Source organism: Paenibacillus silvestris, from assembly GCF_009882985.1.
Lineage (GTDB): Bacteria > Bacillota > Bacilli > Paenibacillales > NBRC-103111 > Paenibacillus_E > Paenibacillus_E silvestris.
On the sequence record NZ_WTUZ01000040.1, the window covers coordinates 691,387 to 806,729 of the forward strand.

94 protein-coding genes (1 of these 94 running past the window's edge) are annotated in these 115,343 nt (G+C 46.5%); 15 read left to right on the forward strand and 79 right to left on the reverse strand.

Annotation, left to right across the window (positions count from 1 at the left end; genetic code table 11):
- The 6 genes from GQF01_RS35180 to metH all read right to left on the reverse strand — a co-directional run.
- On the reverse strand, positions 1–603 hold the 5' portion of the coding sequence (locus GQF01_RS35180) for a lysophospholipid acyltransferase family protein (protein WP_161411968.1). The gene continues 345 nt to the left of window position 1, outside the view; 603 of the gene's 948 nt are visible here — the first part of the coding sequence; the start codon lies at positions 601–603; its stop codon lies off the left edge, out of view.
- A 16-nt stretch (positions 604–619) separates the two neighbouring features.
- On the reverse strand, positions 620–1,390 hold the full coding sequence (locus GQF01_RS35185; protein ID WP_161411969.1) for a GNAT family N-acetyltransferase: 771 nt from the start codon (positions 1,388–1,390) through the stop codon (positions 620–622).
- 154 nt (positions 1,391–1,544) lie between these two features.
- The gene (locus GQF01_RS35190) at positions 1,545–2,234 is read right to left on the reverse strand and encodes an LrgB family protein (protein WP_161411970.1); all 690 of its coding nucleotides are present in this window, start codon (positions 2,232–2,234) and stop codon (positions 1,545–1,547) included.
- Complete coding sequence (locus GQF01_RS35195; RefSeq protein ID WP_328803596.1) at positions 2,224–2,595, reverse strand: CidA/LrgA family protein; 372 nt, start codon at positions 2,593–2,595, stop codon at positions 2,224–2,226. The genes GQF01_RS35190 and GQF01_RS35195 overlap by 11 nt, the downstream gene beginning before the upstream one ends.
- Before the next feature lie 262 nt (positions 2,596–2,857).
- Complete coding sequence (gene rnz, locus GQF01_RS35200; RefSeq protein ID WP_161411971.1) at positions 2,858–3,787, reverse strand: ribonuclease Z; 930 nt, start codon at positions 3,785–3,787, stop codon at positions 2,858–2,860.
- Positions 3,788–3,897: 110 nt separating this feature from the next.
- The gene (gene metH, locus GQF01_RS35205; protein WP_161411972.1) at positions 3,898–7,335 is read right to left on the reverse strand and encodes a methionine synthase; all 3,438 of its coding nucleotides are present in this window, start codon (positions 7,333–7,335) and stop codon (positions 3,898–3,900) included.
- Positions 7,336–7,552: 217 nt separating this feature from the next.
- Here metH and GQF01_RS35210 point away from each other — a divergent pair, with 217 nt between their 5' ends.
- Complete coding sequence (locus GQF01_RS35210; RefSeq protein ID WP_161411973.1) at positions 7,553–8,092, forward strand: 1,2-dihydroxy-3-keto-5-methylthiopentene dioxygenase; 540 nt, start codon at positions 7,553–7,555, stop codon at positions 8,090–8,092.
- 82 nt (positions 8,093–8,174) lie between these two features.
- On the opposite strand, the gene GQF01_RS35215 is transcribed toward GQF01_RS35210, so the two are convergent.
- From GQF01_RS35215 to GQF01_RS36515, 3 genes are all read right to left on the reverse strand, one after another.
- A complete protein-coding gene (locus GQF01_RS35215; protein ID WP_161412123.1) occupies positions 8,175–8,966 on the reverse strand; it encodes an HAD family hydrolase in 792 nt (263 codons plus the stop codon).
- Positions 8,967–9,008: 42 nt separating this feature from the next.
- A complete protein-coding gene (locus GQF01_RS35220; RefSeq protein ID WP_161411974.1) occupies positions 9,009–9,191 on the reverse strand; it encodes a DUF896 domain-containing protein in 183 nt (60 codons plus the stop codon).
- Positions 9,192–9,332: 141 nt separating this feature from the next.
- On the reverse strand, positions 9,333–9,725 hold the full coding sequence (locus GQF01_RS36515; protein ID WP_235960823.1) for a LysM peptidoglycan-binding domain-containing protein: 393 nt from the start codon (positions 9,723–9,725) through the stop codon (positions 9,333–9,335).
- 147 nt (positions 9,726–9,872) lie between these two features.
- On the opposite strand from GQF01_RS36515, the gene lexA reads away from it, so the two are divergent.
- A complete protein-coding gene (lexA, locus tag GQF01_RS35230) occupies positions 9,873–10,490 on the forward strand; it encodes a transcriptional repressor LexA (protein ID WP_161411975.1) in 618 nt (205 codons plus the stop codon).
- A gap of 342 nt (positions 10,491–10,832) precedes the next feature.
- Here the strand turns inward: lexA and GQF01_RS35235 are convergent, their stop codons facing one another.
- From GQF01_RS35235 to GQF01_RS35295, 13 genes are all read right to left on the reverse strand, one after another.
- Entirely contained in the window at positions 10,833–12,071 is a 1,239-nt protein-coding gene (locus tag GQF01_RS35235) for an aminopeptidase (protein WP_161411976.1), read from the reverse strand.
- A 98-nt stretch (positions 12,072–12,169) separates the two neighbouring features.
- A complete protein-coding gene (gene glnA / locus GQF01_RS35240) occupies positions 12,170–13,510 on the reverse strand; it encodes a type I glutamate--ammonia ligase (protein WP_328803597.1) in 1,341 nt (446 codons plus the stop codon).
- A gap of 38 nt (positions 13,511–13,548) precedes the next feature.
- A complete protein-coding gene (locus tag GQF01_RS35245; RefSeq protein WP_145655132.1) occupies positions 13,549–13,959 on the reverse strand; it encodes a MerR family transcriptional regulator in 411 nt (136 codons plus the stop codon).
- Between the two features lie 97 nt (positions 13,960–14,056).
- Positions 14,057–15,277 (reverse strand): methionine gamma-lyase family protein, encoded by a 1,221-nt coding sequence (locus GQF01_RS35250; protein WP_235960881.1) that lies wholly within the window; start codon positions 15,275–15,277, stop codon positions 14,057–14,059.
- 35 nt (positions 15,278–15,312) lie between these two features.
- The gene (hflX, locus tag GQF01_RS35255) at positions 15,313–16,635 is read right to left on the reverse strand and encodes a GTPase HflX (RefSeq protein WP_161411979.1); all 1,323 of its coding nucleotides are present in this window, start codon (positions 16,633–16,635) and stop codon (positions 15,313–15,315) included.
- Positions 16,636–16,819: 184 nt separating this feature from the next.
- Positions 16,820–18,091, reverse strand: coding sequence for an iron uptake transporter deferrochelatase/peroxidase subunit (efeB, locus tag GQF01_RS35260; protein WP_161411980.1), 1,272 nt, complete (start codon positions 18,089–18,091; stop codon positions 16,820–16,822).
- A gap of 34 nt (positions 18,092–18,125) precedes the next feature.
- Positions 18,126–19,286 carry an EfeM/EfeO family lipoprotein gene (locus GQF01_RS35265; RefSeq protein WP_161411981.1) on the reverse strand — a complete coding sequence of 387 codons (1,161 nt, stop codon included), beginning with the start codon at positions 19,284–19,286 and terminating at the stop codon, positions 18,126–18,128.
- A 28-nt stretch (positions 19,287–19,314) separates the two neighbouring features.
- On the reverse strand, positions 19,315–20,796 hold the full coding sequence (locus tag GQF01_RS35270) for an FTR1 family iron permease (protein WP_161411982.1): 1,482 nt from the start codon (positions 20,794–20,796) through the stop codon (positions 19,315–19,317).
- Between the two features lie 171 nt (positions 20,797–20,967).
- Positions 20,968–21,936: an AAA family ATPase gene (locus GQF01_RS35275; protein WP_161411983.1), complete on the reverse strand. Its 969-nt coding sequence runs from the start codon at positions 21,934–21,936 to the stop codon at positions 20,968–20,970.
- Between the two features lie 136 nt (positions 21,937–22,072).
- Positions 22,073–22,384, reverse strand: a complete 312-nt coding sequence (locus GQF01_RS35280) for an antibiotic biosynthesis monooxygenase family protein (protein WP_161411984.1) — start codon at positions 22,382–22,384, stop codon at positions 22,073–22,075.
- Positions 22,385–22,410: 26 nt separating this feature from the next.
- Positions 22,411–23,037, reverse strand: a complete 627-nt coding sequence (locus GQF01_RS35285; protein WP_161411985.1) for a histidine phosphatase family protein — start codon at positions 23,035–23,037, stop codon at positions 22,411–22,413.
- A 30-nt stretch (positions 23,038–23,067) separates the two neighbouring features.
- Positions 23,068–24,069 (reverse strand): lipoate--protein ligase, encoded by a 1,002-nt coding sequence (locus GQF01_RS35290; RefSeq protein WP_161411986.1) that lies wholly within the window; start codon positions 24,067–24,069, stop codon positions 23,068–23,070.
- A 16-nt stretch (positions 24,070–24,085) separates the two neighbouring features.
- Complete coding sequence (locus GQF01_RS35295; protein ID WP_161411987.1) at positions 24,086–24,565, reverse strand: GNAT family N-acetyltransferase; 480 nt, start codon at positions 24,563–24,565, stop codon at positions 24,086–24,088.
- Between the two features lie 157 nt (positions 24,566–24,722).
- Between GQF01_RS35295 and GQF01_RS35300 the strand changes: the two genes are divergently transcribed.
- Both GQF01_RS35300 and GQF01_RS35305 read left to right on the forward strand, forming a co-directional pair.
- Complete coding sequence (locus tag GQF01_RS35300; protein ID WP_161411988.1) at positions 24,723–25,523, forward strand: GNAT family N-acetyltransferase; 801 nt, start codon at positions 24,723–24,725, stop codon at positions 25,521–25,523.
- A gap of 38 nt (positions 25,524–25,561) precedes the next feature.
- The gene (locus GQF01_RS35305; RefSeq protein ID WP_161411989.1) at positions 25,562–26,431 is read left to right on the forward strand and encodes an SDR family oxidoreductase; all 870 of its coding nucleotides are present in this window, start codon (positions 25,562–25,564) and stop codon (positions 26,429–26,431) included.
- 111 nt (positions 26,432–26,542) lie between these two features.
- Here GQF01_RS35305 and GQF01_RS35310 read toward each other — a convergent pair whose 3' ends face one another.
- The 17 genes from GQF01_RS35310 to GQF01_RS35390 form a co-directional block, all read right to left on the reverse strand.
- The gene (locus tag GQF01_RS35310) at positions 26,543–27,250 is read right to left on the reverse strand and encodes a YdcF family protein (protein WP_161411990.1); all 708 of its coding nucleotides are present in this window, start codon (positions 27,248–27,250) and stop codon (positions 26,543–26,545) included.
- Positions 27,222–27,941 carry an alpha/beta hydrolase gene (locus tag GQF01_RS35315; RefSeq protein ID WP_161411991.1) on the reverse strand — a complete coding sequence of 240 codons (720 nt, stop codon included), beginning with the start codon at positions 27,939–27,941 and terminating at the stop codon, positions 27,222–27,224. Before GQF01_RS35315 ends, GQF01_RS35310 begins: the two co-directional genes overlap by 29 nt.
- A 54-nt stretch (positions 27,942–27,995) precedes the next feature.
- Positions 27,996–28,706, reverse strand: coding sequence for a peptidylprolyl isomerase (locus GQF01_RS35320; protein ID WP_235960824.1), 711 nt, complete (start codon positions 28,704–28,706; stop codon positions 27,996–27,998).
- A gap of 51 nt (positions 28,707–28,757) precedes the next feature.
- Entirely contained in the window at positions 28,758–31,352 is a 2,595-nt protein-coding gene (locus tag GQF01_RS35325; protein ID WP_161411992.1) for a PBP1A family penicillin-binding protein, read from the reverse strand.
- Between the two features lie 142 nt (positions 31,353–31,494).
- Positions 31,495–31,734: an RNA chaperone Hfq gene (hfq, locus tag GQF01_RS35330; RefSeq protein ID WP_127451633.1), complete on the reverse strand. Its 240-nt coding sequence runs from the start codon at positions 31,732–31,734 to the stop codon at positions 31,495–31,497.
- Between the two features lie 66 nt (positions 31,735–31,800).
- Positions 31,801–32,769 carry a tRNA (adenosine(37)-N6)-dimethylallyltransferase MiaA gene (gene miaA, locus GQF01_RS35335; protein ID WP_161411993.1) on the reverse strand — a complete coding sequence of 323 codons (969 nt, stop codon included), beginning with the start codon at positions 32,767–32,769 and terminating at the stop codon, positions 31,801–31,803.
- Positions 32,763–33,434: a class I SAM-dependent methyltransferase gene (locus GQF01_RS35340; RefSeq protein ID WP_235960825.1), complete on the reverse strand. Its 672-nt coding sequence runs from the start codon at positions 33,432–33,434 to the stop codon at positions 32,763–32,765. Before GQF01_RS35340 ends, miaA begins: the two co-directional genes overlap by 7 nt.
- Positions 33,435–33,543: 109 nt before the next feature.
- Positions 33,544–35,565 carry a DNA mismatch repair endonuclease MutL gene (gene mutL / locus GQF01_RS35345; protein WP_161411995.1) on the reverse strand — a complete coding sequence of 674 codons (2,022 nt, stop codon included), beginning with the start codon at positions 35,563–35,565 and terminating at the stop codon, positions 33,544–33,546.
- Positions 35,566–35,571: 6 nt separating this feature from the next.
- Positions 35,572–37,011 carry a S41 family peptidase gene (locus GQF01_RS35350; protein WP_235960828.1) on the reverse strand — a complete coding sequence of 480 codons (1,440 nt, stop codon included), beginning with the start codon at positions 37,009–37,011 and terminating at the stop codon, positions 35,572–35,574.
- Positions 37,012–37,060: 49 nt separating this feature from the next.
- Positions 37,061–39,694 (reverse strand): DNA mismatch repair protein MutS, encoded by a 2,634-nt coding sequence (gene mutS / locus GQF01_RS35355; protein ID WP_161411996.1) that lies wholly within the window; start codon positions 39,692–39,694, stop codon positions 37,061–37,063.
- A 206-nt stretch (positions 39,695–39,900) separates the two neighbouring features.
- The gene (locus GQF01_RS35360) at positions 39,901–41,370 is read right to left on the reverse strand and encodes a putative amidoligase domain-containing protein (RefSeq protein WP_161411997.1); all 1,470 of its coding nucleotides are present in this window, start codon (positions 41,368–41,370) and stop codon (positions 39,901–39,903) included.
- A 108-nt stretch (positions 41,371–41,478) separates the two neighbouring features.
- Entirely contained in the window at positions 41,479–42,045 is a 567-nt protein-coding gene (locus GQF01_RS35365; RefSeq protein WP_161411998.1) for an outer spore coat protein CotE, read from the reverse strand.
- Between the two features lie 114 nt (positions 42,046–42,159).
- On the reverse strand, positions 42,160–43,119 hold the full coding sequence (locus GQF01_RS35370; RefSeq protein WP_161411999.1) for an aromatic acid exporter family protein: 960 nt from the start codon (positions 43,117–43,119) through the stop codon (positions 42,160–42,162).
- Positions 43,120–43,187: 68 nt separating this feature from the next.
- The gene (locus tag GQF01_RS35375) at positions 43,188–44,030 is read right to left on the reverse strand and encodes an ABC transporter permease (protein WP_161412000.1); all 843 of its coding nucleotides are present in this window, start codon (positions 44,028–44,030) and stop codon (positions 43,188–43,190) included.
- Positions 44,027–44,797, reverse strand: a complete 771-nt coding sequence (locus GQF01_RS35380; RefSeq protein WP_161412001.1) for an ABC transporter ATP-binding protein — start codon at positions 44,795–44,797, stop codon at positions 44,027–44,029. Before GQF01_RS35380 ends, GQF01_RS35375 begins: the two co-directional genes overlap by 4 nt.
- Positions 44,798–44,841: 44 nt before the next feature.
- A complete protein-coding gene (locus tag GQF01_RS35385; RefSeq protein WP_161412002.1) occupies positions 44,842–45,855 on the reverse strand; it encodes an ABC transporter substrate-binding protein in 1,014 nt (337 codons plus the stop codon).
- A 147-nt stretch (positions 45,856–46,002) separates the two neighbouring features.
- Positions 46,003–47,523 carry a carboxypeptidase M32 gene (locus GQF01_RS35390; protein ID WP_161412003.1) on the reverse strand — a complete coding sequence of 507 codons (1,521 nt, stop codon included), beginning with the start codon at positions 47,521–47,523 and terminating at the stop codon, positions 46,003–46,005.
- 155 nt (positions 47,524–47,678) lie between these two features.
- Between GQF01_RS35390 and GQF01_RS35395 the strand changes: the two genes are divergently transcribed.
- The gene (locus tag GQF01_RS35395; RefSeq protein ID WP_161412004.1) at positions 47,679–48,002 is read left to right on the forward strand and encodes an iron-sulfur cluster biosynthesis family protein; all 324 of its coding nucleotides are present in this window, start codon (positions 47,679–47,681) and stop codon (positions 48,000–48,002) included.
- A gap of 52 nt (positions 48,003–48,054) precedes the next feature.
- Positions 48,055–48,624, forward strand: a complete 570-nt coding sequence (locus tag GQF01_RS35400) for a beta-class carbonic anhydrase (protein WP_161412005.1) — start codon at positions 48,055–48,057, stop codon at positions 48,622–48,624.
- A 94-nt stretch (positions 48,625–48,718) separates the two neighbouring features.
- On the opposite strand, the gene GQF01_RS35405 is transcribed toward GQF01_RS35400, so the two are convergent.
- From GQF01_RS35405 to GQF01_RS35445, 9 genes are all read right to left on the reverse strand, one after another.
- Complete coding sequence (locus GQF01_RS35405) at positions 48,719–48,925, reverse strand: nitroreductase family protein (RefSeq protein WP_161412006.1); 207 nt, start codon at positions 48,923–48,925, stop codon at positions 48,719–48,721.
- A 309-nt stretch (positions 48,926–49,234) separates the two neighbouring features.
- A complete protein-coding gene (locus tag GQF01_RS35410) occupies positions 49,235–51,409 on the reverse strand; it encodes a hypothetical protein (RefSeq protein WP_161412007.1) in 2,175 nt (724 codons plus the stop codon).
- A gap of 22 nt (positions 51,410–51,431) precedes the next feature.
- A complete protein-coding gene (locus GQF01_RS35415) occupies positions 51,432–52,610 on the reverse strand; it encodes an ABC transporter permease (protein ID WP_145655164.1) in 1,179 nt (392 codons plus the stop codon).
- On the reverse strand, positions 52,607–53,326 hold the full coding sequence (locus tag GQF01_RS35420; protein ID WP_161412008.1) for an ABC transporter ATP-binding protein: 720 nt from the start codon (positions 53,324–53,326) through the stop codon (positions 52,607–52,609). The genes GQF01_RS35415 and GQF01_RS35420 overlap by 4 nt, the downstream gene beginning before the upstream one ends.
- 27 nt (positions 53,327–53,353) lie before the next feature.
- Positions 53,354–55,081: an efflux RND transporter periplasmic adaptor subunit gene (locus tag GQF01_RS35425; protein WP_161412009.1), complete on the reverse strand. Its 1,728-nt coding sequence runs from the start codon at positions 55,079–55,081 to the stop codon at positions 53,354–53,356.
- Positions 55,082–55,096: 15 nt separating this feature from the next.
- Entirely contained in the window at positions 55,097–55,699 is a 603-nt protein-coding gene (locus tag GQF01_RS35430) for a hypothetical protein (protein WP_161412010.1), read from the reverse strand.
- A 100-nt stretch (positions 55,700–55,799) separates the two neighbouring features.
- Positions 55,800–57,254, reverse strand: a complete 1,455-nt coding sequence (locus tag GQF01_RS35435; protein WP_161412011.1) for a sensor histidine kinase — start codon at positions 57,252–57,254, stop codon at positions 55,800–55,802.
- Positions 57,247–57,975, reverse strand: a complete 729-nt coding sequence (locus GQF01_RS37010) for a response regulator transcription factor (RefSeq protein WP_161412012.1) — start codon at positions 57,973–57,975, stop codon at positions 57,247–57,249. Before GQF01_RS37010 ends, GQF01_RS35435 begins: the two co-directional genes overlap by 8 nt.
- Positions 57,972–58,505 carry a DUF309 domain-containing protein gene (locus GQF01_RS35445; protein ID WP_161412013.1) on the reverse strand — a complete coding sequence of 178 codons (534 nt, stop codon included), beginning with the start codon at positions 58,503–58,505 and terminating at the stop codon, positions 57,972–57,974. Before GQF01_RS35445 ends, GQF01_RS37010 begins: the two co-directional genes overlap by 4 nt.
- A 180-nt stretch (positions 58,506–58,685) precedes the next feature.
- Here GQF01_RS35445 and GQF01_RS35450 point away from each other — a divergent pair, with 180 nt between their 5' ends.
- Positions 58,686–60,608 carry a glycosyl hydrolase family 18 protein gene (locus tag GQF01_RS35450; protein ID WP_161412014.1) on the forward strand — a complete coding sequence of 641 codons (1,923 nt, stop codon included), beginning with the start codon at positions 58,686–58,688 and terminating at the stop codon, positions 60,606–60,608.
- Positions 60,609–60,940: 332 nt separating this feature from the next.
- On the opposite strand, the gene GQF01_RS37130 is transcribed toward GQF01_RS35450, so the two are convergent.
- Positions 60,941–61,156, reverse strand: a complete 216-nt coding sequence (locus GQF01_RS37130; RefSeq protein ID WP_407945445.1) for a double zinc ribbon domain-containing protein — start codon at positions 61,154–61,156, stop codon at positions 60,941–60,943.
- A 162-nt stretch (positions 61,157–61,318) separates the two neighbouring features.
- On the opposite strand from GQF01_RS37130, the gene GQF01_RS35455 reads away from it, so the two are divergent.
- Positions 61,319–61,477, forward strand: coding sequence for a DUF1540 domain-containing protein (locus tag GQF01_RS35455; RefSeq protein ID WP_157324647.1), 159 nt, complete (start codon positions 61,319–61,321; stop codon positions 61,475–61,477).
- Positions 61,478–61,574: 97 nt separating this feature from the next.
- Here the strand turns inward: GQF01_RS35455 and GQF01_RS35460 are convergent, their stop codons facing one another.
- From GQF01_RS35460 to GQF01_RS35480, 5 genes are all read right to left on the reverse strand, one after another.
- The gene (locus tag GQF01_RS35460) at positions 61,575–63,653 is read right to left on the reverse strand and encodes a thioredoxin domain-containing protein (RefSeq protein WP_161412015.1); all 2,079 of its coding nucleotides are present in this window, start codon (positions 63,651–63,653) and stop codon (positions 61,575–61,577) included.
- Between the two features lie 45 nt (positions 63,654–63,698).
- Positions 63,699–63,938 (reverse strand): type II toxin-antitoxin system HicB family antitoxin, encoded by a 240-nt coding sequence (locus tag GQF01_RS35465; protein ID WP_161412016.1) that lies wholly within the window; start codon positions 63,936–63,938, stop codon positions 63,699–63,701.
- 386 nt (positions 63,939–64,324) lie between these two features.
- A complete protein-coding gene (locus GQF01_RS35470) occupies positions 64,325–65,737 on the reverse strand; it encodes a YfcC family protein (RefSeq protein ID WP_328803599.1) in 1,413 nt (470 codons plus the stop codon).
- On the reverse strand, positions 65,730–66,941 hold the full coding sequence (locus GQF01_RS35475) for a M20 family metallopeptidase (RefSeq protein WP_161412017.1): 1,212 nt from the start codon (positions 66,939–66,941) through the stop codon (positions 65,730–65,732). The genes GQF01_RS35470 and GQF01_RS35475 overlap by 8 nt, the downstream gene beginning before the upstream one ends.
- A gap of 207 nt (positions 66,942–67,148) precedes the next feature.
- Positions 67,149–68,036 (reverse strand): LysR family transcriptional regulator, encoded by an 888-nt coding sequence (locus tag GQF01_RS35480; protein ID WP_161412018.1) that lies wholly within the window; start codon positions 68,034–68,036, stop codon positions 67,149–67,151.
- 198 nt (positions 68,037–68,234) lie between these two features.
- On the opposite strand from GQF01_RS35480, the gene GQF01_RS35485 reads away from it, so the two are divergent.
- Positions 68,235–69,401, forward strand: coding sequence for an MFS transporter (locus tag GQF01_RS35485; protein WP_202556837.1), 1,167 nt, complete (start codon positions 68,235–68,237; stop codon positions 69,399–69,401).
- Positions 69,402–69,475: 74 nt separating this feature from the next.
- On the opposite strand, the gene speD is transcribed toward GQF01_RS35485, so the two are convergent.
- The 17 genes from speD to uidA all read right to left on the reverse strand — a co-directional run bounded on the left by speD (position 69,476) and on the right by uidA (position 99,537).
- Positions 69,476–70,288 (reverse strand): adenosylmethionine decarboxylase, encoded by an 813-nt coding sequence (gene speD / locus GQF01_RS35490; RefSeq protein ID WP_161412019.1) that lies wholly within the window; start codon positions 70,286–70,288, stop codon positions 69,476–69,478.
- A gap of 141 nt (positions 70,289–70,429) precedes the next feature.
- On the reverse strand, positions 70,430–74,071 hold the full coding sequence (locus tag GQF01_RS35495) for an immunoglobulin-like domain-containing protein (RefSeq protein WP_161412020.1): 3,642 nt from the start codon (positions 74,069–74,071) through the stop codon (positions 70,430–70,432).
- Positions 74,068–77,229 (reverse strand): GH92 family glycosyl hydrolase, encoded by a 3,162-nt coding sequence (locus tag GQF01_RS35500; RefSeq protein ID WP_161412021.1) that lies wholly within the window; start codon positions 77,227–77,229, stop codon positions 74,068–74,070. Before GQF01_RS35500 ends, GQF01_RS35495 begins: the two co-directional genes overlap by 4 nt.
- A gap of 89 nt (positions 77,230–77,318) precedes the next feature.
- Positions 77,319–83,225 (reverse strand): GH92 family glycosyl hydrolase, encoded by a 5,907-nt coding sequence (locus GQF01_RS35505; RefSeq protein ID WP_161412022.1) that lies wholly within the window; start codon positions 83,223–83,225, stop codon positions 77,319–77,321.
- A gap of 237 nt (positions 83,226–83,462) precedes the next feature.
- Positions 83,463–84,638 (reverse strand): cohesin domain-containing protein, encoded by a 1,176-nt coding sequence (locus GQF01_RS35510; protein WP_161412023.1) that lies wholly within the window; start codon positions 84,636–84,638, stop codon positions 83,463–83,465.
- Between the two features lie 41 nt (positions 84,639–84,679).
- The gene (locus GQF01_RS35515; protein WP_161412024.1) at positions 84,680–85,708 is read right to left on the reverse strand and encodes an S-layer homology domain-containing protein; all 1,029 of its coding nucleotides are present in this window, start codon (positions 85,706–85,708) and stop codon (positions 84,680–84,682) included.
- A 27-nt stretch (positions 85,709–85,735) separates the two neighbouring features.
- Positions 85,736–86,551 (reverse strand): carbohydrate ABC transporter permease, encoded by an 816-nt coding sequence (locus GQF01_RS35520; RefSeq protein ID WP_407945450.1) that lies wholly within the window; start codon positions 86,549–86,551, stop codon positions 85,736–85,738.
- Positions 86,552–86,558: 7 nt separating this feature from the next.
- Positions 86,559–87,485, reverse strand: coding sequence for a carbohydrate ABC transporter permease (locus GQF01_RS35525; RefSeq protein WP_161412026.1), 927 nt, complete (start codon positions 87,483–87,485; stop codon positions 86,559–86,561).
- Positions 87,486–87,554: 69 nt separating this feature from the next.
- Positions 87,555–88,913, reverse strand: a complete 1,359-nt coding sequence (locus GQF01_RS35530) for an ABC transporter substrate-binding protein (protein WP_161412027.1) — start codon at positions 88,911–88,913, stop codon at positions 87,555–87,557.
- A gap of 133 nt (positions 88,914–89,046) precedes the next feature.
- Entirely contained in the window at positions 89,047–89,826 is a 780-nt protein-coding gene (locus tag GQF01_RS35535) for a response regulator transcription factor (protein WP_161412028.1), read from the reverse strand.
- Between the two features lie 16 nt (positions 89,827–89,842).
- Positions 89,843–91,171, reverse strand: coding sequence for an ABC transporter substrate-binding protein (locus GQF01_RS35540; protein ID WP_235960884.1), 1,329 nt, complete (start codon positions 91,169–91,171; stop codon positions 89,843–89,845).
- Between the two features lie 9 nt (positions 91,172–91,180).
- The gene (locus GQF01_RS37015; RefSeq protein ID WP_161412030.1) at positions 91,181–92,983 is read right to left on the reverse strand and encodes a sensor histidine kinase; all 1,803 of its coding nucleotides are present in this window, start codon (positions 92,981–92,983) and stop codon (positions 91,181–91,183) included.
- Between the two features lie 156 nt (positions 92,984–93,139).
- Positions 93,140–94,006: an AraC family transcriptional regulator gene (locus tag GQF01_RS35550; protein WP_407945446.1), complete on the reverse strand. Its 867-nt coding sequence runs from the start codon at positions 94,004–94,006 to the stop codon at positions 93,140–93,142.
- Between the two features lie 156 nt (positions 94,007–94,162).
- Entirely contained in the window at positions 94,163–95,371 is a 1,209-nt protein-coding gene (locus GQF01_RS35555; RefSeq protein ID WP_161412032.1) for an MFS transporter, read from the reverse strand.
- Between the two features lies 1 nt (position 95,372).
- Positions 95,373–95,858, reverse strand: coding sequence for a DUF6530 family protein (locus GQF01_RS35560; protein ID WP_161412033.1), 486 nt, complete (start codon positions 95,856–95,858; stop codon positions 95,373–95,375).
- 421 nt (positions 95,859–96,279) lie between these two features.
- Positions 96,280–97,698 (reverse strand): MFS transporter, encoded by a 1,419-nt coding sequence (locus tag GQF01_RS35565; RefSeq protein ID WP_161412034.1) that lies wholly within the window; start codon positions 97,696–97,698, stop codon positions 96,280–96,282.
- A gap of 42 nt (positions 97,699–97,740) precedes the next feature.
- Positions 97,741–99,537 carry a beta-glucuronidase gene (gene uidA, locus GQF01_RS35570; RefSeq protein WP_161412129.1) on the reverse strand — a complete coding sequence of 599 codons (1,797 nt, stop codon included), beginning with the start codon at positions 99,535–99,537 and terminating at the stop codon, positions 97,741–97,743.
- A gap of 133 nt (positions 99,538–99,670) precedes the next feature.
- On the opposite strand from uidA, the gene GQF01_RS35575 reads away from it, so the two are divergent.
- Positions 99,671–100,891, forward strand: coding sequence for a helix-turn-helix domain-containing protein (locus tag GQF01_RS35575; protein ID WP_161412035.1), 1,221 nt, complete (start codon positions 99,671–99,673; stop codon positions 100,889–100,891).
- Between the two features lie 99 nt (positions 100,892–100,990).
- A complete protein-coding gene (locus GQF01_RS35580) occupies positions 100,991–101,419 on the forward strand; it encodes a VOC family protein (protein WP_161412036.1) in 429 nt (142 codons plus the stop codon).
- Between the two features lie 70 nt (positions 101,420–101,489).
- On the opposite strand, the gene cls is transcribed toward GQF01_RS35580, so the two are convergent.
- The 6 genes from cls to glgB all read right to left on the reverse strand — a co-directional run bounded on the left by cls (position 101,490) and on the right by glgB (position 109,109).
- Positions 101,490–102,944: a cardiolipin synthase gene (gene cls, locus GQF01_RS35585; RefSeq protein WP_161412037.1), complete on the reverse strand. Its 1,455-nt coding sequence runs from the start codon at positions 102,942–102,944 to the stop codon at positions 101,490–101,492.
- A 109-nt stretch (positions 102,945–103,053) separates the two neighbouring features.
- Complete coding sequence (locus GQF01_RS35590; protein ID WP_161412038.1) at positions 103,054–103,248, reverse strand: hypothetical protein; 195 nt, start codon at positions 103,246–103,248, stop codon at positions 103,054–103,056.
- A 128-nt stretch (positions 103,249–103,376) separates the two neighbouring features.
- On the reverse strand, positions 103,377–104,807 hold the full coding sequence (gene glgA / locus GQF01_RS35595) for a glycogen synthase GlgA (RefSeq protein WP_161412039.1): 1,431 nt from the start codon (positions 104,805–104,807) through the stop codon (positions 103,377–103,379).
- A 90-nt stretch (positions 104,808–104,897) separates the two neighbouring features.
- The gene (gene glgD, locus GQF01_RS35600) at positions 104,898–106,007 is read right to left on the reverse strand and encodes a glucose-1-phosphate adenylyltransferase subunit GlgD (RefSeq protein ID WP_161412040.1); all 1,110 of its coding nucleotides are present in this window, start codon (positions 106,005–106,007) and stop codon (positions 104,898–104,900) included.
- 5 nt (positions 106,008–106,012) lie between these two features.
- Positions 106,013–107,161: a glucose-1-phosphate adenylyltransferase gene (locus GQF01_RS35605; protein WP_161412041.1), complete on the reverse strand. Its 1,149-nt coding sequence runs from the start codon at positions 107,159–107,161 to the stop codon at positions 106,013–106,015.
- Positions 107,151–109,109, reverse strand: coding sequence for a 1,4-alpha-glucan branching protein GlgB (gene glgB, locus GQF01_RS35610; protein ID WP_161412042.1), 1,959 nt, complete (start codon positions 109,107–109,109; stop codon positions 107,151–107,153). Before glgB ends, GQF01_RS35605 begins: the two co-directional genes overlap by 11 nt.
- Before the next feature lie 180 nt (positions 109,110–109,289).
- Here glgB and GQF01_RS35615 point away from each other — a divergent pair, with 180 nt between their 5' ends.
- The 3 genes from GQF01_RS35615 to GQF01_RS35625 are packed head-to-tail and all read left to right on the forward strand — an operon-like array spanning position 109,290 to position 112,047.
- Positions 109,290–110,411 (forward strand): peptidylprolyl isomerase, encoded by a 1,122-nt coding sequence (locus tag GQF01_RS35615; RefSeq protein ID WP_161412043.1) that lies wholly within the window; start codon positions 109,290–109,292, stop codon positions 110,409–110,411.
- Positions 110,412–110,465: 54 nt separating this feature from the next.
- Positions 110,466–111,332 carry a class I SAM-dependent methyltransferase gene (locus GQF01_RS35620; protein ID WP_161412044.1) on the forward strand — a complete coding sequence of 289 codons (867 nt, stop codon included), beginning with the start codon at positions 110,466–110,468 and terminating at the stop codon, positions 111,330–111,332.
- A gap of 1 nt (position 111,333) precedes the next feature.
- Entirely contained in the window at positions 111,334–112,047 is a 714-nt protein-coding gene (locus tag GQF01_RS35625) for an RluA family pseudouridine synthase (protein ID WP_161412045.1), read from the forward strand.
- A 27-nt stretch (positions 112,048–112,074) separates the two neighbouring features.
- Here the strand turns inward: GQF01_RS35625 and GQF01_RS35630 are convergent, their stop codons facing one another.
- Positions 112,075–112,479, reverse strand: coding sequence for a MarR family winged helix-turn-helix transcriptional regulator (locus GQF01_RS35630; RefSeq protein WP_145655982.1), 405 nt, complete (start codon positions 112,477–112,479; stop codon positions 112,075–112,077).
- A gap of 255 nt (positions 112,480–112,734) precedes the next feature.
- On the opposite strand from GQF01_RS35630, the gene GQF01_RS35635 reads away from it, so the two are divergent.
- Positions 112,735–112,902 carry a hypothetical protein gene (locus GQF01_RS35635; protein ID WP_235960831.1) on the forward strand — a complete coding sequence of 56 codons (168 nt, stop codon included), beginning with the start codon at positions 112,735–112,737 and terminating at the stop codon, positions 112,900–112,902.
- Here GQF01_RS35635 and gyrA read toward each other — a convergent pair.
- Positions 112,893–115,334, reverse strand: a complete 2,442-nt coding sequence (gyrA, locus tag GQF01_RS35640; RefSeq protein ID WP_161412047.1) for a DNA gyrase subunit A — start codon at positions 115,332–115,334, stop codon at positions 112,893–112,895. The genes GQF01_RS35635 and gyrA overlap by 10 nt on opposite strands.
- Positions 115,335–115,343 lie beyond the last annotated feature (9 nt).

Below are 115,343 nucleotides of genomic sequence, written 5' to 3' on the forward strand. Positions count from 1 at the left end.
GAAATCTCCGAGCAGAAACACGACGCCGCCATTCTGCAAATGCTTCTTCAGTGTCCGATACATCTCCAGAGGAGGGACACTGTCATAATCCAGTCCCTTGCAGCCCAAGGCAGCAAATTTATAATAAAGCGGTCTAAGCTCTGGACTGCCTGCTGATGCAACAGTCAAACAATCATATTTTCGAGTCAAATACCAGTAGTAATAGAAAAAGTTCCCAATGTGCGGCGTATAGACGATGAAACCCTTTCCGTCCGATCGACTTTGGGCCGCTTGAAGATGCTCCTCACCCTGCACATCGAAATTTGGCGTTTGCAATTTCAACAAGCGCGTAGATAAGAACAGAATCTCAACCAGCGTAAACACAACATTTTCCATATAAATCTTAGAAATCGCGCGAATTGCACCTTTTGGCATGCCATCCAGCAAGTCAGCAATATTATGTTCCACGCGTTTTACTAAGCTATTGCGCAAAGCAACATAACCAACAAAAGAGATAAACGTACACACCGCATGCAAAACCCAAAGCGGAATGATTCGCAGCATTCGTTCGATCCGTGCCAGCTTATGTTCATCTGAAGTTAGTTTGGCGATCCAATCATACAATGCAAATCCTCCTTGCCTACGTTGTTAGAAAATGACGTTTATATCGCCTAGTAACCCGCTCTTTTTCTAAAATAATAAAAAAGTCAACGGTCTCAAATAGCTCATCATACGCCGGATCTCCGCCAATTTCAGCCCCGAGCCATTGATAGCCCTTCATGAGTGGAGGGAGCTTACGAAACACATCTTTCTCATTACATTCGACTTCTAATCGAGCAAGTCCGGGTATCCGGTGAGTATCTAACGGTTCAATGCCATACCTATTTGTAATGACCTGTTTTTGAAGCAGCATCGTATAAATGAGGTTTAAATCATCTAAGTTACTCATATGTACGCTAGCGCAGCCAATTAAATGGGAATAATTTCGTTCCGTAATATAGCCGGCAATTCCTTCCCACAGAAGCTGAATCGCTTTACCGCCGCGATACTCCGGTGCAATGCAGCTGCGGCCCAACTCAAGCGTCTGTTCTTTATAAGCAGCATATGCCGCTAAATTAAATTCGGTTTCCGAATAAAAGCCGATACCTTGAAGGGCACGATCTCCTGGCAGCAGACGATATGTACCAACAACCTGATCCGTGTCCAAATCTTTCACAATGAGATGATCGCAGTACGCATCATAAGCGTCTTTTTCAAGACCTTCCTCATTGAGCATTCGCATGTTTTTCTCTTCTTCAACGAAAACCTGATACCTTAGTCTCATGGCCTGCTCAATTTCATCTGCGCTGCTTGCAAGCCTAACAACTAGTTTGGCCTGCTGAGGCGCCGTATTCAGAAGGGGTCCACTCATCTTCTTCACGCCTTTCCACTGGATTCTCACTTCCTCATCGTAGCAGAGGTTTATTAAGGGTTCATTTTCGTATTGTAAAAAATTTGTAATGTTTGGAAATGAAAAAAAACCGCATTCGTCGCTTCGACGAAATACGGTTTTACGGAATGCAACATTATTTGAGCCAGTAATAGATAGGTATGAATAAAATAGATGTCATGATGCCACAGATCGCCATAGACAATCCGGCAAAACCGCCTTGCTGCTCCGAATCTTTGACGACTTTGGCCGTCCCAATGCCATGCGCAGCCGTCCCTAAAGCAATCCCGATTGAGATGTCATCTCTAATCTTCAGCCAGTTCAACAAACGCGTGCCAAACATACTGCCAAACAGGCCCGTCATCGTCGTCAGAACGGCTGTAAGCTCTGGAATCGCCCCTAACCGTGTAGCGATTTCAATCGAGATTGGCGAGCTAACTGACTTAGGCAGCATACTAAGAATAATGGACTGGCTGCCGCCAAGGAGTCCAACTATAGCTGCGCTTGATGCTATGCCGGTGATGGATCCTGCCAATACGCTAAGCATGACACGTTTTAAATTGGAGCGAATCAAGGATCTGTATTTATACAACGGGACACCTAGCGCCACTGTCGCTGGTCCAAGCAGAAGAGTCAGTACATCCGCCCCACGTTTAAAGTCCTCAAAAGGAATTCGAAAACCAACTAAAATAAGAATAATAAGTCCTGTGCATACAAAAAGCGGGTGCATAAACCGCCATCGCTGATACATCACATTCGCGAATGCGTAAATCAGTACACTTAACGTTAGTCCGAATAAGGGGTGCTGCAGCATATTACCCGCCATATTTTTCCCCTTCCTTACCTAGCTTAGATGATATCCATCCAGTTACGATCAGTACGACCGCAGTCGCGCCAACGATTCCACCACAAATGGCAACTAGATTCGCTCCAATGATAGGCAGAAACAAGAGAATACCTACCGTATAGGGGATAAAAAAAAGCATCATATGCCTAGTGAGCAGCGACGCGGCTTCTTCCACCCATTCAAGCTTAACAACCTTAGCGAATAAGGCCGCGGTAAATAGTATGAGCCCGATCACGTTGCCAGGTAGCGGCAGGTGCAGGCCCATTTGGATCACATAGCCTATGAAATTAAAAGCTAGTAAAATGGCAAAACCAAGCATGTTTTCTCCCTTTCCGCTCAAAACCAAGGTCATCCAGAGTCTTTGTAAGCATTTCTTATTTCCCTTAACATAACATAAAATATCGAGGACATAAAGATAGAAAGCAGTATTTCCGCTGCTGCAATCCCCATTTCGTCACCTCAGTCTACACACCTTTTGGATAGTGTATGAGCCAGAAATGCGAAAATGACTCTTTCAAAACATAGGTACACGACCCGCCTCATAAAAAAGAGACCATCCTTCAGCCATTTCTGACCTTCCGAGATAGTCTCTTCCCTGCATGTTATCCTTTGCGCGGCACTTCAAAGCTCCAAAAGTCTCTGGCAATATGACTATTGCTGTGATGATGCTGCGCTTCTTGCAGCAGTTCCAGCACAGCGTCTCCTTGGTAGCGAGAACTGATGTGCGTCATAATCAGCGCATTCGCTCCCGCTTCCTGAGCAATCCTCGCCGCATCCGTTGAAGTCGCGTGATCAAAAGAATAAGCCAACTCTTGCTTATCCATGGCGAAAGTCGCCTCATGAACGAGCACATCGGCGTCTCGTGCCAAAAGCTGTGCCCCGCTGCAGTAACGGGTATCGCCGAGAATAACAACGATGCGTCCAGGAATCGGCGCACCCAAGAAATCGGCGCCGTGCAGCGTGCTCCCATCCTCAAGCTGCACCGTCTGCCCTTGCTTGAGCTTGCCGTAGATCGGCCCGGCTGGTATGCCGAGCGCCGTCAACTTATCCAGCATCAGCTTGCCGGGTTGATCCTTTTCAATAACCCTAAAGCCGAAGCTTTCGATTCGATGCTCCAAACGAGCCGTTTCAACCTTAAATGTTTCATCTTCGAATAGGAGTCCCTCTTCCACGATTTCCACAATCTTCAGCGCATAGGTCAGATGCGCGCCGCTAACTTCCAGAGCCGTATCAACAAATCGTTTAAGCCCTGGCGGGCCAAACAAGGTAAGCGGGGTATCGCCTCCCAAATACGAGCGGCTTGTTAACAGGCCTGGCAATCCGTATAAATGATCCCCATGCAAATGAGTGATGAACAGCATCTCCGTACGCCCGAGCTTCACGGGAGAGTTCATAATCTGCTGTTGAGTGCCTTCTCCACAATCAAACAACCAATAAGTACCCCGTTCATCCAACAAGTTAAGTGCAATCGATGTCACGTTCCGTTGCTTGGAAGGCATGCCTGCCCCAGTTCCCAAAAAATATAGTTCCACGATCTAAAACCCCAATCTCTATGAAAATCACTGTTGGTAACACCGAAAGCGAGGACGCCGCCGAACATCGTGTTCGGGCAAGCTGCCTCGCTTTGTGCCATAACTTTTTCTTAGCCTACATTGAAATAACGCGCTTCTTTGTGGGCAAACACGATTGCTGAAACCGATGCTTCCGGCTCCATCATGAACGACTCTGTCAGCTCAACGCCAATATCTTCAGGTTTCAGAAGATGAAACAACTTGGCTTGATCCTCGAGATTAGGACATGCTGGATAACCGAAGGAGAAACGTTGTCCGACATATTTGGCTCCGAATCTCTCTTGCATCGTCATATCAACACGATCCGCAATCCCCCAAACATCCCTCATAATATGGTGGATACGTTCTGCAAAGCCTTCCGCTACTTCCAAAGCTGTCGCCTGCAGCGCATGAGATTTCAAGTAATCCCCTTTGTCGCGCCACTCCTTGGCCAGCTCATTGATATCATGCCCAGCTGTTACAAGCAGGAAGCCCACATAATCCATCTCACCACTCTCTACGGACTTCAAGTAGTCAGCCAGACACAGATAGGGTTCTTTGTCTTGACGCGGGAACGTGAAGGTTTCAAGAACTTTACTGTGATCTTGCGGGTCGTAGACGATAACATCGTTTCCGCTCGATTGAGCGGGGAAGAAGCGGTACATCCCATGAGCTTTAATGATCCCGTTATTTTGAGCCGCATACAGAATGGAATCGACCGTATCCTTGAGCTGAAGGGCCTTCGAATCCTTATCGCTAAGCAGGGCTTCGACTTTTCCTTTGAGACCGAGATGATGGCCGAGCAGCATTTGCATATTCACATACGGCATGAGATGGCTAATTGGGTAATCTCTCATGATATGACGTTCCGTATCTTGCGGGACTTGCACAGGTAGGTCTTTGGATACAGCAGACGAACTTACACGCGTAAGCTGAGGCTGTTTCTCTTCTTTCTTGCCAGTATCCATGACATCAGATTCCAGACTTTCTCTTAGTTCCTGAATGAGACGTTTACGCTGCTCAGGATCGCTTAGTCGGTTGGCAATATCCAGACCGTCCATGGCATCCTTCGCATAGAGCACTACCCCTTCGTATTCCGGTTGAATACGTGTTTTGGTGAATTTACGCGTTAGCGCGGCGCCACCTACAAGGATCGGCACATCTACACCTGCTGTACGTAGATCCTGCGCGGTAATAACCATTTGCTGTGCGGATTTTACCAATAGACCCGATAGACCGATCGCATCTGCGTTCTCTCTGCGCTGTGCATCAACAATTTGATCTGGCGGTACTTTGATCCCAAGGTTTATAATCTTATAACCATTATTCGACAGGATGATCTCGACAAGATTTTTACCGATATCATGCACGTCCCCTTTTACGGTTGCCAAGATAATTTTACCTTTGACAGCTGTTTCGGATTTCTCCATAAAGGGTTCCAAATAATTAACGGAGGCTTTCATTACCTCAGCACTTTGAAGCACTTCCGCAACAATCAGCTCATTGCCATTGAATAATCGGCCTACTTCTTCCATCCCTTTCATTAACGGACCATTGATTACTTCCAGAGGTGAATAAGTTTGCAACGCAATATCAAGATCTGGAATTAGCCCTTCCTTCGTCCCTTCTACCACATAAGAACCAAGGCGCTCTTCCAAGGAAAGATTGGAGATTTTCTCCTTCTTCTCGACCTTCTTCTCACGGAAATGAGCGACAAATTTCGCCAAAGTCTCATCATTGGTATTGTAAATCAGTTCCTCAGCCAGTTGACGCTCTTCCTCCGAAATAGAGGCATAACGCTCCAACTTCTCTGTGTTCACAATCGCATAATCGAGACCTGCCTTCGTACAATGGTACAAATAAACCGAGTTCAACACTTCGCGCCCAGCATCCGGCAATCCGAATGAAATATTGCTCAAACCGAGAATGGTTTTGGCTCTTGGATATTTCTCTTTGATCAGTTTAATGCCTTCGATTGTTTCCACAGCAGATCCAATATACTGAGGATCCCCCGATCCTACAGGGAACATATTCGGATCAAAAATAATATCCTCGGGATTCATCCCGTATTTCCCTGTCAGCAGCTCATAAGAGCGAGTTGCCACTTCAAGCTTTGCTTCACGCGAGACTGCCTGGCCGCGTTCATCAATAAGAATACAAACAACAGAAGCCCCATATCGATGGATGAGTGGTAAAATCCCGGCAAATTTCACTTCGCCGTCCTCCAAGTTGATGGAGTTAATAATCGCTTTACCTTGCGAGTATTTAAGCCCAAGCTCGATAATGTGATCATATGTAGAGTCAATCATCAAAGGCACTTTCACCTTTTTGACCACCTGCTGCATGAATTCTTCGACCGCATAAGCCTCGTCAATATCCGTATCCTGTAAATTGATATCGATGACGTGTGCACCGTTCTTCACTTGATTACGCGCAATTTCTGAACCTTCTTCAAATTTACCTTCTTTAATCAAACGCTTGAATTTCCGCGATCCCGAAATATTCGTTCGTTCGCCGACCATGATTGGACGGTTTTCAGGTTCGATAAATAACGTTTCAATCCCCGATACAGCGGGTAAATGTGTACCATATTCCGTTCTTGGTTTGTATTCGCTAAGCGTTTCTGCCATGGCACGAATGTGTTCCGGTGTTGTCCCACAACATCCACCAGCAATATTGAGCCAGCCCTGCTCGGCAAAACCGGCCATTTTCTTAGCCAAGGATTCTGGCGATTCATGATAATGACCGTTCTCATCTGGCAATCCGGCGTTCGGATAACAACTGATTGCGGTTTCTGCAATACCCGACAACGTTCGAATGTGATCCCTCATGAATTCAGGACCCGTCGCACAGTTCAACCCCATTGAGATGGGTTTCAAATGTTCAAGTGAAATATAGAACGACTCGATATTTTGCCCAGCCAGCGTCGTCCCCATGGGTTCAATCGTTCCCGAAATCATAATTGGAAGCTCAAAGCCCAACTTTTCGTAAGCTCTGCGAATACCAATGCTTCCAGCTTTCACGTTCAGAGTATCTTGTGATGTTTCCAGAAGAATCGCGTCAACACCAGCTTCACATAAAGCTAAAGCTTGCTCATAGTAGCTTTCCTCCAGCTGGTCGAACGTAACGCCTCCAGTCACGGATAAGGTTTTGGTCGTTGGCCCCATTGCCCCTACGACGTATCGCGGCCATTCCGGTGTTGAATATTTGTTCGCTGCTTCGATCGCTAACTTGGCTGCAGCGAGGTTCAACTCGCGGTGACGGTCTTGCAAATCATATTCTGCAAGTACTACACTTGTTGTTCCGAACGTGTTCGTTTCTATCATATCCGCGCCTGCGGCGAAATAAGCTTCATGAATCTTACGAATCACATCTGGGCGAGTTACGCATAGAATTTCATTACAGCCGTCTAACTCATCGCCTCCGAAATCTTCAGCGGTTAAATTCTCTTGCTGAATCATGGTACCCATGGCGCCATCGAGGATCATGATCTTTTTCTTTAGCTGCTCTTGAATCGGTGGTTTAGACATGAATTGACTCCCTTTCAACTTATCCTTAAGTCATAAATAATTAATAATCGACAAATTATGTTAAGATTTAGTGTAACAGAATACGGCTTCTATGAAAAGATTTTGAATTATCATAAATACCTATAGGTTTTATCGGATAATTTTATGATCTTGCATCGACAGCGAACATCATTTCCACTATAATACAAGTATATTTACTAAGAAAGAGGGATGCTGCATGGCACAAATTAGAATTCGCAATACCAACGAACGAATCGAAGGCGAAGAGCAAGTCAAAGCCTTCTTGGATAGTCAACAAGTTGTATATGAACACTGGGATGCGAACAAACTCCCTGAAGCTCTTCGCGAGAAATTCGTCCTTAATGATGAAGAGAAAGCTGAAATCATTAGCACTTATGAATCCGAAATCCGTGATTTAGCAGCTAGACGCGGCTACGAAATTTGGGATGTGATCTCCCTGTCCGACTCGACACCGAATATCGAAGAACTGCTTACGAAGTTCGAACAAGTTCATACACACACGGAAGATGAAATTCGCGCAATCGTTTCTGGTAAAGGGATCTTCATCATTAAATCCGAAGAAATCGGCTATTTCGATGTTGAACTCGAGCCAGGGGATGTTATTTCGGTTCCTGAGAACACGAACCACTTCTTCACTTTGATGGATAATCGCCAAATCGTTGCTGTTCGCCTTTTCATTGAAAAAGATGGCTGGGTCGCTTACAACGTGGAAGATCCCGCTTTCACCAAAGCTTAATTCCTTATTTAGACAAAAGCCCAACAGCGAAGGACTACTCGTCCTTACAGCTGTTGGGCTTTCTCGTTATTTGCATTATGCATTAAGCATTAGCGATAATCGGTAAAACTTCCTCAAGTCGTGATACCTCATTTGCCGGAACAATCTCATCTCCACTTTGCAGGCCATGATGATTAATCCAAATATTGCGCATACCTACACGTCCGGAACCCAGAATATCCGTCGTCAATTTATCACCGATCATAATTCCTTCTTCCGCCTGAATCCCCAGAAGCTCCAGCGCATGTTGGAAAATTGAAACATCCGGTTTGCCGACTCCAAATTCCCCAGAGATAACAATGTGATCAAAATAGGATGAAATGTTTGGTACGCCAGCTAATTTTTCTTTCTGAAGATCAGGCGATCCATTCGTTAGTAGAAGCAGCTTGTAGTTCCCCTTCAGAGCGTCCAGCACACGGAACGTTTCTTCATAAACATACGGGCGCTTGCGGCGTTCAGCAGGAAAAAGCTCACCGAGCTTATACCCAAGTTCTGCATCTTCTACGCCTAACGCGCGAAGTCCGCGAGTCCACGATTCCGTACGATAGCCTGGCGCTAATTGTTCCAATTTGCGAAAATTCTCATTTTCGCCTTGTGTGAAATTAGCCCATAGTCCTTCAAATGGGTTAATGCCGATCATTTTGGTGAATGAAAAAGGTTCATAAGATTCGTATAAAGCACGGGCTTCTTTACGAACAGCGGCTTCCAGCTCTTCCGGATTGACAGCCGCGTGTTTGGCTGCTTCGGCACAAGTTGCTTCAAAAGCTTCTTGTACACTGCGGTCATCCCATAGAAGTGTATCGTCTAAATCAAAAAGTACAGCCTTCAACGTCATCATTCATTTCCCCTTTGAATGTTGTTTCTATATGAAAAGCAACTACTCTTCGTCCGCAAACTTGATGGAATCAAGTTGAACTTTAAGATTGCCTCGGAACGCCTCAATATATTTCTTTCTCAGTTCATTTCGTTCATCGATTTCTGCATCTGTTAAACCAACGGTTTTGGCTTTACGAGCAAGCTCATTAATGCGCTCGATATTTTTTTCCATACTGTCACTCATAATGATCCTCCTAGTTCAAAAATTCAATATGAGTATTACTTTGCCATCCCTCTAGTGGAATGTCAAGAAAACAACCAAAAGAGGCATAGGAACAAACCCTAGCCTCTTAATGTCTATTTCCATTTCATAGGAAAGTAATGATTATGGGAGCAATAAAACTTGTCCTTCTTGCAAAGAGCTTGTAGTTAAATGATTCTTCGTCTTGATCTTATCTATATAGGAACGAATGTTCTCTCCGCTCTTCTTATGAGTTGCTGCAATGTCCCATAGCGTATCGCCTTCTTGAATGACGACTTGCTTCTGGGCAACTGTCTTCGTGTCTGAGTGATTTGACAAAATGCTCGTCGGGGAAGATACTGCCGCATAAGCTTGTACCATAGCACCAAAAGAGAACACTGTCCCCAGAATCAAAGCAATGAATAGAAACCGAATAACTGTTTTCGTATAACGCGATTTCGTTGCGATCCCTTTGGACGCGGCAGTTGATCTATGAGGCGTGCGTGAATTGTTAGTGTGTGAATAGGCCATATACATGAATAATCATCCCCCAAACATTTGTTCTGTTTTTAGAATAACACGAACACATGTTTGAGTCAACGATTTATTCGAACTTATGTTTGTACGAACTCGGGTTCTATGTTATACTTTGGGTAATGATTCCCAGCATTGGAGTGATAACTATTGAGTAAGATCTCACAGCGTCAACAAGCTATTTTAGAATACATTAAGAACGAAGTGAAAGATAAGGGTTACCCGCCTTCTGTACGTGAAATCGGCGAGGCTGTCGGACTAGCTTCCAGTTCAACTGTTCACGGGCATTTGGAGCGTCTTGAGAAGAAAGGATTAATTCGTCGAGACCCAACCAAACCTCGTGCCATCGAGATCCTTGGGTTAGACGGTGCTGAAACCCATTTTGCAGTTTCTGTTGCACGTGTTCCACTCGTAGGTAAAGTTACCGCTGGGGTGCCGATTACGGCGACTGAGAACATTGAAGACTACTTCCCTCTTCCTATCAGCATGGTTGGCGATAACAACGTGTTCATGCTAAGCGTCATGGGCGACAGTATGATCGAAGCTGGCATACATAACGGCGATTATGTCATCGTCAAGCAACAACAAACAGCGAACAACGGAGACATCGTTGTTGCAATGACAGAAGACGATGAAGCTACGGTGAAACGTTTTTACAAAGAGAAGGATCATATCCGTCTTCAACCGGAAAACTCCGCTTTGAAGCCGATCCTATTGAAGAATGTTACAATTCTTGGCCGTGTCATCGGATTATTCCGCGACATGTAAACGTAAAAAGGACCGTCAGGTTAATCCTGATGGTCCTTTTTACGTTTATCTACGTTCTACGCCAAACGAATCTCGCTAATTGTTCAGCTTAAGGGAACTGGGATACGCTATTTCGAGATAAACGAGCCGTTTTCTCTCTAAGCGGAACTACAGGCCCTTATTTGTCCTCAATAGCTCAATTTTTCTAGTGAATTAACAAAATAGCGAACTGTAGTTCCCCTCACTTGTTTATTATGCGTCTTTTCAGGCAAATAACGGACCACAGTTCCCTAGACGAACAAAAACCGAAGGACGATTCACAATTCGTCCCTCGCTTAAGGCCAAAGTCTGCTCACGCTACTTCTAAAACGAAAGCGCCCAATTACCTTCACGGAAAATTGGCTCCAAGGTGCCATCCTGCAGCACACCATCAATCTCCAGATCAGCTGTCCCGATCATGAAATCCACGTGAATCAAGCTTGTATTCCCGCCTCTTGCTTTCAACTCTTCATTGGATAAAGAAGCTCCATCCTTCATATTAATCGGATAACAGCTGCCCAAAGCAAGGTGACAGGAAGCATTTTCATCAATGCCTGTATTGTAGAAAATTCGGTTCACATTAGATATCGGCGAATCATAAGGAACAAGCGCAACTTCACCTAAATAACGGGCGCCTTCGTCCATTTCCAATAACCTTGTCAAATGCTCGTAGCCCACTTCTGCCTTATAATCTACGACTTTACCATCCTCGAATCGGAACGAAAACTTATCAACCAATGCGCCGTTCACATTGAGCGGCTTCGTGCTGGATACCGTCCCATTTACGCCTGTCCGTTTGGGCATCGTAAACACTTCTTCTGTCGGCATATTCGCAACAAAACGAATCCCGCTTGCGTTCGCCTTATCTCCGCCTAACCAAATATGGCCATCTGGCAGCTCTATGCGCAAATCAGTCCCTGCAGCCCGATACTGCAGCGCTGCATATTGCTTATCATTCAGCACCTTGCGAACACGTTTCAACTGCTCAATATGTACACGCCAAGCGCTAACTGGATCATTTTCGTATACACGATTGAACCGGAAGATAGCGTCCCACATGGCATCTACTCGATCTTCTTCAGGAAGATCCGCGTACACTTTGGAGGCCCAAGCTACAGTTGGTGCCTTGATCAAGCACCAGCTGAACGTACTTGTTCTCACATAATTTTGATACTTGGAACGCGCTGTTGCCATCGCTTTCGAAGCTCTGGATATCACGCTAGGATCAATGCCGGCATACAAATCAGGATCTGGCACTTTAATATTCAGCAATGCGCCGCCATTCTCAACAAAACGCTCAAGCATATCTGTGTACCACACTGGGTAGTAATCGAGTGCATCATCATGAGCCGTTTCTAACCGAGCGCGCGTCAAGAAGTCATCCTGCCAGTTGACCTGAACATAGTTAGCTCCAGCTTCATAGGCTTTCTTAACGATTAATCGCGTCAAGTCCAAGCATTCAATCGGTGACTCGATCATGAGGTCTTGACCTTTGGTCAAATTAACGCCAATTTTAACGACTAATTCCGCATATTTCTCTAAGTTGACTAAAAAGTTATCCATATGAGTTCTTACTCCTTCGCATGAAAAAGCCCATCAGTTCAGGTATGCCTGAATTATGACGGGCTTTCGTATCTAGTTTTCAAATGCTGTTGATTATCCTAGTACAGGGACAAATATTGATCTCTTTCCCATTGGTGAACCTGTGTGCGGTACATATCCCACTCAATTTCTTTAAGCTCATAGAAATGAGCTAAAGCATGCTCGCCAAGTGTATCACAGATCACATCATCACGCAGCAACTCGTCCAAAGCTTGTTTCAAGTTCAGCGGTAAGCTTGGAATACCTTGGTTTTCTCTTTCCTCTTCGGTCATCACATAGATGTTACGATCCGTTGGAGGAGGCAGCTGCATTTTGTTTTTGATGCCATCTAGACCAGCTGCAAGCATGACAGCAAGCGCCAAGTATGGGTTCGCAGCCGGATCCGGATTACGGACTTCAACACGCGTGCTCAAGCCGCGGGAAGCCGGGATACGAATCATTGGACTACGATTGCTCGCAGACCATGCTACGTAACAAGGTGCTTCGTAGCCAGGAACGAGGCGTTTGTAGGAGTTAACCGTAGGGTTCGTAATCGCTGCAAAAGAACGGGCATGACGAAGTACACCTGCCATATAATGTCTTGCAACATTACTTAAACCTAACTTGTCGGACTCGTCGTAGAATGCGTTAGTATCACCTTTGAATAAGGATTGGTGACAGTGCATGCCAGATCCGTTCATGCCGAACAGTGGTTTAGGCATGAAGGAAGCATGTAGACCATGCTGTCTAGCTACGGTTTTGACAACAAGCTTGAATGTTTGAATTTGATCAGCTGCTTTAATTGCATCCGCATATTTGAAGTCGATTTCGTGCTGACCAGGAGCTACTTCGTGGTGAGAAGCTTCAATCTCAAAGCCCATCTCTTCAAGCGTTAGCACGATATCGCGACGGCAGTTCTCACCAAGATCCATTGGAGCTAAATCAAAGTATCCGCCTTGATCGTTCAGCTCTGTCGTTGGATTACCTTTTTCATCGGTTTTGAATAAGAAAAACTCCGGTTCAGGACCAACATTCATCGCTGTGTAACCAAGCTCTTCCGCTTGTTTCAGCGCATTTTTCAAGATAGCGCGTGGATCTCCCGGGAATGGGCGCCCATCCGGCAAGTAGATATCACAGATCAAGCGAGCCACTTTGCTCTCCGTTACCCAAGGGAAGATAACCCATGTATCCAAATCCGGATACAGGTACATATCGGACTCTTCAATACGCACATAACCTTCGATGGAAGAACCGTCGAACATCATTTTGTTGTCTAACGCTTTTTCAAGCTGGCTGAAAGGGATCTCAACGTTCTTAATACTTCCCATCAAGTCCGTAAACTGCAAGCGAATGAACCGAACATTTTGCTCTTTTGCAATGCGCAGAATATCTTCTTTGTTATAGTTATTGTTGTAGGTCACGTTCATTCTCCTCTCATTTTACAAGCGCTTACGGAGTGTTATTTATAAAACCGGGAAAGCTGCCCTTGGATCAAGGAAACCTGATCTGGACGCTTGCCCCCGCCTATCAACTGCTGCTTAAGCATCTTGTGCAGCTGGGAGTCGGTTAGTTCCTTACGCTTCACTTCCGTATGCTCGTTCAAAATCGTAGCATCTTCCGAGTCTTTATCGACTGGGATAAGCACCTGCTTAATCCCTGCGATGTTCACACCTTTTTCAATCAAGTCTTTAATTTCAAGAAGTCGTTCAACATCATTAAAGGAATAGAGTCGTTGATTGCCGCCTGTTCTGGCAGGAATAATAAGCTCATGCTGTTCGTAATATCGAATTTGTCTTGCTGTTAGATCCGTCAGCTTCATGACGATCCCGATGGGGAATAACGCCATATTTCTACGTATATCATCACTCATGCTAATCACTCCTGCAAAGTTAAGTACCTCTCTTATATTGTACCTAAGTAACAAAAACGTGTCAAGGAGTGTAAGGTTTGTTCACAGACTTATTTTTTCAAAGCAATCCCTTGTCTACCATATGTTGGATTGCCGTGAGCACCCCTAACTTACAATGTGAATAGGTAAGTCCTCCTTGCATGTACGCGATGTACGGCTCGCGAATCGGAGCATCGGCAGACAGCTCGAGGCTGCCGCCTTGGATGAAGGTCCCGGCCGCCATAATGACGGGATGCTCATAGCCGGGCATATCCCACGGCTCCGGCACCACGTGCGAATCCACGGCAGCCGCTTTCTGGATGCCCTGCACGAACGTGATCAAGTGATCCGCAGACGTAAAGCGGATCGCTTGAATCAAATCCGTCCGCTGCGCGTCCCAACGCGGATGGCTCTCGAAGCCCAGCTGTTCGAAGACAGCACTCGCGAACACCGAGCCCTTAACCGCTTGCCCAACCAGATGCGGGGCAAGGAAGAGCCCTTGAAACATAGCTCGCGTAGCGCCGAGCATGGCGCCAACCTCGCCCCCAATACCTGGGGCGGTCAGTCGATAGGCGGCGAGGTCCACGAGGTCCTGCCGCCCGGCAATGTAGCCGCCGGATGGGGCTATGCCGCCGCCGGGGTTCTTGATCAGTGAGCCGGCCATCAAATCGACGCCAACCTGCGTCGGCTCTTGCTGCTCGGTGAACTCTCCATAGCAATTATCGACGAAAACGATAAGATTCGGGTTTACTTCTTTGACAAATCGCACCATCTCGCCGATTTGCTGGATCGTGAACGACGGCCGCCAGGAGTAGCCGCGAGAGCGCTGAATGCCGATCACCTTCGTGTTCGGCTGAATGGCTGCTGCGATAGCCGTCCAGTCGGGCGAACCATCCTCCAGCAAGGCTACCTCATCGTAGCCAATGCCAAAGTCCTGCAGCGAGCCTGTACCGTCACCAGGTTTGCCAATCACCTTATGCAAGGTGTCATAGGGCTTCCCTGTGATGTAAAGTAGATGTTCGCCTGGTCGAAGCACACCGAACAGTGCAGTCCCGATCGTATGCGTTCCTGACACAAAATGTGGACGAACAAGTGCCGCCTCTGCGCCAAAGCTATCCGCATACACAAGATCAAGCACCTCTCTGCCACGATCGTTGTATCCATACCCGGTTGAAGAGGCAAAATGGTAATCACTTACTTTATGTTTCTGAAAAGCACTAATCACTTTCCATTGATTAAGATCTATTGTTTTCTCGATGTGACGAAAAGCGCTCTCGACTTGACGTTCTGCACTTTCCATCAACGACATGACTTTATCCCCAAATTGCATAATGATTAAATCTCTCCCTCGTTCTCTTGAACCTCATGCTGCGGATTCTGATCATAGGCGACCAGTTGATAAGCGACTTTAACATAATCATCTTTGTTCACTCGGACTTTAAACACCATATCCTCGCCGTCTACTTCCGTCTCAAGTACATCGCCGATTCGGTACATTAAAGAGATGATGTCTCCTTTATCGGCTGGAATACGAAACTCTTTGCTATCCCCCATCAGCTTTTCTTGAATCGTGTTCCTCAGACGCTCCAAATCCGCTTGGTCGAAAGCGCTGATCTTCAGAAACTCCCCTTCGGTTGTCAGCAATTCGCGGTCTTCCTGGGGACATGCATCGATTTTGTTGAAAAGTGTCAGCTGTTCCTTCTGATGGGCACCAAGCTCTTTAAGCACCTCGCCTACGACGCGCATTTGCTCGTTGCGCATATCTGTCGAGCTGTCAACGACATGGAGAATGAGATCGGCTTCATTCGCCTCCTCCAACGTTGCACGGAATGAAGCGACGAGATCATGCGGCAGGTTTTGAATAAATCCTACGGTATCTGTTAGAACGATCTCCTTGCCGCTTGGCAGTTCCATTGTCCGTGATGTCGGGTCTAGGGTAGCAAAAAGCTGGTTCTCAATATAGACGTCGGCTTGCGTTAATTGTTTCAATAAAGTTGATTTCCCAGCGTTCGTATAGCCGACCAGAGCAACCTGGAACACACCGGTTTTCTTCCGGCGCTCTCGGTGCAAGGTGCGATGACGAACGACTTCTTCAAGCTGCGCCTTTAGCTCATCAATACGACCTCGGATGTGCCGGCGATCTGTCTCCAGCTTGGATTCTCCGGGACCTCTCGTACCGATACCGCCGCCAAGCCTGGAAAGGTTCTTGCCTTGACCAGAAAGCCTTGGGAGCAAATAGCTGAGCTGTGCTAGTTCAACCTGGATAATACCTTCACGCGTTTTGGCACGCTGCGCAAAGATATCTAGAATGAGCTGTGTGCGATCAATGATTTTGACATCTAGTGCAGCCTCTAGATTACGGACTTGAGCACCCGATAGCTCTTGATCGAATATCGCCGTGTTTCCACCAAGTTCCTCCAGCATAAGCTTCAGTTCTTCGACTTTCCCTTTGCCGATAAACCATTTGCTATCCTTTGTTTCTTTGTTCTGAGTCATCGTTTCCAAAACCTGCACACCTGCAGTTTCAGCCAGCTTCACTAATTCCTGTAGCGAGTACTCAGCTAACTCTTCATTGCGCTTTTGCTTCTGAGTAACCAGACTGACAAGCACAGCACGGTCATCAATTTCTTTTTCAACCATATGTGAAGTTGTTTTCATAAATTATAGTCTCCTTTACCTTGCACGTTCACGATTGAAATCCCCTGCAAATGCACGGATTCCTTCATTATTGTGTAGGAAATGCTTGGGAAAGTCAATTTACTGCGAAGGAAAGTTCAATTATAACAAAGCTCATCAAAAAAAACCGAAAGGCCAGTAGCCTTCCGGTATCTTTCCACAATTGTTAGGCAAATAAACTTTGACCCAAGAAGGATCCCTTGGAAGGAACGCCCGGAAGCACAGCAAAATAACCTCCGCCGGTCGTATCCGTATAAGCCAGCATTTGATCTGGCAGCTTCGGATTCGTCAACCTTTTCTGGATCGATTCAAACTGCGTCTGAATGTTTCGATTGAAGCAAACGAACAACAATCCGGCATTCAACCGTCCAACACTATCTAGATTCTCCATAAAATTATAGCCTCTGCGCAAGATACGTTCACGTTCTGAATTCTCGCCTGTGCGCGGATTCGAGAGGCGAATATGGGAATCGAGTGGAGTAAATTTGCCTTCAGAATCCCCTTCGAAATTAGGCTGATCCATTTCCTTTTGACCATCCAGCGGTGCCCCGGAAACTTTCTGACGTCCTATAATCTCCTCTTGATCGGAGTACGTTTGTTGATCCCATGTTTCAATCCGCATTTGAATGCGGCGCACAACCATATAGGTTCCACCAGCAAACCAGGACGCACCATCTCCGCTATCAGCCCATACGTTATTTTTCATAAATGCTTCATCTGTCAAAGCCGGATTATTCGTACCGTCCTTGAAGCCGAACAAGTTCCGCTTGGTTCCTTGTGCTTTCACACCTAACTGTCCGGTTTGCTGCCAGCGTAAATGGGCAACTCCACGTGCAGCCTTGGCTAAATTCCGAATGGCATGAAAGCAAATCACTGGATCATCCGAGCAAGCCTGTATCAAGATATCCCCATGGGTTAATTGATCCTGCAAGGAATCTTTATGAAAGATCGGCATCTCCGTTAAACCAGAAGGTTTGCGTGAACGAAGCCCGAAACGATCAACGCCTTCCTTTTCAAAAAGAGAGGCACCAACAGCGAAAGTAATTGTCAGCTTTCCTGTATCTAATCCTATTTGCTCACCTGTATCAGTTGGTGGAAATTTGCCTTCCTGAGGCTCGGCTGCCAGCGGCTTACCTGCCATAAGTGTTGCTGCCATTTCCGTCCAATGCTGCATGAGCTCCTTAAGCTCCTGCACATTCTCAGTCGTAATATCGAAAGCCGCCACGTTGGCAAAGTTCTGAGCAGGCGTCACGACACCCGTTTGATGAGTGCCATAGAAAGAAATCGTTTCATCCGCAGCATTGGCTTTGCTTGCAGTCATTTCTGCTGCGTTTGGAACCGCACCCTGATCTTTCCCCAGCAAATCACCGAGCACGATTCCCGCTGCTCCTGCCGCAGTCATCCCCAAAAAAGCTCTGCGATTCATTTTATCCGCCATTGCCGTTTCTCCTCTCCAATCCCAATCCGTTCGTTCACTTGCTTAAAGTTCCCGGCATTTTCACAAGAGGCTCTGCTAAGGCTTCCAATTTATTTTTCAAATCGACTTGTTTGGATTGCTCAAGTTTCCCAAAATCGTTCCACGTTGGTCCAGCTGGAGAAAGTGTGTTCATTGTTTCAATAACTACCGCCAAGCTTTTGGAAATTTTCTCATCCAAAGCAGCATCTTTCTTCTTCAGCTCACCTTTGACAAGATCATAAATCGCTTGCGCACCTTCTACATTTGCCCGGATAACAGGTACTGTAGCCCCGCTCCAACGCTCTTCTTCACCTGTAATTTTGCTGGATTGCGCTTCTTCCATCAGTTCCCCTACACCTGCGATAAAGTCAGAAGCTTCGATCGTTGTGGATGCAATTGCCTGCTGCATTTTCTTGCCGTCTTCAACTAGGCGTGCGGAGAATGGCTCAGCATCTTTTACATTCTTTTTCACAAAAAGCAAGTACTCAATCCGGTGATACCCTGTAAATGCTGGATCTTTTTCATTCTTGAAATCATCCACACGAGCATCCATCACTCCATCCAATTCACTGAATGTTTCGATGATCGGCTCAATTCTTTCGTAAGGCATACGGGATAGTCCATAAGCTTCCTGCGCTTTTTTCAGATCGCCAGTTTTCACTGCTGCATCCAGCTGCTCTAATAATGTGACCAGTTGTTTCCCTTGATCCTGAACATATTTGTTATAAGCTTTCGCTGCTTCTTGAAGCTCTTTGGAGGCCTCAATGACATCTTTATTGACTGCGCCCTTATTATCCGTAAAAGAGGTCGTTAACTCGGTCATAGCCGCTTTCGCATTCGTGTTTAGTGCCGTTAATGTTGGATAATCCAACTTGTCTTGTTTCAAACCAGCTTCCAATGGAATCAGAAATTTCTCCACTTTAAAATAGAGTTCCGGGAATTTCGGTTTCACTTCATCCTCAAAGCTGGCCCACTGATCTTCCAACTGTGTTGATAATTTTTTCGCATCTTTAATTTTGTTTGCATCTAATTGACTTTTAAGTTGATCAATGCTTGTAAGTAAAGCCGCCGAACCTTCCTTAAAAGGTACTTTCTTAACTTCAGTTGGTTCTGTTTTCCCGCAACCTGCGAGTAGTAGAGTTGTTGCTGCCGCTAAAATAATGAGTTTCTTTTTCATGAATAAGTGCCCCTTTTTGATTGAAAAATTATTTATACACTGTACGATTTTTGTTTTGAATTAATTTAAGACGTTGCCAAATGACGGCGAACAATGCTGCCACCAGAAGAATGAATTGAGGAATCGCACTCTCGAGAGTCGGATACAGGGCAACGAAATCCCAGCTAGGCAGCCAAGATGCTGTCGTAGCAGGGAGATAACCTGCAAGCTGCAGTCCGTGGACACCCATTCCGGCAAACTTGAAGCATAAGTAAAATACAAAAATGCTTGAAACCAAGAAGAAGGGGCGCATCGGAATGCGCAAACCAACCTTCAAAATAAGGAAAGACACGATGATCAGAATGAGAGCGCCAATCGCGATGCCGCCGACCAGAGAGCTGAGTGAAATCGAGGACGCCATTCCAATCATGAAAAGAACAGTCTCTGTCCCTTCACGGAACACAGCTAGGAAAGCCAGCAAGCTTAGTGAAACTAAACTTCCTGTCGCTAGCGCTTTGACACTCTGATCCCTTATGTATTTTTGCCAGTTCGAAATACTCGATTTGCTATGCAGCCAATAACTCATATACAGCAACATGACCGCAGCGAAAATGCCGGTACATCCAGCAATTAAAAAGTTGTTATTGCCAAAAGCACTCGCTGAGAACAGCTGCTGAACTACGATGCCTAGAGCAATACTTACAAGTAGTCCGCTGAGCACCCCGTACCAAATCCATTGTTTTTTATTACCATGACCTGATTTATTTAGAAAACCGAGCAGGGCGATTACAACTAGCAAAGCTTCCAACCCTTCTCGAAGTAAAATCGTCGTTGCATCCAGCATCGTGTATCTGGTTTTGGCGGCTAACGGATTCAAATCTGCATGCATACGTGCGATCGTCGCTGTTGCTTCACTGACTTGAGCAGGCGTCGCCGACAGCTGTGCATAGGCTGTGACCATGTCTCTTTCCATGGATGTGTAAACCGTGGAAGACTGTGTAAGGACAATCCCCTCAATTTGCAGCCAAGAATCTCGAAGTGTTTGAATACTCGCCGAAGCCCCGTCCACATCGTTCACTTTGAGCTGTCCGGATGCTTTGTCCAAAAGAGCGACCAAATCAGCGACTGATACTTGGCCATCGTTCTTGGAAGCTTGGCCAAAAGCATCCAAATCCCCTTCGATGAAGCTCTTATTTAGCGAGTGGAGCTCTTTGAGTCCCGCTAGAAGCTTTGGCTCATCAATGGGCTGCTTTACGGTTTGGAAGGAAACTTCACCCATCGCCTGCTCGATCTTCTGATAAGCCGCAGCTGAGCGCTCCTTCACGCCACCTTCATAAGACAACCAGTTCATTTGGAACGAATCGAACAGTTGGGAAGCCTCGTCCACCTTCCCACTCTCCATAGCTTGGATAGCACGCACAATACTCTCATCTTCCTTAGCGAGATCATCTTCTGCTTTCGCGAAAACGGAAAATGGTACCGTTAAAAACAAGACCAGTGCAATCCAGCTAGCAATAAACATTTTAGGCATGACAGCAAAAGCCCTCCTTGGATAATTAACCACCAATTCAATTAATATTGATAATCATTATCAAGTTCTAATTACTCTGTCTATTTTACTCTGTTCTTTGAACCTGTCAATTCATTTTTACAAGAAAAAAAGCCATTTAACCTAAAAAAAGTTAAATAGCTTCTTATATGTTCATTTAAACTTCATATCTTCTGGTCGTATCGACATTAATTCCGATTTGGAAGGAGCATTCACATATTGACTAAGCAATCTCACTGCTTGATGTCTCATCGCTTTCTCTAGAATGTTACGAACATACCTCGCATTGCTAAAAGCCCGCCAAGTTGCTGCCTTCTCTTCCATTAAATGCTGCTTAAGCTTCATGACAGTTTGGGGCATAATCACATATTCACGATCTTTGGCCATAAGTTCCGTAATCTGAATCAGTTGTTCAATCGGATAATCTTCAAAATCAATTTGAATCGGGAACCTGGAAGGAAGCCCAGGATTCGTTGCAAGGAATTGCTCCATTTCGTCACTGTAGCCAGCGAGGATCAGAATGAAGTCATTCTTCTTATCTTCCATGCCTTTGACCAGCGCATCGATCGATTCCTTCCCGAAGTCTTTATCGCCTCCACGCGCAAGGCTGTACGCTTCATCGATGAACAAGATGCCGCCCATCGCTTTTTTCATCAATTCCCTCGTCTTTAGAGCTGTATGTCCAATGTATTCACCTACGAGATCTGCCCGTTCCACTTCAATAAAGTGTCCCTTGCTCAGCACACCCATTGCATGAAACATGCGCCCCATCAGCCGGGCCACCGTCGTTTTACCCGTGCCAGGACTCCCTTTGAAAATCATATGGTACACATGCGCATTGCTGATCAAGCCAGCCTCAGCGCGGAATTGTGAAATCTGGAGCAGCGCATAAATCTCATGCACCAATTCTTTGACATTATCAAGTCCTATCAATTGATTCAACTCTTTAAAAATATCCGATAACGGACCCTCAAGCGGCGTCCTTTTCCCGGTTTGCTGCGGTTCTGCATCGGCCTGCGGCGAAGCATGAATCTGGTCGCCGGCGCCATCAACCGCTCGCCGATGCTCTGGCTGCCGCAAGACGATGTTGATCTGTCTGGATGGCAAGCTCCGACCACTCATGAGGATCACCTCGTTTACAAGTTGGTTTCGATGGATGGTATCTATCCATCCTACGCTCAATCCTTGTTTTTTAGACCGATCATAAGCGTCTGCATAAACAGAAAAAGCCTCCAAGCTAAGCCGGAAGCTTTTCAACTTATTTTACACTTGTACCATAGGTTTGTGTTAGGGTGTAATGCTCTACAACCGGGAAAGGATCATAGAAATGATGCAGCAGTTTACGCCATTCCTGATACTCTGCCGAACCTCGGAAACCTACGGTGTGGTCCTCAATGGTCTCCCATTGCACAAGCAGCAAATATTTATTGGCATCTTCCATACAGGACTGAAGCTCGTGCGACACATACCCTTTCATGGATGAAATAAGCGATGATGCTTCGCGGAATGCTGCTTCGAATTCGGTGTTTTTCCCTGCAATTACAGGTAAAATGGCTACTTCGAGGATCATTGTAGGTCCCTCCTAATGAATGAATGTTAGTATCCGAAGGCTTCATCTTCAAAATGAGAAGTATCTGCGTGAAGACGGATGTGTGGCTCGTTATTTACAATTTCAACGATACTTAGACAGGTCGGATGAAAATATGGCGGATTCCAGAGTTCAGCTAGTCCCCTCATCTCAAAATAAGCCATAATGACTTTCAGCGTGACTGTGTGTGAAACAAGCGCAATGGTTTGTCCTTCATGCGCAGCAAGCAATCGTTCAAGTGCCAGCGTAACCCTCTCCTGTAAGTCCGTGTAAGACTCGCCTCGCGCTGGACGATATGCCTCAGGATTACGCCAGAAGGCATGGAAATTATCCGGATCTATTTGCTCAATTTCACCCGAGATGCGCCCTTCCCAGTCGCCTAAATTCATCTCCCGCCATTCATCTGAAGATTGGATCGCAAGATCACGATCCCCTCTAATAATCTGTGCGGTTTGCAGTGTGCGCCCACTGGTGCTTGCATACATCGCTTCAAACGGCACATCTTTAAGTGCGTTGGACAACCATAACGCTTGCTGCTCGCCTAAAGCTGACAGCGGTGAATCCAAATGTCCCTGCATACGTCGCTCCACGTTCCAGAGCGTTTCCCCGTGCCGGATTAGATACAGCTTTGTCATGACCGGATTTCCCTCCCCAGAATCAAGTGGTTACGTTAATAACAGCAGATTAACAAAAGAGTCAAGCTCCAACGCGCCAAAATAACGCCGCATTTCAACACCATCCAGCCGCTCTCGAATAGCCGTTTCCTCATACCGGGAGCCGCGCAGCACCTCTTCCAGCTCTGCGACATCGCTAGCGCCGAAGAAATCTCCATAAATTTTGATATCATGAATTTGTCCCTCTTCTATCGCTAAACGGACATCTAACTTCCCGACACCTTCAAAGCGCTTAAAGTTTTGCACCGTACTCTTCGGGGATTTGCCATAGTTCCAATCCCAGTTTCCATAACGTTCTTCGGAAATGCTGCGAATTTGACGCCAATCTTCTTCTGAAAGCTTGTACGTCGGCACTTGAGAGGCTTCCATCCCGAATATGGAAGACAGCAGTTTCAGACGGAATTCCTCAATCGTTATAGGAGCATCCAGAAATTCAACGATGTTGGCGACTCTGCTACGAATCGATTTAATGCCTTTGGATTGAATTTTGTCCGGGCTAACCTTGAGTGCTGACACGACATTTTCAATCTCAGAGTTGAATAAAAGCGTGCCATGGCTGAACATGCGGCCTTTGGTTGCAAACTGCGCATTGCCAGAAATTTTACGCTCACCGACCTGAATATCATTACGGCCTGTTAGCGCTGCTTCCACGCCAAGATTGCGAAGGGCCTCTACTACAGGCTCTGTAAACTTTTGAAAATTGTGAAAAGAATTCCCGTCATCTTTGGTAATAAAACTAAAATTCAAATTGCCTAAATCATGATAGACAGCCCCGCCTCCGGAAAGTCTGCGTACCACATGCAGATTGTGATCTTTCACATACTCGGGATTGATTTCTTCCAGCGTGTTTTGATTTTTGCCAATAATAATAGAAGGTTCGTTCATATAAAATAGCAGGTAACTGTCCTGCTCAGGTAAGTGCCTTAACGCGTATTCCTCAATCGCCAGGTTAATCCGTGGATCCGTTATTCCTTCGTTATCAATAAATCGCATACGTATGCTCCTTTAATTAAGTAGATAAATCTGACGACATCGTTCGATTGAGTGTTGACATGCCTACCGATTGGTAGAAAGCTATGGCACTCTCATTAAATTCCCAAACATTAAGCTCAAGGGAGGAAGCCCCTTGTTCCCGAGCCCATGCTGCAGATGCTTGATATAGCTTCGTTCCGACGCCTTGCCGCTGAAAGTCAGGTGATACCGCCAGTTCATTCATATATGCGTATATGCGTGGAACTAGCGCCTCATACGAAGGGCTTTTCTTCATCTCCAGCATTGCCACGCCTACGACTTGTCCGCTAAACTCAGCAACCCATATGACCTTGTTCATCTGATCAGAATAACTGCGGTACCAGCCCATGGCAACGACGCGATCCAATCGTGCAAAATGAGTAGGCAAAGCAGCCGCATGCTCCTCTTGCCCAAAACGAATGATGGCATTCACCGCCTCATAGTCTTCGGAACGTGCTCGTCGTATGATAAGTTCCAAATTCTCCACTCCTGTTGCCAGTTTGCAGTTTTCTTTCCTTTGTTTCATAGCTTACATCAATGGCCATCATTTTTCCACTTTTGATATTGTATTTTTATGCATTAAAATGTATATTTATTTAAAATGCCTTTGGATAATCGAAAGGAGCTTACTTTTGATGAACGATTTAATCACCTTTTACAACGAACTCGATCAGATTGCCTCCAACACATGGCCTGCTGAAATTACCGCCTATCTCGATAACTGGCAATTACGAGCTACCCAAGGTGTCACGAAGCGGGCTAATAGTGTGCTTGCATCCGGCGATTATCCGACAACCGCTGATTGGCTGCCGCTTATCGAACAATTTTATGCGGGCAAAAGCCTTCCTGCCATTTTCCAAATCAGCGATGCATCGCCGCCAGATCTGGATGCGATGTTGCACACGCAGGGATATGTCTCTGAGCTTCCGTGTCTCATGATGTTTGCTACCGCTCAAGAAACAGCTGCTTTAGCACAGCAGAAGCTCCAGTTGAAGCTACATGTGCCTATTACTGCCGAATGGGTGAACGAAGTGGACGATGAGTGGCTCGATGCCTTTCTTATTCTTGAAAACTACGATAAGTCGCTCAAAGAATGCTACAAAGGCATATGCGATAGGATCTCCAAGACGAAAGGTTTTGTAAAATTAATAAAGGATAACCAAATCATCGCCGTAGGGACAGCTATTGTCGAAGGCGAATGGGCCGGCTTCCTGAATGTTGTTGTTAGCGAGAAAGAGCGTGGCCAAGGCCTGAGTTACAACCTTATCTATGCCCTCTCAGCTTGGAGTCTGGAACACGGAGCTGCGCAGCAATACTTGCAAGTTGTCGCTTCCAATAGCGCCGCTGTTTCGTTATATGAAAAACTTGGCTACGAAACCAAGTATCGCTATCATTACCGAATCAAGTATGATTTACGCCCCTTTGCATCATCCTAACTAAGAATTTGTCAAGGATATGAAAGGAGCCTAATTTCATGGCTACAGCTACTACGCCAAAACCTGTTTTCCCACCTCAGCATCAAAGTGTGCAGCCTGGCATTGAGTCTCAGATGAACCCGCGTCCTGAATTTGACAACGCTGCCTACCAAGCAGCTGGCAAGCTGAAAGACAAAGTCGCGCTAATCACCGGAGGTGATAGCGGCATAGGCCGCGCGGTTGCGGTCGCCTTTGCCAAAGAAGGCGCTGACGTGATGCTTGTCTATCTTAATGAACACGCAGATGCGGAAGAAACACAGCGGCATGTGGAGAAGGCTGGACGTAAATGTCTGCATGTCGCTGGTGATATTGGCGATGAGAACTTTTGCAAGAAGATCATCGAACAAGCTGTTCAACATTTCGGGAAGCTCGATATTCTCGTGAACAATGCCGCCGAGCAACATCCGCAGCCAAGCATTGAGAACATCACATCCGAACAGCTCGAACGAACATTTAAGACGAACATCTTTTCATTCTTTTATCTAACCAAAGCTGCTCTCCCTCATCTCAAATCCGGAAGCGCCATTATTAATACAGCTTCCATAACAGCTTATCATGGACATGAGCAGTTGATCGACTATTCCGCAACGAAAGGCGCGATTGTCACTTTCACACGATCTCTTTCCTTACAGTTGAATGCCAAGGGAATTCGTGTGAATGCTGTCGCTCCAGGACCGATCTGGACACCGCTGATTCCTTCTACCTTCACGGAGCAGGAAGTCGCTACCTTCGGCTCAACAACGCCAATGAAGCGTGCGGGGCAGCCCGCCGAGCTTGCAGCTAGTTACGTCTTCCTGGCCAGCGAGGACTCCTCTTACATGGCGGGTCAGGTGCTGCACGTTAATGGCGGAGCGATAGTTAACGGATAAATGGCAAGAAGAACCGTCAGGGAAACCCTGACGGTTCTTTTCATTTTGACGAGCATCGAGAAATACCAGACTGTAGTTCTCTCAAACACACAGATCATAGCTTTGTTCCGTTTAGATACCCACCTTAAGCAGCAGCTTCGTCCAGATCCACTTCGTATAAGCAAGTGTTTCTCTTGCTTCATGATACGGCATGAACAATACTTCGGAATCGATTGATGAAACAAGCGGATCTTTCAGTCCAATGCTTTCTGCAATATCCAGCGATCGCGATCCATGGTAGGAGTGCGTCACAATGATCGAGCTCACAAGGCCTTGCTCGTCCATGATTTGCTTGGAAAACAACAAATTCTCGTATGTACTTGTGGCCCTCGGTTCAATCAGAATACTTTTGGCAGGAAGCCCTTTTTTGATCAAATAATCGCGCATGCCTTCCGCTTCAGTCAGCTTGGACCCATTATGATCTAAACCACCGCTTACGATCAACTGCTTGAATTTGCCCTGTTTATATAGGTTAACCGCCAAATCTAATCGCTCTTGCAGCCCTGGACTTGGAATATCTTGGCGCAAGGATGCTCCTAAAACAATACCGACATCAACTTGCTTAGGCAAATCTTGGTCTGGAGCGACTTGAACCTTCCACTGGATATAAATAATCCAGCCTACGCCGAGAAGGAACAAAATGATAAACGTTCGAAATAGGTTGGCCATGATCCGGCGAAATTTCGACTTCGGCATCGATTTAGAAGCAGCTTTTGAAGCTTTTCTCGGCTTTGGGGAAACCGTTCGTTGCTTATGGTTCATATTGGTTTTGGCTGTCATCCATGTACTCCTTATCCAAAAATGCGCTTACTTGCCGAAACAATACTGCCGCATCATCGCTATGGCAAATGAGGTGATTGGATCTCGGATGCCAGTGGAGCTCGCGTTGTCCCTTCACTTTGCTATAAATGTAACGCGCACTTTGTGGATGAATCACCTGATCCTTCTCCGATTGTGCAATTAGTGTAGGAATACTCACTTGGCTTAGCTCTGGCTTTAGTTTGCGAACTAACCGAGTAAACTGCCAAGTCGCTCTCAAAGGTGTTGCTTTGGCTTTGTCGAGCGAAATTTTCCTCTCATATTTCCATTCATCTCGGATCACTTCAAGCATTCGGCCTGGGCTGACATAAATCACTGCCGTATTTAACAATATGAGCCGGCGAATCGGGTATCTCACGGATAAATACGCGGCAAGCAAACCGCCCATCGAGAAACCCACCATGTCGAATTCGCCGTATTCACGCGTCATCTTCTCCGCCTGCTCCTCGGCAGCGCTTATCCAATCTTCCCAGCGGGATGTTTTCAATTGGTTGTTGGAATCCCCATTCCAAGGGAGCTCCGGCACTTTGCAAAGTTGACCGCGTTCACGCAAATGCCGAGCTAACGGCTCAACTTCATAAGGCCCACCTGTAAATCCGTGAAACAATAAACATGGTTGTTTCACTTGGTTCACTTGTTTTACCTGTTGCACCCGGCATCCCTCCCGTCAATCTTTCCAGTGTAAGGACGTACAATCTAATTTATTCTATTTCTCTTTAATCGTGATGGCGTTAATTGTTACCTTTTCTTTCGGTTTGCTTGGAGTAGCTTCTCCACCCATCTCAACAGGTGTTTCAGCAATTTTCGCGATTGTTGCCATGCCGTCCTGCGTCACTTTTCCGAAAATGGTGTAGTTCGGCTGTTTATTCAAATTCGCGCAATCATCACCGGAACAAATGAAAAACTGGCTGCCATTGGTATTCGGGCCGGAATTCGCCATTGCCACAGTACCTGGCTCATATTTGTGTGAGGTTTTGAGCTCATCAGCGAACTTATAACCAGGTCCGCCCATTCCTGTCCCTTGCGGGTCCCCAGTTTGAATCATGAACGATTTGATAATACGGTGAAACGTCACATTATTGTAGAAGCCCTCTTTGGATAAAAACACGAAGTTGTTAACCGTTTTGGGAGCTTCCTTAGCGTAAAGATCAATGGTAAACGAACCCTTCGACGTCGTTACTTCCGCTTGATAAGTTTTGTTCGTATCAATTGTCATGTCGGGAGCTTTGCTCCATTGTTTAGCTCCAGAAGTGGCCGCAGGAGATGCTGCTGCAGAAGCAGCAGGCGCGGTCGCACCGCTTTTCGGTGTAGCCGTACCGCCAGCAGTTTCTGCTGGTTTGTTACCGCAAGCCGAAGCAAGCATCGTAAGTGCGATCAGTGTGATGGGTAGTAGTTTCGCTGGTTTAAGCAGGTTCATTGTAAATTCCTCCGTCTAGTCATGGGTTTCAATTTGCTGATCGATCTTCCATTACGGCGTTTTGGGTACAATCACTTGTTCCCCATCTGTCTTGCCATCCTTCGGTTTATCCGGAGTTCCATTCCCCGGTTTGTTAGATGGCGTAGGTGTCGGGCTTGGTCCATTGCTTGAATTCGGACTCGTGCTCGGAGTTGGCGTTGGGCTCGGGCTCCCACTCGGCTTAACCGTATTACCCGGCGTTGGCGTAGGTGTTGGCTTCCCTCCAGGAGACTGCGTCGGATTCGTTGGATCATTCCCATTGCCTGGTGAAGGCGTAGGCGACACTCCAGGTGATGGAGTTGGCTTCGTTCCATCTGGAAGCGTATCATCCTTAGGAACTTCAACTGATGCCACATTCGACTTCGCACCTTCCACATTCGTGTCCGGGTTAAACGGAACAACGTAATATTGATAGGATTCTCCACTGAAAACCGACGAATCATTCACAGTTGGTAAAGGTGATTGGATCAGCAGTTTCGCGTCCGTCTCCTTGGAACCTTTGCGGTATACATTATAACTCGATTTGTCGCCAAGCGGCGTCCATGTTAGTTTAACAGATTTCTTGTCGATTTCATAAACGGCCGCTAGATCGGTTACTCCAGTAGGTGTCTCTGTTGGAGTAGGCACATTCGCTGGTTTAACGAAATTCGTGATAGGAAAAACGCCATCCATCGACTTGGACATGATCTCTTTGAAAAGTGCCGCCGTGCTTCCGCTTCCGACGGTCACATAATGCTTCGAATCTACCTTGTCGAAGCCTTCCCACACGGCCGCCGTCCATTCAGGCGTATAGCCAACGAACCAGACATCACGGTCATATTGTTCAATTCCTTTAATATCCAGCCCTGTAGAACCTGTTTTACCGGCAACTGGGCGATTCATTTTTGCCTTCGTACCTGTACCGCCAGTCTCGACTACGCCTTGAAGAAGAAGTGTCATATAATAAGCGGTTTTCGGCTGAATCACTTGTTTCTTTTCTTGCTTATAGGCAGCGATTTCTTTCCCTTGTGTATCCGTAATGCGAAGAATCGCATGGGTTTTGTTTAAAGACCCTTGGTTCGCGAAGGCAGAGTAAGCCGTCGCCATTTGGAGAGGTGAAACGCCATCCGTAAGACCTCCAAGTGCAATGGCCAAGTTGACGTCTTTCTGCGGATTCAACTGAATACCCAACTTTTTGGCAAAATCAATTCCGGTTCTAACCCCGATTTGATCAAGCAACCACACTGGAGCCAAGTTATATGATTTTTTCACGGCTTCAAACATCGTGACTTGACCATGCGTTACACGGTCATAGTTGCGTGGTGAATACGTCCCATTCCCGAAACTTGTTTGAGAATCATCCATCATGGAATAAGGGGTGTAGTTCCCGCTTTCTAGGGCAGGTCCGTATGCAGCAATCGGTTTAAAAGAAGATCCCGGCTGCCTTTTGGAATAAATACGGCTGAATCCTCGCGATTTGTAATCACGGCCACCAATCATCGCCATCAAACCGCCTGTTTTGTTATCTACAATAACCATGGCGCTTTGAATTTTCTGACCATCCGTTGCATCCTTCTGGAAAAAGCTCGGATTCGCGTAGGTTGTCTCCATGGTTTTTTGAGCTTTCGGATTCATCGTAGTGTAAATACGGTAGCCCTTCGTCAGCAATTCATCTTCATCAATGCCATACATGTCTTCCGCTTCATTCATCACGTAATCCACGTAACTTGCATAATCCTTCGTGTTAGTAGCCGCTGTAGTTGGTGGAACATAGTCCACAGCAGCAGCCTCAGCACGCTCAGCTTCCGTAATGTACCCTTGATCGGCCATAAGTCTAAGCACGACTCCTCGACGCTCTTTGGATAGATCCGGATTCGCTAACGGTGAATATCTCGATGGCGCTTTAGGCAATGCTGCGAGAGTCGCCATTTCCCAAACCTTCAAATCGTTCAAATTTGATTTACCAAAGTAAACCTTGGCAGCTGCTTTAATCCCATAGGCATTACTGCCAAAGAAAATGCGATTCAGATAGCGTTCAAGAATTTCATCCTTGGTGTACTTTTCATCTAAAGCAAAAGCAATGGACATCTCCGTTCCTTTACGGAACGCCGTTTTCTCTGAGCTGAGGAACACGTTCTTCGCTAACTGCTGGGTAATCGTACTTCCGCCTTCAACAGCGCTCATATGAATAACGTCCTTGACAAGCGCTCGGCCAATCGCCCAGAAGTCGACCCCGGAATGCTGCTCAAACCGGCGATCTTCCGTCGCAATGAAAGCCTGCTTCAAGCGTTCAGGAACGTCTTTGATGTTCACGCTCTCCCGGTTCTCGCCTTTATAAATCTTCGCTATCTCCGTAGCCTGTGCATCCTTGCCTTCTTCCTGCGCATAAATAAGGGTCGATTCCGTTGTCGTCTCGATTTTATCGATATTCATTTCCAGAATCTTAAAGCCGTTCATAATAACGACAATATAAATAGCCATTGCACAAATGATTGCCAGAATCGTTGCTATAATAGAACCTAAAATTAATTTGCGCAAATTAAACTTCTTCTTTTTTGGACCTTTCTTATTGCCTTGTGGTTTCGTTTTGGTATTCGTTGTTGACTGTTTGTTTGTAGGTCTCTCCAAATCCACCGACTCCCTCGTGTACAATTCTTTATCTATTAACCAACAAAAGAACAACCTTAAACAAGGTTGCTCCCACAAGTTTCTATTCGGTTAGACGATTCAGTCCATTAAAAAGTTGCAAAACCAAACGAGGAAAGGAATATTATTCCGTTGTTTCCGTAGCTGCCATTAAAGAAACAGCGCGTTGCGGCGTGAACGTCGAAATGGCATGTTTGTATACCATTTGCTGACGGCCTTCGCTGTCAATGATAATCGTGAAATTGTCAAAAGCGCGGATAAGCCCTCTGATTTGGAACCCATTCGTTAGATAGACGGTTACGGGAATGCTTTCTTTGCGAAGTTGATTTAAAAAGTTGTCCTGAATGTTAATGGATCGGTTCATCAGTAGGTCCCCCTTAATGGAATGAAACTATCGCCTGACGGCGCTATTTTCTAGTGGTCATATTTGTTAATTATATTCAATTTTATGTACAAACTTTCCTGCTAGTATATCACTAATCTTTTCGAAATGGGCAGAAAAATTTGCCGGCTCCGTGACGTCCACCCAGTGGATATCTTTCATATGCCGGAACCAGGACAGCTGTCTCTTGGCAAAACGACGTGTATCCCGCTTCAGCAGCGTCACTGCAGCCTCAAGAGTAAGCTCTCCGTCCAAATAACTGACGATTTCTTTGTAGCCGAGTGCTTGCATGGAAATAGCCTGCTTCGGACATCCTGCGGATAAAATCGACTGAACCTCTTGGACAAGCCCCTCTTGCATCATCTCGTCGATGCGCTCTTCAATGCGCTTATAGAGAAGCGCACGATCCATCGTCAGTCCGATGATACATAGTTCGTAGGGAGATTCTTTTTTCTGGGCGGCCAAATGGGAAGTCATTGTCTCCCCGGAGACATGATATATTTCCATAGCGCGGATCACTCGTCTACGGTCATTAGCATGCAGGCGGTCTGCGCTTTCGGGATCAATTTCACGCAGCTTTAAGTGCAGGGCTTCGTCACCATGCTGAAGAGCGTAAGCCTCCTGCTCGAGTCGGAACGCTTCATCCATACTGACATCTGTAAATTGGTAGTCATAACAAACAGATTCAATATATAAGCCTGTGCCCCCAACGATAAAAGGAAGCTTCCCACGCGCGTGGATATCAAGAATTAATGCTTTCACACGTTCTTGGAATTCCGCTGCCGAAAAAGGATAGGACGGATCGTGAATATCAATTAAATGATGTGGAACAAGGAGCTGTTCAGCTTCGCTCGCTTTGGCAGTTCCAATATCCATCCCCCGGTATACCTGCATGGAATCTCCGGAAATAATTTCGCACCCGAACTTCTGGGCAATTTCTAAACTAAGCTTGGTCTTGCCAACTGCCGTGGGACCAAGAAGCACGAGTAATTTCGGCTTGGCTGATGGGGCTAACACAGTCGAATCACTCCATACGTTGTTTTGGTCGTCGATCGTAATACATGCTCAAAGCCAAGTCGAGCGAATTCCTTGCTATCTTTGTTCTCTTTGAGCACAATGCTTTTGCGTGCAACACGCTTTGCCTCCTCGATCGAATCCAGCGTGACAGCCTCATCATTCGCATTTCTTCTAAGATGAGAAATCGCTTGAGATTCTTCGATTGGACTGCGGAACATCGGATCAAAATAAACAACATCAACACTTTTCGAGCCTAATTGTTGCAAATAGGCAAGGTGATGCAGCTTTATGACGGATATGCGCCTCATGGCCTCGTTAAGCTCTGCAACCTCTGATTCATAGAGAGCTAAGCCCTCGTGAATGAGCATGGCTGGGACGTCTTCGCTTTCTACGGCTGTGACACTTCCTTGCGCGCCAACAGCGTAGGAGAACACGATCGCATCTGATGCTAATCCTGCGGTACAATCCACAATGGCATCGCCAGGTGCTGCACCAGAGGCTTCAATTAACAGGTCTGATTCACCTTTGAGCATACGCTTCACGCGAACAAGTGCCATGCTGGGATGGAAAAAAGCTGCAGGATGATCATCTTCATAGTACCTGATCTCATCCCTCGTCACAAGCAGGAGGGATGAATCCTTATTATCTTTCCTAAGATATTCCAAAGAATACTTCCTTCGGGCGACGAATCGGCCACCGTACTGCGCTGCCAACCTTCTTGCTTTGCTTACTATGTCTCCCGAAGGGTCAAATGAAGTCGTAACTATCACGGGTTTACATCACTCTCTTAAACATTTTTTCCAGTTCGTAGGTAGTAAAACTCACAACAATAGGTCGTCCATGCGGGCATGTGTATGGATTTCGGCAGCCAGCAAGCCGGTCAATGAGCGTCTCCATCTCTAGGACACTAAGCCCTTGATTCGCTTTAATGGAGGCTTTGCAGGAACACATAATCGCTGCTTTCTCCCTCAGCTTGGCGATATCAACCGCCTTCTTCTCGCTGAGCACCCATTCGCATATTTCTTCAACGATCCCTTTTTCTTCCCCTGACGGGAACCAGTGTGGATGTGCACGAACCAGGAACGTGTTCCCGCCAAATGCTTCCATAAACACGCCAGCTTGTTCAAAAAGAGACAATCGATCCGAGAGGATTCCAGCCTCCGAAGGCGTAAACTCCAGTGTAATCGGAACAAGCAATTCTTGGCTTGCCTCAGCAGGATTGCCAAAACGTTCGTAATAATATTCATAATTAATTCGCTCATGCGCCGCATGTTGATCAATTAAGTATAAACCATCGCTATTCTGTGCAATCAAATAGGTACCATGCATTTGACCGATAGGCTCCAAGCTTGGAAAAGCAGGTAGCTTGGGCTGCTCGTTCTCTTCATTCGATGGCAGCAAATCCATGAATGCTTCATTCGTGCGGCGCTGCTGCTGAATGGACACATTTCTTGGATTTGTTGTTGATGGCGAATACGAGTTGCTCGCCTGCAATGAGGCCCGACCGGCATAGGACGAACTCGGAAGCGTTGTTTGTCTTTGAACCTCCGCAGGTGGCGACCATGCTCTAGACTCCGCTAATCTTGCCTGCGGTGCCTCAAAGGCCGGCTTCTGCTGCTCAGGCTTATAAGCAGACAGGCTTTCTTTGATTTGAACCCGTGAAGAATCTGTATCTTCCGGAATTTCCAGTGCTTTCTGAGCGCTAGCATTCGGTGGCGTTAACGGTTCAAGCGTTCGCGTGAGGTCAAGCTGCTCCTGAACGTAAGCCCCTTTCGGCGCTGACGGCTTGCTGCCCGTTGGAATCAGCACTTGGCGGCCGAATAACCGTTTGACCTCCGATTCGATCAACGCCGTTAACTCCGCTTCTTTACTGAAGCGGACCTCAAGCTTGGATGGATGCACATTCACATCCACCAGGGCAGGGTCCATCCCGATCTGCAGCACAGCAACCGGGAAGCGGTTAATCGGCAGCAGGGTATGATACCCCTGCAGCAGGGCCTGATTCAGCGCGAAATTGCGGACATATCGACCATTCACAATGGTCGATATGCCGCCGCGATTCGCGCGCGTCATTTCGGGCTTCGCCACGAAGCCCGTGATGGTGTAATCCAAGCTATCCACTTGGATGGGAAGCATTTGCTTGCCGATGGCTGTGCCATAGATGCCGGCGATCACTTGCAGCAAATCGCCGTTGCCCAGCGTTTGCAGCAGCATATTGCCGTTATGCTTGAGCGAAAAGGCAATGCCCGGGTGAGCAAGTGCTAACCGGTACATATAGTCCGAAATATGCCCCAGTTCAGTTTGGATCGTTTTCATATATTTGAGGCGCGCAGGCGTGTTATAAAATAAATCCCTTACCGTCACTTCGGTTCCGCGTGAAGCCGCTGTTTCTTCGACTGTACGAATGGTGCCGCCTTCGATGGAGATTTTCCGCCCTAAACCATCATTGGTAGAGCTCGTAACACACTCCAGTCGCGAGACAGACGCAATACTTGGCAATGCCTCGCCACGAAAACCCAATGTACGAATAGAAAACAAATCTTTGCTTGTCGCAATTTTGCTCGTCGCGTGCCGCTGAAAGGCTAATTCACAGTCTTCCAGCGCCATACCCGTCCCGTTATCGGACACGCGAATCAGCTGCAGCCCACCTTCTTCGATGGTCACATCAATCCGTGTGCTCTCTGCATCGACCGAGTTCTCAACAAGCTCTTTGACGACGGAGGAAGGGCGTTCCACCACTTCGCCTGCGGCAATCTGATTCGCGATATGTTCGCTTAAAAGCTGGATTTTACCCATAATACGTTAATTCCCCTTTACAGCTCGGATGGAAACCTGCTCTCCCTGATCCTTCACTTGAAGCTGCGGAAAATATTGGGCGAACAGGTCAACATTCACATAGCTTGTCCCATTTTCGATAATTAGCTTGTCATCTTCAACCGGAATCGCGTGGGTCCCTTTGCTGTCAGAAATATCAACCGTGTGGTTCGTTTCATTCCACGTGATCGTCGCCCCTACTAAGGCTGCCAACCCGCGCGAAGTTGCAAACAACTTCCCATTTTCATGGAAGTTTCCAAAACCGCTCGTTATTTCTACCCCATTGAACTTGACATAATGATTGGAAATGTCAACTTGAACATCAGAGATGCCTGCGGTGTGCAACGCTGTGATGAATTGCGCAGCTGGGCCATCAACCTTCATATCCGGCGTAATGCCGACTTTATTCACTTTACGTTTGTTAGGCGTTAAATACTCTTCAATCGTTACTTTCAGTGCCGTGTCATTATCTAGCGCATACAACTGCTGTACGCTGCCTTTGCCATATGTCTGCATGCCAATTACTTTCGCAACGTTATAATCCTGCAGAGCGCCTGAAAGCACTTCCGACGCGCTGGCACTATTCTCATTGGCTAAAATATAAACAGGTATCGACAGCTCGCTGCCGCCTTGGATTAATACAGGATCATCCACGCCATTGCGGTCTCTCGTATGAATGAGCACGCCATCCTTCACGAAATGCTTGGCAATGTTTTGCGCCGTGTCCACAAGGCCCCCAGGGTTATTGCGTACATCCAAAATCAAAGATTTCAAGCCCTTTGCTTGAAGCGCAGCAAGCTGTTTATCAAAATCCTCATCCGCATCGCTGGAGAAATCCGTAATTTGGATATAACCTACCCCATTTGTAAAGCTGCTGCTATACACTTCAGGCACGTTAACCCCTTTGCGCGTTAGCTCAACCGTCAGTTCCTTGTCTCCACGAGCAGCCGTTACCTTTACTTTTGAGCCTTCCACACCGATGATTTTGTTACGAACTTCATCAATGGAAGTTGTCGAGGCTGGCACACCATCTATAGCACGGACATAGTCATCCCGCTGCAAACCAGCAATTTCGGCAGCTGAGCCTGCAAAAACTTCAGACAAATAAACGCCTTTTTCGTCAATTCCGATCCGTGCACCCATACCCACATAATTATTTTCCAAAGAACTGGAGAACTGTCCATACTCTTCTTTGCTAAAGAAAACCGTATAAGGATCTTTCAATCCTTCGATCATTTGTTTAATACTTTGACCCGCTAATGCTGCTTCCGTTACGCCGCTCACATGCAGTTTTCCAATGATTTCCCTGACTTGCATGGTTTGCAAATCTTCTTGAGCGAGTGCCGCACTAGCAGGCAATACGGCCATTAAAGCAGAGACGAGCGCTAAGGTTACTTTCATTTTTCTCATTCTAGGCTGGTTTTTCATGTGCGTCTCTCCTTCGGTTTATGAAATAATTAGAGGCCTACCATCCGTCTTATTGCAGTTTTTGTTTCCATTCGTATACTAAATTGAGCGCCTGCAGAGGCGTCATATTAATTAAGTCAATTCCCTTCAGCTGGTCAAGCACCAGCTGAGACTTGGCGTCCGGCTTCTTCTTGCCGGACACAGCCGCCGTGCTGTCCTCCTCGAAGAGGGACAGCTGCTGAATCGGAGCGGCCGCAGGAGTAGCGGCCGCGACCGGCACAGCCGCTGCGGCGACCTGGGCAGAGCCCGCCGCTCGCTCTTCAAAGCCATTCAGCAGCTCATAGGAGCGCTGAATGATCGTATCCGGCAGCCCGGCAATTTCGGCACAATAGATGCCGTAACTCGTACTTGCTGCCCCAGGAATGAGCTTGCGCAGGAAGGTCACCTGCCTGCCGCTTTCCTTGACCGCCATGCAATGGTTCCGCAGGTGGCGAAGGCTCTCTTCCAGGTGCGCAAGCTCATGGAAGTGGGTCGATACAAGCGTCTTGCAGCCGATACGGTCGTGCAAGAACTCGATAACGGCTTGCGCAATCGCCATGCCTTCTCCTGTAGAGGTGCCGCGTCCGAGTTCATCAATGATGACGAGACTTTTGCTTGTCGCTTTCTCCGTCATCACTTGGATGTCCATCATCTCGACCATGAACGTGCTCTGTCCGCCGATCAAGTCATCCGCCGCGCCGATCCTCGTGAAGATCCGGTCCGTGACCGGGATGCGCGCGGATCTGGCAGGAACGAAACAGCCAATCTGCGCCATCAGGCAGATCACGGCGACTTGCCGCATGTACGTACTCTTACCGGCCATGTTCGGCCCGGTAATGAGCAGAATGCGGCCCTGCTCTCCTTCTAGGCGCGTATCGTTCGCGATGAACGAGCCGTCTTGAATAACCGCCTCCACCACGGGGTGGCGGCCTTCTTCAATATGGAGATCGAAGCCTTCGCCGATCTCCGGCTTGCGGAAATGCTGCGCCGCGCTGACAGCGGCCAGCGATTGGTAGACGTCAGCGGTCGCGATCACTTCCGCCAGCTTCTGCAATCTGGAGATATGCTGGGAAATCCGGTCGCGCAGCTCCGTGAACAGCTCATACTCCAGATCAATCATTTTATCCTGCGCTTCGAGAATGAGCGCTTCTTTCTCTTTCAGCTCTGGCGTGACGTAGCGCTCTGCATTCGCCAGCGTTTGTTTGCGTTCATAGCGGCCTTCTTGAAGCGCCGACATATTCGCTTTGGTCACCTCAATAAAGTAACCGAACACTTTGTTGTAGCCGATTTTGAGCGACTTAATGCCCGTCGCTTCGCGCTCCTGACGCTCCAGCTCCGCAATCCACTGCTTCCCGTTCGTGCTCGCTTCACGCAGTTGATCCAGATACGGCTGGTAGCCTTCACGGATCATGCCGCCATCCCGAATGGATACCGGAGGCTCGTCTACAATCGCGTTAGCTATCCACGACATAACGTCATCGCAAACATCCATATTCTCAACCAGCTTACGCAGTGTAGCCGAACCGGATTGTGCGCAAACTTCCTGAAGCAAAGGCACCTGCTGAAGGGAGTGCTTCAATGCGACCATGTCTCGGGCATTCGCGTTGCCATACGAGATGCGCGCTACGAGACGCTCCAAATCGTAGACTTCCTTCAAGGCTTGTTTCACGTCATCCCGTACAATTAGCTGATTATAAAGCAGATCAACTGCTTCCAAACGTTCTTCAATGCGTGAGACGCTCATGAGCGGCTTCTCGATCCAGCGGCGCAGCATCCGCGCGCCCATTGCCGTTACGGTTTTGTCGAGCAGCCAGAGCAAGGAGCCCTTTTTCGCACGTTCACGTACCGTTTCTACGAGTTCAAGGTTTCTACGCGTAAATGGATCCATCGTCATGAATTGATCAGGCTCATAGACCCTAATATGCTTCACGTGAGTAAGTGCGCGTTTCTGCGTTTCTTTCAAATAGGCCAGCAGTAAAGACACGCCATTACGATTAAGTGATGATAAACCAGGAAGCGCAGTATCTTCAGCAAAATGCTCATCGAGAAGCTTCTCGTCCGCCTGCGTCCACTCGGTTAATACCGTGCTTCGTCCCCATATAATACCGGATTCGCGAATTGTCGTTAACAATGCCGCATCCGTAATAATCTCGGAGGGGTTATACACGTTTAGCTCGTCAACAACGAGCTCCCAGGAAGGAGCCAGCTTCGTCGTATACAACTCGCCTGTTGAAATATCGCATGCCGTAAAGGCATAACCTTCTTCACGGCTCACGAGTGAAACTATGTAGTTATTGCTGGATTCACCCAATAACTTGCTGTCCATGACCGTACCAGGCGTCACAATCCTTACAATTTCACGGCGGACAACACCTTTGGCCTCTGACGGATCTTCGACCTGCTCGCAAATCGCAACTTTGTATCCTTTCTCGATTAAACGAGACATATAATTCTCAGCCGCGTGATGGGGCACTCCGCACATCGGAATTTTCTCTTCTGCGCCGCCCTCTCTTCCGGTTAAGGTTATTTCCAGCTCACGGGAAGCATTGATGGCATCTTCAAAAAACATTTCATAAAAATCCCCCAGACGAAAAAATAAAAAAGCGTCCGGTACTTGCGCCTTCACGGCCAAGTATTGCTGAATCATTGGCGTATATTGGGCCACCTTGCGTTCCTCCAACCAATCACTTTATTCGTTAACAACATCACTATGAAACTACTATTGTTCATTTTCATAGATATTCAACATATAAAAAGCAGTAACCGCTAAAGGCCCCACTCGCCGCGCACAGCCTGCCTGTTGGACAGAGCGTACACAGATCTACGAGCCTCTAGCGTCAGCCAATCTTCCATCTCCGTATAGATAATCTATTATAACATGATTCCTTCTTCAATTGCTTCTTTACGGTTGTACGGAGCAATTTTCCAAGCTTTGCGAAAATCTTCTCTCTCATTCCAAGATTTCATGGACAAAATTCGCACGCGGAACCGGTCAAGAACGGCTGCATGCACCTCGTACCCCTTCAGCTGCTCAAGATCCTGCCAAAGCCTGGCAACCACACCATAGAGCCGCTGTTTATCTCCGCTATAGTAAGCCGCTTGAATATCCACATCCTGCAGCGGCTGCCTTGTAAGCAGCCAGTAGTTATCCGCGATGAGCACGGCAAGCGCGAAAACCCCGCGCGTGATTAAAGGTGAATGCATCCAGCTCGGCAGAGTGCGGTACTCGAAGCCTCCGTGCGACTTCTTCCGGAAGTCGCCGAGAAAGCCATATCTAGGGCGACGCTGACCCGTCGTGTCGCCTTCGATCAAGATCAAAGGCAGCGCGAGGTAGTTATCGAGCGCGCGCAGAAGCTGACCATTCAGCCAGCAGCGGCTGAAGTGGATATGTCCGCCGAGGGGGAAACCTCCCACCGGCATGCCGCCCGAGAGCCACGCCAGGCTCTCGTCAGGGATGACCCGCGCGGCGAGCTGCATCGCAGACAGCAGGTTCCTCGCCAGTTCACGCGGGTCTCTACTTGGCTGCGGGCGCAGCTCCGCCAGCGGCAGGATCAGGCGATGCCCGCTGAGCACGATGGCATCGCAGCCGACTTCGCCCTTCCGCGTCAGGAAGCGATCGGCGAAGACGACTTGGCCTTGCGGGTCCAGCAGCAGGAACTCGGGATCGGTTCCAAGCATGACCCGCTCCTTGCGCTGCAATTCCTTCGAGAGTGCAAGCTCATATCGATCGATGGCCTGCGCAAATAACTGCGTCAGCTTGCCGTTAAGCTTCGGTACGGGATCCACATCCAGTACGACGGTATGACCAGTGGGCAGAACACCGATGGTGACCATGCCATAATCTAATCCTAGCGCATATATGGCTTTTACCGCCTCACGGCTTGCCCTGCGCACATGAAAGGTCGCTCGATCCGGCAGGACTTCTATGTAAGCGGAGCTTGCGTTTGCTTGCCGTTGGTTAAACAGCGTTTTCTCAGACAGCAGCAGTGTTTCATTCTTCTCATAGACAATGAGCGTTTGCAGATGAAAGACAGCCACCTTATATTTGTGGGTGAAAGTCACCGGGGCATCCTTCAGCAAACCACGTTTCTTCAGAGATGCTAAGGTCTTGAGCCCATGCAATACTAGCTGGTCATCGCGCTTTGTGCTTGATTTGGCTCTCAGAATCGCCCTAATAGGCTGCAGCGCTTGTTTCTGAGGCCATTCATCATGAGCGGCTCCCCAGTGAATAATGATCCGTCCCTCCCAATGATCCGGAAGTTTCGTACCGCTCGGAATTTGAATAAGATCAGCCAGCTCCAGTGCTTCTTTCTCCTGTGCGTGCAGCAAAAATGATTCCATTCGAATTGCCCCTTTTCGTTATGCCCAAATATGGCTATAAAACAAAAAAGAGGGCATATGCCCTCTGCCGAACCTGTAACGCCAGCATACACTGGCGTATAGGGTTCATTAATCTAATTCATCCTCAAGAAGTTCGGCATCGAGATCCTCGAAATCTCCGTCGCCACTCTCATCGAAGTCCACATGTTTGTCGTCGAAATCTCCCGGACCATACGGGCTCACAATGACAAACACTTTCGTTTCGGCAATGAGCTCGACTTGGAACTCGCGCTCTACCCGAATCACTACGCTGTCGCCGCTTGTAGCAATACTGGCTTCCACACAGTTTGGCTCTTGCGTTGCGACAGCGGATACTTCAGCTGTCGTTGGCTTATGTTTTTTGTCCAGATAGCTTAGTCCAACGACTTCTACATAAGAAACGGTTTCTTTTGCTACGTCTGTTTTCGTGTTGCGATCGTAAGAATACCAGATGTTGATATCATAAGTACCAACTACCTCTACGCCCTCTCCAGATTGGATCGACTCGAATTGATTATTAATAATCCAAGCGCCCAATATACTGGTCGGAGAAAAGGGCGGAGTCACGGTATGACTTACATGTGAAAATTTGCGACCTTTACCGCAGACAGCTTTGGTAATGATCTCTCTGCTTTGCAAATCTTTATCTAATGACATCCTTTCAACCTCCTCCATACAATCATTCATTACAAGTGTATGCAGGACAGTAGTCTAGAGTGACAATTATTTTATATTATTTTTACTGTTTGAAAATATGGATATCTGTTAGAGTCAACCCGCCCCCGCGCGGTGTTTTTTTTGCTTTTTGGCAATCGATAAATACATCTTCAGCTCTCTGTTTAGCTGTAAAATCGCGGATCGAACCTCGAATTCTTCGCGGCTTTCCGGCAGACCCATCATTTTATATCGCGCATCCAGCTCTTGCAATTCTTTCTCCGCTTCGCCTGTATAATAGTCTTCCTTCACAGATTGGCTAATATCTTCAAGGATCTTTGCGAGTAGTTCCCCCTGCGGTAAAGCTTGATACACCTGGGCGACTAGAACGAGCATCCGATTAACCGATTCCAGCTGTTCACCCCTCATATAGAAATAAACCCGCCAGTAGGGTTCTCCTCCGAAGAGAAGCGTATTATCTAACGAGCGTTTGGCCAGCGCAGCACCTAGATCAATTTGTTCACTGACCTCCAGAAGTTCCTTCCCATCCCAAACGATGGAATTATCGCGCAGATGCTTGGCCATATTGAGAAAAATAACTGAAAATAAGTCCTCTACTCTTTTTTTCTGCGCTGCCATTGCTTTATCCGCCTTGGGCATATAAGCAATATTGATGAGTGTCGCTACGCCTAACCCAATCAGGAGCACCACCATTTCATTCCATACGGCTGCCCAACCAGCATCTTGATAGGCATAAAGATGAAGCAACACAACGGCCCCAGTCACTGCTCCTTCTGTAATCCGCAAGCGATGCATCACCGGGAACACCAGCAGAATGAAAAGCACGACTACCCAAACATGAAAACCGAGGAACCTGAATAACAAAGTCCCCATCAGAAGTGCGAGCATAGATGAAGCTATGCGGTGAAACGCGCTTTGTATGCCTTTTTTCTTGGTTACTTCGATGCCGAGAATAGCTAGTAGCCCTGCGGCGGCAGGCGTTTTGATCCCAAATACATGAGCAAGATACATCGCTATGCCGACCGCAATGGCTGTTTTGAGTACACGAAAGCCCATAGCGTTTCACCTCTTAGTTGGTTGTACTATGGGCTCATTATTTCATTTTGATTACAAAGTGGCAAGTCTTACCGATGTTTGGTCAATCTTTTTTCTAAATTGGATACGATCTGGTACATGAATGTCGCAACAATCGCAATAACGAACAACGTCGAGATAACCAATGTAAAGTTGAAGACTTGAAAACCATATATGATTAAATACCCAAGCCCCATTTGGGAGACTAGAAACTCCCCTACAATGACACCGATCCATGCTAACCCTACATTCACTTTCAGCGTCGAAACAATGGCTGGGAAAGAAGCGGGTAAAATAACTTTCTGGAACACTTTCCTCTTCGTCCCCCCGAATAAGGACACGACTTTCACGTAATTCTGATCTACCTCTTTGAAGCTGCCATAAACGACAAGTGTAGTAATAATGACCGTAATCGAAAGGGTAGTGGCGATGATGGACAGCAGTCCAGGTCCCAGTCCTACAATAAACAGCGGACCTAGCGCAACCTTCGGCATACTGTTTAAAACAACAATATAAGGATCAAGCACCCTGGAAAGAAACGGAGACCACCAAATTATGACAGCAAGTGCCGTGCCAAATAATGTCCCCAGCACAAAACCTATGATTGTCTCCACAACTGTAACACCCACATGAGGAAGCAGGCTCCCGTCAAGCAGTTTATCCCACAGCAGCTTAAATACTTTCGTTGGAAAACTGAAAAGGAGCACATCAATCCATTTTAACCGACCCGCCACTTCCCATAGAGCAAAAAACACAAGTAAAATGATGAGTTGAACAAGCCTTACTTGCTTCGTTTCCTTCTTCTTAGCTCGAGTAAACTCTTCATGAACCTTTTTGGTTAGTGAATCTTCTCTTGCTATATGTTTAGCCGATTGGCGTTGATTCTCGCTCATGCTTCATGCCCTCCAAACTCCTGCCAAATCAATCGAAAGAGTGCATGGAACCCTGGCAATTCCCTTGCTTCAAAAGGCACTGACGTGCGAATCTCTTCCGGAATATGGAATTCTTGCCGCATCCGCCCCGGGTTAGGATCTAACACAATAATGCGGTCGCTCATAGCAATAGCCTCAGAAATGTCATGTGTTACAAGGAGCGCTGTTTTCTTCTTAGCTTGCAGCGTTTCCACCACCAAATCTTCCAACTGAAGCTTCGTTTGGTAATCCAGTGCAGAGAAGGGTTCATCTAGCAGCAGCAGCTCAGGCTCGGTAGCTAATGTGCGAACCAGAGCAACCCGCTGGCGCATGCCCCCGGAAAGCTGTGAAGGATAATAATCCTTAAAGCTGTACAGCCCCATCTCCTCCAGCAAGTGAAGCACACCTTGTTTCTTCTCTTTGGTCAAAAGACCGGCAATCTCTAGTCCCATGCAGGCATTAGCTTCAATAGTCCGCCATGGGAATAGGTAATCTTGCTGCAGCATATAGCCAACCCTTGTCGATGGACCGTTCACGGGGTTCCCAGCGACGGTCACCGTGCCTGCTGTCGGCCGAATAAGGCCGGCAATGATCGACAAGAGAGTCGTCTTCCCGCAGCCGCTCGGACCGATGAGACTTACAAATTCGCCGCGCGCTATGGCAAAATCGATCCCCTGCACAGCAAGCGTCGCCCTCTCTTCGGTCACGTAGACTTGTGTTACATGATTAACCGTCACAGCTGAATCCATGTTCGTACTCCCCTCTCGCTGTTCATTGCCTTCCTTCGTGCATCTTATGGTTTTACGGTTGATTTGGCTTTCTCAGCGTACGTATTGTTGACCAGCGTTTTCCAAGCTACTTTTTCCTTCAACTCACCAGCGGAAGTCATTACATCGAGCAAATTATTCCATTCCTGCTCATCGACGATGCCATCTGTAGCAAATGAACCTTGGTCTTTATACCGTTTAACAACGCTTTTCACAATCTCTACATCGATATCTTTAAAATAAGGCAGAACCGCATTCGTGATTTCATCTACGCTTTTCGCTGCAACCCATAGCTGAGCGCGTTGAATTGCATTCGTAAACTTTTGGACGGTTTCCGGGTTTTGCTTCATGAAGCTTTGTTTGGTCATGAATACGGTGTATGGCAGGTGACCGCTCTCGACGCCAAAGGAAGCAAGCACATATCCTTTTCCTTCTTTTTCCACGATCGAGGCTTGCGGTTCAAACAACTGTACGTATTCCCCTGTTCCCGATGAGTAAGCCGAAGCGATATTGGCAAAATCAATGTTTTGAATCAGCTGAAGATCTTTCTGCGGGTCAATATTGTGCTTCTTGAGTGTGAACTCCCCAGCCATTTGTGGCATTCCGCCTTTTCTTTGGCCGAGAAAAATTGACCCTTTAAGTGAATTCCAATCAAATGGATCCACTTTCTTGCGAGCTACCAGGAAAGTCCCGTCCGTTTGCGTTAATTGAGCAAAATTAATAACAGGATCATCTGAACCTTGCTGCGACACATAGATGGACGTTTCCGAACCAACCAGCGCCACATCGATGGCACCCGAAAGGAGCGCCGTCATGGTTTTGTCACCGCCAGGTGTTGTCGTAAGCTCTACATCAAGGCCTTCATCCTTGAAAAAGCCTTGTGACAGCGCCACATACTGTGGTGCGTAGAATAAAGATCGCGTTACCTCACCAATGCGAACCTTTGTTACTTCCGTGCTTTTCGTTCCGCATGCCGAAATGATGCTGCTGAGCAGCAAGACCACGGATAAAGCAACTCCCCATTTTTTCCGAATCTTCATAAGACGTCCCTCCGCTAAAGTAGTAATCTATCCTATGCAGGAGCCCAGAAGACGGTTAACGCCAACTTTGCACTAAACCGTTTGCAGCGCAAAAAAAACAGCACCCTTAGACAGTTGCTACTGCCAAAGGATGCTGCTCTCATGCTATTATATGCCGTATACCGACTTATACTTTTCTTCCAAATATTGAACTAGGTACTCTGGATTCAACTCTTCTCCCGTTACTTCGCGAATAATTTCATTCGGCGTCAGTAGTTTGCCATGTTTATACACTTTCTCTGTCAGCCATTCCTTAATAGGTGCCAGATTACCTTCTGCTATCAAACTATCGAAAGCAGGCAGCTCTTGGCGTAATGTTTGTGTAAACTGCGCTGCATACATGTTGCCGAGCGCGTAAGATGGGAAGTAACCGAACGCTCCGCCTGACCAGTGCACGTCTTGCAGGACACCCTCACCGTCATTCGGTGGTGTTACACCCAAATATTCTTCATATTTGGCATTCCAGGCCGCAGGCAGATCCGCCACAGCGATGGTTCCGTTAAACAGCCCTTTTTCCAACTCATAACGAATCATGATATGTAAGTTGTACGTCAGTTCATCGGCTTCAATGCGGATAAGCGACGGTTCAATGTGATTAATCGCCTTATAAAACGTATCGACATCAACTTGGTCAATCTGCGGAGAGAACGTCGTTTGAAGCTCACCATAGTATCTATCCCAGAAAGCTTTACTTCGGCCGATCACATTTTCCCAGAAACGGGACTGTGACTCGTGAATCCCCATGGAAGTTCCGGTGCACAGGTTAGTGCCTACCAAATCGTCGGAAATGTTTTGCTCATACAGCGCATGTCCGCCTTCATGGATGGTTCCGAATAAGGCGGAAGTAATGTCGTTAGGCAAGTAGCGCGTCGTAATCCGCACATCCCCTGGATTCAGCGCCGTCGCGAACGGGTGCACCGTCTCGTCCAAACGACCCGCTTCGAAGTCGTATTGCATTTGTTTCAAAATCGACAGCGAAAACTGTTTCTGCTTGCTAATCTCGAATTGTTGATCAAGGAAAGAACGATCCGGCTGATTCGGCGAAGCTTGGATACGCTGCAGCAGCGGAACTGCTTTCTCGCGCAAAGTCCCGAATACCTCGTCTAGCTTCTCAACCGTCATGCCCGGTTCGTACATATCGAGGAGCGTATTATACTTGTGGCCTTCATATCCCCATAACTCAATAAACTCTTGGGTTGTCGCCACAATCTTCTCCAAATAAGGCTGGAACGAAGCCCAGTCGGAATTATGCTTGGCATCTTCCCAAGCGGATTCAGCTTGAGATGTCAGCACGACATAAGCTTGATACTTCTCAGCAGGTATCTTTTTGGAGCGATCATATTCTTTCTTACATTCTTCGACCATCTTTCTCGAAATGGTATCCAGCTGCTCAAGCTCAGCAGGCTGCGTGAAAAATGCCAGATATTCGCCCATTTCATCCGATGTGGACATGCGGAATACTTCCGTGGAGAGTTCTCCGACAACTTCAGAGCGTGTTCCTATCCCTTTTTTCGGAGCGCCAGTCCGCATATCCCAATATATTAAGGCGATGGCCTCCTCGTACTGCTTCATTTTGCGAACATAGGCCTTGAATGATTCCAGCTTGGCTGTGGCTATTTGCACACTCATGCTTCAAATCTCCTCCCATAAGTTTCTATTTTCATCATACTTCGTCCCTTCCACAGAATCAAATTTATTAAACTTGTGGTAAAATAATGACAAGCTATTATTCTTCATGTTAGATAGATCCATGATAATAACAACATTCTAAGGAGATGACATCTATGAAAATTATGTTTACTGAATCAGCCATTGAGCGATTAACCCCATATATGGGCCAAGGTGAAGCCCTGTTGAAGCTTGCTTTTGATACAGAAGGATGCGGCTGTTCCGTTAACGGTGTACCTACGCTCTGGCTAGTTTCTGAAGAAAGCAACACGGATTTAACGGCTGAAACGAATGCTCTTAAGCTGATTTATAACAGCAAGGATGAAATTTTCTATGAAGATCTTATGAAAATCGACTTTTCCGAAGGAAATAAATCCTATATACTGAAGAGTAATAATCAGATTTACAATGCGGGTATGAGCTTAGTCGACAAAAGATAAAGCTGCATGAACCATAGATACGCAGCACATTAACTTACCTGGAGGAGAAACCATGTCTTTGATTCAAGAAATTTTGAATTACAATGAAGAATTTGTCGCAAAAGAGGAGTACAAAGAATTTTTGACTACGAAGTTTCCGGACAAAAAGATGGTCGTTCTAACCTGTATGGATACGCGTTTAGTCGAACTATTGCCTAAAGCGATGAATTTGCACAACGGTGATGCCAAAATCATCAAAAATGCCGGCGCCATTGTCTCCCATCCATTCGGCAGTATTATGCGCAGTATCATTGTAGCTGTCTATGAGCTCGATGCAGATGAAGTGTTCGTTATTGGCCATTATGACTGCGGGATGACTGGGCTAAATTCTGACAAAGTGATCTCAAGTGCCAAGAAACGCGGTATTTCCGACGATGTTATTGAAACGCTTGGCCATTCCGGCATTGACTTGTCCGGCTGGTTAACGGGCTTTGATCATGTTCGAGAAGGGATCGAGAAAAGCGTAAATATCATTCGCAATCATCCCCTGCTTCCCAAAGACTTGCCTGTACACGGTCTGATTATTGATCCGCAGACTGGAAAATTAGATTTGATCAAAGACGGCTATCAAGCTGCCGAATAGCACATCAAAGAGGTTCTCCCACAAAGTCATCCAATGACTGAGGGAGAACCTCTTTTTGAGTTTAGGGGATCACAGCTTCTGTCTATACCGATTCTTAAATAATCAGTTTCTCTCTAGCATCTGTGTGCGGCCGAACGGCTGGTACTTGCTCCGGGTAACCGATATGCAGCAAACCAACAATTTTCTCTCCTGGCTTAACGCCTACCGCCTCACGGAAATTCGGACTGTGAATAAACGGATTCGTTTTCCAAACAACGCCAACCCCCGCTTCCCACGCAGCTAGTTGAAAATTCTGAATCAAGCAGCAGACGCATGCGAAATAATGTCAATATTTTCACGCCAATTTCATCCATTTGAACTCGGATCGTACTCCATCTGCCCTCAAACTTATTACCATACAGCCAACGCCACCTTAAAAACAAATTTCATGAAACCTAGCGGGAATCCCGCTTGCTAAGGTTATTCTTAAAGGAACTGGAGTTCGCTATTTCGTGGAATACGAGCTTTTCAGCGAAATAGCGCTCTGTAGTTCCCACTGCGACCGCGCCGACGCAAGATCATAACACAAAAAAAAATGCCCATCCCCAAGGGATGAGCACCTTCTATAACCTTACATAATCAACGTCTTCACCAAACGTTTAGCGTCACCATTCGGTGTAGTAACAACCTCGTAAACGTTAATTTTAACATCATCGTTTAGTTGCTCAGATTTAATCGAACCGAAATCAATAAATTGAATGCCGGACATAATTTTGTCCTGACCTGTGAAGCTCATTGCCTTCGTGCTAAGCAGACGATCTTCGGAATCGACAACTTCGAACACAAGGGATGAGAAGTTAGTGTCTGTGATTACTTGCTCTTGACGTTTCACACCTAAATCCAAACGCAAACGATACGCGTAAGATGCATCTTTACTATACGTAGCACTTACCGAGTAGTCCTTGATAGCAATACTAAACGGATACATAGAGATATCCCCTGTTTCTGGAACTGGCTGAACTGCTGTTTTGTAAGAGCCAATTGCTAAGCGATTCGAATCGTATAAGTTAAGAGCTAACTTATCAGCTGTTTCACTGCCTGGCACCATGTAGGAGTAGTTCAACACATAGCTGGTGTTAGGTGCAATGGACTTCGCAACGGTAGACTGACGAGCACCCGAATACGTGTAGCCTTCTGCATTGGTCAGATCCGTTTGGAAATCTGGTAGATTAAGCGATGTCGTTCCCTTATTCGTCAGTTTATATTTGGCTACGACGGTTTTGAAGCCAAAGTCCGTATTCTCGCTCATTCCAATTTCTACGAGCGATACATCAATATTTGAGTCAAAGAGATTATTCGATGTAAGCTTAAACGGCGTACCTATGGTGTAATTTTCAGCCGAGGTATAGGAGGAAACCTCACCGCCTTGTCCAGCACCCGCGAGTGTCGTGATCGAAACAGGCAGCGATGCTGTTTTGCTATTAGCTGTATTGTTAGAATTGCCCGTACTACTGGTGTTTCCTGTATCAGCAGAATTGGAACCAGTACCCGTATCTGTACCATTTCCTGCGTTAGATTGCGTGTTACTATTCGCTGCACCCTTTTTCTCCGAAACTACCAGCTGCAAGGCATCTGAGTTCAGACCGGCAGGCAAAATACCGGAGAAGCGGAAAGTAGTCGTTTCATTTGGCGATAAGTAGGATGTGCGAACCGCATTATCCGTGGACGTAACTGCCACACTGCTGCGAAGCGCTTGAAACGAACCCGTCAAGTTTGGAATCGTTACGATGCCATCACTTTTGTTCGTCAGCGTGACATTGGCTTGCAAATGCAGTCCATCCGATTGTTTGCTAGACGCGGCCCATGATGTCGTGATATGCAGCCCCTCTAAATCTGTGTCCGGATATTGGGTATCGTCGCCGATTTTACCAACCACGAAGGATTTCGCTACATTTAATGATCCGAGCACCGTCGTTTTCACTTGGCCTTTCGGTGAGAAAAGCAATGATAACCCGCTTGCCTCTAGAGAAGCCGGTACCGCCGTTTGAATCGTTGTTTTAACAGGCTGTTGCGGCAACAACGTTTGACCAGAACCCGAGATAAACTGAGAACCGTAAGTCAAGCCTTTGGCATCTTGCAAATTAAGTTCAAGCGCCTCTGGCAGCTTAATCGTCGTGTTGCTTAAATTTTCCAACGTTAAGTCTGTATAAACCAACCATGCCCCATCTTTGTAAACTTTGTAGCTGTTGCCAAGCTGAGCTGTCACTACCGCATCATCCGCAAAGGTAGTGTCTACCTCCTGAAGATTGATGGCGGCTTGCTGGATAACGGATTGTCCCGCTTCACCCATGGCGGCTTCCACGGATAAAGCCCCAACATCATGCATCGTATTGTAGTTCCATTCGAAGATATCCACTTTAAGCTGACCAGGTGTCAGATTCGCGGGTAACTCAGAACTGAATTTGAAAGTACCGATTTCCCCTGCTTGCACACGAGCGTTTACTTTCTCACTCAGTTTGGCCGTATAGGATACCCCGTTCGTATCCATCACTTTGACGCCGTAGTTGTTAAAATCCACAGGTGTGGTGCCGTTGTTGTTCAGCCCAAGGGAGAAACGAAGCGATCCGTCCTCCGCTCCTGATGACAAGGTAACCTTGTCTAATGTAAAGTAGACGGAATCGTTCAGAAACACGCCTTCTTTTCCAGCGAAAGCCGATGTGGCCAGAGGTAGTGTCAGGAAGCTTGCTGCCGTTAGCATCAGTGCTGAGCGGCTGAGCAAGCGTTTCATTTTAAGATGTTGCTTCACAGGTAGTCCTCCTCTAAGTTCATCAATCAGATCGTAAGGCGTCAATCGGACGCAGTTTGGAAGCTTTGTTGGCCGGATACAAACCGAAGATAACCCCGACCAAGACGGAAAATAAAAAGGCATACATACTAATATCAAAGGAAAGGCTTGTCGTTTGTTTCGGGCTGAAATATGGCAGTGCGTAGGATATTCCGACCCCTAACCCTAGTCCGATAAGTCCGCCAAGTCCACTGATGACGACAGCTTCGACTAGAAATTGGAGCAAAATATTGCGCCTTTTGGCACCAATGGATTTACGAATCCCGATTTCTCGCGTACGCTCACTGACCGTCACCAACATAATGTTCATAATCCCGATACCGCCAACGAGCAAGGAAATAAGGGCAACAGCTACTAATTGATTCGTAAGTGTGTTCGTTGCTTCAGTCCGTGCCTTGAGCAGCTCATCCTGATTCGTTAGCACAAAGCCCGTATCACTTTTGAATTTATAAGTTAAGTATTGCTTCATCGTTTCTTGAGCCGTGTAGATATCTTCCTTGGTTGGTGCCTCTACGTAAGTCGTACGAATCTGCCCCAGCTTAAACACACGTCTTGCTGATTCCAGAGGCACAATGATAGAGCTGTCAACCGAAGCCCCTCCGATGTTAGAACCTTTCGCTTGGAGAGTCCCGATGACACTAAAAACAGCGCCGTCAATGTTAATCTCCTCACCCACTGGATCCAAAGTACCAAAAAATGTCTTCGCCACTTCGCTCCCCAGAATCGCCACATTAGAACGAAACTCCAGATCCGTTGGTGATAGGTTACGACCCTTATCGACTTTCGCTTTAATGATATCCATGTATCGATCGTTGGTTCCTATCACGTTGTACTTCTCTTGCGTGCGATCATATTTAATATTGGAACCATTTTTCGTCATTGTCGGCGCAATGGATTTGAATTCCTCGAAATTCTCAAAATTCATCAGTTCATTATAATCCAGCTGCGTGGCGCGACCGTTACCTGTTGCTGTAACAACGAGAAGATTCGTCCCCATATTTTCATACTGCTTGGCGATTTGTTCCGAAGTTCCTTGCCCAATTGACACTAGGGTTACAACAGAGCTAACTCCGATAATAACCCCCAGCATCGTCAGAAAAGTACGCAGCGGACTGGAGACAATCGTCTGCAGCGACATTCTGAGCAGTTCATTTACCTTCATACGCTCACCTCTTGCTTTACATCGCTTTTGTCAGCGTTATTCCGGTAATCATCAATGATGACGCCGTCACGGAGGGCAACGACGCGTTTCGCATTATCGGCAATATGATGATCATGCGTAATTAGAACAATCGTATTTCCTTGTGCATTCAATTGTAGAATTAACTCCAGAACTTCTTCCCCTGTTCGGGAATCGAGTGCTCCTGTCGGTTCATCCGCCAAAATGAGAGATGGAGAAATGGCAAGGGCCCTAGCGATCGCCACACGTTGTTGCTGACCACCGGATAGTTCGCTTGGCTTATGGTGACCACGCTCGCCCATTCCGAGCATTTTGAGCATTTCGTGGGCCCGCTCGCGCCGTTCTTTTCTCGGAATACCGGCATAAATCATCGGCAGCTCCACATTTTCCATCGCAGATAAACGGGGCAATAGATTAAATTGCTGAAAAATAAAGCCGATCTTCTGATTGCGAAGGGCAGCGAGCTCATTATCACTCATGCGTTCGGTTACGACGCCGTCTAGAATATAGCTGCCCGACGTCGGAACATCCAAGAGCCCAATCGTATTCATAAGCGTCGATTTACCGGATCCGCTGGGCCCGATGATCGCTACGAAGTCGCCTTCTTCTACAGCAAGGGATATGCTGCGCAGAATTGGTAGATCTTCTAAACCGCGTTTATAGGTCTTGACAATATCTTTTAGCTCAATGATATTCATACCGCAATAACTCCTTTCCCGGCAGTATTATCTGTTACCGCCACCGCCACCACCACCGCCGTTAGTCCGAACAGCGCCACCTGCGCCGCCACCACCGCCGCCTTGGAATCCACCTGCTCCGCCGCCGCCAAATCCGCCAGCACCACCTGCGCCGCCGTTTTGTTGGAACTGCTGTCTTAAGCGATTAATTTCATCCTGGCTAAGGTTCTGTTGTCTTTTCACAGCATTAGGAAGAACAACTTTATCCCCTTCACTTAGGCCTTCGGTGATTTCAATTTGCGTTTTCGAACGAATACCGATTTTTACTTCATGCTCGGCTTCTACCGTTCCATCTGCTTTTTTCAATGTGACAATACGCTTGCCTTTTTGCAATTGCAACGCCTCAGGTGGTATGTAAATCGCATCTTTCTTGTCTTGAATTAGAATTTCACCTGTAGCCGTCATGCCATATTTCAACACATTATCTTTGTTATCCGCAGCCAACACAACATCATAGGCCGTCACCCCGTTGGTCGTCGTACCTACCGTAGAAATTTGCGTAACTTCAGCAGGGAATATGCGGCCTGGGTAAGAATCGACCTTGATTTCAGCCTTCATTCCAAGCTTAATATTAGGCAAATCTAACTCATCCACCTGCACCGGAAGCTGCATTTTGGCAATGCTGGCAACGGCCCCTAGCTGCATACCACTGCTAACCTTGGTTCCAACTTGTAAAAGACTAAGAATATCATTGCGTTTGTTAACAAAGTCTGTTGAGAACACACCATCAAATGGCGCTAATACTTTAAGTCCATTAACTTTGTCTTGCGCTGAATCCACTTTCAACTTGGCACGATCAAGTGCAGACTGTTTGGTAAGAATATCATCGCCAATCGTATCATTCGCGAAAGTTGCGAGTGTATCTCCTTGGCGAACCATATTACCTGTTTTCAGAGGCATTGTAGACACCGTACCCGTTGTCCCTGCCAGTACAGTTGTGACTTTCAAATATTGAAGGGCCGCTTTCGCTTGCGAATCAACCGCACGTCCACCGATTGTCACACTGCCTAGTACGTTCGTACCTGCATCCATCGAATTGTCATTGGGAACAGCAATATCAATATCGACTACTTTCCCGCCTTTCCCATCCGATCTAGGATCTTTCGAGATGCTTTGAATCGTCCCCGTTTTCGTAATCATATAGCCATCTATCGTAATATCGACCGGATCCCCTTTGTGCAGTTGTGCAGCGTCTTCCACAAAGAATGGCAGCGTCACAGTCAAATTGCTCACATCAGAGATTGTTGCAATTTTGGTCGATTTATTAATCGTAGCTCCTAATTCCAGGTTCGTTGCATACGTGAGCTTCCCGGAAACCGGCGATTTAACGGACATTAATCCTTGCTGCTCCATGAGAGAATTCAAGTCCTTCTGTGTTTGCTCATAGGTCAGCTGCGCATCCTGCAAATCACTTTCCAGGCTCGTACTCGTCAATTCCAGAAGAACATCCCCAGCTTTCACTGCTTGGTTCCGTTTCAGATTAATGGATTTAATGTTCGATTCAACCGGAATGGAGATCGTTTGTGTATCTTTAGGTTCGAACTGCGCTGTTCCTGATACGGAAGAACGGATATTACCCTTTTTGACTTCATAAGTAACTTCTTTCACATCTGCTGCTTTGCTTTTCTTCCCTTTAGTTAAATAAGCATAAGTGCCACCTGCGCAGATGATTACCGCGATTGATACTATAAACCACTTACTGCGATACCATTTCATGAAGTAACTTCCTCCTTAGAGTTTGGACATGAGTAATTCCATTAACTGCTGCTCAACGCTGATCCCCATGCTTCTAGGATCAAACTGGTTTTCTCCATGTTCACGGTCAATGAAGCCTGACTCTGTCTGTCGATCGGTCTTTCTTTTTTGCATAAAAGCTCTAACTCGCTTCTCTCGTTCCTCTGAGGAAAGCTCCTCCCCTTGATTACCCGTGCGCTCAGCTAATCGTGCCTTTTCTTCCTTGGATTGTTCCTCAAGATAAGCAATTTGCTCTACAGTCAAACCGTCAAGCACCAGCTTGCGTTCGGATTCGTTCATACTTCCTTCATCTATGCTTTTGCGAACGAAAGGAAGTATCGTCTCTGCTTGCTTAGCCGTTATCGACAAATTCGCATGCCGGTCCATACGAAGCAATTCTTGAGAGAACATGACCAGCTGCATCTCCTTTACATTTTGGACATCCTCTGTGGGGCTTTCCTCGGGGAGAGTTTGCTCGGTTTGTGGGGGCGAAGCGACCACGGCCTGCGCTCTGGAAAGTTCAGGCATATGTGTCTGACAGCCACCTAACAGGAAGGAGAAAAGCGTCACACCTATTGCTGCTTTCCAAGTGTACTTCATCTAACATACACCTCCAAGACAAAAAATCCTGTCCAATAGGATCAGGATAAGCTTCAAACATGAAAGAAGTTTGTTTTAGTTGTAAAATATTTGTGAAACTCTACGAAATCCGAGGAAATGTAACACGAAATTCGGTGCCTTCGCCTAATCGGCTGCGTGCTTGGATAGTGCCATGCATGCCAGTGACCAAATGCTTCACAATTGTGAGTCCAAGCCCCGTCCCTGTTGGCACGTCAGAGCTGGATGTTCTTGCTTCATCCGCCTTATAGAAACGATCCCAAATACGTGCTAACTCTGCATCCGTCATCCCTGTTCCTGTATCTCGAATGAACAGATGGACTTCGTGCTCAGCCTCTTCGAGCGCCACAGTTAATGTCCCGCCCTTTGGCGTGAATTTTAAAGCGTTATAAATTAAATTATGTACGATTTGTGCAAATCGATCAGGATCTAGAGGAACTTGAGCAGGCTCATGATCCGGATTAGGTAAAATAAGATGCAGCGCTATCTCATTAACAGCGATCGGTGCCTTCAATAATTCCAACGATTCTTCCAATGCTTCGATCATGATGACAGGTCTAAGTCGAAACACATCGACACCATTTTGAATCTGTGCGAGGTCTAATAAGTCGGTCACGAGACGCTGCAAGCGCTGAACCTCTTGATCACAGATGCGCAGGTAATGCGAGTATTTCTCTTCTGGAATAATCTTATCATTCATGGCCAGGATGAAACCACGCAGTGTTGTAAGCGGTGAGCGCAGCTCATGTGACACATTCGTCAGAAACTCCTGCCGAGTACCCTCCCATTCTTCGAGCTGCTCCACCATGAAGTTGAAGCTCGTAGCAAGCTGGCCGACTTCATCGTGTGAAGTGACGGGGACACGGGTCGTAAAGTCGCCATGCGCCAGTTCAAGCGCTGCACGATTCATTTGCTGAAGCGGGCCCGCGAGTTTTCGCGAAATAATATAGAGAATGAACCCCACAGCCAGAAGAGAGAACAACAGCGGAACAAGAATGTTAACCCGTACAGCAGAAATAGCTTCACTAATGTCCCCAGCAGGGAAATGCAGAATGAAGACCATGGGCTGCTCGTTTAATTGATAAGGCGCGTGATACGTAAACAAATTAATAATTCTTCCGTCCGGCGCCGTTAAGTTCACCATTCCATAACCGCTGTGGCCATGCAAACCATCGATAAACTGCGCATCCATCTGCTTAGGTATCGTGCGTCCCTCACTGTCAGAGGAACCGTTCAGAATATTTCCTTTGTCATCAACGAGCCATACCTGCCCATTAATGCTTCTCGCTAAAATGCGTACGGTATACTTCAATTCCCTCGTAGAGATGGTGCCGTCTTGCACCGAATTCATTAACCGGGTCACCTCGACAACCCGCTTCTCCAGCAGTTCAACTTTATCCTTGTAAAACAAATCCGTAAAATAATAGTTCCAGAATAGAAACAATCCCGCAAAGAAAAGCACACAGGTTGCCAGAAAGGACAAGAAGATTTTCAGATAAAGGCTGTTATATTTTCCCTTTAGCCAAATCTTAAACATGCTGGACCACCTCAAACGAATAACCAATCCCCCACAAGGTTTGAATGTTCCACGTATCATGCTGTCCAAGCTTTTTGCGCAAATTTTTCACATGAGCATCAACCGTACGCGTACCGCCGGTAAAATCAAAATTCCACACGTAACCAAGCAGATCTTCACGAGTGAATACACGACTCGGATGACTGGTCAGGAAATGCAGCAATTCAATTTCCTTCGGCGTGAGATCAATTCGTTTCCCTCCCACGGTTACCCGGTACTGGTCCAAATCAATGACAATATTTCCGATTTCCAAAATTTTGCGAGACGAACTTTGTGATGCGGAGAGATCCGTTGGTACCTGAACCGTACGTCGCAAGACGGCCTTAATCCGGGCAATAAGTTCATTAGGATCGAATGGCTTAACTAAATAATCGTCGACACCTAAATTAAATCCCCTTAGCTTGTCAATAGACTCACCTTTGGCCGTTAGAAAAATAATCGGCGTCTGATGAAAAGGAGCTTCCATTTTCCGAATCATTTCACATAATTCATAACCGGAAATATCTGGCAGCATGATGTCCAGAAGCACTAAATTTGGTTTCTCTTCTATAATCGTGCGAAGAACCTCTTGACCTCGCGGCAGCAGAATCGGTTCATAATTGGAATGTTCCAGATACAGTCTGACCACTTCCGCAATATTCGGCTCATCATCTACGACAAGTACTTTTCCCTCCGAGCTCACTTGGCGCCACCCTTTTCCTTACGAATTTGCTGTTGTCTTACTCGTTCTTCAATGACCTCTGTCCGGTCTCTTCGCGTATGCTTATGGATGAGTTCAATATCGGCCATTCGGCTTGGTGCATGCCAAATCAACCCTCTTCGCTCGCATTCGGACTGGCACAAAGCAATTAGGTCCGCATCTACGATCGGCAAATTGATATCTTGATACAAATAGCCATCCACCTCAATTTGAGCCCAAGTATGCCCAATTAACTGGCCCAGCACGTCAGGATCAAGCCCCAAAGAAGTCACATGTTCAGCCTGCGCATTACGCTGGGCGCTTTGCAGCATTTTGACAGCACCCAACCGATTCCCGCGCCGAATATGATACATTCCGACCGCTATTTGGATTAAAGCGACATACGTTCTGCTGCGCTCATCCCCTGGATGCTCTTTCCAAAATTCTTCCATAACCTCATGGCATTCAAAATAATCTCGCTCCGCATGAAAATGCAATAAATATTCGATATATGCTTCCGGATACTGATTCATAAATCGTTCCTCCACCTTGTTCTGATCACGATAATGACTATGTATACCTCATGTTACTCGAAAGTTGTTCCATCGTCCAACATCGCCTTGTTTCCCCCATGTATTTCTACCTTTTTTAGCGCAACCAATCTATCATTCCGTACGTCTTATTAAGTAGATTAAGAGAAAGAGGCGTGATTTATGAAAGTTGGAAAATGGCTGCTGACAAGTACCCTTTTGTTATCCATGACGATTCCACAAGCTGTACAAGCAGCAGGAGCTCCAAACGGAACTACCGACAAAACAACGAAATACCGCGTTTATCAGTATAATCAAGTGCTTATGGAATTTGCTAATTATAAACAAGCTGAAGCTTTTGCCAAAGGCTTTTCCAATAGTTATGTGGAGGAAATCGGCACACGCAAGTGGCTGTGGAACAACTTCCCTCGTTATCAGGTTTATCAATTAGACGCTACACTTCCTGAATGGCAATTCTCTACCCTAGATGCTGCTATTGCTGAAGCAAAAAAATGGTCCAACGCCAGCGTTCGCGATCTAACATCTACGGGCTGGGTGTGGGATAACTACGCTCATTATCAAGTCTATCAAAATGAAATTACCCAAGATTCTTGGAGATTTCAAACGCTGAATGAAGCCATTGCCGAAGCGAAGAAATGGGGCAATGCCCATATCATTGATTTAAATAGCCGAGGTTGGGTCTGGGACAACATCTCTAGTGACGATAAGACATCCCTGCGCGCCGGAGATCCTATTTACAAAGTCTATCAAGGAACATTTTCAGCTGACAACTGGGAATTCGCTTCGCTAGAAGATGCGGTCAAAGAAGCCCTGAAATGGGGCAACTCGACCGTCGTGAATAAAAACTCCAAAAAAACAGTATACAGTAATCTTAAATCCTACAAAGTATACCAGAACGATGCTTTCCTTCAGGATTTCACTTCATTAGATGCAGCCATCGACTATGCAAAATTATGGGGACACGCAGCTATATTCATGGATGGCCGCAAAATTTGGAACAACTATGCCGCTTACCAAGTGTTCCAGAACGCCGCTCTTATTGGGGAGTACACAAGTCTTCCTGACGCGCTGAACTACAGCGTACAGTACAACAACAGCTCCATACAATCACTTGAACACCGCATATTGTGGGATAATTTCAAGAAGCTGCAGGTGTGGGGATGGAACGGCCAATCCGGTGGCGATGTGATTAAATCTCAGGTCACGAACACAATTGGGCTCGATGTTGATTCACCAAGCTATTTCGAGCTGGCAGACGCTTCTGGTAATCTTAAAGACAGCTCTAATCCCGAAACAGTTGAGTGGCTGCAAAAGAGCGGTCATACCGTGTACCCTCTTGTCAGCAATCAATTCAATGCCAGCTTAACTACGCAATTCCTAGCCAATAGTGCTGCTCAGGATAAATTCATTAAAGCATTAGTCGATCGTTCCGTACAGCTTGGTGTTCCAGGTATTAACGTCGACTTCGAAAGCCTTGCAGGCTCAGATCGCAATGCATTCACAGCTTTCATAACCAAGTTAACAACTTACGCGCACTCACTCGGCTTGGTTATTTCCATTGATCTCCCGCGTGGCAGCGTCAAATGGAATCATCTTTCCGCTTTTGACCATGAGAAGCTCGGCGGCATAGTCGATTACATCGTCATCATGGCCTATGACCAGTTCTATCGCGGGAGTACCTCCGCTGGTTCCGTTGCCGGTCTTCCCTGGACAGACGGTGGGATCCAAGAATTCCTATCTTATGGCATCGCCCGGGACAAAATCATCCTCGGCATCCCTTATTATGTGAGGGAATGGAAACTAGACACAGCCGGCGCCTTGCAGGGTAATCGGACTGTGCTGATGAAGGATATTCCAGCTTTGCTAGCTTCCAAAACGGTTAAACAAACATGGGATACCACTTACGGGCAGTATCGCGTGGAATACCAAGAAGACGGCTTCACTTATGTGTTCTGGTTAGAAGATATGGCTACCGTCAAGGCCCGTTTGGATGTCGCGAAAAAGTATGACATCGCTGGTGTCGCGGCCTGGCGACTTGGCTATGATCCGTCGGAGCTATGGACGATGATTTTGCAGAATAAGTGAAACATGTAAAGCAAAAAGCACTGTCAGGTATATTCCTGACAGTGCTTTTTGCTTACTCTAGATGCCTATTTCCGGCGGCACAATTTTCACACAAGACTGCGCTAGTGAAAATCCAGCACTGCGTGCGCCTCCTGGCGCGCGGTGCCCGGTAACACGTCGGCTGTCAAACGAGGCCTAATTTTGAGGGAACTGGAGTCCGCTATTCGGAGGAAAATCGAGTTTTTCCACTATTAGCGGAACTACAGGACCTTATTGGGTCTCCGAGGTATGTTTTGCCTGAGAAATCGTCAAAATAGCGGATCATAGTTCTTTTGAGTATCGCTTCTAAAGGTTCATAGCAGATTCCATTCGTTAAATATCGTTGCCGTTCCACAGTCCGCGCAATACTTGGCATCCGACTTATTCACCTTAGAGCAGCCTTTGTGGAGTAACGTTTTTTCCCTTGTACAGCGGTTTTTGAGCGGAGCCCCGCATTTAATACAATATCTTTCCTCTTTCTCAGCAACATACTTGCACCTGACACACTGCAGAAATTCCTTCTCAGCCATAGTTTCACCTTCTTGATAGTAGGGTCTCTACTCCAAGTATATGAAGGCAATCTGACGAAAGGTGAATCCTGTACCTCATACTTTTTTCCATTTTCATGCCCAGTCATGTATAAAAACTTGCCTTTTTACCCCACCCTATGAAGTAAAGGAGGTGAATAGACAATGGCAAAAGATGTACTTTGCGAAGTGAATTCCTGCAAAAACTGGGCAAATGGCAATAAATGCAACGCGTCCTCGATTTATGTCGTGAGCCACCACGGCAGCAATCAGGCTCGCAATTCCGAAGAAACAGACTGCAAAACGTTTGAACCTAAGGTTTAATAAAGATCTACTCAACTTAGAAATGAAAGCATGTGGAGGTCCTTTCGGACCTCTTTTTTCTTTCTATTGCTATTGTAACCAATAATGATAATTATTATCATCGAATGTTGGAAAGATTTTCGAGGTCTTCGAGATCCTGAGTCGGCGCTTGACAGGCAAAGTTGTGACACACATAGGCTGTCGCACGTCCTCCCAGTGGCATTTTGTCCTGTACAAGCGGAATAAGCTTGCGGACTTCTTCCCCCTCTTCACCGGGAGGGTGAAGGATCAGCAGCGCATTCGGCAGGAACTGCCGCTGTACGGTGCGCAGCATGTTCTGTGTCTCCGGCTTCGCCGGGTCGCCGGCGATGACGATTTCGCTAGCTTCGCTGTAAGCGAAATCGAGCGCGGCCAGCATGAGCGCATGGCCCGGCGGGTAAGACGCGACAGCGCCGGCGAAGGCCTGGAGCTGCTCATCTGCGGCCTGCGACAGCTTTGCGTCGTAGGTCAGCCTTGCCAGCCGCTGCATGTTCAGCGCGGCTGCGGCGTTGCCCGACGGCATCGCGCCGTCGTAAATCTCTTTGGGGCGGGTGAGCAGCTGTTCGGCATCGCTGCCGTAGAAGAAGAGCCCGCCCTTCTCTTCGTCGCCGAAGAGACGAAGCATCTCTGCGTTCAGCTGGACTGCTTCACGGAGATAGCGCAGCTCGAACGTGGTCTCGTACAGCTCGATCAGTCCCCAAACGAGGAACGCGTAGTCGTCCACGTAGCCTGGAAAAGCGGCCTCGCCGTCGCGGTAGCGGGCGAGCAAGCGCCCATCTTCGCGGCGCAGCTCGCGAAGCAGGAAGTCCGCTGCTTTCGCGGCAGCCTCCGCGTAAGCAGGTTTGTCCAAGGCGCGGGCAGCCTTGGACAGCGCAGCTACCATCAGACCGTTCCACGCGGTCAGAATCTTGTCGTCTTTGCCCGGGTGGATGCGCTTCTCGCGATGCTCGAAGAGCTTGGCGCGGTCTTCCTCCATCCGCTGCTTCAGCTGATCCAGAGGGATCTGCTTCCGCTTGGCAACAGAAGCGAGCGTCGTTTGAATCAAGTTGGGAATATTATGCCCTTCGAAGTTACCCGACTCCGTAATATCAAACAACTCGGAGAAGAGGTCGCCCTCGTCTATGCCAAGCACAAGTTCTACTTCGTCAGGTGTCCATACGTAGAACTTGCCCTCTTCGCCTTCGGAATCCGCATCCTCTGCCGAATAGAATGCTCCTCCAACATCGGTCATGTCCCTCCGTATGTAGGTGATGATCTGCTCCGCTACATCCGCATACTTGGCTTTGCCAGTAACTTGATAAGCTTCCGTATAGGTCATAAGCAAAAGCGCATTATCATACAGCATCTTCTCGAAATGCGGAACCAGCCACTCGGAATCAACCGAATACCTTGAAAAACCAAATCCAATGTGATCGTACATGCCCCCGCGATGCATAGCATCCAGCGTTTTTTCGACCATTTCGAGGGCTCGTTCATTCCCTGTTTTCTTATAGTATCTGAGTAAGAATGATAAATTGTGCGAGGTTGGAAATTTCGGTGCACTTCCGAATCCCCCGAACTCAGGGTCGAATGTGCTTTCATATAAACGGAACGCTTCGTGAAGCGACTCTTCTGTTAATTCGCCACCAGATTGATGCTCCAACAATCGATTTGTTGTCTCTTGAATGATCTGTTCTCCGACTTCGCGGACTCGATCGGCGTCTTCCCGCCATTTTCCTGCAAGTTGCGCGACCACTTCCACCATCCCAGCTCGATTGTATTTGCGGCTGCGTGGGAAATATGTTCCTGCGAAGAAAGGTTTCTTCTCTGGCGTCAAGAACACGGTGAGCGGCCAACCGCCTTGTCCGGTCATTGCTTGGCACACCGCCATGTAGATATGATCGATGTCTGGGCGTTCTTCACGGTCTACTTTGATTGAGATGAAGTCTTTATTCAGCATATCGGCTATGGTCTGATCTTCGAAGGATTCGTGTGCCATCACGTGGCACCAATGGCAAGTCGAGTAACCAATAGATAGGAAGACTGGCTTATTTTCTTGCTTCGCTTTCTCAAAAGCTTCTTCCCCCCAAGGAAACCAATCAACTGGGTTGTACTGATGTTGAAGCAAATAGGGCGATTTTTCTTTTGATAATCTATTCACAATGTTGTTCGTTGTCATAGGGTAACACCTCTTTCAATTCCAACTATTAGAAACTCAATCAAATCAATTTTCCGGCTCCGGAATCGGCTCGCCATATTCTAGCTTAACTTCAATCCACATTCGTTTGACTACTTCTAAATCTGTGAGAAACTCTTCGACCGTCTTTCCATCCGTCTTACAACCTTGTAGCTCTTCGAACCCCCCATAATAATAACCTTCCGGGTAGCTAGGATCGTTAGCAATAAAACGGAATTTATATGTATAATTTAATTTCATGTAATACTCAATATCCTTATTAGACATAAGTCTTTCCCCCTATGACACTTGGTTTATTTTGGTATTAATCCACTTTTAGTTTAGCATACCTCTTCAGAAGAAATCTCGTACGACTAATCGGAATCCGGCTAAAGCTTTACTCAGAGGGAACTAGAGTCCACTATTTCGAGGAAAACAAACGATTTCCGCTCTCAGCGGAACTACAGGGACTTATTTTTCCTCCATGCGACTTTTTTTAGGTGTATGCAGCGTAATAACGGATCGTAGTTCCCCTACCTGCGGAATATGCGCTTTTTCATGGAAATAGTGACCTGTAGTTCCCCTATCCAGCGGAATATGTCCATCTTAATTCACAAAAAAAGATATGAAACTTTTCTCCAAAGAAAAGTCCCATATCTCCCATATCTTTTAACTCACGTATACTTAATCACATTCGCCACGATGATAAATACAGCCCCAATAATCAGCCACATACACATCAAAGGCCAGAAAAATCTCACCCACTTCTGATAAGCAATCCCCGATACCGCCAAGCTGCCCATCAGAGCTGAAGAGGTAGGAAGAATCATGTTCGTAATGCCATCACCTAGTTGGAAGGCCAGTACGGAAGTTTGTCTCGTAACGCCTAGCAAATCAGACAATGGTGTCATGATTGGCATGGTTGTAACAGCCATTCCTGTTCCCGAGGTGATGAAGACGTTCATAATATTTTGAAAAGCGTACATCCCCAGCACTTGAATCGAACTTGGCAAGTCACCCACCAGAATAGATAAGCCATTCACGATGCTGTCGATGACATTTCCTTGTTCCAGCACGACCATGATGCCTCTTGCAATACCGATGATGAACGCGCCGTATGTAATGCTGCTAGCCCCTTTGACGAATTCGCTGGCGATACGACTTGGACCATAACCTGCGCAAAAGCCGGAGACAATCCCCATGGTCAAGAATAACGCACCAAGCTCCTCCATCCACCAGCCTTTTTTCGAAACGCCCCAAATCACGAGACCGAAGCCTATGATCACGGCAGCAATGGTAAGGTAGTGCTTGAGTTGGATGGTAGGCAGCTTGGAAAAGTCGACTTTCTCACTCGATACAGATTGCTCCAAATCATAGACAAGCCCTTTGGTCGGATCTTTTCTTACTTTGCCTGCATATCGAATCAAATAAAGACTTGTCACTGTAATTAAGCAAATCAGTAAAATAACTCGCAGCCACGCCCCTGAGAACAACGGAACTTGCGCGATAGCTTGAGCTAAACCCACATTGAACGGGTTCAAGATCCCAGCTGTAAAGCCGCAAGAAGCTCCCAAGGATATCATCGCCGTACCTGTCAAAGCATCGAAGCCGAGCGCACGGGCAATTGCGATCCCGATGGGTACGAAGACCATAACTTCGGTGGACATCCCCATGGTAAAGCCGCCAACAGAGAACAGGGTAATGAAGATTGGAATCACCCACCTGCCTTTATTGGCAAATGTTTTTGCCACTCTGGAGGTAACCGCCTCAATCGTGCCTGTCGACGAAATGATTTGAAACGCCCCGCCGATGATGAAAATAAAGAAAACGACATCTGCTGAAGACACCAATCCGTGGACGATTGCTTTTGGTATTTCAACCAGACTAACGGGATTAGAATCTACCTGATGATACGACCCTGTTACGAGTAAGGATTTTCCAGTCGCTTGGTCTTTTACACGTTCAAATTTCCCTGAAGGAATGGTATACGTTAGTGCTGCTGCAACGAAAACAAGGATGAATAAGATGACAAAGGTATGAGGCATTTTAAACCATTTGCGAGAACTGTCTTTTGCTGTACTATTCACTGCCCGTTACCCCCTCTCTATTTTGCTTCCAACGTGTAAACTCGCTGCGCACTCGCTGCATCGCCGTCTTGTCGATACATAAATCATACGCGGTAAGGGCTAACGCCTTGGCTGCTCGATTCAGTTCAATCATGCCCTCTTCCGAGCCAGCCAGCTGAGCGAACTCCGGCGTATGCGTCGTGGCATCTCCAAGTCGAATATACGGGTGAATCGTTGCCGTCATCTGACTAACATTCCCGATATCGGAAGAGCCAACGCCTCCTTTAAGTGGCGGTTCGGATACTTCGATGCCCATCTGCTCCAGATTGTTTTGAAACAATTGAGCCAAGGCTTTATTGTTGTTCCGCTCCGCATAAATTAACCCTTCCGTAATATCAACGGTAGCCCCTACGCCTTCTGCCGAGCTGCGAACGGCCCGGTATACTTTTTCTCTGACAATTTCCAGTTCTTCGACCGTAGACGCCCGTAAAATGAACACGGCTTCGCACAACTCCGGTACGACATTCGGAGCATCTCCGCCTTTGGTGATAATGCCATGAATTCTCACATCTTCTTTCACAAACTGACGGATCGAGTTGATCGCCACGAAGGCATTGATTAGTGCATCCAGCGCACTGATTCCTTTCTCTGGCGAGGACGAAGCATGTGCTTGCTTGCCATGAAAGGTGAATGTCGCATCCACACAAGCCAGAGCTCCGCGGAGAACCATCGTTTTATTCTGCGGATGGCACATCATCACAGCGTCGATGCCATCGAAGATCCCTTCGCTGCACATGATGATTTTACCGCCGCCTTCTTCTTCCGCAGGTGTTCCTAAAACAACGATTTTTCCTGGCAGATTCGGATGCGCTTCCTTCAAGGCCAGCGCGGCACCTACGGATGCAGTCCCAATCAAGTTATGACCACATGCATGGCCAATCGCAGGAAGCGCGTCATACTCGGCTAAGAGGGCAATCGTAGGACCTCCAGCTTGTCCTTCCCAAGTAGCGCGAAACGAAGTTTCAAGGCCTGCAATTCCTTGCTCTACCTCGAATCCTGCTTCTAGCAAAGGTTCAACCAACCACGTCTTCGCTTTATGCTCATGAAAGCTGAGTTCCGGATTCGTATGAATTTGCATAGATATATGGCGCAGCTGCTCGTCAAGTGAATCTACAGCTTGTTCAATCTGTTGTTTACTCTTGATTACTTCTAAATTTTCTTGCATCTTGTACTCCCCCTGTCAGATCCCCGTGAATGAATAATTATGTAACATAATGAATATTATTTTATCGACTTCAAATATATAAGTACAATCGATTGTTTTTTGGCCAACCCCTTAAAATTTTTTATAGCAGCATTGTAACCGTGTGATCTCCATGACCTATTCGATTCACGCAAAAAAAATACACTGCCAAGTGGCACTGTATTTTGCTTAAACATATTGGCTTTTCATAAACTGCACGAATCTATCAACAATCGCAAGTTCTAGCGTAGATTCCCGGTAAATCATCCATGTGTTTCGTTTTATGGGCTCTCCACTTTTCCGAACCAGATCTACCGTTTTCAGTCCATCCTGCGGTGTGACAAAAACACCAGGAACAATCGAGTAGCCAAGCCCCTGCTTCACCATTTCTTTGCAAGTTTCATAGGAATCTACCCACATTGTAATCGTAGGCGGCGAGCTGTACCGTTCATGCCACCAGGCTTGAATTGTTTCGCTGAAGGGTGACTGCATGGAACTCATTGTTTTAATTCTAGGTTCTTTATAGTAGATATGAGGCAAGTTCGGAAGGTTATCTAAATCCATATCATCTTTGGAAATGATATAAATATGCTCGTCATGCAGGAGACATCTGGCATCAAACCACGGGTAATCTCCTCTAATGACACCTACATGGATCTCTTCCTGGTGAAGCAGCTCCAGAATTTCCGGGCTTAAAGCGGAGGTCACATTGAACTGCACGTCTGGGCAAAGCTCTTTGAACATTTTGAGCATCGGCGGAAGCTTATATAGCCCATAGTAACTGGCAACTCCCAGTCTTAATGTCCCTTTGACCTCATTTCGCAAGCTAAGAATGTGATCCTTCATTTTGTTCAATTCTATTAGCGTCTTCTTCGCGTAAGAAACGAGGTATTTTCCTTCTGGGGTAAGCCTGGTCCCCTTCGAGGATTTCACGATGATGGACACCCCGAAGTCTTTCTCTAACTGCTGAATCCTATAGGATAGCGCGGGTTGCGTGATGTAAAGACGTTCCGCCGCTTTCGTCAGGCTCTGTTCCTCTGCAAGATACTGCAGCATGATGCAATCCTTCTCGTTCAAAGATCACCCTCCTCTGGGATTTTTTTGCCTATCTATAAAGCTTAGCATACTCTATAGCATAATCAAAAAACTCGTCCTATCTCTATTAACACATATTACACTTTGCCTAAATGCATAATAATGAGATGGTCTTTAGCGTTGCATTCATGTAGTAGGCTAAGTTGATCAACCTTTAAAGAATTATGGAGATGACGAATCATGCGTTTTGCATTTCTGATCACTGCCCTATTTCTCGCTTCACTTAATTTACGTCCAGTAATCACTTCGGTCTCTCCACTACTTCGAACGATTCAGGATGCGCTTGGCATGAGCGGCTCCAGCGCTAGTCTATTGACCTCCCTGCCCGTACTCTGTATGGGATTCTTTGCTCCTGCAGCCGTCAAATTAGGCAATCGATGGAGCATTGAGAGGACGATTGCCTATTGTCTTCTACTCATTGGCCTTGCTACTGCCGCGAGATATTGGGTTAACTCTGAATGGTTGATGCTCGTGACTGCCATCCTGGCCGGCATCGGGGTTGCCATAATCGGGCCTTTGTTGTCCGGGTTTATCAAAGGAAATTTTGCTAACCCTTCAGCGATCGTCGGGGTCTATTCCATGGCACTTGTACTCGGTGCCGCGCTTGGATCTGCTTTCTCAGTGCCTCTGCAGACCTTGTTTAACCATTCCTGGCAGGCTTCCGTCTCATCTTGGTCTTTTCTGGCATTTATTGCCATTTTCTTCTGGTGGAGACCTGTCCGGAAAGCCCCTACTCTATCTGAATCTCTCGGCTCCAACACCCTACCCAAATCAACTAGTTTGAAGCTGCCGTTATCGGATAAACGTTCTTGGTTGTTGACTTGCTTTTTCGGGTTGATGGCTTTCATCTTTTACTCACTTACGGCCTGGATGGCCCCGATCGTGCAGGAAATGGGCTACGGGAAGCAAACGGCAGGCATGATTTTGACCTTGTTTACGGCCATCCAAATGCCAGTCAGCTTCGTCTTTCCAATTCTGGTCAGCCACTTTCAGCACAGAATGCTCTGGCTAATTGGCTGCTCGGTGATGGAGCTAATTGGCCTCATTATGCTCCAGCTTCCTGTGACCCCGTGGTTAACCTGTATTTTTCTTGGCATCGGTGCAGGAGGACTGTTCCCAATGGCATTAATGCTGCCTATCGAAGAAACGTCCAATACGGAGGAAGCAAGCGCGTTATCGGCCATGACACAATCAGGTGGCTACATTATTGCTGCTCTGGGTCCTTTTTTTGTAGGATCAATCCATGATTATGCTGGCAGCTTTCCTCCTGCTCTTATTGGCATGTCGATATTGGTGGCCGTAATGATTTTAATCCAGTTTAAAATCGGTAATAAGCAATCGAGCTGATTCAACCAGACTAGCTAAAAAAATAACCGCTCATATCGGGAGATTCCCCCTATGAGCGGTTTTTCATAGCCTGATCAAGTAAAGACCATATTTTTACCGTAAAAAATTTCGTCCATCTCCCACTTCACGCTCTTCTCAATTTCCAGCTGCTCTTCCTTACTGAGTGAATCCTTGGTGTAGCCGAACAAATAATTGTTCAAATCAAACTCTCGAAGCTTGCATTTCGTATGGAAAATATTTTCCTGATAGACGTTCACATCGATCATTTGGTACATCTCTTGGATTTCAGTCGGAATGTAGTTCTGGATGGAACTGATTTCATGGTCAATGAATAACTTGTGCCCAACGATATCGCGGGTGAAGCCTCTTACTCGATAATCCATTGTCATAATGTCGGTGTCGAAGGATCGAATCAGGTAGTTCAGTGCTTTGAGCGGCGATATTTCTCCGCAAGTGGATACGTCAATGTCAGCCCGGAATGTGCTAATCCCCTCGTCAGGGTGATATTCCGGATAAGTATGTACGGTGATGTGACTCGTGTTCAAATGTGCGACAACGGCTTCCGGAAGCGGCCCCGGCGATTCCTCGAAGGATTCGTTCGGCTCTTTCTCAATCGGACCTTCCGACACCAACATGGTGACACTTGATCCCTGCGGATCGTAATCTTGCTTGGAGATATTCAGCACATGGGCACCAATAATGTCGGCTACGGACTTCAATATCGCCGTCAAACGGTCTGCATTGTACTGCTGGTCTATATAAGCGATGTAGGCTTCACGCTCTTCCTTGGTTTTTGTAAAGCAAATATCATACATGTTGAAACTTAGCGATTTGGTCAAATTATTAAAACCATGCAAGGTAATGCGCTGCTCGGATGTTAATTTCACCTATGCTCCCCCTTCTAATGATGGTTTACGCTGATATTGTCATATAGCTAGCCTTAGGATGTGATCACCGAGCAGCTTCTATTCCATTTTTAGACAGGTAAAAAAAGAGGTGATGTCACGGAGACACCACCTCAAGACTAATTATTGGCCTAGAATCATTCGTGCTACAACCGCCAAGTCAGCTATATCAATTTTCCCATCATTCGTGAGATCTGCTTTCTTATACAGCTGCCAGTTCGGATCATCAGATGTTTTGCCATAATACGCTGCCATCATAGCCAAATCACCAATACTGAAGTTATTATCTCCGTTTAAGTCACCCGGTGTTTGCGTATTCACGGATGCCCGGAATACTTGGAGCGCTGCATTCAACTCGGCGGAAGCCTGATCCACTTGGCTCTGACTTGCTGCCGCGTTATCGGCTACAGCTTTGGCAAGAACGATTGCGGCTTGTAAAACAGCCTTCGAACCTACCGGGTATTGGCCGACACTTGTGCCTTCTACCGCGGCGTCATGCGCTGCTTGAGCTTGCGCAATAATTTCATGGAGACCGGCTTTGTCTACACTGTTGATTAGAATAGGATGTACAACGCCAGCAACATGGACTTCGACCCCATCACCGTCTGAAATAATGATACTAGACAGCGAGATAGCTGTGGATACAGGTAACGCAGAAGCTTTGGCTTTCCATTGCAGGTTAATCAAGCCGTTCGCAAGAGGATCTTTATCCGCTCCTATTCTTGCAGCAAGGACACGGACTTGACCTGGTGTTTCCTTCGTAGTTACGAACAAGACATCATCTTGTCTGGATTTTGCGGAGATAAACTCCACGGCTGCAGTGTCGTAGGTGAGAATCAAGTCATGCGCATATACATTTTGACTCACGCTGTGTAAATCATAAGTAAGATCAAAAGCTGCACCAGAATTGACTTGATCAACACCGAATAAATACGCGATGTTTCCGGCAGGACTTTCTTTTATTGTAAAATCAATCGTATACGTCTTCTGTGTGGAGCGGTCTTCTGCTGTCACCACGATAGTCGCTTGGCCTGGCAATTTGTCAGCCTGAGTTACTGCCAACGTTGCATTCCCATCTACAGCTGTTGCTGCAACCGTCGGTACTTCGACTACGCTTTGGGGCAGTTCCATCGTATAAGCCAGCGTGTTTGTGTTAAACCCGGGCAATGAATCTCCGTTAATTGTGATGCCGCTTAAGGATGCATCGTCATTTAAAGGTTCTTCGACGTCACCGAGTGCAATGACCGTAATGTTAAAAGATTTCGTGATGCTTGAAGTCCCCCTGCTAATCTTAGCCGTCAGCACGGCCGTTACATTCGGATCACCGTAGCAAGGGCGCACGACATTCCCATGGAAATCAATCACGCCCGGATCTGAGCTTGACCATGTGATCACCACTTCGGGCATCCCAGCTAGACTGCTCGGCAAAAGCAAATTGTTCACTACTGAATTTGTATTCCCCAAATGAAGCGCTGCTGCAGCCGACATCACGCTTTCCTCGTCAGCACTTAATGCCTTGACCATAAAGGAAAATGCCTTAACCGCGCTATTTGCACCTTTGGTCAATGTGGCTGTCAGCAAGACACTAGCATCCGGCTGCCCCACTCCAGGCCGAGTAACTAGCCCGGTTTCACTTAGTGCAGCAGAGTTGGAGCTTACCCAGTTAATCTTCGAACCGAATCGTCCAATGCTTGGCAAGTACACATTGCTGGTCACCGTATTGTTGCTGCTAAGCGCAAGCTCCGCCTTATCAGCGGCTACATCCCCGCTATCTCCTTGAGCAACTACCGTTATTGTGAACGGTTTGTCTACCGAGACTCCTCCACTAGTAATCGTAGCTGTTAATGTCACCACAGCATTAGGTTGACCAGCGCCTGGTCGAGACACATGTCCGGCATCATCAATGACAGCTGGATTGGATGAGTGCCATGTGATAGCCGATCGAAATGTGCCTTTTGTCGCCAGAATCAAATCATCAGCTACAGCGCTCGTATCTCCCAATTGAAGTGCGATTTGATCCAAGTCCACCGCTTCTGCGTCGTCCATCGGAAGTATTTTGATGAAGAAAACCTTCGTCGTGATCGAGTCACCCTTGATGAGTGTAGCCGTCAATTTCAACTCAGCGCTGGGCTCACCTTGAATAGGTCTGGCTGCAATGTGCCCCGTATCGCTCATAAGAAGCGGATTCGAGCTCTCCCATGTAATCCTGGTTTGCTGCTCGCCTTGCACAGGCAGATTCAAGTCATGTGAAACCCCGGACGTATCGCCTAAGCTAAGTGCTGCTTTCGCGGCATGAACAGCGAGAGTATCCCTTTCTCCAACCGTCGAATTGTGATCAATGGTGATATCATCAACAGAACCGCGGAAAAACCCTTGCACTGTACCGCTCGAATCAAATCCGAACAAAATTTTATCAATGACTTTCCCATTCGCTACTTCTCCAATGTTAGTCGTGATCATATTCCATTGATCTTCGAGGACAAAACCCCCTTTTCCTTGGGCATTCGGATGCAGGACAATGCCATTCTGATCTTTAGCACCCAAATCGTGCAAATAAGTGCCATCCGTAAACAAGAGATCAAGTGCCACGTATTTGCTTGTTGTTCTAGTCAAAGTTGACAGAACATCGGACTCCTTCTCCGGAAACACCCAGTAAGATAAGGCAGTCGAAGCCTTAACGGGAATCTCCGTATCGAAGATTTGATTGTAGGCCGTGGATTGATCAGCATTCAAAGCATTTCCAGAAAACTGGAGAGCAGCAGCGCCATTGTGCGCGCCAGCTCCTTTTTTGGATTCCATCCCGCCGATCCCGCAGCAAAACTCACCTATATTTTGCGTTAACGACAATATTCTGTACGTGTTAGCCGGACCTGTTGTGTCCGTTGGCGCGGCATCTTCCGATTCGAAGCCTGAATCAAAATCAATCCCCGCTTCATATTGATAATCGGATTCTCTCATCGCCAGTACATTCACAGAAAACTGCTTCGTTTGCGACGCAGAGCCTTTCTTCACCGTTGCAGTCAGGGTGAGCTGGGCATTCGGCTGGCCGAGATCCGGACGTTTCACAATTTTCCCCGTGTTGCTGAGTACGCCAGGATTCGAACTTTCCCATGCGATGGTTGTGCCTTTCCTAAACGTTGCTGGAAGTAGGACTCCTTTCGTTAAAGCCGTCGTATCTCCCAAGTCAAGCGCCGTAAGAGCAGTTGCAACAGAAGTATTGTCATCAAGCTCCGCAGCATACAATTTCCAGTCTGCTAATTGCGTATTCGTCGACTCACCGTTGTTTGTCAGAATGAATAACCGGTAATAGCCGTACTCATTTACTTTGCCATCTGCAATCGTATACTCTTTTGTTTGTAAACGTGCGCTGAAGGATTGATTGCTTTGCTCATCCAGCACGTTCCAGTTCGTGCCATCATTCGAACCTTCGATTCGCCAGTTCTTCGGGTCTCTTGTCGGCGCATCGTTGGCAGACACCATGGCATACTTTCTAATCGCTTGCGTGTCCCCAAAATTGAATTGCGCCTGCACCCAAACATTCGTTGTTTGTACAGCAAGCCATTTCGTATTGACATTATTATCGAATAATTTCACAGCTGTTTCACTCGGCTGGTTTTCTTTGCTGAATTTAACAGTCATATTGTTAGCTAGGGCGACGTTGATCAAATCTCCTGGGGCAGCTTGCACAGTTACAATTGGAAGCAGGCAGACCATCAATAAGCTGCAAATCAGAACATGCCAAATACTGAAAAGTCGTTTCGTCATCTTCCAGAAACCCCCTTGTACCTGGCGATTGATTTGGGCATTGGGACAAGCTTCCACTGCTGTGCCAAGCTGCTAAATCCGGCAGTAGTTTCGGTAGCCGCAACTTTGGTGTTCAAGACGGAAGCTAATGACTGTGTACCGTCCGAATGGCTCGAATCTGGCGCCTTTTGAGCGGTATTGTTTAATGGTGCGTAATGTGTACAAGCAACTGCGACTTGAGCGGCGAAATCTCCCGTGGAAGTCGGCGCTAGCGGATCTGGCGGAGTCGTGCCCCAGCTTGTATTTGGCGTTGTGCCAAGGGTAAAGTCAAGAACAGCACCATCCTTGATGTAATCATATGGCAGCCAGGTGCTGTCATAGTTATGGCCGTTCAGTTTAAGATCCTGGATATATTTCGCTTCTTCCGATGCCTGATTACCGATCAGTCTGATTTGTTTGCAATCGCTTAAATGAATGATTGTTTCTTCGAACAGTGGGGCGTGCATCGAAAAGCCGCCAATGCCTGGAATCGAAGGGTACAATCCGAGTGCTGCCAAAACAAACCACGCAGAGCCAGCTCCCAAATCATTGTTGCCGATCAGACCCGCAGGTCCATCATGGAACAGCTCAAACATGCCCTTGCGCACGATTTCCTGGGTTTTCCAAGGCTGCCCGGCAAAGTTGTAAGCCCAAGGAATACCATAGCTTGGTTGGTTACCCAGAAAGGAGTACGGCTCTGTCGAGCCAGCGTTCAATTTCTGGAAAAAGAAATCGAGCCGTGTTCTTGCTGCCTCCAAACCACCCATTTTCTCAAACAATCCCTTGTAGTCAAAAGGAAGTACCCACGTGTATTGCGCTGAGTTAGCTTCTTGGAAGCCATGCTCACTAGCCGGATTAAAGTTGCTTTCGAAATTTCCGTTCGCCAGTCGCGGTTGAAGATAGCCGTCTTTGAACGAAAGCTTCCAGCTCTGCGACCGGTTCGAATACGTATTATATTTCTCCTCATCGCCTAACGCTTTGGCAAACTGAGCGATCGCAAAGTCCGCATTATTATATTCCGGAATATATCCAGTCACCCATCCGCCTCTTTCAATGGGAATGTAGCCCAGCTGTAAATAGTCAGCCAGATTAAATCGTCCATTTAAGCTAGATGGCGTCGATGCATGAAAGTCCAAGACCTTCAATGCTTCTTGTAAATCAAAATTTCTTGCTCCGAATGCGTACATGTTGGAGATTGTAATCGAAGCGGGATCCCCATTCATCACATTCGTTTCAGAATTGGCAATACTCCACTTCGGTAAAAAGCCGCTTCTGCTTTTCGCATCATCGACGAAGGATTGCGCGATATCTGAGCCTATATCCGGATACAGAAGTCCGATTAACTGCATCTGTGTTCGATATACGTCCCATCCGGAAAAAGTCGAATAGTGGGTATATTTTCCACCCGTATTATACACCTTCTGATCAAACCCTCTATAATCGCCGTTGACATCGCTGAACACGTTCGGGTGAATCAAAGAATGATACAGAAAAGAGTAAAGCATCCGTTTATGCTTCTCAGTCCCGCCAGTGACCTCAATCTTGCTGAGCGCCATTTTCCATTTGGCCTGCGCTGTTTGTTTGACAGATTCGAAGTTCCAGCCTGGATTCTCTGTTTTCAAATTCAGCTTGGCATGCTCCATGTCGGTATAGGATATTGCAACTTTGACATAAACCTCTTTTTGATCGGAAGTATCAAACCTGACATACCCGCCTACCTTCCGGTTGCCCGGAATTTCCGATTGTTCGAATGCCTTATCTTTCGTAATTTGAGAGCCTTTGTACGTACCTACCTCTGTGAACGGTTGACTGAACTCTGCAGCAAAATAGACGGTGTAGTTGTTCGTATTTTCAGCTAACGTGCCGCTCCCTTTGGTGCCGCAAAATCCGCCAGCATTCACATATCCGGTGACCATGCTGCTATTTTTATCAATTTGGATATTGGCATCCCTAACACCCGTGCCGTTAATACCCGTATTAATCAGCATCATCGCCTGCGTGGAGGCCGGATAGGTGAATCTGCCGATACTCGTTCTCTCCGTTGCTGTAAACTCCGATCTTATGTTGTATTTATCCAACAAAACGCTATAATAACCGGGAATTGCGATTTCATTTTCACGTTGAAAAGGGGAGGCATAGTCCTCGAAATGCGTGGCTGGAGATTTCCCCATTTTGCCTACGACAGGTAGAAAAGGGATGTTCTGCGCAATATCGCAGCCAGGTCCGTCGATATGCGTCAGACTGAATCCTGCGATTGATTTGCGATCATAATCATAGCCTGAGCCCAATGGCGATTTGCCAGAACCAAGGTCGTTGTAACCAGTGTCTGGACTCCATTGGATCATACCGAAGGGCACTACCGCACCAGGAAATGTGTTTCCCCGATTGCCGCCGAAGCCGACGATATCCAGCTTATTGTTTTGTGATCCCAGCAACGGATTGGCATAGACTGACGGATCGAATTCAGAGTTTCTAATTTGAATGTCATCGATAAACCCGCGATATGTCCCTGCTTGACCACTCTGTTCGTATGAAACGAGGATGCGTTTAATCGTTTTCCCCGCTGCAGCTGAACCAACATTCGAAGTAATAAAATTCCATGTGTCTAACGCTAATTGATTGCCTTTGCCTTGTTCTTCGGGGCTCATTACAATCCCATGCTGGTCTACTGCTTGATAACTGTGCAGGTAAGTCCCATCTTCAAAAGCAAGATCTACAGCCACATAGGTACTGTTCTTCCCATGATTTTGGTCCGTACCGTTCAACGTTGTGCGGCTTTGAGGATAAATCCAATAGGACAACGTGGTATTGGATTTAACAGGAATGTTGACTTCAAACATTTTATTATAAGCATAAGCCGATTTAGTGCCAGTTGTTTTACCCGCAAAGAGCAAAGCTTTTTTACCAGATTGGTGCAATTCGCTGGAAATTTTGGATTCCGCTTGACTCACCTGACTGTTCGCTTCGCTTTCATCTTCCCAATTCGGTTGTACAGCCTCTTTGCTTTCAAATCCTGCATAGAAGCTTGGTGCTGCAGCTTCCGCAGATTGTTCAAATGTTGGCGAGATGAACAAAATACTCCACAGCAGCACAAAACATAGCACAAGACAACACGATTTCCTGAGCGTCTTTCTTATCATTGCGATCACCTCCAAGTTTTTTCCATGTGACCATGTGAAAAATCGGGAGGAAGACGATTGCCGCCCGCCATCCTCCCGACATGTAGCTATTAATTCAATATTTTACTTGCCATGATCGCAAGATCGGCGATATCGATGTAGCCATCACCGCTTAAATCCGCTTTTTTGTACAGGTTCCAATTAACATCTGTGGAATCCTTTCCATAATACGAAGCCACAATGGCCAAGTCACCTATGGTAAACTTATCGTCACCATTCATATCCTCAGGCATGCGGGTATTCACGGATGCAAGGAAGCCTTGCAGAGCCGCACTCAGTTCAGTCACAGTTCCATCTACTTGAGCTTGCGTAGATGCTGGGTCACTTGCGATCTGACTGGCAACGTCAATTGCCGCTTGCAGAAGTGCTTTAGCGCCAGCAGGATATTGGCCGGTTTTGGTGCCTTCTACGGCTGCATCATGCTTAGCTTGTGCATCTGCAATCAAGGCATTAAGCGCTGCTTTATCAACAGTGCTATTAATTGCATTCTTGAACGTTTGCAAAGCTGTGTTCAACTGAGCTCTCGCTTGATCTACTTCATCCTGTGTAGCTTGTAGATTCACTGAAGCTGCTTTCGCCGTATCAATAGCCGCTTGCAGAATAGCTTTGGAACCTACCGGATATTGGCCGTATTTAGTTCCTTCCACAGCAGCATCATGTACCGCTTGCGCTTCCGTGATCAGGCTGTTCAGTGCTGTTTTATCCACAGCTTTAATGCTTATCGTTTTCGAAACGCCTGGCATTTCCGTCTCTTTACCTTCTCCATCAGCAACAACAAGCTGGGATACAGCGACTGTGCCGGTTGCGCCATTGTCCGATGTCTTCGCTTTGAATTGAAGCGTCAACAGGGCACCGTTTGGCTGGGAAGCACTCGCGCCGACATGAACGGCAAGGTATCGGCTTTGACCAGGAGCTAATTTCTCATCCACGATAACGAAATCGTCTTTCTTCACCGACTTACCAGAAATCAATTCGAAGAGGTCCGAATTATAAGTAAACGTGATATCTTGACCATAGACGCTTTGTGTCACTCCGCCTAATCCATATGTCAAATCAAACGTTTGACCGGCTGAAACGGCTGAGCTGCCGGATATGAATGCACTTGGCTCACTCTTGCCATGTTCGATGGAAATATCATCGAAATAACCGCGTGAATATCCCGTTTTACCCGTTGCATTAAAGGAAATGAGAATTTTATCTACCCTTTTACCGGCTGCCACCGCTCCAATATTGGATGTAACAAAATTCCATTGATCGGAAACAAGTTTACCGCCATTTCCTTGTGTCAGCGGACTAACACCGACACCATTTTGATCGACGGCACCCAGATTGTGCAAGTACGTACCATCCGTGAACAGTAGGTCAACTGCATAATGCTGACTTGTTGTTCTGGTATTGCCAGGCAATACGGTTCCTGCACTGCCTTCTGGATTAATCCAGTAAGAAAGCACTGTGGACGGTTTAATGTCAAAATCAGCATCAAACATTTGATTATAAGCATAGTTCTCTACGGCACTTGTCGCATTACCGGAATACAGGATCGCACTTGTGCTGTTATTTCGTCCTGGTGTGCCGGCCTTCGTTTCAACACCGCCAATTCCACAGCAGAACTCGCCTATGTTCTTCGACTCGATCGTACGGTTATCCCAAGCCGGCATAACATCGCCTGCTTCAAGCCCTGTTTTGAAATCAGTGCCAGCTTCATAGCTTAAATCCGTTTCATTTAGAGCAAGCACGGTAACCGTGATGACCTTCGTCGCGCTTACGCTGCCTCTATTCACTGTTGCCGTCAACGTTAGGCTTACATTCGGCTGTCCAAAATCAGGACGCTTGATGATTTTCCCTTCGTTAGAGAGGATGGCTGGGTTGGAGCTTACCCATGTAATGGTTGTGCCAAACTCAAAGTTGCCGCTAGGTAACGTCAGCTTCTTAGTCACAGCGCTCGTGTTGCCTAAATCCAAGCCTTTAACTGTCTCTGCTACCGCAGTTTCATCGTTGACAGGTGGAGTCGGATAACCCAAGAGCTCGATTTCAGCTAATGAAGTGGAGACCGCTCCGGAATTCTCTGTAACCTCTAATCGGTAGAATTCGTATTTCCCTGGCGTTTGGATAGCAAAAGGCCGGGTATACGAACGCCATGCAAAAGTTTCATTCGTTCTTTGATCCAATACAGTCCAATTCTGGCCGTCATTCGAACCTTTCAGCATCCAACTTTTCGCGTCGCCGTCTGTATTGCCTGAAGTCAAGGTATACATGGCGGCCTGCTTTTTCGAGCCGAGGAATTGATACTGAATCCATGGCGTCGCGCTGTTTAAAGTAGCTCGGGTGTTCGAGCTATTATCGAACAAGTTACCAATTGTGGAGCTATTCGTACTGTCAGTCACTTTCGCAAATCCTTGAGCAACCAATTTATCGGTCAAATCTTTCAGTGGAGCAGGTACATCTGAACCCTGGGTAATGGATGTTGGCACGTCATGATCGCCGCTTCCCCAAGTTGAAGGTGCAGGTCCCATCTCGAAGTCAAGCGTAGCTCCTGCTGTAATTACAGCATGCGGAATCGATGTTTGCGTGTATGCTTCGCCATTGACTTTCAGGCTTTGAACGTACTTGTTCTCTTTGCTGTTATTTGGCGCATTGACAACGAGTTTTTTTCCATTATCAAGTTGAATCGTTATTTTTTTGAACAGTGGTGCGCCAATGGCGTATTCAGGACTACCCATTTTAAGCGGATAGAAGCCTAACGCTCCGAAAATGTACCATGCGGACATCTCGCCGTTGTCCTCATCGCCTGCATACCCTTGGCCGATTTGACTGCCTAGGTACAGCCGGTCTAACGCTTCGCGAACTTTCTCCTGTGTTTTCCAAGGCTGCCCTGTGTAGTTATACATGTACATAATATGGTGTGACGGTTGATTGCTGTGTCCATACTGACCCATTCTGACATCTCTGGCTTCTGTCATCTCATGAATGACACCGCCATAGGAACCGGCATTGGAGCTGGAAGCAGGTTCCGGAATGCTGAAGAATTGATCCAATTTCTCAGCCAACTTCTCTCTGCCGCCGTATAGATTTGCCAAACCTTGGCCATCCTGCGGAGCATGGAAAGCCATATTCCAAGCATTGGTTTCCGTATAATCCCCGCCCCAGTTTCTAGGATCGAAATTCGCAGGTGTATTTCGCCAAGCACCGCTTGCGGTTCTGCCATTGAAGAATCCTAAATTCGGGTTAAACATGTTGATATAATTTTGTGCCCGATTGATGTAATATTGTTGGTCATCCTTATAGTGAGCGCTGTAAGCATCGCTCGTATCATTTTTCTTAGCCAGCGCATCAGCCAAGTTTGCAATGCCGTAATCATTGATGTAACCATCTACAGCCCAAGCCAATCCTTCGCCTGTATCCGTATTGGTGTAGCCATCAAAAACGGATGTAGCCATCCCTTTTCTGCCCACATTGGCGTTCGGCGGTGTAACCGCAGCGTCTTTCAACGCAGATTGATAGAAGCTTTGAACATCGAAGTTCGTAACACCTTTCAAATAGGCATCCGCAAAAGCAACATTCGCGCTTGTGCCTACCATCAAGTTGGCATAGCCAGGAGAGGACCATCTGGATATCCATCCGCCATCCCGATAATGCTGAACGAAGCCGTCAATGAATTCTCCAGCTTTCGTCGGTGTTAGTAAAGAATAAGCTGGCCATGCCGTACGGTACGTATCCCAGAAGCCGTTATTGACATAAATTTTGCCGTCATTAATCTTGGCGCATGAGGTTGTTGCCGTACTTGTGGAACAGGTCGTAATCGGAGTTTGATCCGCATGCTTGAATACCGGCGCTTCATTCGTGCCAACATTCTCAAATGCGGAGTTCGGATACAAGAATAAACGGTACATGTTGGAGTATAAAGTGATCAGTTGATCCTCTGAAGCACCTTCCACCTGAATAATGCCCATTTGTTGATCCCACTGTGTTTGAGCCTTTTCTTTAATCGTTTCAAATGTATCGGCAGGGCTGATTTCTAACTCAAGATTTTTCTTTGCCTGATCCAAACTGATTAAGGAAGTTGCAATCTTCATGGTAACGACTTTATTCGTCGTGGTGTCGAATTTGTAGTAGGCCTGCACATTCGTTCCACCGCCGCCACTGCTTGTCAGTTTGCCGCTTGCGGTTACAGGTTTATCGAAGGTGGCATAGATGAACATGCGTGTTGCACCTGTAGAAAGGCCGCTTTTTTGATCGGAGTAGCCAGAAATTGCATTGTTAGCAGCATCCAGCGTAATACCGCCACTATTGCTTTGATTGTCAAAGAGCAGATTAGATGAATCCCCAGCAAACGTGAATCGGAACATAGCCGCATGATCCGTTGGCGTAAACTCTGTTTTGAGACCGTTCTCAAAAGTAACGCCGTAGTAGTAAGGTTTGGCAATTTCGTTATCATGCTTGAACGGCAATGCCCGTGTCGTGCGGTTAATATTCGGAGTTCCCACGGTGTCGGAAGGCATCACATGAAACGTTTGACGATCTCCCATCCAAGGACTTGGTTCATGACTTAATGCGAAAGCTTGAATCGTTGGTAAGTTGTTTGCGTTATTGCTTTGGTTGTAATAATAAGCCCAATCGGAGCTTGCATTTGTTTTGGGAATCCAGAAATTAAATCCGTGCGGTACGGCAACGGCTGGAATATTATTTCCTCTGGAGAAAGTTCCATTGGACTGCGTGCCTCTGAGGATGTTGGCATAATCGGAGAGTCGGCTGTAATTGGCAGGTGTAGGTGCACCCTCGATTTTGACATCATCAATTGTACCTTTGAAGCCTGTTCCCGCCTTCGCTGCCGGGTTATCATAAGCAATTAGGATGCGTTTAATTGTTTTTCCGGAGGCAACGGCCCCGATGTTGGATTTTTTGAAATTCCATTGGTTGTTGTAAAGCGTCTTGGAGTTGCCTTGATCTTGAGGATTAAGTTTAATGCCATGTTGATCCAGCGCACCAAGATTATGCAGATAAGTGCCATCTGAGAAGGCGAGATCAACCGCTGCGTAAGTGCTGGAGTAGTCCATCTGGGCTTTATCCGTAAATTCAGGAGCAATGTAGTAGGAAAGTTCTGTCGTTGGCGACACAGTAATGTTCGCATCATAAACTTTATTGTAGGAGTAAGCTCTGCCATCAACCAAATGGGTCCCGGAATACGTAAAACCTTTTGCCCCTGTCCAACCTGCATTGGATTTCGCATTATAAAGGCCTGACGGTCCGTTCGAGACATACGACTTCATATCTGCTGGTGGAGGAGGAGGGAGAATAATGCCATTGGAAATCTGAAACTCGGACATTTGTATGTAAGAATCGCCGCTGTTCGCTGTAATGTTTAACCGGTAATAGGTATAAGGTGTTTCATTCGCAAAGTCATACACTTTGGTCTGAAAGCGTTCACTAAATGTCTGATTGGTTCTCGTATCCAGCGTAGTCCAAGCACTGCCGTCATTGGAGCCTTCAAACTGCCAGTTTTTAGGATCCCTTCCTGCCGAATCATTCGCTGAGGTCAAGGCATATCTCACGACTGCCGACGCCTCGCTAAGCTTGAATCTTACCCAGCTGGTCGAGCTTGTATCGAGCCATTTGGAGTTCGAGTTTGAATCAATCAAATTAGCCGCAACTTCACCAGATGACGCGTATTCTCCTCTTGCTGTGACTTCAACGACCTTATTCGTGATGCTGCCCGGAATGCCGGCAAACGGTGTGTTCCCGTCAATACCGGATTTCAAAGGATTCCCTTCGCTGTCTGACTCCACGGTATTCTCCCAAGTCACAAGGGGGTCACTAGCCTCAAATGACGAGGCAAAGTCGGCTCCTTCTGCAGCAGGAGCAGCTGATGCCCGCTGCGTCGTAGGCAGATAAAATGACCCTGCTAGAAGTGTAATGCTTGTTGCCATAGCCAGAAATTTCCTAGCTTTCCGGTTACCCATTCCAGAAAACCTCCCATTATTGTTTTCAAAGCCAATCTAATCTTAAAGATTCAAGCAACCTCCTTTCGATGATCAGCTGTAAGCGCTTCCCCATACATATCTTACTGAAAGAGCCAGGCTTTAACTATGCGGTAAATCTATCTTTTCTTCCGATAAAATAATCACATTTCTATTCCAGCGTCATCCAAGTAAACAAAAAGGGGGGCAGCAAGCCGCCTCTCCCTTCACTTTGCGCCTTCATCGAAAAATCTCACTAGCCATCATGGCCAGGTCCTCGATGTCTACCTTCCCACTCCGATTCATGTCCGCTCGCTCGTATTTTGCCCAATCGTCATCGGTTGACGACTTGCCGTAAGCCGACGCAACGATAGCCAGATCCCCCACAGAAATTCTGTTATCACTATTTAAATCACTGGATGGTGGGTTTGGCTGCGTAGTGACAGTAACACTTGGACCATCTGTGCTCCACTGCCCGAATGCATTGCCCGCTTCCACCTTAAAGGTATACGCCATATTCGGCTGCAAAGCCGTAATCGCGTATTGATAAACACTTCCTGTCACGGTGCCTAAAACTTCCCCATCCTGATAGATCTTATAGCCGGTCACACCGACTGGATCGGTCGCCCCGGACCAATGCAACGTCACTCCTGTGCTCGACACATCGGATACGTCAAGCCGTTTTTCTGCCGTCCATTCTGGGGGCATAGGTGTAGTCGGCAAGCTATTCCAGATAGCTTTGGCTATGATGGCCAAATCCAAAATATCAATCCTGCCGTCGGCATGAATATCAGCTTTCACATGACTTGCCCAATCGGGGTCGGCCGACGTTTTGCCATAAGAAGCTGCTGCAATCGCCAAATCACCGATCGAGAATTTGTTGTCTCCATTCAAATCCGCAGGCTGGGAGTTACGAATGGAAACGGTATGTGTCGCTCCGCTTACGTTGATTTCCACACCGTCACCGTTCGAAACGACCGTATGGCTTATCGCCACCTCGGTCATGGCAGCAGCCTGACTAAGCGATTTAGAACGCCAGTGAAGCGTTAGCAGCTCACTGTCTTCCTGAATGGCATACTTCGCTCCATGACTTACCGCAATAATCCGAACATGTCCAGGTGTTGCTGACAGGCCAGCTATAGAGAAATTTTCCTTCAATGAGTCTGCATCGATAAATTCCAACCGCTCAGCATCATAAGTGATGGTTAGATCCTGGGCGTAGACAGCTTCTGTGACACCCTTTATTCCATAGGTCAGATTAAAGGCTTGGCCCGCCTGCACCTTGTCCTCGCCGGACAAGGTGGCATGGATGGCTTCTTCAGCTTTGGCAAGTGAGCTTTCAGCGAACCAATTAGCCGATAAAAGAATGAGCAGCGCGTATACAAGATACGTCTTACACTTTTTCCTTGTTCTCATTGCCTGATATCCCCTCTAGATTTATGTATGTTGGCTGTATGTCATTTCTTATAATCAAGCAAAGATAGAATGAGTGTGACCGCCTCTGCCCTGGTCGCATTGTCATTCGGCATGAACAGATTATCTCCCTTGCCTTGGATCAACCCAGCTTCAGCAGCCTCTGCGATGTAAGAGTGGGCCCACGCAGGCATTTGGTCTTTATCGGCAAAAGTCGATAATTTATGCTCGTCTGCTTGAATACCTAAAGCCCGCACGATCATTGTGGTGATTTCGGCTCGAGAGATCATTTGGCCTGAACGGAACGTGTTGTCTTCATATCCCGACACAATGCCGGCGCTTACAGCTGACGAGATGCTTGATTTGGCCCACGCAGGTATGGAAGACTGGTCTGCAAACGCAAGCTCTGCATTGTCCTTGGGCGGCAAATGAATAGCACGAGCTAGCATCGTTGCGAACTCTGCGCGTGTGACGAGTCCCTGAGGCTGGAAGGTACCGTCCTCGTAACCGTTGACAAAGCCCAGCTTCGCTGCTCTTTCAATCGCTGCTTTCGCCCAATGCCCTGCAATATCACGAAACATAGCCGCATTGTCGTTTTTGATATCCATAGCGATTTGCGTGCCCGCATTTTGTTTTGTAGAAACCATTTTGCTGGTGACAAGCTTCACATCCGTCAGTTCTACCGCTGCTTGACCTTTGCCAATCGGTTCGAAAGTAAGCGTGCATAGTGCAACCTTCCCGCTTTCCCCGGCAACATTGCCAATTTTGGTACTTGCGAATTGAATGTGATTATCTTTCACGATCGCAGGAATGGAGAAACCGGTTAGTGCGCTCTTCGCGTCCTTAAATCGCAGTTGGTTCGTGTCATAGACAACGTTCACTTCATAAGCGTAAATATCCAGAAGGTTATCCCCTGTTACCGTAACTTTAAGTTCCTTGTCTTTCCCTACCTCTGGTTTATCATTACTGATGGCTAGCGTAAACGTATTGAGGTCTGCTGCCCAAGTGGACATCGGAATCAACAACATACAAATGATGAGTGCCAGGTGGATACTAAGCATTTTAGGTTTCATGCAGATTTTTCCTTTCTGAGCCTTCTTTTATCCTTTAATTGAACCAGCGAGGAGGCCTCGAATAAAATATTTGCTCAAGAAAATATACACAAGCAGCGTAGGTAAAGCGGCCAATATTGCTCCAGCCATCTGTACGTTCCACTGTACGATTTGACTGCCTGACAGATTTTGCAGAGCAACCATGATCGGTTGCTGCTTCTGGGTTGTCAGCGTAACGGCAAACAGAAATTCGTTCCATACGCTAGTGAATTGCCAGATGCCTACTACAACAAATCCGGTTAGTGAAAGAGGAATCATGATATACCGATAAATGCCGAAAAATCCGGTTCCATCGATTTTGGCTGACTCCAGCACTTCCGTTGGGATTCCCACATAAAAATTGCGAAACATCAACGTGCAAATGGGCAAACCGTAGATAACATGCACAAGAATTAATCCAGGAATCGTGTTGTATAGCTTAATAGATTGCAAGAACTGAATTAATGGAATAAGAATACTTTGGTAAGGGATGAACATCCCGAATAGCATGAGTGAAAATAAAAAGTTGGATCCTTTAAATTTCCATTTGGATAAAATATAGCCGTTTAATGATCCTAACAAGGAAGATAACAACGTCGCTGGGATAGCGAGCAAGAAGCTGTTCGTCAAATTCGGGATCAGCTTCTTGAGCGCTTCTTGATAGCCTTTCAAGTTAAAATACTCAGGCAGCGCCCACATTTTATCGAGTGTAATTTCATTCAGTCCCTTGACGCTCGTAATGAGCATGACATATACCGGAATCAGATAAAGAATCGCCAGAACGATTAGTGCGGCATATAGCAGCGAACGATTCACACGCTCCATTGACATATTAATCCTCCCCCTTGCGCAAGTTCGAAATTAAGTAAGGAATGATTAACAAGGAAACAAGCAGCAGCATAATCATGGCGATTCCTGCACCTTGGGCATAGTGATTTCCGCGGAATGTCGTTTCAAACATGTACACGCCCGGCACATCTGTGACAAACATCGCGCCAGGACCTGTCATGGCATAGACGAGATCGAAGATTTTCAAGGATATATGCGCCAAAATGATAATCAAGCTCATCGTAATTGGCTTCAGCTGCGGCAAGATCACCTTCCGAAGCACCTGCCATTCCGTTGCGCCATCCACGCGTGCAGCTTCCCGCAGTTCATCGGATATATTCCTTAATCCAGCCAAATACATGGCCATTGCGAATCCCGACGTTTGCCAGATGGCCGCAATAACAACAGCGATAATGGCTACCGGTAGGCCAAAATTAATCTGGCCCATCGAGATTTTGGGTATAATCTCTGTACTAATAAACCAATTGGGCACATTCGTAACGCCGAGTGACTTCAGCAGTAAGTTAACCCCCGTCGTTGGGTTCAATATCCACTGCCACACAACCCCGGTTACAACAAAAGAAAGTGCCATTGGAAATACGAATATATTTCGAAAAAAAGCTTCCCCTTTAATCTTCCTGTCTACCATGACCGCCAAAAATAAGCCAACAAACATGCCGCCTGCGATAAATAGAGCGGTAAACATCACCGTATTTCTTAAATCAGATTGAAACCGGAAATCTTGAAATAGAAAAGCATAATTGCTGAATCCAGCGAAAGTCAGGTTCTTAACAAGTGTGTTCCACTCGGATAGGGACACGTAACCGGTCCAGGCGATAAAACCATATACAAATATGGCGATTGCAATTAAAGACGGTAACAACATGGCGATAGGCACAAGTTTCTCCGACTTTGAGCGAAAAGCATTCATCTATTCACACTCCAGAAAAACAGGGCCAGATGCCTAATTCCAACATCTGGCCCTGTCGATTTTTCAAACTTATTTCTTCATCCCATTGGCAGTTTGTGCTTGTTTCAGTGCTTTTGCCGCTTGTTCTACATCGCCTTGGGTCACGAAAATATTAATCGCTTGGTTGGCTTGTGTCGTAAAGCCTTCAGGCGCTGCTGAGCCGTGGGCCATACTTGGAGTCAGCTTGCTCTTTTTGAAATCTTCGATCGTCGTTTTCCCATAGATGTCGTATTTGGAAACATCCGCATCAACCCTTGCCGGAATGGAACCCTTCAGCGGATTAAATACATCTTGACCTTCTACGGAGCCAAGCACCTTCAGAAACTCTTTAGCCGTTGCTTGATCTTTGGAGTCTTTCGGCAATGCAAACGTATCCGTCACAACCATGAACGTACCGTCTGTATTCGGGGACGCAACCCAACCGAAATCTTCGTTTACTTTCAATTTCAGATCTGTTGTGAAATAACCTTTTGCCCAATCTCCCATGTTGTTCATTGCTGCTTCACCTTTGGCTACCAACTGAGCAGCATCCTGCCAGTTACGAGCAGCATGGTCTTTATTCGTATAGGAGAGCATCTTTTTAAATGTTTCGAGCGATTTTTTCACGCGAGCGTCATCAAATGGAATTTCGCCAGTCCATAACTTTTTGTAATCGTCAGCGCCAAATTCGCCAAGCAACACATTTTCGAACAACATGGTAGCTGTCCAAGGTTCTTTATCACCGAGTGCCAAAGGCGTGATGCCCTTCGCTTTCAAAGCGTCTGCCACTTTAATAAATTCATCAAACGTCGTAGGCGCTTTCAAACCATTCTGGTCAAAAATTTTCTTGTTATAGAAAATAACATTCCCCCGGTGAATATTAACCGGTACCGAATAAATGTTGCCGTCCTTGCTAACCATCTCGATCAGGTCTTTCGGAAACTTATCCTTCCAACCTTCCTTGTCGTACAGGTCGTTCAATGGGCTTACCTTGGCTGCAGCCACCCAGCCTGTATTCAGTTCTGCTCCGCCATGAACTTGGAACGCTGAAGGCGGATCTCCACCTTGCATGCGGGAGGCGAGAACAGCTTTGGCATTGGTTCCGGCACCGCCGGCAACAGCCGCATTAATCACTTCAATGTCCGGATATTTATTTTTGAACAGTTTAATAAGTCCTTGTAGACCCGCTTCCTCACCTGCACCCGTCCACCAGCTGAAGATTTCCACTTGTTTCTTAGCAGCAGCCGGAGCTGGAGTAGCAGGTGTTGCTGTTGCGGCAGGCGTGTTAGCTGCTGCAGCCGTGGTTGGAGCCGGACTGTTTGTCGCCTCATTGGTGTTGGAGCCGCATGCCGTAAGAAGTGAACTCGTTAATGTGACAGCCGAAAGAATCAAAGATAATTTACGTTTCACAGTACTTCCCCTTTCAGATCGCTTTTGTATGAAACCGCTTTACAAAATTATCTTACTCAATTGGGGAATTTCTTTTAATGAGGTAAATCTATCTTTTATTCTGTTTTTTTGCACAAAACGCAATTCCTGTTAATTAGGCATGCTTTGACCTATAATCGCCAGGCGACATCCCCTTTTGCTTTTGAAACCATTCACTGAAATAACGGGGATTCGGATAACCGACAGACTCCCCAATTTGATAAATCTTGAGGTTGCTGCTGCCAAGAAGTTCACAGGCTTTCTCTATGCGCAGCTGCGATAAATAATCGCTGAACGATTTGCCCGTCTCTTGACGGAACAACCTGCTCAAATAATTCGAGGTCACGAATAACTCATCAGCAATCTGATTGAGATGCAGATCCTCTGTGAACCTCGCGCTCATCATTTGAAGCGCTTTCTTAATTAAATATGAGCTAGGTTCCTCAGCAACCTTCTGATCTTGTGTACTTTTGTCTGGCGCTGCTGCCTCATTCGTACATAACATCTTTGCTTTCTGCAAAGCCACTTCAATTTCTTCCACATCCGAAGGTTTAAGCAGGTAATCCACAGCACCTAATCGGAGCGCTTCCTGGGCATATTTAAAATCACCATATCCGCTAAGGAAAATAACCTTCGTGTTCGACAGCAAACGACTTTCTTTCTCTAATTCGCGCAATCTAGCAACTAATTCAAGACCGGTCATATTGGGCATCCGAATATCCGACAACAGAATGTCGACGGGGTGTTCCTCCATATAGCGGATAGCTTCGAGGCCGTCTTGAAACACTTGAACCAGCTCAATCCCCAGCAGTTCCCAATTGATATGCTCGCTTAAGCCTTCGCGAATCCAGGTTTCGTCATCAATAATCACGGCACGGCAAACGGTCGCGTTCATCGAGTCATCCTCCATCCTATTTCAAATTTCCATTCATTTTCATTGAAAGCTGACGTAATTCATTAGCTGCATCTTTAAATGATATTTCCGGCTTGGCAAAAGATGTAATGATTTTGGCCAAAGCCCTCTCTTCGATTTCCACCATAGCCGGATAATAGCTGATGGAAGGTTCAATTTTGGCCATCTCCATGCTTTTCAAAATTAAAGCAAAGTCGGGTCTCGTCTCCTCAAAGGACGGATCGGCTAGAATGGAGCGTCTTGCCGGTACTCCCCCCTGCTGGGCATAGATCATTCCGCCGCGTTTGCCAGTTGCATACTGGAGAAATTTCCAGGCGTCCACCGAATTTCTGGAACTAGCATTAATGGCGAGCGTCCAACCATGCTGAAACGGGACTCGCTTGATATGGCCAAGCTGATCCTTCGTGCCAGGGATTAATGCAATTTTTATCGCGTCTTTATTGGGGTCGCTATTTTGCTTGATCATGGGATACGCCGCATTCCAATAAGGAGCGGCCATGGCAATCTCGCCGGCTATCAAAGCGTCGCGGGTTCTGGTGAAATCCCAGCTTAGCAAATCCTGCGGAACAACCTTCTCCTGGACCAGCTGCTCGATATATTTGCCGGCTTGAATCGACTCCTCTCGATCCAACAAGACGTTCCCGTCTTCTTCATTCAACACATCGCCGCCGTATGACCATAACAAAGAAGCGAAGATCTTGGATCTTTCTTCCGGTACAACAGCTGGCATAGCAAGTCCCCATCTCGTGGGGGAAGTGGGGTTCTGACTTCTGCTATACGCCTTGGCTAATTGAAATAACTCGTCCCAAGTTTCCGGTGGGTTTGGAATTAAGTCACTTCGATAATACAGGAAATGCGTGCTAATATCTGTTGGCAAGGCATAGGTCGTATCTTGATATTTGTACGTGGCCAAAAAGTCGCTAACATCAAACGACTGGATATCCGTCAATTCTTTATCATTCATGAAGGAATCCAGTGGAAGAATGGCACGAACTGCTGCGAATTGAGCAATCGATGTATTGGGAATAGAGACAATATCGAACGACTCTGTTCCTGCCAACAGCTGCGTGCCAACGGAGGTAAAATACACATCTCGTCCCAACTCGATGAATTCCACCTGGATGCCCGTATCCGCTTCAAACGTCTGGGAAATTTGGCGCATCGCAGTAGATTCCGTACCTGTACGAATCAATACTTTTATTTTTTTTGGGCTCGCTACTGCTTTAGGCGAATCAACAGTCACCCGATCGAGCAACAGTAAACTGCTCAGCGCCCAAACTAGAAGCAAGACGAACGAAACCAACATTAATCGATTGAAATGCAGCATTTTCAAATGCTATGCCCCCTCTTGATCCTCCTGGAACGAAGCCAATCGATAAGGGATTGTAACCGTTACCAACGCTCCTTGATCCTCACCAGCCGCTACCTCAATGCCATATTCAGTTCCGAAAGCGGTCTGAATTCTTTGTTGAACATTTCGCAGGCCCACATGCGTGTTTGATGCAGCATTCTGCAGCAACAGCCGAACATGCTCCAGATCGACCTGTCTGCCCGTATTCGAAATGACGATTAGCACCTTCTCTTCGCTCCGGAACGCTCTTATCCTTATCTTCCCGCCATCTTGGCTTTTGGATATGCCATGTTCTAAAGCGTTTTCAACTAACGGCTGCAGAATAAGCGGCATAACTCTTACAAAGGTAACTTCAGGATCTATCTCAATTTCGTAATACAGCTTGTCTCTGTACCGGAAGGATTGAATTTGCAAATAGTTCTCCACATGCTCAAGTTCTTTCCCAAGTAGCGTCCACTCCTGACCGGCATTTAAGGTGAAACGGAAGAACCGTCCGAGCGCCGTTACCAGCTTGCTGATGGATTCCGCTTTGTGCTTCTTAGCCATCCAATAAATCATATCGAGCGTATTATATAAAAAATGGGGATGGATCTGCATTTGCAGCGCTTGCAGAAGTGCCTCGCGTTTCTCTTTCTGCTGCCTTTCATTCTCATGAATCAAAGCCTGAATACGGTCCATCAATCGGTTAAAACTAAATTGCAAAATGCTGATCTCTTGAATCGGTCCTTGCGTATCTCGTACGTGAAGATTGTCTTTCGCAGCGAATGCCATTAATCGGGCAAGATTAATAACCGGCTTAGAAATGGCGGTAGCCAGTAGAAATGAGACGATTACCGCGACTAGTGCTCCAATGGCCGACATCATCAGCAAGTACCGCAATATTTTCTGATTGGGGCCAATTAATTCATTGATGGGAACGACCGCCGTCATCTTCCAACCGCTAATTTGGGAGGTGTCGAAAGCGAGAAGCCATTTGCCATCAACAATTTGCAGCCCTTGGCCTTGAGCCGGCAAGTCATGTATGGCTTGGCTGATTTTATTATTCGGAGACAGCTGAGGATCTTGCTGATAAATGACATCACCAGACGCATCCGTGACTAGCAGCGAGCCTGTTGAACCAATTTGAACGTTGCGCAAATGCTCGCTAATGAAACGATCGTTAAACTGCACAAATAAATAGCCCCTAAGCTTAGCTGTGTTACTGTCAATGAGCCGCCTGGCAGCCGTGACGGATGCGCGAACTGGCGTTTCGAAACCGTCCTTAAGACGGTAGATCGACCTTTTATCGCTAAACCAGTTCATCTTTAAGGGCTGACGCTCAATCTGATCCATCACAAACTGAATATTGACTCGATCCACTTGCTCATACGTGTAAAATAAATTTTCTGTCGAAAGAACCTCATGCCCCGCCGTTATAAAATAGATGGCACGGATGTGCTCGAGCCTGCCACGAAACAGATTGGAATACACCATATTTTTAAACTTTTGATTAGCTTCGAACAATGGATAGGACGAGTCCAAGGGACCATTTAAGAAATCAAGCGACTGTTCATACAGCAACGTCCAAGTGAGCCGATCAATCTCGGAGAGATTAGCATCCAAAGCCCGCTGCGTCTGCCCTACCGTTTGCAACAAATACTGGCTTACCTGCTTTTGAAACAATTCATTTTCCTTTTTATAGGTAATATAGGTAATTACGACTAGAGGCAGAATCATGAGCAAAAGAAAAACAGACAGCAAGATAGTGCGAATTGAGATCAATTTGCTGACATTATTGAAAGCGCTCACCCTTTCCACCTTAAATACAGGAATAATCTACCACGTTCAATTTGAAATGTTTGTCGAAACAAGTGAAAGATCACATAAAAAATAATAAATTGTTGCAAAAAAAAGAGATGATGCTTAAGAAGCACCACCTCTACACATTTGTCCATGAAGCCCATCTTACTTTTTCGAAACGGGAATCCATATTTCACTTCTGAAATTAGGCGATGTGACGTCTTTACTTTCATTCCACAGGATCTCTGGACCCTCCAATTGCTCATAACTCGAAGAGGGAAACCACTCGGAATAGATGCGGCCCCATACCTGTTGAAGAGTTTCTGGAAAAGGACCCACAGCCTCAAATACGGCCCATGAGGAGGCAGGAACTTCAAGCGAAGCCAGATGCTCCGGGCATTCCAACGTCGTTGCTGCTCCAATATAATGATCAAGCTCCCCTTTCTCTTCCATCCTCCCTTCTGAAAAGTTGGCTGACCCGCTAATTAGCCCTTTTGGCGCTACATTGGATAGCGATTTGAGCTGTTGAATCAGGTCTGCATTTAAACTTGCCCACATCGCTGCGATTTCTGGATTCACGCCATCAAACATAATGGACACCCTTTTCTTAAGTCCAACAATGCGAAACGCTTCTTTTTCTTCAATCCGGTAGTTCATGACATCTCCTCCTTGAATCGTGAGCTGGAAGGTCAGTCTCGGATAGGCTTTTAACGTTTGCCCCGTCTCTCTTGCCTCCGATGGTGTTATCCCATGCAGGCTTTGAAAGGCTCTGGTAAAAGAGTCCGGCGAGTTATAGCCGTATTTTACCGCCAAGTCAATGATCTTTATAGGGCTATGGTTAAGCTCAAATGCGGCAAGCGTAAGCCTTCTGCGACGGATGTACTCCGATAGCGAGACACCTGACAAGAATGAGAACATTCTTTTGAAATGAAACTCTGAGCACAACGCTACTCTGGCTGCTTCTTTGAAATCAATCTCTTCCGTCAGATTGTCTTCGATATAGGACATTGCGCCATTCATATTTTCAAGCATCCCCAAGCTCACCTCCAACTCTTATCTATAAAATAACAAAAGTCCGGAGTCTACATCCGACTTTTCGTGTACAATGCGGCAGGGTACTTTCCTAAAAGAAGAAGAGGCTGCCATAAGGTCTAGTAACCTTGCCGGACAGCCTCATCGTAAAGCACATCATAAACTTTGTGCCCGCGTCTGTTTCTCCTGTTTTTCCTTCATGATCGGCACTAACAGCCAAGCTCCAATAATAAGCAGGCAACCGCTAAGCACATAGACCGCAAACAGCGAGGACAGATCTTTTAAATATCCCGAAATCGACATGCCCACCACCATCATACCCATAAAAATGGGGGTTATTGCGCCTCCGACCCTTCCCATATAAGCGGCTTCTGTATTTTTCATAAGAAGCGTTTGAATGCCAACTTGAACGCAGGGGTAGAATAGCCCGCTTAGTGCCTGGAGTGCAAAGGACAGCACCAGTATCTTCGATGCTCCTACGGCAATCGTGCATATGGCGCTAACCAGCAAGCCCACTGCAAGAAGCACCTGCGGTTTCACTTTCTTGGCTACAGTCATGATGAAGGCTCCACCAATCAGCATTGCCGCGCCATTCGTCATGAGAAACCACTGCATGAATGCTTTATCCTGACCTAAGTTTTCTATCGTGATGAAAATCATTAGAGGCTGAATCATTCCCGCCGCAAGCCCTGAAGCAGCAAATGTTGCACCTAGGGTTCGTAAAGAACGGTTAGACCATACATAACTTATCCCGGCCTTCATCTCGGACATAAAACTACCGGCTTGATCCGTCTTCACATCGTCCGTGTCACGTGGCAAGAACGATAAGATAATGGCAGACGTCAGGAAAAATAAAAACGTCAATAGAAGGGAAACCTGAATACCAAACTGGATGAAAACAAAGACACCAATGATTGGACCTACGATGGTAAAGATGCCTATTAGAGATTGAGAAAGCGCCATGACACTTTGCAGTTTGTCGCCTGCGACATGCTTCTTATAGAGCTTCATCGCGGAGGGCTGCGAAAATTGAGATAAGCTCGCAGAGATCAGTGTTCCAATTAATAACGCATACCATTCACCCATCACAAGAGCAAGCAGCACGGCTATCACGGAAATGGCTGATAAAAAGTCACTCCAAACCATCGTTCGCTTGGGTTTCCAGCGGTCTGCAAATGTCCCTCCGATAATCGCGAATAGAAATATAGGAGCAAATTCAACGACAGAGATGAGTGACACATACGTAGGATCATTATTCGTTATATCTGTAACATATAAAAGTACGGCAAAATTTCTTATCCAAACACCTAATTGCAGGAACACCCGCGAAAGGATAATGGTTCGCACATATCGATTCGTAAACACGCTAATACCCCATATCTTTTAAAATTCTAGACAGCGTACGCAGACGTTCGCCATTAAGCTCATCATCTTCACTAAGCGCTTGGCTGAACAGTTTAATATCTTCATTAATTTTTTCGTTATCTGTACAGACCGCTACAGTCATCGCATCTCCTTGCAGACCTACACGGTCAATCACCGGATTCTCTGGATCGTACAAGTTCTTGTTTCGATATGCCTCTTCACGGAAATAGAGCATGCTTCGTGTAACAAGAATGGCCAGGTCGAGAACGCGATGCAGTGGCAGCTCTTCCGATTGTCGGGACCATTTCTCCCCCGTGTATCGCCAGACTTTGGCCGAAATGTCGACCTTCCCTCTGTCGTTCCATTGGGCCAATCCCAAAGAGAGCCCTTTCGCATCGGATGTACCAGCGGCGTATCTGCCATCCACTTGCTCATAGTTTTCAGAAACAATGACAGGCTTATGTTTTAAAGAAGTAGGTATTTTCATTTGGTTATCTCCCTCGTTTTTATTTAGTAATTTAGTAAATTACTAATTTAGTAATTCACAAACCAAATTCTATCGTGAGTTCTCGAATAAGTCAATATGTAAACGCGTATTGTTCATTTTTTTCACAAACGACCTCTAGGTTCCGCTATACGTCGCTGCCAGCAGCATGCCAACTCGGCGTGGAGGGCTGGGCCGAGGCTCGGCTACGGGGAACTACAGGGCGCTATTTCTGCGAAATAGCCCCTTTTTACGCCGAAGGGGAACTGTGGTCCCTTATTTCTAAGATTTGGCTGATATTCCGCCAAATTCTTAGAAATAAGACCCTCCAGTTCCCCGAAAAGATCTCAAACACCCCTGAGCGCATAAATAGCGCCCTCAGGTTCCGCTATTGCCGCCGCCACCAGCCCGGCTATGACTATCCCTACTTTCCTCCGCTGCTCAGCCTCATTTCATTCAAATGTTCGGCAAGCTGACTCGTTCGCTGTTTATTCAGCGGGTATAAGAAAATGATGATGATGAATATGATCAGATACACGATGCCTGGGACTAAAGTGGCCAAAGTGTATATGCCATCAAGTGCTTCCTTGCTCTGCACAGAGCGAGCCGCATCATACCCAACAGAACCGATAGCCACGCCGCCTATGCCGCCTGCAAGCGCTTGCCCGACCTTGCGGGCAAAGGAATAAACGGAGTACACGGTGCCATCTTCCCGCATGCCAGTCACATACTCCTGATAGTCAATCACGTCAGTGACAAAAGCCCATACGACTAAATTGAAAAAGGCAAAACCAAACATCCCAACAGCGGAAATAATCACAAATTGCCAAGCTGTCAAACTCGGTAAGAAATACAAAGTAAGGTAGACGACAGCGGAAAGCAGCATGCCAGCTGCTGCGATCTCCTTCTTGCCGAATTTGTATACCAATGATTTCACGAAAGGAATCGCGATAAATACCGCAGCTGTCTGGATTAATCCCGCCATACTCAACATCGAAGCGCTTCCAAAATAATTTTTAAACAAATACACATTCACTGCGCCTACCAGCATGGAAAGCATCATAAACGTGAGCGACGCAATCAGAATGGAGATTAATGGTCTATTTTTTAACATGCCTTTTAACGTTGTACGTAGTTGAATCTTATTCCTTTGCGTTTCTGGTATTGTAATCCGTTCTGTTGATAATTTATAACATGCCATGTAGCACGCGATCGATAAAATACCAAAAATAATTGCTGCCAGCATGAACCTGTTGGAATCCGCTTTATTGTTAACGAACAGGATTAAAGGCCCCACCACGTTGATAATTAGACTAGCCAGCATTGCCCCCATCGTCCGAAATGTCGATAAAGTTGTACGCTCGACCGAGTCGCTCGTAATCACAGACGCCATAGATCCGTATGGGATATTGACTGTGCTGTACAGCGTACCCCAAACCAGATAAGTGACAAACGCATAGGCCATATAGAAGCCATCTGACATCCCTGGAATCTTCACGAACATGAGAATACCTGACAAGACAAGCGGAAAAGACATTCGGAAGATCCAAGGCCGAAATTTGCCTTGAATCCCCGCTTTTCTCGTGTCGATGAAACGCCCCCATACCACATCTGCAACAGCATCCCAAAGTCTTGCGATTACAAATACAAGACCTATCGTCGCAGCGTGAATCTTAAAAATATCTGTGTAGTAAACCATTAAGAATGAGCTTACCAGGATGAAGAAGAAATCATTTCCGAAATCACCGAACAAATAACCCAGCTTATCCCGGACCCCGAAAGGGCGGCTCGCCTTGGCGTTAATCTTTGTTTCAGACACATTGTGAATAACCATATTACTCATTGTATCCCCCCACTACATGTGCGATTGCCGTATGCTCGGATGCTATTTCTTATACCCGTACTCTGGAATAGCCAGCCATCTTTTGCGCAGTTCATGAGCGGCATATTTCGGCTTTCGATCCCGCGTGAAGATGCCTTTCTTATTTCCTTGAACCCGAATAATCCCTTGGGACGTGTTAAAATCTGCAAAATTCCAAACCTGCTCGCCAACGAAGGTGTTAAACTCATCAAATACTTCGTGGTTAGCTCGCAAGTACTCGACCTGAAACTCCTCGGTAAACATTACAGGGTCTACATCATGCAAGCCAGCAATCGTATCTGCGCCATACTCCGTCATCATAATCGGCTTGCCTGGGCAGCGTTTGCCCCATCCGTTCAATTCCTCGCGCAGCTTGATCTTGGCCGCTTCCATATCCCCGCTTTGTACATACCAGCCGTAATACCTATTCAGTGCAAGCACGTCAACTAGCTCAGCAACTTTACATGTTTCAGGCGTTGACATAAGGTGTGTGACAATGGTCACAGGTCTTTTTTGCGGATCAAGCTCTTTGGCAAGCTCGACAAGCGGCTTGAAGTAAGCATCTGCTCCCTCTTCTTCCGAGGCCGGCTCATTAGCTATTGACCACATAACGACACAAGCGTGATTTTTGTCCCGCGCGATGAGTTCCCGAATAACGTCTTGGTGATGTTCTTTTGTACGAAGTTCCTCCCACGTTTTCCGCTTCGCACCGTTTCCGAACATCGCCATGAAATTAAGATGCAGTCCGACGGCAGGCGTCTCATCAATCACAACAAGTCCTTCCAGGTCAGCAAGTCGCATTAATTCCTCGGAATAAGGATAGTGGGCTGTACGGAACGAATTGGCACCGATCCATTTCATCAAGCGGAAATCCAGAACATTGGCCGCCTCATTCAATCCTCTTCCATGTATCGCAGAATCTTCATGTTTCCCGAACCCTTTGAAATAAAATGGCTTATGATTAATCAGGAATTTCCCATCTTTAACCTCGACCGTTCTTACACCAAAAGGCTGTTCATAAACATCAACAAGCTGTCCATTATCGCTAATCTCAACTCTAAGCGTGTACAAATAGGCTTTCAGAGGCTCCCACAGTGTCACCTCTTCGATTTCGATCATCCCCTGAAGTCCATTGCTTTCTCCTACGACTACACCTGACTGATCGACAACAGCTGCCTTCACTTGCCCTTTCCCCGTTATGTCCACTTCATACTGAACAATCCCCTTCTGTTCGTTCCAATTGGTTAGAATGGTCACATCTTTCACATGCACATGAGGTGTTGTATATATTTTCACCGGTCTATGGAGGCCAGCATAATTAAAGAAATCAAAGTTCGGACTATTTTTCGCAACAAGGCCACGCCCCGGAACCTCCTGCTCACTATAGTTGCCTACTGGCAGTGTCGTCTCATCCACGATATTGTTCACAGCAACCGTTAATCGATTATGCCCCGTTGTTAAAAAGGTGTTGATTTCCGCTTCAAACGGTGTGAAACCACCTTTATGCTCCATAACAGGCTCTCCATTCACATAAACCACAGCTCGATGAGTAGCTGAACCAAAGCGCAAGACAATACGCTCCGACATCAGCAAATTTAATACGGTGAAATCTCGCTCATACCAGACCCAGCCCACATGGTTTCGTATATCAGCTGTAACGCCTACATCATTAAAGGATGATGGCACTGACATCGGGATGGTTTCTCTAAGCGAAGTAGCGAACCATTTCTCTTGAAAGCCCTTTCCAAAATCCAGTTTAAATTTCCAAATCCCACTAAGATCTATCATTCCCCGTGACTCTGAGACGATTGGATATAACATAACACCCGCTCCTTTTAATCTGATTTTCAAGCTCAACAATTAAGATTATACTAAGAGAATCAAATTCAGATTAGGATGTAAATTGCATCTAAGGGATGATTTTAACATACTTGCTCAAAGTAAGGAGAATCTTATGACCGTACAGCCATTCCACCTCTCCGCGATAAGTACGACATTTTTTCACTTAACGGATATCAATACCGTCGTTACAACCAGCAGCGGAGCTGTTTTATTGCATCATGAACATGACCCTACCCCTGAATTTCTAAGTGAGTGGCTGAAGGAGGACATCGCATTCCTCTGCACAGAAGCTCAACAATCCCCTGGACAATGCTGTAAATACACGAATACTTGGGGGTTTACTTACCTGGCCAAAGCTTTCAGAATCCATGAGGAGCGCACCAACATACTAGTCACCGGACCTTTCTTGCTGCAGGTTCCAGATGTCAATAGACTATACACGAGCTTCAAACTGGATCAAGGAAAACGAATTGAATTAGAGGTCTTTTACCGAGGGTTGAAATTAATTAGCGCTGCGAGGGTTCAAAGTATGGCTAATGTTTTCGAGCAAATCGAAGGCATTTCGCAAACCGATATTCGGGAATTAGAGCTCCAACCAGAACCCGTTAGATCTCCCCGGCAAAGAAGCGTCGAGCTCATGCTGCAGCAATCCGATGAAGCTTATATCGACCTGATTGATTTACGTTATCAAATTGAGCAAGAGATGATAATGGCAGTCCAGCATGGCGATCATGATACGTTGCAGAAAGTACGCTCCAAAATGAAAAATCTGTATGACTTCTCCGAAAGATTCCCGAATCAGCCGGTTAGAGCCTTAAGAAATGCCCTTATTATTCTAAATACATTGCTGCGAGTCGCCGCCAAAAATGCGAATGTCCAGCCCTTTTTCTTGCATCAAATCTCTGAGAAATTCGCCAAACAAATCGAACGGACCGAAACGATCCAATCGCTTGATAAATTAATGACACGCCTATTCGACGAATATTGTCAGTTGGTACGCCTGCATGCTGTAAAGGGATACTCCCCCCTCGTCCAAAAAGTCCTTCAATTCGTTTCCTTGCGTTACAATAAACCATTAAGCCTAGAGGAGCTTTCCCAAGAGTGCCACGCACATCCAGCACATATTTCAAGGCAGTTCAAGAAGGAAACAGGAATGACAATAACTGACTTCCAGCAGAAACAACGGATTGAAGAAGCCAAACCGTTACTGAGAAAAGGCGATTTATCCATCAAATGGATTGCCGAATCCATTGGTTTCGATGATCCTGGCTACTTTGCCCGCATTTTCAAAAAAATCGAAGGAGTGACACCAACCCAATTTCAAAAAAACTAAATCAAGCTTACTTTACCTTCATGATGTTGGATTAAGGACAAGTTAAATGATACAATATGGGAATAATATGCAAACTAACAAATCTGAGGAGTGATACAAATGGCATTAGATTTTTACTTGAATTTTAATGGAAATTGTCGTGAAGCGGTGGAGTATTATGCAGAAGTTTTCGGGACAGAGCAACCGAAAATCATGGCCTTTGGCGATACGCCAGCAGACCCAGCTTACCCACTCCCAGAAGAAGCGAAATCCTTGGTCATGCACGCTAGACTTACGATTAGCGGCAGCACAGTTATGTTCTCTGACGTATTCCCAGGCATGCCTTTTGTAGCTGGAAACAATATCTCCCTATCCATGGTTAGCAAAGATGTCGAAGAAATCAAGTCCGCGTTCCATAAGCTGAAAGAAGGCGGCAAAGTTGGCATGGAATTGCAGGAAACTTTTTGGAGCAAACTCTACGGAAACTTGGAAGACAAGTTCGGAATCCAATGGCAATTTAATTACGATAACGGCGAAACCGTGTATTAATGACATAACAATCGCATGCCAAAAAAACACCTCTTCTCCTTCTAGGAAGATTGAGGTGTTCTTTTTTTGTTCATAAAATGGGAGAGATCAATTTCGAGATGGACTCCAAGAATCGTATCCGTAGGGAACGTTTTTCATATTCCTCCAACGTCAATTCCATACACCCCTCCATGTCCTTCCAAAACGTAGCTTCCAGATTTTTCGCTGTTTCTTCGTGGTACATCAGCGCATTCGTCTCGAAATTAAGCCGCAGACTGCGAATATCGAAGTTAGCCGTCCCTACCGATGCTACTTTCCCATCGATAATAATCGTCTTCGCGTGCAAGAACCCATAATCGTAGAGGTAACATTTCACTCCGGCACGAAGCAATTCCCCCACATAATACAGGGAAGCCCAGTGCACAAACAGGTGATCCGCTTTCTCCGGAATCATAATACGAACATCGATTCCTGACAACGCGGCAATGCGCAAAGCATTGAGCATGCTCTCTTCTGGTATAAAATACGGCGTCTGCAACAGGATCCGCTTTTTGGCCATGTGAATCATTTTGAGAAATGTATACACAAAATGCGGCCATTCTTCATTAGGCCCACTAGCCACTATCTGCATAGGTACTTGCTGCAAAGCACTTCTTTCTCCACGTTCTGGAAAATAGCACGGATCGACTTCGACTGGCATCGCAGAGGCTAAATTCCAGTCCAGAATGAAACGGGACTGAAGCGCGCGAACCACGCTTCCCGTTAAGCGCAAATGGGTATCTCGCCAAAACCCGAACTTAGGATCCATGCCGAGATATTCATTCCCTACATTGAACCCGCCCATATACGCAATTTGACCATCAATAATGACCAATTTCCGATGATTGCGATAGTTCACCCGATAGTTCAAATAAGGAATTCGGGAAGGGAAGAAGGCTGCTTTATGCCCCCCGGCTTTCAGAAAATCACGAAAAAAGGAATCTTTCAAAGATCGTGAACCAATATCATCATACAAAAATCGAACGATGACACCCTGTTCCGCTTTTCTCGTTAACGCCTGAATGATTCTCTTCCCAAGCGCGTCATTCTTCACGATGTAATACTGCATATGAATATGCGTTTTCGCTTCCTCGATTTTCAAGAGTAAATCGCTGAATTTGCTTATGCCATCTGTGAAAATATGGACACCGTTATCCTGGGTCAGAAATGCGTCATTGGAGGACACGTTCAAATAAATCAAATCACGATATTCGTTGACCATGGGATCTAGATACGTCATCGTCCCATTCATCAGCTGCTCTCGCTGCTCAGAGATGACCGTCTGCATTCTTTCCTGCATGCGCTGGTTCCATTTATACAGCTTCCTGCGGCTTAGATTTTGTCCTAGCATCACGTAGAGCAGAAATCCGAGAATTGGAATGAACAGAAGCACCATCAGCCAAGACCAGGTGGCAGCCACGTTCCGGCGTTCTAAGAACACGACTGTAAGGGCAAGTAAAATATTAATAATAAAAAGTACAGTAAGCGCGTGCGATACCCAATCCATTTAGCCACTCCTAACCGTTGATGTCGGTGGATCAGCAATATTATACCTTATTTTCGGCAATTTCGAAAAAACCTCGTATTCCAACTTAGAATACGAGGCTGGCCCTGCTTTATGCTATTTTTTTAATTAGGCATAGCTTCCTTAGATAGTAAACGCCGCCTACTTTAATGACATCATCTGAATACGCTTCTATGAGTGTTCCTGAGTCTTCTAATTCACCGTCAAACCACACTTCAACAGGTGTTTGAAATAGCATGCAAAGATACATATCTGCGTCTGTAAAACATTCTGTCGTCCGGCTCATTTATTAACAACTGCCTCCCTCACCATTTTTCACTCGACAACATACTTATCGTCATTTGTAAATGAGAAATGAAGAGGAAATAGGTAAAAAAGACTGGAAGCTATGAGCCTCCAGTCCTGTTTTTCCATTTAATTGACCATTTCCTTATAAAGTCCAATGTACTGCTGTGCGGACTTCTTCCAGCTAAAGTCACCTTTTTTCATGTTCTGCTGAATTTTCAGCCATGCATCTCGATCATTTTTATAGAAAAAGACCGCTCGACGGATCGTATGCAGCATATCATGCGCGTTGTAATTGCTGAAGGAAAAGCCCGTGCCTTCGCCAGTAAACTCATTATATGGCTGAACAGTATCCTTCAGCCCACCAGTTTCTCTAACGATCGGTACAGTGCGGTAGCGAAGAGCTATCAGCTGTCCAATCCCGCATGGCTCGAATTGAGAGGGCATTAAGAACAAGTCCGATGAAGCATAAATTTGATGCGCCAAAGCCTCGTCAAAGAGAATCTGAGCTGATACTTTATCAGGATGCTTCTTGGCTGCTTGCTTGAACATCTCCTCGTAGTCATATTCGCCAGTCCCCAGAACGACGAGCTGGATGTCTAGCGACAGAATCTCCGTGAGGACATGCTGGATGAGGTCTAGCCCTTTTTGCTGCACCAAGCGGGTGACTAGAGCAATCATTGGTACATCATCTCTCACTGCTAATCCTAAGCTCTCCTGGAGTGCTGTCTTGTTCAACAGCTTTTTGGGCAGCGAATCTCGGTAAGTAGACACCAGATGCGGATCATTCATGGGATCAAATACGTCATAATCAATACCGTTCACGATGCCTGTCAGCTGATCCCTGCGGTGGCGCAGCAAGCTATCCAAATTTTCACCAAAATAAGGTGTTTGAATTTCTTCCGCATAGGTCTGACTCACCGTTGTAAGACGGTCTGAGTATAGTAGCCCACCTTTGAGAAAGCTGGCTCCTCCATGCAGTTCAAGCGCTGTGCCGGTATAATGATCGTCAGAGAGTCCAAACAACTCTTTAAACAACGATTGACTAAACACACCTTGGTATTTTAAGTTATGAACGGTCGTTAACGTTTTGATCTCACTGTAGAATGGCAGATGTTGATAATGAGCCTTTAGCAGCACAGGAATCATACCCGCTTGCCAATCGTGGCAGTGGATGACATCCGGCTGGAAGTCAAGCAGTGGCAATGTTTCGATAACGCCTTTGCAGAAGAAAGCAAACCGTTCTGCCTCATCGCCATAACCATAAATGCCAGGACGATTGAAATAATATTCATTGTCCACGAAATAAAAAGTGACGCCATCCTGCTCCAGAACTTCAATTCCGATATATTGCTTTCTCCAACCGACATAGATATCATGCGTCACAGCCGTTGTCATCGCGCTTCGGTACTTGGCTGGAATGCCGCCATATTTAGGCAGAATAACCCGCACATCCAGTCCTTGCTGGGTGAGCTCCTTAGGCAGTGAACCAATTACGTCAGCTAGACCTCCTGTTTTGATAAAAGGAACCGCCTCTGAAGCTGCAAAGAGTACTTTCATCTTTCCATTCCTCCTGATAGTCGAAAAGCCGCCTTTGGGGAGGCAGGCTTTTCGGATTATATCTAGTTATCTGCATACAAATGGTATCGATTAGATCACTTTGGTTTTTGCCGCGATGAACGGCGCTTTGTTGTCTCCAGTCAGTACGCGACCGCGAGAGATGAAGACATCCTTATCGAGAATCGCATTCTCAATAATTACATTCTCCTCGATTTCGCAGTTTTGGAGAATAATACTGTTTTTCACGTAAGCACCCTTACGGATTTTCACTCCGCGGAACAAAATACTGTTCTCTACCTTACCTTCAATCGTGCAACCGTTCGCGATCAGCGCGTTTTTGGTGGCAGCAGACTCCAAATATCTCGCAGGCGGCTCATCTTTTACTTTCGTAAAAATCAGGTTTTTCTGGAAGAACAATTCTCTCCAGATCACTGGATTCAACAGCTGCATGCTGTGCTTGTAGTAGCCTTGAATGGAATTCACGATTCCTACATGCCCTTCGAATTTATACCCATACACACTGAGCTTGTCAATATTTTTCATAATACCATCGCGAACCAGGTGATCATAACCCTGTGCCAAGCAAGATTCTACCATGTCAAGCAGCAGCGCTTTGCTCATAATATACATTTCCATAGAAATGTTATTTGTACGCAGTCTACCCGTGTGATCTTCCATAAGCGTAACCTGTCCGTTATCTTTGACGGCTAAGCGGCGGAACTTGCCTTGGATATCCTCATCCGTTTGCTTATAGATGACCGTAATGTCTGCTTGCGTATCCTCGTGATGACGGATAACGTCGCGCAGATCAAGGTTGCACACCATATGGCTGCGAGAAATAATAACCAGTTCTTCTTTCCCGCGGTAGAAATAATCACGATGGCTGTAGAATTGATACAAATCCCCGCGTGAAATGCCCGTTGGCTCATCCATGACGGATGGCAGTACGAACAATCCCCCACGCTTTCTGTCCAAATCCCACTCTTTCCCGGATCCAAGGTGATCCATCAAGGACCGGTACTTGTGCTGTGTGAATACGGCCACATTATCAATCCCAGAATTCACCATGTTCGACAATGTAAAATCAATTAACCGATAGCGTCCGCCGAAGGGTACCGAAGCAGGGCAACGGAAATACGTCAGTTCTTCCAAATCGTCCGGTTCATTCACTAAATTAATTACACCCATTACATGTTTCATCTAGATCATCCCTTCTGTTTGGCAGTAGCTAAAACGCGTTCATTGCCGCCTATGAGTGTAATTTCACCGTTACCGTCTACAACAGCACCATCTTCTACGACCGTGTTTTCACCAATAATCGCTTTGTTAATCGTTACATTGTTACCGATTTTCGCATTCGGCATAATAACAGAGTCACGAATTTGGCTGCCTTCCCCAACTTGTACACCAAAGAATAAGACAGAATGATCGACATCTCCAAAAATCGCACAACCCTCATTCACAAGTGAACGCTTGATATTCGCAGTAGGCGCCACATATTGAGCAGGCTGGTATGGATTCTGGGAGTACACACGCCAATCTTTATCATTAAGGTTCAACTCGTTATTGTCATCGAGCAGATCCATATTTGCTTCCCATAAGCTATCGATCGTACCGACATCTTTCCAATAGCCTTCGAATGGATAAGCATACATTCTTGCTTCATTTTGCAGCATCATTGGGATAATATCTTTCCCGAAATCTTTGCTGGAATCCGGATTTTCCTCGTCCGCAATCAAATACGATTTTAGAACACTCCAGTTAAAAATATAAATACCCATGGAAGCCAGGTTACTGTTCGCTTCTTTTGGTTTTTCGGCAAATTCAGTTATTTCCTGTTTCTCGTTCACACTCATAATTCCGAAACGGCTGGTTTCTTCCCATTTCACTTCAATAACGGCAATACTTGCGTCAGCTTTCTTCTCTTTGTGATAGGAAAGCATTTTGTCATAATCCATTTTGTAAATGTGATCACCCGAGATGATCAGTACATACTCCGGATCATACTGCTCAATAAATCCAATGTTGCGATAGATCGCATTCGCGGTTCCTTTATACCAATCCCCGCCTTTTTGCTCCATGAAAGGAGGTAACACAGTGACACCGCCATATTTGCGGTCTAGATCCCACGAACTGCCGATTCCAATATACGTGTTGAGCACGAGAGGTTGATATTGCGTCAAGACACCAACGGTGTCGATCCCTGAATTCGTGCAATTGCTAAGGGTGAAATCAATGATACGGTACTTCCCGCCAAAATGAACAGCTGGTTTGGCCAAATTATTCGTTAGCACGCCTAGTCTTCGTCCTTCTCCACCAGCGAGGAGCATAGCCACACATTCTTTACTGCGCATCTCTGATTTCCCCCTTCAACTTCGTTTTCTCTAGTTGGAATTCTTTCACACATTTTATATAAACAGCCGCAAGCGGCGGAATACACAGAGATAAGCTATAAGGCTGTTCGTGATATTTTCTTTTTTCACTCGTGATTGGCAGCTTGTTTCCTTGGCCAGAACCGCCAAATTCAGGGGCATCGCTGTTAAAAACAACCTCGTACATCCCACCACGTGGAACACCGATTCGATAATCAGGGTGCACCTCTGGCGTGAAGTTGCAGATGAGAATCAGATCATCCTCAGCCAAATTTCCTTTACGCATGAAAGTAACGACGCTTTGGCTCTCATCATGTGGATTAATCCATTTGAAACCGTCAGGACTATGATCCTTTTGCCATAAAGCCGGCTGGTCCAAATAAAATTGATTGAGCGCCTTTACGTAAATGTGCATTTGTTCATGCTTCTCATACCCGTTCAGCAGGAACCAATCCACTTCTTCCTGATCTTTCCATTCGTCGAATTGACCGAATTCGCTGCCCATGAACAGCAGCTTTTTGCCTGGGTGACCTGACATATATCCGTATAAAACGCGCAGATTGGCGAATTTCTGCCAATAATCGCCTGGCATCTTATGCAGGAGTGAACGTTTCCCATGGACAACTTCATCGTGAGAAAACGGTAATACGTAATTTTCGCTAAAAGCGTACATAAAGGAGAACGTGATCAGTTTATGGTGATATTTGCGATGAATAGGATCCAGCTTCATATAGCGCAGCATATCGTTCATCCAGCCCATATTCCATTTATAGTTAAAGCCAAGCCCGCCATCATGCACAGGTGCTGTAACTAGTGGCCAGTCTGTCGAATCCTCTGCCATCATAAGCGCATCCGGATAATAAGAGAAGACAACTTGATTCAGCTTTCTCAAGAAAGCAACGGCTTCGGGATTATCATCCCCGCCCCACTGATTCTTAAGGGGTTTCTCATTCCAACGACCGAAATTTAAGTGCAGCATGGAAGCTACAGCATCAACCCGGATTCCATCGATATGGTACATGTCCATCCAAAATATGGCGTTTGAAATCAGAAAGCTTTGCACTTCCGGCCTGCCAAAATCAAATGTAAGTGTCCCCCATTCCAGCTTCTCGGCTTTTCGCGGATCTTGATATTCATAAAGCGCCTTTCCGTCAAATTGCCTCAAACCATGAGCATCCTTGCAGAAATGCCCGGGGACCCAGTCCATGATGACGCCAATTCCTTTTTGATGACACCGATCGACGAAATGCATGAATTCCTTCGGCGAACCGTGTCTGCTTGTTACAGAGTAATAACCTGTCGCTTGATAGCCCCATGAACGGTCAAAGGGGTGTTCAGCAAGCGGCATAACCTCAATATGTGTATAACCCATTTCTACGGCATAATCGACTAACTCGTCCGCAAGCTGGTCATAGGTATATAATTCTTCGCTATGTCTGTCTTTTTTACGCCACGTACCTAGATGCACCTCATAAATCGACAAAGGTTTGTTATAAGCGGGTGCTGTCTTCTTCATCTCTTGCCAGGCCTCATCCTGCCATTCGTAGCCTTCCAGATCGACAACGCGAGAGGCTGTACCTGGACGTACTTCCGAATAAAAGGCGTAAGGGTCAGCTTTCAACAAAATTTGACCTGTCTCGCTTTGAATTTCGTACTTGTAGTGATCACCTTCACTTGCCTCAGGAACAAACAGCATCCAAACCCCAAGTGAACTGAACTTCTCCATACGGTGTTCACCGGATTGCCATTGGTTGAAATCCCCTAGCAAGCTAACCTGTTTGGCATTAGGCGCCCATACAGCGAAACGAACTCCCTCATATCCTTTTCTTTTGCTAACATGCGCCCCTAGAATGCGATAGCTGTGATACAGGGATCCTTCATGAAGTAGAAACAAATCTTCTGAGCTGGGTGTGCCAACATTTGCCCCCATGTTATCCCTCCCATAATCGACCTTTTTCTTCAAAATATGGATGTAACAATTAATCACATACAGTACAAATACAACAAGCAGGTAGAGAATTCCTTCAATCCCTCATATTAAAAAAAGGAAAATCCTTTATCCTGGGTGAATTACTTAAGTGACAGTCAATTGAAAGGTGGAAACCAGATTATGAAAGACAAGGTGAAAGGACTTATCGTAGGTTTGACGATCGGTTCATTAATTAGCGGTACAGCTGCTTTTGCGGCTAGCAGTCAAATTGAAGTGGCCTTCCGCAGCATCAAATATATGTTTGATGGTGTCGAAAAAGTGCCGGCAGATGGAAAAGGTTTTGTTTATGAAGGTTCTACTTACGTCCCTCTTCGCTTCGTAAGTGAAGCGTTAGGAAAAAAAGTCGAATGGGATGAAGAAAATGAAACCATTTGGATCGGAAGCAATCCGAATAAAGTCGTTGCAACTTATAAAGGCGGTACGGTAACAAAAGGCGAGTTTGATACTTTCTTTGCGCTGCAGGCCATTTTCAATACCAACCATGCGGCTTCAAAAGATAGCCCAGAGTATCAAAAAAGTGTTGCTTCCCAATTAATTCAATATAGAATTCTATACGGTAAATCTTCCGAGGCTGACCAAAAAGCGGCTAAAGATGCAGCGTCAGCTCAAATTGCGACTTGGAAAACCCAAAATGGCGAAGCCAAATTTCTAGAAGACTTGAAAAACTTCAAAGTAACTGAAACGGAACTTCAATATTACCTTGTCGGCAGATTAACTGCAGAAAACTATATCAAGTCCAGTATTTCCGACGCACAACTGAAAGCCAAGTATGACGACAACCTCAAACAAGATAAAGATGCTTATACGATAGCTTCTGTTCGCCACATCTTGATTGGTTTAACAAGCGGAGACGGAAGTGTGAAGCGTACGAAAGAAGAAGCGCTTAAGCTTGCTAAAGATGTCGAGGAAAAACTTAAGAACGGTGAAGACTTCGCCAAGTTGGCTAAAGAACTAACTGACGATCCTGGTTCCAAAGAAACAGGCGGACTTTATGCAGATGCAGAAGTTGGCAGCTGGGTACCTGAATTCAAGAAAGCTGCGATTGAACAACCGATTGGTGCTGTAGGCGACCCCGTTGAGACACAATTCGGTTATCACGTGATCAAAGTCGAATCCAGATCCGTGAAATCTTTCGATTCCGTGAAGGACTCGTTAAGAGGCTCACTGGAACAAGCGCAGTACCAGCAATTTGTAGAAAAAGAATTACCCGGTTTGATTGAAAAGATCGATTTAAGTGAATAAATGGTGTACAATGGATGTTTGTTAAAGTATACAAGTTGAAGGATGGAATGTAACATGTTTTATGCAAAAGACTGGGTAGATTACGAACTTCTCGACACTGGCGGCGGCGAAAAGCTTGAACGCTGGGGCACGATCGTACTTCGAAGACCGGACCCGCAAATCATTTGGCCTTTGGAAAAAGAAACACCTGCATGGCGTCAAGCCGATGCTCATTATCACCGCAGCTCCAGCGGCGGCGGACAGTGGCAGCAGCATGCTGAACTGCCAGAACGCTGGACGATTACCTACGATCAGAAGCTGTCCTTTTATATTAAACCAACCAGCTTCAAGCATACGGGTCTATTCCCTGAGCAAGCCGTCAACTGGAAATGGATGATTGACAAAATCCAAAACGCCGGAAGACCGATCAAGGTATTGAACCTTTTTGCCTATACAGGTGGAGCCTCACTCGCCTGCGCTTATGCAGGAGCAGAGGTTTGCCACGTCGATGCCTCCAAAGGTGTTGTATCATGGGCGAAAGAGAATCTGCATCTCAGCAATATGGGCAGTCGCCCTGTTCGTTTCATTACGGATGATGTTTTCAAATTCGTACAAAGAGAACAGCGCCGCGGCAGCAAATATGATGCGATCATCATGGATCCTCCCTCATACGGACGCGGACCTAATGGCGAGACTTGGAAACTTGAAGATGACCTCTTCCCTTTCATTCAAACCTGTCAGAGCATCTTGACGGATAATCCTTTATTCCTGTTAATTAACTCTTATACAACAGGCATTTCGGCTACAGTGCTTCAAAACATCTTAACGATGGCGATGAAAAGCAAGCATGGCGGTACGATCTCAAGTGGAGAAATCGGCCTGCCGATCACTCACTCCGGCTTAATGCTCCCTTGCGGCATTCTGGGACGCTGGGAGTCATAAGATGACTGGAGCTAAAGATGGTTCGGGAGCATCGCAAATTCCGATACTTTTCGAAGACAACCACATTCTCGTGGTAGAGAAGCCTGTGAACATGCCCACACAAGAGGACGACTCGCGTGATCCTGATCTCCTGAACGTCCTGAAGGCAGATCTCAAGCATCGGCACAACAAGCCTGGCAATGTATACCTCGGGCTTGTCCACCGGCTTGACCGTCCCGTAGGCGGCGTTATGGTCTTCGCCAAAACGTCAAAAGCCGCATCACGGCTGTCTGACGCGGTAAGAACTAGGCAGCTGGACAAAACGTATGTCGCTATTGTGCATGGCAAACCGCCACAGCCGACCGCTACGCTGCGTCACTGGCTCTGGAAAGACACGCGGACGAATACCGTCAGCGTTGTCAAACCGGGCCAGCACGAAGCCAAGGAGGCTGTGCTGGATTATAAGCTGCTCGGCAGCCAAGACGGTCTCAGCTTGATTCAGATCAAGCTGCACACCGGACGGCCGCATCAGATCCGCGTGCAGCTGGCTGCCATCGGCTGCACACTGTACGGCGACCAGCGCTACGGCAGCGCGGTCAACAAGCCCGGCCAGCAGCTAGCGCTCTGGGCGACGGCACTGTCCTTTGAGCATCCAACACTCAAAGAGACGATGCGCTTCCGGTCGCTGCCGCCAGTGCAGCGGCCATGGAGTGAATTTACAATCCCAGAATTGTAAATTCATCTCTGGGAGCCGCCTCAGCTATTAATTGGCGACCTTCCCCAACAAATAAATAAGCAGTTTCTGATTATGGGCGGAAACGCGGCTCAGGTAGGTGTCCAGCAGTTGTTCTCGGACTAACGTACCTCGCTCGCATTCCGTCTTTCCTTTGTCGGTTACGTGGACCCAAACGATACGGCGGTCTTTCTCATCCCGCACCCGCACGATTAATTCACTTTTCTCCATACGATCTAATAGTGTTGTAACCGCAGCAGGTGTTGTAGATACATATTCGATTAGATCTGAAGGCTTCATTCGCTCGTTCGTCATAAGTAATTCTAATACGTTAAGTTGCCCTTCTGTAATCGTAGGTGCTAATCCTACTTCCATCTGGCTCTTCAATTCCTTAGACAATTTCAGCCACAGCTTTCCAAACTCATCGGAATACAACCTCACATCATCTCGCTTCCAACATCTACTATATCGCAAGTATAGCACGCATTTTCACAGGTTAAAAGGTTAATGCCATTAATACTTTCCTACAAAAGCTGCACATTTCTAGGACACGCTGTGGCATGTTGTCGAGTCGTCCACAACTTTGTCCGAACTTGAAGAATGTCTACATTACTTTTTAACATTCCGCCCACTTCTGACATATACTGTGAAGCAGTTAGTATGGCAGATCACGTTAAGGAGTGGTTCAAAGTGGACGATTGGAAAATAGAGCTTGGCAAAAAGGCACTCGAGGCAGGCATGCTAAAAGACCCACAGTGGCTGGATCGATTAGACGAACCGATGCCCCTGTGGGTCTTATTAGAGTTAGCTTTTAATCTGATGGAGAAGCTGGATCCACCTTCAATCAGTTATGACTGAGGGAAACGCAGGATATCTATAATGGATTCTGTTTTGGTAACAGGTATAAGCTGTTTGCCTTGCGCTTTACGATCTTCCAGAGGCGCTGTCTCCGTTGAGAAGCGAAGCTTCTCTCCATTACTCATCACGGCTGTAATCTGATAATCCATTTTCACAATGAATGTTCGGATTAAACCTGTTCCATTCGGTCTCACACGCTTGCCTTCCTTAAACTCAAAGGTAAGAATGCCTTTTCCTCCACGCCCTTGAATCGGGTAATCGACGACAAGGGACCGCTTCGCATACCCGAGGTCCGAAATGACGAGTACTTCCCCTTCATCCCCGTAAATCCACTCAGCCGAGACAACATCATCGTCTTCTTTGAGCTGGATGCCGCGTACACCCGCGGCTGCACGGCCCATCGGGTTTACTTCTTCCTCACGGAAGCGAATACTCATTCCAAGCTTCGTTACAAGCAAGATTTCCTTCGTATTGTCGCTGAGATGCACATGCAGCACTTCATCTTGCTCCGCAATCTTACAAGCGACAAGTCCATTGGAACGATTCGTCATGTACTCTTTGAGCTCCGTACGCTTCACTTGCCCTTTGCGGGTGACGAACACAAGTGATTTCGTTGGATCGTCAAAGCCTTTGATCGGAATCACATTGACGATACGGTCTTCCTTCGCAATTGGAATGACATTGACGATCGCGGTACCATTTTCTTTCCACTTGTACTCTGGCACTTGATGGACAGGCAGTAAGTAATACTGGCCTTTCTTCGTGAAGATCAGCAAACTCTCAATCGTATTGACATCGAGCAAGAAGCGCAAGTAGTCGCCTTCTTTGAGGCCTGTATTTTCCAGTTCTCCGCCTGATCGCGTAAACGAAAGCTTGCTAGTCCGTTTCAAGTAACCTTCGTTAGAAAGCGTTACGAAAACATCTTCGGGATTGACGAGCACTTCGAGATTAACTTTCAGCTCCTCAACCTCGCCTTGAATAGCTGAGCGGCGCTCGATGCCGTATTTCTTGCGGATTTCGCCCATTTCATCTTTAATGACACCTAACAGCTTTTTCAAGCTGCCCAGAATGCCACGCAAATAAGCAATTGTTTTTTCAACATCTTTCAACTCTTTATCCAGAGTTGTGATTTCTAAGTTCGTTAACCGGTATAATTGCAAGACTAGAATGGCGTCCGCTTGACGCTCAGAAAAGCCAAATTTCTCGACCAAGTTGTTTTGTGCATCCTGGCGATTTTTGGAAGCTTTGATCGTTGTGATCACTTCGTCCAAGATGTTAAGCGCCTTGACAAGTCCCTCTAGGACATGAGCGCGATCTTCCGCTTTCTCAAGCTCATATTGGGAACGGAATGTAACAACTTCCTTCTGATGCCCAATGTAAGCTTCCAGAATTTCGCGAATACCCAATTGGCGCGGCGCTTTGTTAACAATCGCAACCATATTGAAATTGTACGTTACTTGCAAATCCGTTTTCTTTAGCAAGTAAGCCAAAATCCCTTGTGCATCCGCTTCTTTTTTCAGCTCAATGACGATCCGCAATCCATTACGTCCACTTTCGTCCCGAACTTCCGCGATGCCTTCGACTTTCTTCTCAAGGCGGATGTTCTCCATGGCGGTAACGAGGCGAGATTTCACGACCTGATACGGAATTTCCGTAATCACAATTTGCTGTCTTCCGCCGCGCATGTCTTCGATCGCTGTTTTGGACCGGATATAGATACGGCCTTTACCAGTGCGATAAGCCTCACGAATCCCTTCCTCCCCCATAATAATACCGGAGGTAGGGAAGTCTGGACCTTTGACGATTGTCATTAACTCGTCAACTGTGATCTCAGGCTTGTCGATCATTGCAGTGCAGGCATCAATAATTTCACGCAAGTTATGCGGCGGAATTTCAGTCGCAAAACCTGCCGAGATGCCGCTCACACCATTTACAAGCAGATTCGGATAACGCGCCGGGAGCACAACAGGCTCCTTCGTAGAGTTATCGAAATTATCTTTGAACATAACCGTACGTTTCTCAATGTCACGAAGCAGCTCCATCGCAATTTCAGAGAGCCTGGCTTCGGTATACCGCATGGCTGCAGGCGGATCATCATCAAGAGATCCCCAGTTTCCATGGCCATCCACAAGGGTATGACCCATCTTCCATGGCTGCGCCATACGAACCATGCCATCATAAATGGAGGCATCTCCATGTGGATGATAGTTCCCCATCACATCGCCGACCGTTTTGGCGGACTTGCGGTATGGTTTATCAGGGGTGTTCCCTGAATCGTACATCGCGTACAAAACACGTCGTTGCACAGGCTTTAAGCCGTCTCTAACGTCCGGGATCGCGCGATCCTGGATAATATATTTGGAATAACGCCCGAATCGATCGCCAACGATCTCCTCTAGATAGGCTGGTAAAAACTCTTCTAAAATACCCAACTTTCAGTC

Bases quoted from the DNA above. Each gene is read 5' to 3' on its own strand.
- GQF01_RS35185 (WP_161411969.1), bottom strand. From the start codon at position 1,390: ATGAGTGGACCCCTTCTGAATACGGCGCCTCAGCAGGCCAAACTAGTT.
- GQF01_RS35190 (WP_161411970.1), bottom strand. From the start codon at position 2,234: ATGGCGGGTAATATGCTGCAGCACCCCTTATTCGGACTAACGTTAAGT.
- metH (WP_161411972.1), bottom strand. From the start codon at position 7,335: ATGTCTAAACCACCGATTCAAGAGCAGCTAAAGAAAAAGATCATGATC.
- GQF01_RS35210 (WP_161411973.1), top strand. From the start codon at position 7,553: ATGGCACAAATTAGAATTCGCAATACCAACGAACGAATCGAAGGCGAA.
- GQF01_RS35215 (WP_161412123.1), bottom strand. From the start codon at position 8,966: ATGACGTTGAAGGCTGTACTTTTTGATTTAGACGATACACTTCTATGG.
- GQF01_RS35220 (WP_161411974.1), bottom strand. From the start codon at position 9,191: ATGAGTGACAGTATGGAAAAAAATATCGAGCGCATTAATGAGCTTGCT.
- GQF01_RS36515 (WP_235960823.1), bottom strand. From the start codon at position 9,725: ATGTATATGGCCTATTCACACACTAACAATTCACGCACGCCTCATAGA.
- GQF01_RS35235 (WP_161411976.1), bottom strand. From the start codon at position 12,071: ATGGATAACTTTTTAGTCAACTTAGAGAAATATGCGGAATTAGTCGTT.
- GQF01_RS35245 (WP_145655132.1), bottom strand. From the start codon at position 13,959: ATGAGTGATGATATACGTAGAAATATGGCGTTATTCCCCATCGGGATC.
- GQF01_RS35250 (WP_235960881.1), bottom strand. From the start codon at position 15,277: ATGGAAAGTGCAGAACGTCAAGTCGAGAGCGCTTTTCGTCACATCGAG.
- hflX (WP_161411979.1), bottom strand. From the start codon at position 16,635: ATGAAAACAACTTCACATATGGTTGAAAAAGAAATTGATGACCGTGCT.
- efeB (WP_161411980.1), bottom strand. From the start codon at position 18,091: ATGGCGGATAAAATGAATCGCAGAGCTTTTTTGGGGATGACTGCGGCA.
- GQF01_RS35265 (WP_161411981.1), bottom strand. From the start codon at position 19,286: ATGAAAAAGAAACTCATTATTTTAGCGGCAGCAACAACTCTACTACTC.
- GQF01_RS35270 (WP_161411982.1), bottom strand. From the start codon at position 20,796: ATGCCTAAAATGTTTATTGCTAGCTGGATTGCACTGGTCTTGTTTTTA.
- GQF01_RS35275 (WP_161411983.1), bottom strand. From the start codon at position 21,936: ATGAGTGGTCGGAGCTTGCCATCCAGACAGATCAACATCGTCTTGCGG.
- GQF01_RS35280 (WP_161411984.1), bottom strand. From the start codon at position 22,384: ATGATCCTCGAAGTAGCCATTTTACCTGTAATTGCAGGGAAAAACACC.
- GQF01_RS35285 (WP_161411985.1), bottom strand. From the start codon at position 23,037: ATGACAAAGCTGTATCTAATCCGGCACGGGGAAACGCTCTGGAACGTG.
- GQF01_RS35290 (WP_161411986.1), bottom strand. From the start codon at position 24,069: ATGCGATTTATTGATAACGAAGGAATAACGGATCCACGGATTAACCTG.
- GQF01_RS35300 (WP_161411988.1), top strand. From the start codon at position 24,723: ATGAACGATTTAATCACCTTTTACAACGAACTCGATCAGATTGCCTCC.
- GQF01_RS35305 (WP_161411989.1), top strand. From the start codon at position 25,562: ATGGCTACAGCTACTACGCCAAAACCTGTTTTCCCACCTCAGCATCAA.
- GQF01_RS35310 (WP_161411990.1), bottom strand. From the start codon at position 27,250: ATGACAGCCAAAACCAATATGAACCATAAGCAACGAACGGTTTCCCCA.
- GQF01_RS35320 (WP_235960824.1), bottom strand. From the start codon at position 28,706: ATGAACCTGCTTAAACCAGCGAAACTACTACCCATCACACTGATCGCA.
- hfq (WP_127451633.1), bottom strand. From the start codon at position 31,734: ATGAACCGATCCATTAACATTCAGGACAACTTTTTAAATCAACTTCGC.
- mutL (WP_161411995.1), bottom strand. From the start codon at position 35,565: ATGGGTAAAATCCAGCTTTTAAGCGAACATATCGCGAATCAGATTGCC.
- GQF01_RS35350 (WP_235960828.1), bottom strand. From the start codon at position 37,011: ATGAAAAACCAGCCTAGAATGAGAAAAATGAAAGTAACCTTAGCGCTC.
- GQF01_RS35360 (WP_161411997.1), bottom strand. From the start codon at position 41,370: ATGGAATCATTTTTGCTGCACGCACAGGAGAAAGAAGCACTGGAGCTG.
- GQF01_RS35365 (WP_161411998.1), bottom strand. From the start codon at position 42,045: ATGTCATTAGATAAAGATTTGCAAAGCAGAGAGATCATTACCAAAGCT.
- GQF01_RS35370 (WP_161411999.1), bottom strand. From the start codon at position 43,119: ATGGGCTTTCGTGTACTCAAAACAGCCATTGCGGTCGGCATAGCGATG.
- GQF01_RS35375 (WP_161412000.1), bottom strand. From the start codon at position 44,030: ATGAGCGAGAATCAACGCCAATCGGCTAAACATATAGCAAGAGAAGAT.
- GQF01_RS35380 (WP_161412001.1), bottom strand. From the start codon at position 44,797: ATGGATTCAGCTGTGACGGTTAATCATGTAACACAAGTCTACGTGACC.
- GQF01_RS35385 (WP_161412002.1), bottom strand. From the start codon at position 45,855: ATGAAGATTCGGAAAAAATGGGGAGTTGCTTTATCCGTGGTCTTGCTG.
- GQF01_RS35390 (WP_161412003.1), bottom strand. From the start codon at position 47,523: ATGAGTGTGCAAATAGCCACAGCCAAGCTGGAATCATTCAAGGCCTAT.
- GQF01_RS35395 (WP_161412004.1), top strand. From the start codon at position 47,679: ATGAAAATTATGTTTACTGAATCAGCCATTGAGCGATTAACCCCATAT.
- GQF01_RS35400 (WP_161412005.1), top strand. From the start codon at position 48,055: ATGTCTTTGATTCAAGAAATTTTGAATTACAATGAAGAATTTGTCGCA.
- GQF01_RS35415 (WP_145655164.1), bottom strand. From the start codon at position 52,610: ATGAAGGTAAATGAACTGCTCAGAATGTCGCTGCAGACGATTGTCTCC.
- GQF01_RS35420 (WP_161412008.1), bottom strand. From the start codon at position 53,326: ATGAATATCATTGAGCTAAAAGATATTGTCAAGACCTATAAACGCGGT.
- GQF01_RS35425 (WP_161412009.1), bottom strand. From the start codon at position 55,081: ATGAAATGGTATCGCAGTAAGTGGTTTATAGTATCAATCGCGGTAATC.
- GQF01_RS35430 (WP_161412010.1), bottom strand. From the start codon at position 55,699: ATGAAGTACACTTGGAAAGCAGCAATAGGTGTGACGCTTTTCTCCTTC.
- GQF01_RS35435 (WP_161412011.1), bottom strand. From the start codon at position 57,254: ATGTTTAAGATTTGGCTAAAGGGAAAATATAACAGCCTTTATCTGAAA.
- GQF01_RS35445 (WP_161412013.1), bottom strand. From the start codon at position 58,505: ATGAATCAGTATCCGGAAGCATATATCGAATATTTATTGCATTTTCAT.
- GQF01_RS35450 (WP_161412014.1), top strand. From the start codon at position 58,686: ATGAAAGTTGGAAAATGGCTGCTGACAAGTACCCTTTTGTTATCCATG.
- GQF01_RS37130 (WP_407945445.1), bottom strand. From the start codon at position 61,156: ATGGCTGAGAAGGAATTTCTGCAGTGTGTCAGGTGCAAGTATGTTGCT.
- GQF01_RS35455 (WP_157324647.1), top strand. From the start codon at position 61,319: ATGGCAAAAGATGTACTTTGCGAAGTGAATTCCTGCAAAAACTGGGCA.
- GQF01_RS35460 (WP_161412015.1), bottom strand. From the start codon at position 63,653: ATGACAACGAACAACATTGTGAATAGATTATCAAAAGAAAAATCGCCC.
- GQF01_RS35465 (WP_161412016.1), bottom strand. From the start codon at position 63,938: ATGTCTAATAAGGATATTGAGTATTACATGAAATTAAATTATACATAT.
- GQF01_RS35475 (WP_161412017.1), bottom strand. From the start codon at position 66,941: ATGCAAGAAAATTTAGAAGTAATCAAGAGTAAACAACAGATTGAACAA.
- GQF01_RS35485 (WP_202556837.1), top strand. From the start codon at position 68,235: ATGCGTTTTGCATTTCTGATCACTGCCCTATTTCTCGCTTCACTTAAT.
- GQF01_RS35495 (WP_161412020.1), bottom strand. From the start codon at position 74,071: ATGACGAAACGACTTTTCAGTATTTGGCATGTTCTGATTTGCAGCTTA.
- GQF01_RS35500 (WP_161412021.1), bottom strand. From the start codon at position 77,229: ATGATAAGAAAGACGCTCAGGAAATCGTGTTGTCTTGTGCTATGTTTT.
- GQF01_RS35505 (WP_161412022.1), bottom strand. From the start codon at position 83,225: ATGGGTAACCGGAAAGCTAGGAAATTTCTGGCTATGGCAACAAGCATT.
- GQF01_RS35510 (WP_161412023.1), bottom strand. From the start codon at position 84,638: ATGAGAACAAGGAAAAAGTGTAAGACGTATCTTGTATACGCGCTGCTC.
- GQF01_RS35515 (WP_161412024.1), bottom strand. From the start codon at position 85,708: ATGAAACCTAAAATGCTTAGTATCCACCTGGCACTCATCATTTGTATG.
- GQF01_RS35520 (WP_407945450.1), bottom strand. From the start codon at position 86,551: ATGGAGCGTGTGAATCGTTCGCTGCTATATGCCGCACTAATCGTTCTG.
- GQF01_RS35525 (WP_161412026.1), bottom strand. From the start codon at position 87,485: ATGAATGCTTTTCGCTCAAAGTCGGAGAAACTTGTGCCTATCGCCATG.
- GQF01_RS35535 (WP_161412028.1), bottom strand. From the start codon at position 89,826: ATGAACGCGACCGTTTGCCGTGCCGTGATTATTGATGACGAAACCTGG.
- GQF01_RS35540 (WP_235960884.1), bottom strand. From the start codon at position 91,171: ATGCTGCATTTCAATCGATTAATGTTGGTTTCGTTCGTCTTGCTTCTA.
- GQF01_RS35550 (WP_407945446.1), bottom strand. From the start codon at position 94,006: ATGCTTGAAAATATGAATGGCGCAATGTCCTATATCGAAGACAATCTG.
- GQF01_RS35560 (WP_161412033.1), bottom strand. From the start codon at position 95,858: ATGAAAATACCTACTTCTTTAAAACATAAGCCTGTCATTGTTTCTGAA.
- GQF01_RS35565 (WP_161412034.1), bottom strand. From the start codon at position 97,698: ATGAGTAATATGGTTATTCACAATGTGTCTGAAACAAAGATTAACGCC.
- uidA (WP_161412129.1), bottom strand. From the start codon at position 99,537: ATGTTATATCCAATCGTCTCAGAGTCACGGGGAATGATAGATCTTAGT.
- GQF01_RS35575 (WP_161412035.1), top strand. From the start codon at position 99,671: ATGACCGTACAGCCATTCCACCTCTCCGCGATAAGTACGACATTTTTT.
- GQF01_RS35580 (WP_161412036.1), top strand. From the start codon at position 100,991: ATGGCATTAGATTTTTACTTGAATTTTAATGGAAATTGTCGTGAAGCG.
- cls (WP_161412037.1), bottom strand. From the start codon at position 102,944: ATGGATTGGGTATCGCACGCGCTTACTGTACTTTTTATTATTAATATT.
- GQF01_RS35590 (WP_161412038.1), bottom strand. From the start codon at position 103,248: ATGAGCCGGACGACAGAATGTTTTACAGACGCAGATATGTATCTTTGC.
- glgA (WP_161412039.1), bottom strand. From the start codon at position 104,807: ATGAAAGTACTCTTTGCAGCTTCAGAGGCGGTTCCTTTTATCAAAACA.
- glgD (WP_161412040.1), bottom strand. From the start codon at position 106,007: ATGAAACATGTAATGGGTGTAATTAATTTAGTGAATGAACCGGACGAT.
- GQF01_RS35605 (WP_161412041.1), bottom strand. From the start codon at position 107,161: ATGCGCAGTAAAGAATGTGTGGCTATGCTCCTCGCTGGTGGAGAAGGA.
- glgB (WP_161412042.1), bottom strand. From the start codon at position 109,109: ATGGGGGCAAATGTTGGCACACCCAGCTCAGAAGATTTGTTTCTACTT.
- GQF01_RS35615 (WP_161412043.1), top strand. From the start codon at position 109,290: ATGAAAGACAAGGTGAAAGGACTTATCGTAGGTTTGACGATCGGTTCA.
- GQF01_RS35620 (WP_161412044.1), top strand. From the start codon at position 110,466: ATGTTTTATGCAAAAGACTGGGTAGATTACGAACTTCTCGACACTGGC.
- GQF01_RS35625 (WP_161412045.1), top strand. From the start codon at position 111,334: ATGACTGGAGCTAAAGATGGTTCGGGAGCATCGCAAATTCCGATACTT.